The 109,426-nt window shown below is 58.4% G+C and carries 116 protein-coding genes, 1 tRNA gene and 1 other RNA gene (2 of these 118 only partly in view); 55 read left to right on the forward strand and 63 right to left on the reverse strand.

The annotated features are described in order from the left end of the window. The 3 genes in view from pgeF to lgt are tightly spaced (each overlapping or abutting the next) and all read right to left on the reverse strand, a layout consistent with a single transcriptional unit that may run on beyond the window. On the reverse strand, positions 1 to 438 hold the 5' portion of the coding sequence (gene pgeF / locus AC2FF7_RS07900; RefSeq protein ID WP_480867846.1) for a peptidoglycan editing factor PgeF. The gene continues 321 nt to the left of window position 1, outside the view; 438 of the gene's 759 nt are visible here — the first part of the coding sequence; its start codon is at positions 436 to 438; its stop codon lies beyond the left edge, outside the window. Continuing rightward, entirely contained in the window at positions 435 to 1,502 is a 1,068-nt protein-coding gene (locus AC2FF7_RS07905; RefSeq protein ID WP_496905468.1) for a class I SAM-dependent methyltransferase, read from the reverse strand. The genes pgeF and AC2FF7_RS07905 overlap by 4 nt, the downstream gene beginning before the upstream one ends. After that, positions 1,499 to 2,386, reverse strand: coding sequence for a prolipoprotein diacylglyceryl transferase (lgt, locus tag AC2FF7_RS07910; RefSeq protein ID WP_480867842.1), 888 nt, complete (start codon positions 2,384 to 2,386; stop codon positions 1,499 to 1,501). The genes AC2FF7_RS07905 and lgt overlap by 4 nt, the downstream gene beginning before the upstream one ends. Before the next feature lie 97 nt (positions 2,387 to 2,483). Between lgt and AC2FF7_RS07915 the strand changes: the two genes are divergently transcribed. The 5 genes from AC2FF7_RS07915 (at position 2,484) to AC2FF7_RS07935 (ending at position 5,676) form a co-directional block, all read left to right on the forward strand. After that, positions 2,484 to 2,732 (forward strand): accessory factor UbiK family protein, encoded by a 249-nt coding sequence (locus tag AC2FF7_RS07915; protein WP_170352360.1) that lies wholly within the window; start codon positions 2,484 to 2,486, stop codon positions 2,730 to 2,732. Positions 2,733 to 3,041: 309 nt separating this feature from the next. Then, entirely contained in the window at positions 3,042 to 3,542 is a 501-nt protein-coding gene (locus AC2FF7_RS07920) for a type III secretion system chaperone family protein (protein ID WP_170352361.1), read from the forward strand. A 37-nt stretch (positions 3,543 to 3,579) separates the two neighbouring features. After that, on the forward strand, positions 3,580 to 4,395 hold the full coding sequence (proC, locus tag AC2FF7_RS07925; protein ID WP_496905469.1) for a pyrroline-5-carboxylate reductase: 816 nt from the start codon (positions 3,580 to 3,582) through the stop codon (positions 4,393 to 4,395). After that, positions 4,388 to 4,726 carry a tRNA-binding protein gene (locus AC2FF7_RS07930; RefSeq protein ID WP_170352363.1) on the forward strand — a complete coding sequence of 113 codons (339 nt, stop codon included), beginning with the start codon at positions 4,388 to 4,390 and terminating at the stop codon, positions 4,724 to 4,726. Before proC ends, AC2FF7_RS07930 begins: the two co-directional genes overlap by 8 nt. After that, positions 4,726 to 5,676, forward strand: coding sequence for a 2-hydroxyacid dehydrogenase (locus AC2FF7_RS07935; protein WP_496905470.1), 951 nt, complete (start codon positions 4,726 to 4,728; stop codon positions 5,674 to 5,676). The genes AC2FF7_RS07930 and AC2FF7_RS07935 overlap by 1 nt, the downstream gene beginning before the upstream one ends. On the opposite strand, the gene AC2FF7_RS07940 is transcribed toward AC2FF7_RS07935, so the two are convergent. Continuing rightward, the gene (locus AC2FF7_RS07940; protein WP_480867838.1) at positions 5,673 to 6,251 is read right to left on the reverse strand and encodes a thymidine kinase; all 579 of its coding nucleotides are present in this window, start codon (positions 6,249 to 6,251) and stop codon (positions 5,673 to 5,675) included. The genes AC2FF7_RS07935 and AC2FF7_RS07940 overlap by 4 nt on opposite strands. A gap of 357 nt (positions 6,252 to 6,608) precedes the next feature. Here AC2FF7_RS07940 and AC2FF7_RS07945 point away from each other — a divergent pair, with 357 nt between their 5' ends. Continuing rightward, positions 6,609 to 7,070 (forward strand): hypothetical protein, encoded by a 462-nt coding sequence (locus AC2FF7_RS07945; RefSeq protein ID WP_068336404.1) that lies wholly within the window; start codon positions 6,609 to 6,611, stop codon positions 7,068 to 7,070. A 14-nt stretch (positions 7,071 to 7,084) separates the two neighbouring features. Here AC2FF7_RS07945 and AC2FF7_RS07950 read toward each other — a convergent pair whose 3' ends face one another. Further along, positions 7,085 to 7,471 (reverse strand): ankyrin repeat domain-containing protein, encoded by a 387-nt coding sequence (locus AC2FF7_RS07950; RefSeq protein ID WP_480867836.1) that lies wholly within the window; start codon positions 7,469 to 7,471, stop codon positions 7,085 to 7,087. A 128-nt stretch (positions 7,472 to 7,599) separates the two neighbouring features. Then, the gene (locus tag AC2FF7_RS07955) at positions 7,600 to 8,724 is read right to left on the reverse strand and encodes a beta-ketoacyl-ACP synthase III (RefSeq protein ID WP_480867835.1); all 1,125 of its coding nucleotides are present in this window, start codon (positions 8,722 to 8,724) and stop codon (positions 7,600 to 7,602) included. Between the two features lie 169 nt (positions 8,725 to 8,893). On the opposite strand from AC2FF7_RS07955, the gene AC2FF7_RS07960 reads away from it, so the two are divergent. Genes AC2FF7_RS07960 through AC2FF7_RS07970 form a run of 3 tightly spaced genes read left to right on the forward strand, consistent with a single transcriptional unit; the run spans position 8,894 to position 13,457 of the window. Further along, entirely contained in the window at positions 8,894 to 9,361 is a 468-nt protein-coding gene (locus AC2FF7_RS07960; protein ID WP_170753347.1) for a MarR family winged helix-turn-helix transcriptional regulator, read from the forward strand. Then, entirely contained in the window at positions 9,358 to 10,395 is a 1,038-nt protein-coding gene (locus tag AC2FF7_RS07965; RefSeq protein ID WP_496905471.1) for an efflux RND transporter periplasmic adaptor subunit, read from the forward strand. The genes AC2FF7_RS07960 and AC2FF7_RS07965 overlap by 4 nt, the downstream gene beginning before the upstream one ends. An 11-nt stretch (positions 10,396 to 10,406) precedes the next feature. Next, on the forward strand, positions 10,407 to 13,457 hold the full coding sequence (locus tag AC2FF7_RS07970) for an efflux RND transporter permease subunit (RefSeq protein ID WP_496905472.1): 3,051 nt from the start codon (positions 10,407 to 10,409) through the stop codon (positions 13,455 to 13,457). A gap of 53 nt (positions 13,458 to 13,510) precedes the next feature. On the opposite strand, the gene carB is transcribed toward AC2FF7_RS07970, so the two are convergent. After that, complete coding sequence (carB, locus tag AC2FF7_RS07975) at positions 13,511 to 16,855, reverse strand: carbamoyl-phosphate synthase large subunit (RefSeq protein WP_496905473.1); 3,345 nt, start codon at positions 16,853 to 16,855, stop codon at positions 13,511 to 13,513. A 176-nt stretch (positions 16,856 to 17,031) separates the two neighbouring features. On the opposite strand from carB, the gene AC2FF7_RS07980 reads away from it, so the two are divergent. From AC2FF7_RS07980 to aspS, 4 genes are all read left to right on the forward strand, one after another. After that, positions 17,032 to 18,159: an aminodeoxychorismate synthase component I gene (locus AC2FF7_RS07980; protein ID WP_480867978.1), complete on the forward strand. Its 1,128-nt coding sequence runs from the start codon at positions 17,032 to 17,034 to the stop codon at positions 18,157 to 18,159. Further along, positions 18,114 to 18,761: an aminotransferase class IV family protein gene (locus AC2FF7_RS07985; protein WP_480867830.1), complete on the forward strand. Its 648-nt coding sequence runs from the start codon at positions 18,114 to 18,116 to the stop codon at positions 18,759 to 18,761. The genes AC2FF7_RS07980 and AC2FF7_RS07985 overlap by 46 nt, the downstream gene beginning before the upstream one ends. Beyond that, on the forward strand, positions 18,758 to 19,429 hold the full coding sequence (locus tag AC2FF7_RS07990) for a CPBP family intramembrane glutamic endopeptidase (RefSeq protein WP_480867828.1): 672 nt from the start codon (positions 18,758 to 18,760) through the stop codon (positions 19,427 to 19,429). The genes AC2FF7_RS07985 and AC2FF7_RS07990 overlap by 4 nt, the downstream gene beginning before the upstream one ends. A 79-nt stretch (positions 19,430 to 19,508) precedes the next feature. Continuing rightward, positions 19,509 to 21,284 carry an aspartate--tRNA ligase gene (aspS, locus tag AC2FF7_RS07995; RefSeq protein WP_480867827.1) on the forward strand — a complete coding sequence of 592 codons (1,776 nt, stop codon included), beginning with the start codon at positions 19,509 to 19,511 and terminating at the stop codon, positions 21,282 to 21,284. Between the two features lie 47 nt (positions 21,285 to 21,331). On the opposite strand, the gene AC2FF7_RS08000 is transcribed toward aspS, so the two are convergent. Continuing rightward, positions 21,332 to 21,466 (reverse strand): hypothetical protein, encoded by a 135-nt coding sequence (locus AC2FF7_RS08000; RefSeq protein ID WP_480845665.1) that lies wholly within the window; start codon positions 21,464 to 21,466, stop codon positions 21,332 to 21,334. Between the two features lies 1 nt (position 21,467). Next, positions 21,468 to 22,184: a response regulator gene (locus AC2FF7_RS08005; protein ID WP_480867825.1), complete on the reverse strand. Its 717-nt coding sequence runs from the start codon at positions 22,182 to 22,184 to the stop codon at positions 21,468 to 21,470. A gap of 137 nt (positions 22,185 to 22,321) precedes the next feature. Between AC2FF7_RS08005 and mce the strand changes: the two genes are divergently transcribed. Continuing rightward, positions 22,322 to 22,726, forward strand: a complete 405-nt coding sequence (gene mce, locus AC2FF7_RS08010) for a methylmalonyl-CoA epimerase (RefSeq protein ID WP_170352375.1) — start codon at positions 22,322 to 22,324, stop codon at positions 22,724 to 22,726. A gap of 16 nt (positions 22,727 to 22,742) precedes the next feature. Further along, positions 22,743 to 23,018 carry a DUF1467 family protein gene (locus AC2FF7_RS08015; protein ID WP_170352376.1) on the forward strand — a complete coding sequence of 92 codons (276 nt, stop codon included), beginning with the start codon at positions 22,743 to 22,745 and terminating at the stop codon, positions 23,016 to 23,018. Between the two features lie 3 nt (positions 23,019 to 23,021). Here AC2FF7_RS08015 and AC2FF7_RS08020 read toward each other — a convergent pair whose 3' ends face one another. Continuing rightward, positions 23,022 to 23,717, reverse strand: coding sequence for an EI24 domain-containing protein (locus AC2FF7_RS08020; RefSeq protein WP_496905526.1), 696 nt, complete (start codon positions 23,715 to 23,717; stop codon positions 23,022 to 23,024). Next, positions 23,717 to 24,295: a nitroreductase family protein gene (locus AC2FF7_RS08025; protein ID WP_480867823.1), complete on the reverse strand. Its 579-nt coding sequence runs from the start codon at positions 24,293 to 24,295 to the stop codon at positions 23,717 to 23,719. Before AC2FF7_RS08025 ends, AC2FF7_RS08020 begins: the two co-directional genes overlap by 1 nt. Positions 24,296 to 24,431: 136 nt before the next feature. Here AC2FF7_RS08025 and AC2FF7_RS08030 point away from each other — a divergent pair, with 136 nt between their 5' ends. Beyond that, positions 24,432 to 24,707, forward strand: coding sequence for a DUF167 domain-containing protein (locus tag AC2FF7_RS08030; protein WP_480867822.1), 276 nt, complete (start codon positions 24,432 to 24,434; stop codon positions 24,705 to 24,707). On the opposite strand, the gene AC2FF7_RS08035 is transcribed toward AC2FF7_RS08030, so the two are convergent. Next, on the reverse strand, positions 24,695 to 24,943 hold the full coding sequence (locus AC2FF7_RS08035) for a DUF8831 family protein (RefSeq protein ID WP_480867977.1): 249 nt from the start codon (positions 24,941 to 24,943) through the stop codon (positions 24,695 to 24,697). The genes AC2FF7_RS08030 and AC2FF7_RS08035 overlap by 13 nt on opposite strands. A gap of 123 nt (positions 24,944 to 25,066) precedes the next feature. Between AC2FF7_RS08035 and AC2FF7_RS08040 the strand changes: the two genes are divergently transcribed. The 5 genes from AC2FF7_RS08040 (at position 25,067) to AC2FF7_RS08060 (ending at position 27,000) form a co-directional block, all read left to right on the forward strand. Continuing rightward, positions 25,067 to 25,774: a M48 family metallopeptidase gene (locus AC2FF7_RS08040; protein ID WP_480867820.1), complete on the forward strand. Its 708-nt coding sequence runs from the start codon at positions 25,067 to 25,069 to the stop codon at positions 25,772 to 25,774. After that, positions 25,771 to 26,139 carry a YigZ family protein gene (locus AC2FF7_RS08045; RefSeq protein ID WP_480867819.1) on the forward strand — a complete coding sequence of 123 codons (369 nt, stop codon included), beginning with the start codon at positions 25,771 to 25,773 and terminating at the stop codon, positions 26,137 to 26,139. Before AC2FF7_RS08040 ends, AC2FF7_RS08045 begins: the two co-directional genes overlap by 4 nt. A 68-nt stretch (positions 26,140 to 26,207) precedes the next feature. Next, the gene (locus AC2FF7_RS08050; protein ID WP_480867817.1) at positions 26,208 to 26,483 is read left to right on the forward strand and encodes a DUF6455 family protein; all 276 of its coding nucleotides are present in this window, start codon (positions 26,208 to 26,210) and stop codon (positions 26,481 to 26,483) included. 35 nt (positions 26,484 to 26,518) lie between these two features. Next, a complete protein-coding gene (locus tag AC2FF7_RS08055) occupies positions 26,519 to 26,743 on the forward strand; it encodes a DUF6455 family protein (RefSeq protein WP_353393907.1) in 225 nt (74 codons plus the stop codon). Beyond that, the gene (locus AC2FF7_RS08060; protein ID WP_170753320.1) at positions 26,743 to 27,000 is read left to right on the forward strand and encodes a DUF6455 family protein; all 258 of its coding nucleotides are present in this window, start codon (positions 26,743 to 26,745) and stop codon (positions 26,998 to 27,000) included. Before AC2FF7_RS08055 ends, AC2FF7_RS08060 begins: the two co-directional genes overlap by 1 nt. On the opposite strand, the gene AC2FF7_RS08065 is transcribed toward AC2FF7_RS08060, so the two are convergent. Then, on the reverse strand, positions 26,997 to 27,239 hold the full coding sequence (locus tag AC2FF7_RS08065) for a CDGSH iron-sulfur domain-containing protein (protein WP_170753318.1): 243 nt from the start codon (positions 27,237 to 27,239) through the stop codon (positions 26,997 to 26,999). The genes AC2FF7_RS08060 and AC2FF7_RS08065 overlap by 4 nt on opposite strands. A gap of 216 nt (positions 27,240 to 27,455) precedes the next feature. On the opposite strand from AC2FF7_RS08065, the gene AC2FF7_RS08070 reads away from it, so the two are divergent. Together AC2FF7_RS08070 and AC2FF7_RS08075 are read left to right on the forward strand one after the other, a co-directional pair. Then, positions 27,456 to 27,644 carry a hypothetical protein gene (locus AC2FF7_RS08070; RefSeq protein WP_170352385.1) on the forward strand — a complete coding sequence of 63 codons (189 nt, stop codon included), beginning with the start codon at positions 27,456 to 27,458 and terminating at the stop codon, positions 27,642 to 27,644. 125 nt (positions 27,645 to 27,769) lie between these two features. Then, positions 27,770 to 28,126 (forward strand): diacylglycerol kinase, encoded by a 357-nt coding sequence (locus AC2FF7_RS08075; RefSeq protein ID WP_480867814.1) that lies wholly within the window; start codon positions 27,770 to 27,772, stop codon positions 28,124 to 28,126. Positions 28,127 to 28,132: 6 nt separating this feature from the next. Here AC2FF7_RS08075 and AC2FF7_RS08080 read toward each other — a convergent pair whose 3' ends face one another. Both AC2FF7_RS08080 and rimO read right to left on the reverse strand, forming a co-directional pair. Beyond that, positions 28,133 to 28,495, reverse strand: coding sequence for a hypothetical protein (locus tag AC2FF7_RS08080; RefSeq protein WP_496905474.1), 363 nt, complete (start codon positions 28,493 to 28,495; stop codon positions 28,133 to 28,135). A 104-nt stretch (positions 28,496 to 28,599) separates the two neighbouring features. Further along, positions 28,600 to 29,988: a 30S ribosomal protein S12 methylthiotransferase RimO gene (rimO, locus tag AC2FF7_RS08085; RefSeq protein WP_480867810.1), complete on the reverse strand. Its 1,389-nt coding sequence runs from the start codon at positions 29,986 to 29,988 to the stop codon at positions 28,600 to 28,602. Positions 29,989 to 30,083: 95 nt separating this feature from the next. Here rimO and AC2FF7_RS08090 point away from each other — a divergent pair, with 95 nt between their 5' ends. After that, entirely contained in the window at positions 30,084 to 32,039 is a 1,956-nt protein-coding gene (locus AC2FF7_RS08090; protein WP_496905475.1) for an AsmA family protein, read from the forward strand. Positions 32,040 to 32,074: 35 nt separating this feature from the next. On the opposite strand, the gene AC2FF7_RS08095 is transcribed toward AC2FF7_RS08090, so the two are convergent. Genes AC2FF7_RS08095 through AC2FF7_RS08110 form a run of 4 tightly spaced genes read right to left on the reverse strand, consistent with a single transcriptional unit; the run spans position 32,075 to position 36,637 of the window. Then, a complete protein-coding gene (locus tag AC2FF7_RS08095; protein ID WP_496905476.1) occupies positions 32,075 to 33,571 on the reverse strand; it encodes a phosphomannomutase/phosphoglucomutase in 1,497 nt (498 codons plus the stop codon). A gap of 15 nt (positions 33,572 to 33,586) precedes the next feature. Then, positions 33,587 to 34,420, reverse strand: coding sequence for a 3-deoxy-8-phosphooctulonate synthase (kdsA, locus tag AC2FF7_RS08100; protein WP_480496799.1), 834 nt, complete (start codon positions 34,418 to 34,420; stop codon positions 33,587 to 33,589). Positions 34,421 to 34,425: 5 nt separating this feature from the next. After that, positions 34,426 to 36,000 (reverse strand): KpsE/RkpR family capsule polysaccharide export protein, encoded by a 1,575-nt coding sequence (locus AC2FF7_RS08105; RefSeq protein ID WP_480867804.1) that lies wholly within the window; start codon positions 35,998 to 36,000, stop codon positions 34,426 to 34,428. After that, positions 35,978 to 36,637, reverse strand: a complete 660-nt coding sequence (locus AC2FF7_RS08110; protein WP_170352393.1) for an ABC transporter ATP-binding protein — start codon at positions 36,635 to 36,637, stop codon at positions 35,978 to 35,980. Before AC2FF7_RS08110 ends, AC2FF7_RS08105 begins: the two co-directional genes overlap by 23 nt. A 217-nt stretch (positions 36,638 to 36,854) precedes the next feature. Between AC2FF7_RS08110 and AC2FF7_RS08115 the strand changes: the two genes are divergently transcribed. After that, a complete protein-coding gene (locus AC2FF7_RS08115) occupies positions 36,855 to 37,442 on the forward strand; it encodes a uracil-DNA glycosylase family protein (RefSeq protein WP_353393629.1) in 588 nt (195 codons plus the stop codon). Further along, on the forward strand, positions 37,435 to 38,223 hold the full coding sequence (locus AC2FF7_RS08120; protein ID WP_480867798.1) for an SseB family protein: 789 nt from the start codon (positions 37,435 to 37,437) through the stop codon (positions 38,221 to 38,223). Before AC2FF7_RS08115 ends, AC2FF7_RS08120 begins: the two co-directional genes overlap by 8 nt. Positions 38,224 to 38,258: 35 nt before the next feature. Here the strand turns inward: AC2FF7_RS08120 and yghU are convergent, their stop codons facing one another. Beyond that, the gene (yghU, locus tag AC2FF7_RS08125) at positions 38,259 to 39,137 is read right to left on the reverse strand and encodes a glutathione-dependent disulfide-bond oxidoreductase (protein ID WP_496905477.1); all 879 of its coding nucleotides are present in this window, start codon (positions 39,135 to 39,137) and stop codon (positions 38,259 to 38,261) included. A 248-nt stretch (positions 39,138 to 39,385) separates the two neighbouring features. Here yghU and AC2FF7_RS08130 point away from each other — a divergent pair, with 248 nt between their 5' ends. Continuing rightward, a complete protein-coding gene (locus AC2FF7_RS08130; RefSeq protein ID WP_170352397.1) occupies positions 39,386 to 39,904 on the forward strand; it encodes a YHS domain-containing (seleno)protein in 519 nt (172 codons plus the stop codon). Between the two features lie 32 nt (positions 39,905 to 39,936). Here the strand turns inward: AC2FF7_RS08130 and AC2FF7_RS08135 are convergent, their stop codons facing one another. Both AC2FF7_RS08135 and metF read right to left on the reverse strand, forming a co-directional pair. After that, complete coding sequence (locus AC2FF7_RS08135; RefSeq protein ID WP_496905478.1) at positions 39,937 to 40,617, reverse strand: J domain-containing protein; 681 nt, start codon at positions 40,615 to 40,617, stop codon at positions 39,937 to 39,939. A gap of 163 nt (positions 40,618 to 40,780) precedes the next feature. Next, positions 40,781 to 41,647 (reverse strand): methylenetetrahydrofolate reductase [NAD(P)H], encoded by an 867-nt coding sequence (metF, locus tag AC2FF7_RS08140; RefSeq protein WP_170753528.1) that lies wholly within the window; start codon positions 41,645 to 41,647, stop codon positions 40,781 to 40,783. Between the two features lie 93 nt (positions 41,648 to 41,740). On the opposite strand from metF, the gene AC2FF7_RS08145 reads away from it, so the two are divergent. Both AC2FF7_RS08145 and AC2FF7_RS08150 read left to right on the forward strand, forming a co-directional pair. After that, complete coding sequence (locus AC2FF7_RS08145) at positions 41,741 to 42,646, forward strand: LysR family transcriptional regulator (RefSeq protein WP_170352400.1); 906 nt, start codon at positions 41,741 to 41,743, stop codon at positions 42,644 to 42,646. 96 nt (positions 42,647 to 42,742) lie between these two features. Continuing rightward, positions 42,743 to 43,528: an inositol monophosphatase family protein gene (locus AC2FF7_RS08150; protein ID WP_480867793.1), complete on the forward strand. Its 786-nt coding sequence runs from the start codon at positions 42,743 to 42,745 to the stop codon at positions 43,526 to 43,528. 54 nt (positions 43,529 to 43,582) lie between these two features. Here the strand turns inward: AC2FF7_RS08150 and bhcD are convergent, their stop codons facing one another. The 4 genes from bhcD to bhcA are packed head-to-tail and all read right to left on the reverse strand — an operon-like array spanning position 43,583 to position 47,930. Continuing rightward, positions 43,583 to 44,566 (reverse strand): iminosuccinate reductase BhcD, encoded by a 984-nt coding sequence (gene bhcD / locus AC2FF7_RS08155; RefSeq protein ID WP_480867792.1) that lies wholly within the window; start codon positions 44,564 to 44,566, stop codon positions 43,583 to 43,585. Between the two features lie 15 nt (positions 44,567 to 44,581). After that, on the reverse strand, positions 44,582 to 45,745 hold the full coding sequence (bhcC, locus tag AC2FF7_RS08160; protein WP_480867790.1) for a 3-hydroxy-D-aspartate aldolase BhcC: 1,164 nt from the start codon (positions 45,743 to 45,745) through the stop codon (positions 44,582 to 44,584). An 11-nt stretch (positions 45,746 to 45,756) separates the two neighbouring features. Next, complete coding sequence (bhcB, locus tag AC2FF7_RS08165) at positions 45,757 to 46,728, reverse strand: beta-hydroxyaspartate dehydratase BhcB (RefSeq protein ID WP_480867789.1); 972 nt, start codon at positions 46,726 to 46,728, stop codon at positions 45,757 to 45,759. Between the two features lie 11 nt (positions 46,729 to 46,739). Beyond that, positions 46,740 to 47,930: an L-aspartate--glyoxylate aminotransferase BhcA gene (bhcA, locus tag AC2FF7_RS08170; protein WP_496905479.1), complete on the reverse strand. Its 1,191-nt coding sequence runs from the start codon at positions 47,928 to 47,930 to the stop codon at positions 46,740 to 46,742. A gap of 187 nt (positions 47,931 to 48,117) precedes the next feature. On the opposite strand from bhcA, the gene bhcR reads away from it, so the two are divergent. Next, a complete protein-coding gene (gene bhcR / locus AC2FF7_RS08175; protein WP_480867785.1) occupies positions 48,118 to 48,960 on the forward strand; it encodes an HTH-type transcriptional regulator BhcR in 843 nt (280 codons plus the stop codon). Here the strand turns inward: bhcR and AC2FF7_RS08180 are convergent. Next, a complete protein-coding gene (locus tag AC2FF7_RS08180; RefSeq protein ID WP_480867783.1) occupies positions 48,925 to 49,668 on the reverse strand; it encodes a rhomboid family intramembrane serine protease in 744 nt (247 codons plus the stop codon). The two genes, bhcR and AC2FF7_RS08180, sit on opposite strands and share 36 nt — an antisense overlap. A 42-nt stretch (positions 49,669 to 49,710) precedes the next feature. Beyond that, the gene (gene putA / locus AC2FF7_RS08185; RefSeq protein ID WP_496905480.1) at positions 49,711 to 53,112 is read right to left on the reverse strand and encodes a bifunctional proline dehydrogenase/L-glutamate gamma-semialdehyde dehydrogenase PutA; all 3,402 of its coding nucleotides are present in this window, start codon (positions 53,110 to 53,112) and stop codon (positions 49,711 to 49,713) included. A gap of 103 nt (positions 53,113 to 53,215) precedes the next feature. On the opposite strand from putA, the gene AC2FF7_RS08190 reads away from it, so the two are divergent. Further along, entirely contained in the window at positions 53,216 to 53,704 is a 489-nt protein-coding gene (locus tag AC2FF7_RS08190) for an Lrp/AsnC family transcriptional regulator (RefSeq protein ID WP_170753285.1), read from the forward strand. A gap of 30 nt (positions 53,705 to 53,734) precedes the next feature. Further along, positions 53,735 to 54,301: a tetratricopeptide repeat protein gene (locus tag AC2FF7_RS08195; protein ID WP_496905481.1), complete on the forward strand. Its 567-nt coding sequence runs from the start codon at positions 53,735 to 53,737 to the stop codon at positions 54,299 to 54,301. A 45-nt stretch (positions 54,302 to 54,346) separates the two neighbouring features. Here the strand turns inward: AC2FF7_RS08195 and AC2FF7_RS08200 are convergent, their stop codons facing one another. The 7 genes from AC2FF7_RS08200 to AC2FF7_RS08230 all read right to left on the reverse strand — a co-directional run bounded on the left by AC2FF7_RS08200 (position 54,347) and on the right by AC2FF7_RS08230 (position 62,458). Further along, a complete protein-coding gene (locus AC2FF7_RS08200) occupies positions 54,347 to 56,236 on the reverse strand; it encodes a PhoX family protein (RefSeq protein ID WP_496905482.1) in 1,890 nt (629 codons plus the stop codon). Positions 56,237 to 56,443: 207 nt separating this feature from the next. Beyond that, the gene (locus AC2FF7_RS08205) at positions 56,444 to 57,436 is read right to left on the reverse strand and encodes an ABC transporter ATP-binding protein (RefSeq protein WP_170783917.1); all 993 of its coding nucleotides are present in this window, start codon (positions 57,434 to 57,436) and stop codon (positions 56,444 to 56,446) included. Continuing rightward, on the reverse strand, positions 57,433 to 58,467 hold the full coding sequence (locus AC2FF7_RS08210; protein ID WP_496905483.1) for a Gfo/Idh/MocA family protein: 1,035 nt from the start codon (positions 58,465 to 58,467) through the stop codon (positions 57,433 to 57,435). The genes AC2FF7_RS08205 and AC2FF7_RS08210 overlap by 4 nt, the downstream gene beginning before the upstream one ends. Continuing rightward, the gene (locus AC2FF7_RS08215) at positions 58,464 to 59,303 is read right to left on the reverse strand and encodes a carbohydrate ABC transporter permease (protein WP_480867774.1); all 840 of its coding nucleotides are present in this window, start codon (positions 59,301 to 59,303) and stop codon (positions 58,464 to 58,466) included. The genes AC2FF7_RS08210 and AC2FF7_RS08215 overlap by 4 nt, the downstream gene beginning before the upstream one ends. Before the next feature lie 10 nt (positions 59,304 to 59,313). Beyond that, positions 59,314 to 60,228 (reverse strand): carbohydrate ABC transporter permease, encoded by a 915-nt coding sequence (locus AC2FF7_RS08220; protein WP_480867773.1) that lies wholly within the window; start codon positions 60,226 to 60,228, stop codon positions 59,314 to 59,316. Positions 60,229 to 60,293: 65 nt separating this feature from the next. Next, positions 60,294 to 61,547: an ABC transporter substrate-binding protein gene (locus AC2FF7_RS08225; protein ID WP_170352416.1), complete on the reverse strand. Its 1,254-nt coding sequence runs from the start codon at positions 61,545 to 61,547 to the stop codon at positions 60,294 to 60,296. Positions 61,548 to 61,564: 17 nt separating this feature from the next. Continuing rightward, a complete protein-coding gene (locus AC2FF7_RS08230) occupies positions 61,565 to 62,458 on the reverse strand; it encodes an N-acetylmuramic acid 6-phosphate etherase (RefSeq protein WP_170753272.1) in 894 nt (297 codons plus the stop codon). A gap of 168 nt (positions 62,459 to 62,626) precedes the next feature. Between AC2FF7_RS08230 and AC2FF7_RS08235 the strand changes: the two genes are divergently transcribed. The 8 genes from AC2FF7_RS08235 (at position 62,627) to AC2FF7_RS08270 (ending at position 71,533) form a co-directional block, all read left to right on the forward strand. Then, positions 62,627 to 63,502 (forward strand): glucosamine kinase nucleotide-binding domain-containing protein, encoded by an 876-nt coding sequence (locus AC2FF7_RS08235; RefSeq protein ID WP_496905484.1) that lies wholly within the window; start codon positions 62,627 to 62,629, stop codon positions 63,500 to 63,502. Further along, entirely contained in the window at positions 63,489 to 64,238 is a 750-nt protein-coding gene (locus AC2FF7_RS08240) for a GntR family transcriptional regulator (protein WP_170352419.1), read from the forward strand. The genes AC2FF7_RS08235 and AC2FF7_RS08240 overlap by 14 nt, the downstream gene beginning before the upstream one ends. Before the next feature lie 19 nt (positions 64,239 to 64,257). Next, a complete protein-coding gene (locus AC2FF7_RS08245) occupies positions 64,258 to 65,286 on the forward strand; it encodes an SIS domain-containing protein (protein ID WP_170352420.1) in 1,029 nt (342 codons plus the stop codon). Further along, positions 65,283 to 66,419, forward strand: coding sequence for an N-acetylglucosamine-6-phosphate deacetylase (nagA, locus tag AC2FF7_RS08250; protein ID WP_496905485.1), 1,137 nt, complete (start codon positions 65,283 to 65,285; stop codon positions 66,417 to 66,419). The genes AC2FF7_RS08245 and nagA overlap by 4 nt, the downstream gene beginning before the upstream one ends. Before the next feature lie 112 nt (positions 66,420 to 66,531). Beyond that, a tRNA-Gly gene (locus tag AC2FF7_RS08255) sits at positions 66,532 to 66,606 on the forward strand. Between the two features lie 127 nt (positions 66,607 to 66,733). Then, the gene (locus AC2FF7_RS08260; protein WP_496905486.1) at positions 66,734 to 68,554 is read left to right on the forward strand and encodes an ABC transporter transmembrane domain-containing protein; all 1,821 of its coding nucleotides are present in this window, start codon (positions 66,734 to 66,736) and stop codon (positions 68,552 to 68,554) included. 152 nt (positions 68,555 to 68,706) lie between these two features. Next, a complete protein-coding gene (locus AC2FF7_RS08265) occupies positions 68,707 to 70,596 on the forward strand; it encodes an acyl-CoA synthetase (protein WP_170753263.1) in 1,890 nt (629 codons plus the stop codon). Positions 70,597 to 70,609: 13 nt separating this feature from the next. Further along, positions 70,610 to 71,533 (forward strand): alpha/beta hydrolase, encoded by a 924-nt coding sequence (locus tag AC2FF7_RS08270; RefSeq protein ID WP_170753261.1) that lies wholly within the window; start codon positions 70,610 to 70,612, stop codon positions 71,531 to 71,533. On the opposite strand, the gene AC2FF7_RS08275 is transcribed toward AC2FF7_RS08270, so the two are convergent. The 16 genes from AC2FF7_RS08275 to AC2FF7_RS08350 all read right to left on the reverse strand — a co-directional run bounded on the left by AC2FF7_RS08275 (position 71,534) and on the right by AC2FF7_RS08350 (position 88,943). After that, positions 71,534 to 72,370, reverse strand: coding sequence for an alkaline phosphatase family protein (locus AC2FF7_RS08275; protein WP_480867764.1), 837 nt, complete (start codon positions 72,368 to 72,370; stop codon positions 71,534 to 71,536). A gap of 138 nt (positions 72,371 to 72,508) precedes the next feature. Further along, positions 72,509 to 74,146 carry an ABC transporter ATP-binding protein gene (locus tag AC2FF7_RS08280; RefSeq protein ID WP_496851274.1) on the reverse strand — a complete coding sequence of 546 codons (1,638 nt, stop codon included), beginning with the start codon at positions 74,144 to 74,146 and terminating at the stop codon, positions 72,509 to 72,511. Next, the gene (locus AC2FF7_RS08285; protein WP_170352427.1) at positions 74,143 to 74,958 is read right to left on the reverse strand and encodes an ABC transporter permease; all 816 of its coding nucleotides are present in this window, start codon (positions 74,956 to 74,958) and stop codon (positions 74,143 to 74,145) included. Before AC2FF7_RS08285 ends, AC2FF7_RS08280 begins: the two co-directional genes overlap by 4 nt. Then, on the reverse strand, positions 74,955 to 75,911 hold the full coding sequence (locus tag AC2FF7_RS08290) for an ABC transporter permease (RefSeq protein ID WP_170352428.1): 957 nt from the start codon (positions 75,909 to 75,911) through the stop codon (positions 74,955 to 74,957). Before AC2FF7_RS08290 ends, AC2FF7_RS08285 begins: the two co-directional genes overlap by 4 nt. Before the next feature lie 16 nt (positions 75,912 to 75,927). Then, positions 75,928 to 77,514, reverse strand: a complete 1,587-nt coding sequence (locus AC2FF7_RS08295; protein ID WP_496905487.1) for an ABC transporter substrate-binding protein — start codon at positions 77,512 to 77,514, stop codon at positions 75,928 to 75,930. 125 nt (positions 77,515 to 77,639) lie between these two features. Continuing rightward, entirely contained in the window at positions 77,640 to 79,631 is a 1,992-nt protein-coding gene (locus tag AC2FF7_RS08300; RefSeq protein ID WP_480867759.1) for a CocE/NonD family hydrolase, read from the reverse strand. Positions 79,632 to 79,682: 51 nt separating this feature from the next. Continuing rightward, positions 79,683 to 80,786 carry a DUF4147 domain-containing protein gene (locus tag AC2FF7_RS08305; protein ID WP_480867757.1) on the reverse strand — a complete coding sequence of 368 codons (1,104 nt, stop codon included), beginning with the start codon at positions 80,784 to 80,786 and terminating at the stop codon, positions 79,683 to 79,685. Next, positions 80,786 to 81,223: a D-aminoacyl-tRNA deacylase gene (dtd, locus tag AC2FF7_RS08310; protein ID WP_480867756.1), complete on the reverse strand. Its 438-nt coding sequence runs from the start codon at positions 81,221 to 81,223 to the stop codon at positions 80,786 to 80,788. Before dtd ends, AC2FF7_RS08305 begins: the two co-directional genes overlap by 1 nt. A gap of 15 nt (positions 81,224 to 81,238) precedes the next feature. Then, the gene (locus tag AC2FF7_RS08315; RefSeq protein ID WP_480867754.1) at positions 81,239 to 81,907 is read right to left on the reverse strand and encodes a nitroreductase; all 669 of its coding nucleotides are present in this window, start codon (positions 81,905 to 81,907) and stop codon (positions 81,239 to 81,241) included. An 89-nt stretch (positions 81,908 to 81,996) separates the two neighbouring features. After that, positions 81,997 to 83,085, reverse strand: a complete 1,089-nt coding sequence (locus AC2FF7_RS08320) for a TFIIB-type zinc finger domain-containing protein (protein ID WP_480867752.1) — start codon at positions 83,083 to 83,085, stop codon at positions 81,997 to 81,999. Next, positions 83,082 to 83,624: a hypothetical protein gene (locus tag AC2FF7_RS08325; RefSeq protein WP_480867750.1), complete on the reverse strand. Its 543-nt coding sequence runs from the start codon at positions 83,622 to 83,624 to the stop codon at positions 83,082 to 83,084. The genes AC2FF7_RS08320 and AC2FF7_RS08325 overlap by 4 nt, the downstream gene beginning before the upstream one ends. Before the next feature lie 3 nt (positions 83,625 to 83,627). Continuing rightward, the gene (locus AC2FF7_RS08330; RefSeq protein WP_496905488.1) at positions 83,628 to 84,776 is read right to left on the reverse strand and encodes an SPFH domain-containing protein; all 1,149 of its coding nucleotides are present in this window, start codon (positions 84,774 to 84,776) and stop codon (positions 83,628 to 83,630) included. Between the two features lie 22 nt (positions 84,777 to 84,798). Then, on the reverse strand, positions 84,799 to 85,755 hold the full coding sequence (locus tag AC2FF7_RS08335) for a DUF2927 domain-containing protein (protein ID WP_480867746.1): 957 nt from the start codon (positions 85,753 to 85,755) through the stop codon (positions 84,799 to 84,801). Between the two features lie 4 nt (positions 85,756 to 85,759). Further along, complete coding sequence (locus tag AC2FF7_RS08340; RefSeq protein WP_480867745.1) at positions 85,760 to 86,950, reverse strand: toxic anion resistance protein; 1,191 nt, start codon at positions 86,948 to 86,950, stop codon at positions 85,760 to 85,762. A gap of 30 nt (positions 86,951 to 86,980) precedes the next feature. After that, entirely contained in the window at positions 86,981 to 87,895 is a 915-nt protein-coding gene (locus AC2FF7_RS08345; RefSeq protein WP_480867744.1) for a 5-bromo-4-chloroindolyl phosphate hydrolysis family protein, read from the reverse strand. A 175-nt stretch (positions 87,896 to 88,070) separates the two neighbouring features. Continuing rightward, entirely contained in the window at positions 88,071 to 88,943 is an 873-nt protein-coding gene (locus tag AC2FF7_RS08350) for a pseudouridine synthase (RefSeq protein ID WP_480867742.1), read from the reverse strand. On the opposite strand from AC2FF7_RS08350, the gene AC2FF7_RS08355 reads away from it, so the two are divergent. Next, on the forward strand, positions 88,942 to 89,397 hold the full coding sequence (locus tag AC2FF7_RS08355; protein WP_480867740.1) for a nucleoside deaminase: 456 nt from the start codon (positions 88,942 to 88,944) through the stop codon (positions 89,395 to 89,397). The two genes, AC2FF7_RS08350 and AC2FF7_RS08355, sit on opposite strands and share 2 nt — an antisense overlap. A 13-nt stretch (positions 89,398 to 89,410) precedes the next feature. Here the strand turns inward: AC2FF7_RS08355 and AC2FF7_RS08360 are convergent, their stop codons facing one another. Both AC2FF7_RS08360 and AC2FF7_RS08365 read right to left on the reverse strand, forming a co-directional pair. Then, positions 89,411 to 90,388, reverse strand: coding sequence for an adenylate/guanylate cyclase domain-containing protein (locus AC2FF7_RS08360; RefSeq protein ID WP_480867738.1), 978 nt, complete (start codon positions 90,386 to 90,388; stop codon positions 89,411 to 89,413). A 7-nt stretch (positions 90,389 to 90,395) separates the two neighbouring features. Beyond that, on the reverse strand, positions 90,396 to 91,088 hold the full coding sequence (locus AC2FF7_RS08365) for a metal-dependent hydrolase (RefSeq protein WP_480867736.1): 693 nt from the start codon (positions 91,086 to 91,088) through the stop codon (positions 90,396 to 90,398). A gap of 58 nt (positions 91,089 to 91,146) precedes the next feature. Here AC2FF7_RS08365 and AC2FF7_RS08370 point away from each other — a divergent pair, with 58 nt between their 5' ends. Beyond that, positions 91,147 to 91,797, forward strand: a complete 651-nt coding sequence (locus AC2FF7_RS08370; protein WP_480867735.1) for a ceramidase domain-containing protein — start codon at positions 91,147 to 91,149, stop codon at positions 91,795 to 91,797. Here AC2FF7_RS08370 and AC2FF7_RS08375 read toward each other — a convergent pair. Further along, positions 91,794 to 92,357, reverse strand: coding sequence for a DUF4202 domain-containing protein (locus AC2FF7_RS08375; protein ID WP_170352445.1), 564 nt, complete (start codon positions 92,355 to 92,357; stop codon positions 91,794 to 91,796). The two genes, AC2FF7_RS08370 and AC2FF7_RS08375, sit on opposite strands and share 4 nt — an antisense overlap. A gap of 125 nt (positions 92,358 to 92,482) precedes the next feature. Next, a complete protein-coding gene (locus AC2FF7_RS08380) occupies positions 92,483 to 92,641 on the reverse strand; it encodes a hypothetical protein (RefSeq protein ID WP_480867733.1) in 159 nt (52 codons plus the stop codon). Between the two features lie 225 nt (positions 92,642 to 92,866). On the opposite strand from AC2FF7_RS08380, the gene gatC reads away from it, so the two are divergent. The 5 genes from gatC (at position 92,867) to rnpB (ending at position 96,569) form a co-directional block, all read left to right on the forward strand. Then, the gene (gene gatC / locus AC2FF7_RS08385; RefSeq protein ID WP_170325838.1) at positions 92,867 to 93,154 is read left to right on the forward strand and encodes an Asp-tRNA(Asn)/Glu-tRNA(Gln) amidotransferase subunit GatC; all 288 of its coding nucleotides are present in this window, start codon (positions 92,867 to 92,869) and stop codon (positions 93,152 to 93,154) included. A 3-nt stretch (positions 93,155 to 93,157) separates the two neighbouring features. Further along, complete coding sequence (gatA, locus tag AC2FF7_RS08390) at positions 93,158 to 94,645, forward strand: Asp-tRNA(Asn)/Glu-tRNA(Gln) amidotransferase subunit GatA (RefSeq protein WP_480867731.1); 1,488 nt, start codon at positions 93,158 to 93,160, stop codon at positions 94,643 to 94,645. Positions 94,646 to 94,680: 35 nt separating this feature from the next. Further along, the gene (locus AC2FF7_RS08395; RefSeq protein ID WP_170352448.1) at positions 94,681 to 95,391 is read left to right on the forward strand and encodes a hypothetical protein; all 711 of its coding nucleotides are present in this window, start codon (positions 94,681 to 94,683) and stop codon (positions 95,389 to 95,391) included. Further along, entirely contained in the window at positions 95,342 to 96,043 is a 702-nt protein-coding gene (locus AC2FF7_RS08400) for an N-acetylmuramoyl-L-alanine amidase (protein WP_480867729.1), read from the forward strand. Before AC2FF7_RS08395 ends, AC2FF7_RS08400 begins: the two co-directional genes overlap by 50 nt. 132 nt (positions 96,044 to 96,175) lie before the next feature. Then, positions 96,176 to 96,569: RNase P RNA component class A (gene rnpB, locus AC2FF7_RS08405), an RNA gene on the forward strand. 9 nt (positions 96,570 to 96,578) lie between these two features. Here the strand turns inward: rnpB and AC2FF7_RS08410 are convergent. From AC2FF7_RS08410 to AC2FF7_RS08420, 3 genes are all read right to left on the reverse strand, one after another. After that, positions 96,579 to 96,911 (reverse strand): GYD domain-containing protein, encoded by a 333-nt coding sequence (locus AC2FF7_RS08410; RefSeq protein ID WP_480867727.1) that lies wholly within the window; start codon positions 96,909 to 96,911, stop codon positions 96,579 to 96,581. Between the two features lie 65 nt (positions 96,912 to 96,976). Further along, the gene (locus AC2FF7_RS08415) at positions 96,977 to 97,819 is read right to left on the reverse strand and encodes a DUF2182 domain-containing protein (protein ID WP_496905489.1); all 843 of its coding nucleotides are present in this window, start codon (positions 97,817 to 97,819) and stop codon (positions 96,977 to 96,979) included. A gap of 12 nt (positions 97,820 to 97,831) precedes the next feature. Further along, positions 97,832 to 98,467 (reverse strand): DUF1326 domain-containing protein, encoded by a 636-nt coding sequence (locus AC2FF7_RS08420; RefSeq protein WP_496905490.1) that lies wholly within the window; start codon positions 98,465 to 98,467, stop codon positions 97,832 to 97,834. A 293-nt stretch (positions 98,468 to 98,760) separates the two neighbouring features. On the opposite strand from AC2FF7_RS08420, the gene rpmG reads away from it, so the two are divergent. Further along, positions 98,761 to 98,928, forward strand: a complete 168-nt coding sequence (rpmG, locus tag AC2FF7_RS08425; protein WP_010441901.1) for a 50S ribosomal protein L33 — start codon at positions 98,761 to 98,763, stop codon at positions 98,926 to 98,928. A gap of 215 nt (positions 98,929 to 99,143) precedes the next feature. Next, positions 99,144 to 99,650, forward strand: a complete 507-nt coding sequence (locus AC2FF7_RS08430) for a hypothetical protein (RefSeq protein ID WP_170352453.1) — start codon at positions 99,144 to 99,146, stop codon at positions 99,648 to 99,650. Positions 99,651 to 99,781: 131 nt separating this feature from the next. Here AC2FF7_RS08430 and AC2FF7_RS08435 read toward each other — a convergent pair whose 3' ends face one another. Further along, the gene (locus AC2FF7_RS08435) at positions 99,782 to 100,558 is read right to left on the reverse strand and encodes a Bax inhibitor-1/YccA family protein (protein ID WP_170352454.1); all 777 of its coding nucleotides are present in this window, start codon (positions 100,556 to 100,558) and stop codon (positions 99,782 to 99,784) included. Between the two features lie 180 nt (positions 100,559 to 100,738). Continuing rightward, complete coding sequence (locus AC2FF7_RS08440) at positions 100,739 to 100,948, reverse strand: DUF1127 domain-containing protein (protein ID WP_209195018.1); 210 nt, start codon at positions 100,946 to 100,948, stop codon at positions 100,739 to 100,741. A 127-nt stretch (positions 100,949 to 101,075) separates the two neighbouring features. Here AC2FF7_RS08440 and AC2FF7_RS08445 point away from each other — a divergent pair, with 127 nt between their 5' ends. Further along, positions 101,076 to 101,957 (forward strand): LysR family transcriptional regulator, encoded by an 882-nt coding sequence (locus AC2FF7_RS08445; protein WP_170352456.1) that lies wholly within the window; start codon positions 101,076 to 101,078, stop codon positions 101,955 to 101,957. 5 nt (positions 101,958 to 101,962) lie between these two features. Here the strand turns inward: AC2FF7_RS08445 and AC2FF7_RS08450 are convergent, their stop codons facing one another. Next, complete coding sequence (locus tag AC2FF7_RS08450) at positions 101,963 to 102,919, reverse strand: NADPH:quinone oxidoreductase family protein (protein WP_496905491.1); 957 nt, start codon at positions 102,917 to 102,919, stop codon at positions 101,963 to 101,965. 332 nt (positions 102,920 to 103,251) lie between these two features. Between AC2FF7_RS08450 and AC2FF7_RS08455 the strand changes: the two genes are divergently transcribed. The 3 genes from AC2FF7_RS08455 (at position 103,252) to AC2FF7_RS08465 (ending at position 105,909) form a co-directional block, all read left to right on the forward strand. Further along, a complete protein-coding gene (locus AC2FF7_RS08455; RefSeq protein WP_170352458.1) occupies positions 103,252 to 103,623 on the forward strand; it encodes a helix-turn-helix domain-containing protein in 372 nt (123 codons plus the stop codon). A gap of 44 nt (positions 103,624 to 103,667) precedes the next feature. After that, entirely contained in the window at positions 103,668 to 104,459 is a 792-nt protein-coding gene (hisN, locus tag AC2FF7_RS08460; protein ID WP_170753205.1) for a histidinol-phosphatase, read from the forward strand. A gap of 115 nt (positions 104,460 to 104,574) precedes the next feature. Beyond that, on the forward strand, positions 104,575 to 105,909 hold the full coding sequence (locus tag AC2FF7_RS08465) for an 8-oxoguanine deaminase (protein ID WP_496905492.1): 1,335 nt from the start codon (positions 104,575 to 104,577) through the stop codon (positions 105,907 to 105,909). A gap of 61 nt (positions 105,910 to 105,970) precedes the next feature. Here AC2FF7_RS08465 and guaD read toward each other — a convergent pair whose 3' ends face one another. Continuing rightward, positions 105,971 to 107,260 (reverse strand): guanine deaminase, encoded by a 1,290-nt coding sequence (guaD, locus tag AC2FF7_RS08470; RefSeq protein ID WP_480867719.1) that lies wholly within the window; start codon positions 107,258 to 107,260, stop codon positions 105,971 to 105,973. 138 nt (positions 107,261 to 107,398) lie between these two features. Between guaD and mgtE the strand changes: the two genes are divergently transcribed. Continuing rightward, entirely contained in the window at positions 107,399 to 108,793 is a 1,395-nt protein-coding gene (gene mgtE / locus AC2FF7_RS08475; protein ID WP_496905493.1) for a magnesium transporter, read from the forward strand. Then, positions 108,790 to 109,347, forward strand: a complete 558-nt coding sequence (locus tag AC2FF7_RS08480; RefSeq protein ID WP_170352463.1) for a 5-formyltetrahydrofolate cyclo-ligase — start codon at positions 108,790 to 108,792, stop codon at positions 109,345 to 109,347. The genes mgtE and AC2FF7_RS08480 overlap by 4 nt, the downstream gene beginning before the upstream one ends. A 1-nt stretch (position 109,348) precedes the next feature. Here AC2FF7_RS08480 and AC2FF7_RS08485 read toward each other — a convergent pair whose 3' ends face one another. Then, on the reverse strand, positions 109,349 to 109,426 hold the final stretch of the coding sequence (locus tag AC2FF7_RS08485) for a putative hemolysin (protein ID WP_170352464.1). It continues 150 nt past the right edge of the window; only the last 78 of its 228 coding nucleotides appear in the window; the start codon falls outside the window, past its right edge — the gene reads right to left on this strand; it ends in the stop codon at positions 109,349 to 109,351.

Genomic DNA, 109,426 nt, shown 5'->3' on the forward strand with positions numbered 1-109,426 from the left:
CAGTTCTTCCATGGCGTCCAGAGTCGATTCGAGAACGCCGTCCAAAGCCCCGCGCCACCCTGCGTGGGCCGCGCCGATAACATTTGCGTGGGTGTCGGCAAAAAGAACGGGCTGGCAATCCGCTGTAAGTATGGTCAGGGCCAAGCCCGGAGTAGCTGTGACCACTGCGTCCGCGCGTGGACGCTCGCCGTTCATCGGTGCGTCAACCTTAACCACGGTCGGAGAATGCACCTGGTGTACGCCAATAAGCGCCTCGGGCTCGACCTCCATCGCCTGAGCCACACGCGCCCGGTTGATCGAAACAACCTCGGTCTGGTCTGACGAGCCGTAGCCGCAATTCAAGCCGGAAAACACCCCTGATGACGCTCCGCCACGGCGGCTGAAAAAGCCGTGGCGTACGTCTGACAGCATGTCCGAGGTCAGTATTTCCAGTGTCATGGTTCCAGTCCCGGTGGAGGTGCCGCGTAAGAGGGGTAGAGCCCCAGTACTTTGAACAGGTTTCCCATTTCCTCGGGATGCGTCAACCTGCGATGTGCGGTCACCAGCGTATCAAGCTCGGACCCGCCGAGCGGTTTGGCCAAAGCTTGCGCACGGGCGGTAATGCCAAGCCGTTCCAGAAACACGCCCTGATAGGTCAGGCGGGAATAGGCGCAACCGGCGGCACGTGCTGCCAGTGCAAGAGGTTCGAAATCCACATGCGCGGTCAGATCCGCCTGACCGGGTGTATCCAGCGGATTCACACGCTCATGCCCGCGCAGGGCCTGAAACGTGTCGCCCAGCGAATACCAGTCGCCATAATCCACGATCAGACCGGCACCGCCGTGGCTGGCGATTCGACCCGCGATGACGGTCAGGATGGGGATAGCTGCCGCGCAAAGCTCAACCAGATCGCCATCTTTCGTGTCTTGCAATCGGTCCGTCAGAGCGACCTGATCCGCCTGAGCACCCAGTCCGAAGGTCAGCGATTCGCCCTTAGCCCCGATAAGGCGCTCGCGCCACGCCAGGCCGTCGCGCAGGAACTGGCGGATGGGCAGGGCGTCAAAGAACTCGTTGGCGACCAGAAACAAGGGCGCGTCGGGCAGGTCGGTGAGCGTTGTGATCCGGCGCGGTGCAAAATCCTTCAACGTTTCTGCCTGTATGTCGCGCAACGTCGGTGAGGCTTCGAATAACACGATTTCAGCCGCACCATGGAACCCGTGGACCCCGCGTGTGGCCCGGAGGATGTCCGCCATCAGTGTTCCGCGCCCCGGCCCAAGCTCGGCCAGAACGAAGTGATCTGGGTGCCCCTGATCCATCCAGCTTTGCGCCAGACTTAGGCCGATTAATTCACCGAACATCTGACTGATTTCAGGCGCGGTGACGAAATCGCCCTGCGTACCCAAAGGGTCGCGTGTGGTGTAATAGCCATACGTCGGGTGCAGCAGGCATTCGGTCATGTAGTCGGCCACGGTCATCGGGCCGTCTTGCGCGATGCGCTCCAGCAGATGGTCAATCAGGCTCATCGCGCGTTTCGCGCGCGCAGGGCGAACCATAGGCCAAGCGCGATCATTGGCAGCGACAAGAGCTGCCCCATGGTCAGGCCATATTCGCCAATAGGCCACGCCAGTCCCAGTGGGTTTCCGGCCGAGATAAACTGTGCGTCCGGTTGCCGAAAGAACTCAACGATGAACCGGGACGCACCATACCCGGCCAGAAACACACCCATAACCAGTCCGGGTTTGCGCAGCGCGCCCTTGCGGTAGACCAGCCACAGCAGCGCAGCCCCCAGCAGCAACCCCTCCAGCGCGGCCTCGTAAAGCTGCGAGGGATGACGTGCACACATGCCAACCAGCACACCGGGGCAGTCTTGCGCGGCAGGGCCGGGGAAGATTACCGCCCATGGCAACTCGCTGGGGCGGCCCCAAAGCTCGGCGTTGATGAAGTTGGCCAACCGTCCCAGCAGTAACCCCGGCGGAACAGTGTGGGCAATGAGATCAGCCAGCGGCAGTACCGATATCTTGTGACGGCGCGCATAGATGTAAGAGGCAACAATCACCCCCAGCAGACCGCCGTGAAAGGCCATGCCACCCTGCCAGACTTTCAAAATGTCCGCCGGGTTCGCAAGATAGTAGTCGCGCTGATAAAACAGCACGAACCCAAGTCGACCACCCAGAATCACCCCAAGGATGATCCAAGTGATCAGATCCTCAAGCTGCTGGGGTTTCATCGGGGGCGTGTTATCCGCCCAAAGCGCGGGGCGTTTCAGCGCCGCTGACCCCAGCCTCCACGCGATTAGGATGCCTGCGATATAAGCCAGCGCGTACCAACGTAGGGCGAACTCCATCCCCAATAGTGAGATCGAGAACAGTTCGGGCGACAGATCGGGGAAATTCAGAACAGCCTGCATGTGCGTCTCATTGCCCGTGCTTTGCAGGGCAAGTCAACCTTGAGCCTGACGCAAAGTTTACCCATATAGAGAACAACCGCGATTTCGGAGAAAAACCATGCAGACCCGCAACAAGATCCTCGACGATGTTTCCCAACTGATGACCAACGCCATGGGCGTGGCGCAGGGCGCGCGGGAAGAGGCCGAGAATGCGATGAAGTCGATGATCGACCGCTGGCTGGCGGACCGCGATTTCGTCACCCGCGAAGAATTCGATGCGGTCCGCGCCATGGCGCAAAAGGCGCGCGAAGAAAACGCAGCCTTGGAACAGCGTATCGCCGCGCTTGAGGCAAAGCTGGACAAGTAACGTCTCAGCACAGATTCGAAGATAGAGAGAACGCCGCGCAATCTGAGGCCAGATTGTGCGGTGTTGTGCATTTTGCTGCCCTGCAAACGCAAATCAAGACAAAGCTGTGCTCGGCGCCAATATTTTGATCTCCGTTGCTGTTCGTCCACAACTTATTGCTGTTATCCCCAATAAATAGGGTTGCCAGATGGGTGCGCGCGGCGCACCATATTTAGTACAGGCACATGGGGGAAGCCCGGCTTGTAGAGCAGGCAACTAGCGCTGGGGCGCTGCCAGCCCCGAATTGCTAGAGATAAGTGAGGTGGCATTATGGCCCTATCCGAGCAGTTTCTCGAAGAAGACCTTCATCCGATTGATATTGTTGAACACCTGGCCGAACATCACGACTGGGATTTTGATCGCATCGGCGATGATCAGATCGCCATGGCTGTCGAAGGACAGTGGCGCACCTATTCCATCACTCTGGCCTGGTCGAACTATGACGAAACCCTGCGCATGGTGTGCTCGTTCGAAATGGACCCGCCATCCGAGCGGGAAAGCGAGCTGTATGAGCTTCTGAACAAGATGAACGATCAGTGCTGGGCCGGGGCGTTTACCTATTGGGCTAACCAGAAACTGATGGTCTATCGCTATGGTCTGGTTCTGGCGGGTGGTCAGACGGCCAGCCCGGAACAGATCGACACGATGATCACTGCAGCTGTCCTGAGCGCTGAACGCTATTACCCGGCGATCCAGCTGGTCACTTGGGGCAATCGTGATCCCGAAGATGCGATGCAAGTCGCCATTGCAGAGGCTTACGGCCGCGCGTAAAGCTTTGCCCCAAGCCAGATAATGGGGAGGGGCAATCATGGACATGTCGCGCATCGCGGAACAGGGGCTTGTGCTTCTGGGATGCGGAAAGATGGGATCGGCCATGTTGGCTGGCTGGCTAGAGCATGGCTTACCAGCGTCGTCAGTCTGGGTCGTGGATCCGTACCCCTCGGACTGGTTGAAAGCACAAGGCGTCAATATCAACACACCGTTGCCCGAAGCCCCAGCCGTGGTGCTTGTGGCCGTCAAACCGCAGATGATGGGCGAAGCATTGCCCGCGATCAAAGCGCTGGGCGGGGGCGGAAGCCTGTTCGTCTCGGTCGCGGCGGGGACGTCGATTTCCACATTTGAATCTGTGTTGGGCGCGGGCACGCCGATCGTACGGGCGATGCCGAATACGCCTGCAGCAATCCGGCAGGGCATCACGGCGCTGATCGGCAACGCACAGGCCTCCGAGGCCGATGTGACCATGGCCGAAAACCTGCTGTCCGCGATTGGTGAGACTGTCCGGCTGACGGATGAGGCGCAGATGGACGCAGTGACTGGCCTAAGCGGATCGGGTCCGGCCTATGTGTTCCACCTGATCGAAACGCTGGCCGCTGCGGGGCAGGCGCAGGGCTTGCCGCATGAACTGGCAATGAAGCTGGCCAAATCTACTGTTGCAGGGGCAGGCGCGCTTGCGATGACCGCCGACGAAGACCCCGCGCAGCTGCGAGTCAATGTGACCTCGCCCAATGGCACCACGCAGGCAGCGCTCGAGGTGCTGATGCACGAAGAACAGGGTTTCCCAGACCTGCTGCACCGCGCCGTCAAAGCCGCGACCGACCGATCCAAGGAGCTGTCCCGTGAGTGAGATTTCCTTCGACGATTTTCTCAAGGTCGACATCCGCGTGGGTGAAGTGATCCGCGCCGAGCCGTACCCCGAGGCCCGTAAGCCGGCGATCAAGATGTGGATCGACTTCGGCGATGAGATCGGCGAGCGAAAGACGTCGGCCCAGATCACCGCGCATTACGATCCGGCTACGCTGGTGGGCAAGCAAGTTATGGCCGTGGTGAACTTCCCGCCGCGCCAGATAGGCAAGTTCATGTCCGAGGTGCTGGTTCTGGGTCTGCCCGACGAAAATGGCGAGATCGTTCTGATCGGACCGGATGGAGAGGTTCCGACCGGCGGGAGGATGCACTGATGAAATTATTGATTACACGCCCCATGACCGACGCCGTAATGGAGCGCGCACGGACGGAGTTCGATGCGGAGATTCGCGAAGAAACGTCGCCACTGACACCGGATGAGATGCGGCGGGCCTTGACGGAATTCGACGTGGTAATGCCAACGCTTGGCGATCTTTTTTCGGCGCAGGTATTCGCGGATGTGTCCGATCCGCGCTGCAAACTGCTGGCCAATTTTGGCGTCGGCTACAACCATATTGACGTGGACGCGGCCAGCGCGTCAGGTATTGCGGTCACCAATACGCCGGGTGCCGTTACGGATGCCACAGCCGATATCGCCATGACTTTGTTGCTGACAACCGCGCGCCGTGTCGGGGAAGGAGAACGCATCGTCAGGGCTGGGGGCTGGCATGGCTGGCATCCCGCGCAAATGCTGGGCCACCACGTCACCGGCAAGCGGGTGGGTATCGTTGGCATGGGTCGGATCGGACAGGCCATTGCCCGGCGCTGTCACTTTGGGTTTTCCATGCAGGTTGCCTATCAGTCGCGTAGTGCGAAGGAATTGGAATTCCCGGCAGAGTTCGTACCCGATCTATCCGCTTTGGCCGCGTCGGTCGATTTTCTGGTGCTGGCCGTCCCCGGTGGAGCGGAAACTCAACATCTGATCAATGCGCCGGTACTTGAGGCGATGAACCCCAATGCCTTACTGATCAATATCGCGCGCGGAGAAGTCGTGGACGAGGCTGCCCTGATCGCAGCCCTTCAGTCCGGACAGATCGCAGGGGCGGGGCTGGATGTATACGAATTCGAACCCAAGGTTCCGCAGGCGCTGATCGACATGGAGAACGTGACCCTTTGCCCGCATCTGGGTACCGCCACTGAAGAGGTGCGCACCGATATGGGTTACCTGGCGCTGGACAATGTTGCGGCCTTTATCGCAGGCCGGGCGCTGCTGACGCCGGTTTAACCGCCCATCGCCTCGCGCCAGTGTCGGCGGCAGAGCGAGACATAGGTTTCGTTCCCGCCGATCTGAACCTGTGCTCCTTCGGTGATCGTATTCCCGTGCGCGTCCTGACGGATGACCATTGTGGCCTTGCGCCCACATTCGCAAATCGTTCGAACTTCGCGCATCTCATCCGCCAAGGCCAAGAGGGCTGCAGAGCCGGGAAACAGCTGTCCCTGAAAATCTACCCGTAACCCATAGGCAAGAACCGGTACGTTCAGATCATCCACGGCACTGGCCAGCTGCCAGACCTGATCGCGGGTCAGAAACTGTGCCTCGTCCACAAACACGCAGGCCACCTTACCCTGCGCCAGACGGCTCTCGATCATGTCGAACACATTATCTTCTGCCCCGAACGTGTCCGCATCTGCAGATATGCCAATGCGCGAGGCGATCTTGCCCACGCCCGCGCGACCGTCAAGCTGTGCGGTCATAAGATAGGTGTCCATGCCGCGTTCACGATAGTTGTGTGAGGCCTGCAATAACACGGTCGATTTGCCCGCGTTCATGGTTGAATAGTTGAAGTACAGTTTTGCCATGTGCCCGGGTCTAAAACGCCTGATCCGCATGGGCAAGTAACCAAATTCTAAGAAATAAGCGACGTCGCCGTTGTCGTTGCAAGGGTCGAGCGAAAGCTCATTGGGGATGGATACCCCCACGTCAACAACAGCGACGCCGTCGGCCATCATGCGGCCATAACAGAGCAAGACCAGAAAACCGCCTTGCAAACACTCATTACCGGCTGGAAACGCCGCCACTCACTCACAAAATCCCTGCATATCTGAGGGATAGTCAATTTATGGCATTTCAATTATGACTCGAGTATGGGAAATTTCCTTACCCTTTCCCCCATAGTGGCAGATGTCGTGGGAAAGCCAGGCAGTAAAGGTTGAAACATGGCAGATATCGGGGCTTATCTGAAAAAACATACCGAGGCGTTGGTAAAAGACGTCGGCATTGAATCGGCCTGCGAGATTACAGGCAAGTCCAAGGCAACATTGGGTCGGTACTATTCGGACAACGCGGAACATGCGGACCGTTTTATGCCAGTCGATGCGGTTGCTCGGCTCGAGGCCGTCTCGAACTTTCCGCATGTGACCTCGGCCCTGGCGGATCTTAAAAATATCACGCTGTCCTATGATGGCCGTAATACGGATACCCCCAGGACCGGAGGTGTGAATTCGGATGTCATCGCGTTAAGCCAACGGTTTGCAATGCTGATGACCGAATATCAAGCTGCTATTGAAGACGGCATCATCACCGTCAACGAGGCCAAGCGCTTGTTGAAGGAGACCAGCTTGTTGCAACAGGTCCTGATCGAGATGAAGCTGCATCTGGAAGAAGAAAGCGTGAGTTGATCGCCGGTTTTTCGTTAATCGAAATCGAAAAGCCGTTTAAGGTCGCCACCAAACGCGTCAGCTAATTCCTTTGCAGACTGATCGAATTCCGGTTTCAGAAGGGGATCAGCACCCGCTTTCAAAAGCGCTTCAATAACGCTCAGGTTTTGTTTCTTAACCGCGACGTGAAGGGGCGTTTCCGACATGTCGCCGACTGCGTTTACGTCAGCGCCAGCGGCAATCAACGTCAGGGCCGCGTAGGTGTCGTCGCGCCAAAGAACGGCGTGCAACGCAGTATCACCGTTTGACGCGCGGCTGTTCAAAGAAACCGGAGCTTCGCCGAGAGATTCCGGGAAAAGAACGTCCGAACAAGATGCCAGGATATCTTCCAGAGACGCACGTGCTTTAGGTTTGGTTGCCATTTTGTGAACTCAGAATGATTGGTGTCGCTGACTCAGCAAATGCGTGCAAAGGCAAGTTGACTTCAATCCATCACGCCAAAGGGTTTTGGAGCAAGTGAATTCTTGAGTTGCGCGATGGATCGAGCTGACTATCCGTGCCGCCGCACGATTACCGAACCTACGGAATACCCCGCCCCGAAGGAACAGATCAGACCGACTTCTCCATCCGCGAAATCATCCGAGTATTTCGAGAATGCGATGATCGACCCTGCTGAGGACGTGTTGGCGTAGTCCTGCAAGATATTGGGTTGTTCGCCGGGTACGGGCTCGCGGCCCAGAACTTTTTTGCCTATGAAATCGTTCATCGTCTTGTTCGCCTGATGTAGCCACAGGCGTTTCAGGTCAGAGCTGTTTAGCCCTTCGGAGTCCATATGGTCGGCAATGTGCTTGCTGACCATCGGAAGCACTTCCTTGAAGACTTTACGGCCGTTCTGCATGAATTGCATGTCGCGGCGATCAACTACGCCATCGGGGCGCGAACGGCGCAGGTAGCCGTTGTTGTTGCGAATGTTGTTCGAAAACTCGGTTGCGCAACGGGTGGAGAGGATTTCGAAATAGGGACCATTTGCGTCTTCAACACGCTCGATCAGGGTGGCGGTCGCTACGTCTCCGAAAATGAAATGGCAATCGCGGTCGCGCCACTCCAGATGGCCCGAGCAAATCTCGGGATTGACCACCAGCGCGGATTTCACTGACCCTGACCTGATCATGTCAGCGGCCGCCTGAATACCGAAGGTGGCCGAGGAACAGGCGACATTCATGTCAAAGCCAAAGCCTTTGATCCCCAGCGCCTGCTGGATTTCGATCGCAATCGCCGGATAGGCCCGTTCGTGGTTCGAGGCGGCGCAGATCACCAGATCCACATCTTCTGGTGCGCGCCCGGCCTGGGCCAGCGCCTTTTTGCAAGCATCCACGGCCATCTCAGTCATGATGCCGGGTTCATCATCACTGCGCTGGCGCAGCAAGGGGTGCATCACGTCGGGGTCCAGCACGCCGGTCTTGTCCATCACATACCGGTTCTCGATGCCTGACGCTTTGAGAATGAACTCTTCCGATGAATGCTGCAGGGGTTCCACTTCACCCGAAGCAATCGCGTCGGCATTTTCGGCATTCACCTTATCGGCGTATGCATTAAAGGCGGCAACAAGTTCCGCGTTGGTGATGACGTTGTCTGGCGTGAACACACCGGTGCCGGTGATTGCTGGCGTATACATTGTTGCCCCTGCGTTTTTCGGATTTGCCCAAAATGCAGTCAACGCAAGGTTAGTTCAAGAGAGATTGACCCAAGGGAATATCAAAGTTGCGGCGTCAATGCGCTTCAAATCTTGAATAGTTCATTTTTTGAAGTATATGACGCCCTGTGAACGGCAACGGATTCGACACATGACATTCGACGACAGCGCACTGGTAAAGCGACTAAGCCCCGAAATGCAGGCCATGATGGGGGTCTATGCCCTCTATTGGAAGCTGGAAGAGAGCTTTGATTTGATGGAGGTCGAACTGACCCATCAAGAGTGTCACATGGTGATAAAACTGGACCAACCCAAGCGTATGGGCGTTTTGGCGGCGGATATGCTGACGGTGCCATCCACAATCACGTCTACTGCTGATGCTTTGGAAACGGCAGGATACCTGACGCGAGAGCGCGATCCGGACGACCGTCGAGCCTGGCTGTTGGTGTTGTCCGACAAGGGGTTGGCGATGCGCCAGACTTTGGTGGCCGAGGCCGGGGCGCTGTTTCAGCGCGCATCCGGTTTGACGCCTGATGAAACGGCCGAATTCGCCCGGCTTGCCCGGAAAATCCGTGAAAACATTCTGAAAACGGGAATACCCGAGGGGTTGAAGAAATGAAATTGATCTCTGTTTTGGGCCTCGCCCTGACCATGCTGGCCACCACGGCCATGGCAGAAAGTGCTGCCAAGCCGGTCAAGCTGATGGTTTTGCAAGAAACTGCGCCCGGGTTTTCGCGGCAGTTCTTTGGCCGGGTCGCAGCGCGACAGACGGTTGATCTGGCTTTTCAGGTGGCGGGGCAAATCGTTGATATGCCGGTAACCGAAGGTTTCGTGATTCCCAAAGACGAATTGATTGCGGAACTGGATCGTGAACCATTCCAGCGTCGCTACGACCGGGCTGTGCTGCAGAAAGATCAGGCGGACCGGACGCTGGCGCGCTTGTCCCGTCTGCGGGGAACTGCAGCAAGTCAAGTTGCTGTGGATGATGCCGAGACAGCGGCTCAGCTGGCGGATATTGCGGTGCGCGATGCGCTTTATGATCTAGAGCAGGCAACGCTAACAGCCCCCTTTGATGCTCTGGTTTCAAGCCGGGCAGTGGAATCCTTTACGACCGTCTCGGCGGGGACACCGATTGTGCGTATCCATGACATGTCCGAGCTACGCATCGAAGTCGACGTGCCCGAGATTTTGTTCCAGCGCTCGGGCCAGCAGGATGACATCACCATCACGGCGAAATTCCCTGTCAGTGACGAAGTATTCCCTCTGCAAATTCGGGAATTCGACGCCGAGTCGTCGAGCGTCGGTCAGACTTTCCGTATTCAATTCGGCCTGACACCGCCAGAAGGTCTGCAGATTCTTCCGGGGTCATCGGTAACGGTGAATGTGCAGGTGCAGGACCAACGTACAGGTATCGTTGTTCCGGCCACAGCGGTTGTTGCGGATGCGGAAGGTGTTTTGGGTGTCTTTGTCTTTTCGCCCGTCGGCGCGGATGAAGGCAGTGTCAAATGGGTCCCCGTGACCATTGAACCCACGGCATCGGGTGACGTAAGCGTCCTGTCCGGGCTGGAGGATGGCGATGAAATCGTGGTTGCCGGAGGCGGAGCGCTGATCGACGGGCAAGCCGTACGCCGCTTTGCCGGCTTTGCGAACTAAGGGGCGGACGCATGAATATCGCACGCGCATCCATAGACCGGCCAATCTATACGTGGTTGATCATCCTGATCGCCTTGTTCGGCGGCATCTGGGGTTTTCTGTCGCTTGGGCGACTGGAGGACCCGGCCTTTACCATCAAGAATGCTGTCATCGCCACGCAGTATCCCGGCGCAACGGCCGAGCAGGTGGCTCTGGAGGTATCGGAGCCACTGGAATCGGCCATTCAGCAGATGGGAGAGGTCAAAACCATCACCTCGCTCAACCAGCCGGGATTTTCGCTGATCGAGGTTGAGATCAAGTCAACCTATGACGGTACCGAGCTGCCCGAAGTCTGGACCAAGCTGCGCGCCAAGGTTCGCGACGCAGCCCGGGCGTTGCCGTCCGGAGTCGGCCAGCCGCTGGTCAACGATGGATTCGGCGACGTGTTCGGCCTTTTCTATGCAGTCACTGCGGATGGCTTTTCGGACGCTGAAAAACACGAACTATCCACGTTTCTGCGGCGCGAATTGCTGACGGTCGAAGGAGTGGCCGATGTCGAAGTCATGGGCCTGCCGCAAGAGGCGATTTTCGTCGAACCGGACTTGGCAATCTCGGTCAATCAGAACGTGCCGCTGCAGGCAATCAACGATGCGATTGCCAATGCGGATTCGGTGAACGCATCAGGCTCGTTGCGGTCTGCAGATGACCGAACAACGGTCCTGACCGCCGAAGGCTCCGACACTGTTTCGGCCATTGCGGGTCTGTCCGTTGGATCGCAGGGGCAGGTGATCAACCTGTTTGACATGTCAAATGTGTACCGCGGCCGCCAGACCGACCCGGATGTCATCATCCGCTTTAACGGGGAAGAAGCCTTTACGCTGGGCATTGCGGGGCTGTCGACCGAGAACATTGTCGAGGTTGGCAAGCGCGCAGACGAGAAATTCGCCGAACTTGACGGGCAAATCCCCTACGGTGTCGAAATCCTGCCGATCTATCAGCAGCACGTGGTCGTCGAGCAAGCCTCGAACGATTTTCTGTTGAACCTTGCGATGTCGGTGGCAATCGTCGTTCTTGTCCTGGCCTTGTTCATGGGTTGGCGGGCCGCGATTGTCGTCGGCTCGACGCTGTTGCTGACCGTTGTCGGGACGTTGCTGTTCATGGCGCTGTTTTCCATCGAGATGGAACGGATTTCCCTAGGGGCCCTGATTATTGCGATGGGTATGCTGGTCGACAACGCCATCGTGGTCGCCGAAGGAATGCAAATCGCAATGTTGCGGGGCAAAAACTCGCGTTATGCAGCGGACGAGGCCGCGTCCAAAACCCAAATTCCGCTTTTGGGGGCGACCATCATCGGCATCATGGCTTTCGCCGGGATAGGCTTAAGCCCGGACGCGACCGGAGAGTTCATGTTCTCGCTGTTTGCCGTCATCGGAATATCACTTTTGCTGAGCTGGATTCTGGCCCTGACGGTTACTCCGATGCTGGGACATTACTTTTTCAAGCAGGGTAAAGCTGGTGCAATTGATGCCTATGGCGGTATCATGTTCCGCGTCTACGGAGCGATCCTAAGATGGGCATTGCGGTTCCGCTGGTTGGTGATTGCCTTGTTGGTGTCTGTCACCGTGGCATGCTTTGCCGGGTTCGGGCTGGTGAAACAGCAGTTCTTTCCCGACTCGAACACGCCGCTGTTCTTCGTCCATTACAACCTGCCGCAAGGAACGCCGATCGCGCGGACCGCTGAGGATATGGCGGTTTTCGAAGAGTGGCTGGCCAACCGGGATGATGTAGTGTCCGTCGCCACCTTTGTCGGGCAGGGCGCGACCCGTTTCCTGCTAACTTATGAGGCAGAAAAACCCAATCCAAGTTACGGCCACCTGATCATCCGTACCAGGACGCTGGAGGACATCCCCCCGCTGCGTGCCGAACTTGCGGAATTTGGTCAGGCGCAATTTCCTGAAGGAAAGTTTCGTACAAGACGACTGATCTTTGGTCCGGGCGGAGGCGATCCGATCCAGGCCCGCTTCTCGGGCAGTGACCCGGTTGTGCTGCGCCAGCTTGCGGATGAGGCTGTGTTGCGGATGCGGGATGCGTCGCAAAACGCGCTACACGTTCATCATGACTGGCGTGAAAAGTCGTTGGCCGTCCAGCCGATCTATGCGACCGAACGTGCGCAGACGGCGGGTGTTACGCGCGAGGATATTGCGGCCACGCTACAGTTTTCGACCGATGGAATCACGGGCGGCGTTTTCCGCGAAAGGGATCGCCTGATCCCGATCATCCTGCGTCGACCGGCGGACGGAGATTATTCGATCGTGGACCAGGTCGTGTTCTCGGACCAATCCGAGCGCTTTGTTCCTATCGAACAGATGGTGGATGGGTTCGAATACAAGGCGTTGAACACGCTTGTGCACCGAAGGGACAGGGTTCTGACCATCACAGTTGGCGCGGATATTCCGGCGGGATTCACGGCGGCTCAGGTCCATTCCGAGGTCCGTGAGGCCATCGAAAGCATGGACCTTTCTGCAGGGTATCGGATGGAATGGGGTGGTGAGTTCGAAAATGCCGGCGAAGCGAATGAAAGCCTTGGGCGTCAACTGCCGCTGAGCTTGCTGATCATGGTGCTGATCTCGGTGCTGATCTTTAACGCGATCCGTCAGCCGATCATCATCTGGTTGCTTGTGCCTATGTCGGTCAATGGGGTGGTCTTGGGCTTGCTGGGCACCGGATTGCCCTTCACGTTTACGGCGCTGCTTGGGCTGCTGAGTCTCTCGGGGATGTTGATCAAGAACGGAATCGTTCTGGTCGAAGAGATCGATCTGGTACGCGAAACCGGCAAAGGGCTGCGCGAGTCGATCATTGAAGCCTCGGTCTCGCGTCTGCGTCCTGTGATGCTGGCAGCGATCACCACCATTCTTGGGATGGCGCCGCTGTTGACGGATGCATTCTTCAAATCGATGGCGGTGACGATCATGGGCGGACTGGCTTTTGCCACGATCCTGACCATGGTGGCGGCGCCGGTGTTCTACATGGTGTTCTTCCTGCCGGAATACCGGCGAAAGTCCGCGCCGCAACCTGTTGTTTAAATGAAAAACCCCCGGTCATCGACCGGGGGCTTTGCTTTATTCTGGTGCGGGAGTCAGCCCTGAAGAGATTTGACCTCGACATCGCCCTCGGCCTGCGCCTTGATCGCCAAAGCGGCTGCATGGCTGGCGGCCGCTGTCGTGAAATAGGGGATCTTGTCATAGAGCGCGATCGACCGGATGGCTTTGCTGTCTTCGACCGCCTGCGCACCTTCAGTGGTGTTCATCACCAATTGTACCTGACCGTCTTTCAACATGTCTGCCACGTCCGGACGACCTTCATAGACCTTGTTGACTACTTCGCAGGCCACACCCTGTTCCGCCAGCCATGATTGCGTGCCGCGCGTGGCAACCAGCGTAAAGCCCTGTGCCGTCAGCACCTGCGCCGCCTCAAGCATCGAGGGTGTTTTGTCGGCATCCTTGATCGAGATAAATGCGCGGCCCTCAGACGGCAGAACCATACCAGCGCCCATCTGCGCCTTGAGGAAGGCACGCGGGAAGTCGCGGTCCCAGCCCATGACCTCGCCGGTCGAGCGCATTTCCGGCCCCAGAATGGTGTCGACACCGGGGAAGCGGGCGAAGGGCAGCACCGCCTCTTTCACCGAGAACCACGGCATGTCCGGGTCGGCCAGCGTCATCTGGTCGGCAATCTTGGTGTCTTGACCTTCTTTGTAGGCAGGGCGCATCGGGAAGGTCGAGAGCTTCTCACCAGCCATGATACGCGCCGCGATGGACGCAATCGCGCTGTCGGTCGCCTTGGCGACGAACGGCACGGTCCGCGAAGCACGGGGGTTCACTTCGATCAGGTAGATCTCATCGTCCTTGATCGCGAACTGCACGTTCATCAGGCCCACGACGTTCAGCGCCTTGGCCAGTTTGAACGCCTGATCCTTGATCTGGTCGAGGATATCTTTGGACAGCGAGTAAGGCGGAAGTGAACAGGCCGAGTCGCCCGAATGCACACCGGCCTCTTCGATATGCTGCATAATGCCGGCCACATGCACATCAGCGCCGTCGCACAGCGCATCGACATCCAGTTCGACCGCGCCGGCCAGATAGCTGTCCAGCAGAACGGGGCTATCGCCCGAGACCACTACGGCCTCGTTAATATAACGTTTTAATTGCTCCATATCGCGCACGATCTCCATTGCGCGTCCGCCCAGCACGTAAGAAGGGCGGATCACCAGCGGGAAACCGATCTCGTCCGCGATCTCAAGCGCCTGTTCATCGGTCGAGGCAATGCCGTTCTTGGGCTGTTTCAAGCCCAATTCGTTGACCAGCGCTTGGAAGCGTTCGCGGTCTTCGGCAAGGTCGATGGCGTCGGGCGTGGTGCCAAGGATAGGAATGCCTTCGGCCTCAAGCGCGTTGGCCAGTTTCAGCGGGGTCTGACCGCCGAACTGAACGATCACACCGTGCAGCGTGCCGTTTTCCTGTTCCTTGGACAGGATTTCCATGACGTGTTCAAAGGTCAGCGGCTCAAAGTACAGGCGGTCCGAGGTGTCATAGTCCGTGCTGACGGTCTCGGGGTTGCAGTTGACCATGATGGTCTCATAGCCCTGTTCGGTCAGCGCGAAACATGCGTGACAGCAGCAATAGTCGAACTCGATTCCCTGACCGATCCGGTTGGGACCACCGCCGAGGATGACAACCTTTTTACGGTCGCTTGGGCGGGCTTCGCATTCGACCTCGCCCATCATCGGGGCCTCATAGGTCGAGTACATATAGGGTGTCTGCGCCTCGAACTCGGCGGCGCAGGTGTCGATGCGCTTGAATACAGCGTGCACACCAAGGTTGCGGCGGGCGCGGCGGATATTGGCCTCGTCCCGGCCAGTCAGGTTGCCCAGACGCGCGTCGGTGAAGCCCAGCATTTTCAGTTTGCGGATACCGTCTTCGGTGACGGGCAGTCCCTCTTTGCGGACCTGACGCTCGGCGTCGATTATCTCGCGGATGCGGGCAAGGAACCACGGGTCGAACTTGGTTACGCCGAAAATCTCATCGTCGGTCAGACCATGGCGCATGGCCTGCGCGATGGTGCGTAGGCGATCCGGTGTCTGTTGGCTGATGGCCTTGATCACGGCGGCCTTGTCGTCGGCTTCATCCCATAGGCCAACGTTCAGGCCGGGGATTTCAATTTCATCAAAGCCGGTCAGGCCAGATTCCATCGAGGCCAGCGCCTTTTGCATCGATTCGTGGATGGTGCGGCCGATGGACATGGCCTCACCCACCGATTTCATTGCGGTGGTCAGGTAGGGTTCCGAGCCGGGGAACTTCTCGAAGGCGAATTTCGGGATTTTGGTGACGACATAGTCGATGGTCGGCTCGAACGAGGCGGGCGTGACCTTGGTGATGTCATTGTCCAGCTCGTCCAGCGTGTAGCCCACGGCCAGTTTCGCGGCGATTTTCGCAATCGGGAAGCCGGTCGCCTTGGACGCCAGCGCAGACGAGCGAGACACGCGCGGGTTCATCTCGATCACGACCATCCGGCCATCGACCGGGTTGATCGCCCATTGCACGTTCGATCCGCCGGTCTCGACCCCGATCTCGCGCAGCACGGCAATCGAGTGGTTACGCATGATCTGGTATTCTTTGTCGGTCAGCGTCAGGGCCGGGGCAACCGTGATCGAGTCGCCCGTGTGCACACCCATCGGATCGACGTTTTCGATGGAGCAGACGATGATGGCGTTGTCGGCGGTGTCGCGCACCACCTCCATCTCATATTCTTTCCAGCCCAGCAGGCTTTCGTCGATCAGGATCTGACCCACGGGGGACGCATCCATGCCTGTGCGGCAAATATGGATATAGTCTTCTCGGTTATAGGCTACGCCGCCGCCGGTGCCGCCTAATGTAAAGGCGGGGCGGATGATGGCGGGCAGACCGACGGTCTCCAGCGTCTCAAGCGCCAGCGCTACGCCCGCGTCCAGATCTTTCTTGCCGTCCGCGTCCTTGGGGGCGGTCACAATCTCGGCCTTGGGGTTTTCGATGCCCAGCCGGTCCATCGCCTCGCGGAACAGTGCGCGGTCTTCGGCCATCTCGATGGCGTCACGCTTGGCACCGATCATCTCGACGCCGAACTTATCCAGCACGCCCATCTCTTCCAGCGCTAGCGAAGTGTTCAGCCCGGTCTGCCCGCCCATGGTGGGCAGCAGCGCGTCGGGGCGCTCTTTCTCGATGATCTTGGCAACAACTTCGGGGGTGATCGGCTCGATATAGGTGGCGTCGGCCAGACCGGGGTCGGTCATGATCGTGGCAGGGTTCGAGTTCACCAGAATGACCCGGTAGCCTTCTTCGCGCAGCGCTTTACATGCCTGAGCGCCGGAATAGTCGAACTCGCATGCCTGACCGATGACAATGGGGCCCGCCCCGATGATCATGATCGACTTGATGTCGGTTCTTCTCGGCATGGCCACGTTCCTTCAATTGTTCGCGAGTCAGGGCACCCCCAAGCGCCCAAATTGTCCTGCGTTATAGGGACAGCGCGAAAAGGTTCAAGGGGTATCGGAAACAGGGGGGAAATTGCCGCTTTCCCCTCTTTCCCTCGGCACCGTATTCTCTATACCGCGCAGCACGGCAAATGAGGATGCAGGTGCGTATTCGTTTCGATCAGGGCCCGGCCGGGCAAGGGACCACTTTTGACCGGCCCACGCAGGTGATCCGCGCCGACCGCGCGGAGGACGTGCCCCACGCGTTGGAGGCGCTGGATTCCGCGCGCGCGGATGGTGCGTGGTTGGCCGGTTATGCCAGCTATGAGCTTGGTTATGCGCTGGAGCCGAGGTTGTCCGCGCGGATGCCCGAGGGCCGCCGCCTGCCATTGCTGTGCTTTGGCGTCTTTGACGCGCCAGCCCAAAGCGACCTGCCTGCGCCTGCGGGTGGAGTGACCGGTTTCGCGCCTCGCTGGGACGAAGCGCGTTATACGCGCGCCTTCAACCGAGTGCACGAGGCCATCGGCGCGGGCGATATCTATCAGGCAAACCTGACCTTTCCGATTGACCTGATGCTCGAAGGCGCCAGCGCTGCGCTTTATGCCGCGCTGGCGGCGGGTCAGCCCGTGGGCCACGGCGCGCTCGTACAGCAGGACGGGTTGCCTGACTTGCTCAGCCGCTCGCCCGAGCTGTTTTTCCGTACCGATGCCGACCGTTTGATCGAAACGCGCCCGATGAAAGGCACCCAACCGCGCAGCGAAGACTTGGCCGAAGACGCCCGCCGCCGCGATTTCCTGTCGACCGATGCAAAGAACCGGGCGGAGAACCTGATGATCGTCGACCTGCTGCGCAACGATATCAGCCGTGTGGCGCTGCCCGGTTCGGTCAACGTGCCCGAACTGTTCAAGGTCGAAACTTATGCGACCGTGCATCAGATGATCTCGCTGGTGCAGGCGCAGCTGCATCTGGGGGCCGAGCTTTCGGACATTCTGATGGCGCTTTTCCCCTGCGGCTCGATCACCGGCGCGCCCAAAATCCGCGCGATGGAGATTCTGTCCGACCTCGAACCCTGGCCGCGCGACATCTATTGCGGTGCCATCGGCTGGGCCGCGCCGGATGTGCGGTCGGAATTTAACGTTGCCATCCGCACGCTGATGGTCGAGGGCGGCAAGGCCACACTGAATGTGGGCGGCGGCGTGGTCTGGGACAGCACCGCCCCATCCGAATATGAGGAGGCGCTATGGAAAGCCCGCTTCGCCCGCCAGATGATCCTGACTTCCGCCTGATCGAAACGCTGGCCTTCCGGCCGGGGCAGGGGTTTGTGCGCCGTGATCGCCATTTGGCCCGCATGGGTCGCTCCGCTGCGGCGCTAGGAGTGCCGTTTGATCGGGACCGAGCTATTGCCGCTTTGGAAGGTGTCGCGGGTCCATCCCCTCTGCGTTGTCGCCTGACGCTGGACGCAGCGGGCGCTGTAGAGGTGACGACCGGCGCACTGGCCGAGAACCCGCCGCTCTGGCGGGTGGCAATAGCGGACCAGCGTCTGCAGGCCTCGGATGTATGGTTGCAGCACAAGACAACGCAGCGCGCTTTGTACGATGACGCTCGCGCATCGCTGCCACCGGGGATAGATGAGTTGCTGTTCCTGAACGAGCGCGATGAACTGTGTGAGGGCACGATCACCAACCTGTTTGTACACATGGCGGATGGCCGGCGATTGACACCTGCGTTGTTCAGCGGCGTCCTGCCTGGCATTCTGCGCGAAGAATTGCTGGATAATAAACAGGTTACCGCGGCCCCGGTGACCTTGACCGATCTGCAAAACGCGGAAAAACTCTATGTCGGAAACTCTCTACGTGGTCTGATCCGGGCGGAGTTGGCAATACAGTGAGCAAACAAACCGATTGGGCCGAAAGTGCGGCACCGCTATTGCGGTTGCGGCTCGAGTTCTGTCTGTTTTTTGTTGCAGTACCGGTGTTGATCGCGGTGTTTCTCCCGCCGAACTGGATGTTTCCGTCGCTATTTACCTTTACGGCCATCGGCATCGTCCTGCTGCATTACACGCCGGGATTTGCGTGGGCAGAGCTTCGATACAACCCGTACAACTGGTCCTGGACCGAAGTCGCCATTTTCGCAATCTTGATGACCGGGTTCTGTGTGGCCGTGGTCATGATCGCCCGGCCCGAGGCGGCCTTTTTCCTGCTGCGCGAACGGCCGCAGATGCTGTTGGTGATCTGCATGTTCTATCCGATTGTCTCGGCCCTACCGCAAGAGCTACTCTTCCGGTCGCTGTTCTTCCGCCGCTATCATGCAATTCTGCCGGGCGAGCGCGCGGCCTATCTACTGAACGCCGCGCTGTTTTCGCTGGCTCACCTGATGTACTGGAGCTGGATCGTCGCCATCATGACCTTTGCGGGCGGGCTGCTGTTCACCTGGGCCTATCGCAGGCGCGGTTCGTTTTTCTACGCAGTGCTGCTGCACGCAATTGCCGGGAACATCATCTTTGCGGTCGGTCTGGGCATCTATTTCTACTCGGGCAACGTGCAAAGGCCGTTTTGAGCGGGATACCTGCCTTGACTTTCGCGGCCCGACGGGGTGTATCGGCGCGACGAATTCTGCGCCCGAAGGGATATGATCCATGCACGCCTATCGCAGCCACACCTGCGCCGCTCTGACCGCCGCTAATGTCGGTGAAACCGTCCGCCTGTCCGGCTGGGTGCATCGGGTTCGCGACCACGGTGGCGTGCTGTTCATCGACCTGCGCGATCACTTTGGCGTGACCCAAGTTCTGTGCGACGGCGACAGCGCCGCCTTTGCCGAGCTGGAAAAAGTACGCTCCGAATGGTGTATCCGCATCGACGGTACCGTCAAAGCGCGCGACCCGGAACTGGTGAATCCGAAACTGCCCACCGGTGAGGTTGAAGTCTACGTGCGCGAGCTAGAGGTGCTGGGCGCAGCCGACGAACTGCCGTTGATGGTGTTCGGTGATCAGGAATACCCTGAGGAAACCCGCCTGCGCTATCGCTATCTGGACCTGCGCCGCGAGGCGATGCAGCAGAACATGACCCTACGCTCGGACGTTGTTGCCTCGATGCGCCGCCGCATGTGGGATCAGGGCTTCCGCGAATATCAGACGCCGATCATCACGGCGTCCTCGCCCGAAGGCGCGCGTGACTTTCTGGTGCCCTCGCGCCTGCATCCGGGCAAGTTCTATGCGCTGCCGCAGGCCCCGCAGCAGTTCAAACAGCTGATCATGGTGTCGGGCTTCGACAAGTATTTCCAGATCGCGCCGTGCTTCCGCGATGAAGACCCGCGCGCTGACCGTTCGCCCACCGATTTCTACCAGCTGGACCTTGAGATGTCGTTTGTCGAACAGCAGGACGTGTTCGACACGATCCAGCCCGTTCTGACCGGTGTGTTCGAGGAATTCGGCGGTGGCCGCAAGGTCGATCAGGACTGGCCGCAGATTTCCTACAAGGACGCGGCGCTGTGGTACGGCTCCGACAAGCCCGACCTGCGGAACCCTATTAAAATGCAAGTGGTCTCCGACCACTTCCGCGGGTCTGGCTTCGCGATTTTCGCGAAGCTGTTGGAGCAGGACGGCACCGAAATCCGCGCCATCCCGGCGCCGACTGGTGGCAGCCGGAAATTCTGTGACCGCATGAACGCGTTTGCCCAGAAAGAGGGCCTGCCGGGGATGGGTTACATCTTCTGGCGCGATCAGGGCGAAGGGATGGAGGCTGCAGGTCCGCTGGCCAAGAACATCGGCCCCGAACGCACAGAAGCGATCCGTCAGCAGCTGGGTCTGGGTGTCGGCGATGCGGCGTTCTTCCTGGGCGGCAAGCCGAAAGCCTTTGAAAAGGTTGCGGGCAAGGCGCGTGATGTGATTGGTGAGGAACTTGGCCTGACCGAAAAAGACCGCTTTGCCTTTGCCTGGATCGTCGATTTCCCGATCTATGAGCAGGACGAAGAAACCGGCGCGATCGACTTTGAACATAACCCGTTCTCGATGCCGCAGGGCGGGATGGAGGCGCTGAACGGCAACCCTCTGGACGTGCGCGGCTATCAGTACGATCTGGCCTGCAACGGGTATGAGCTGGTCTCAGGTGCGATCAGGAACCACAAGCCCGAGATCATGTTGAAAGCTTTTGAGCTGGCAGGCTATGGTGCGGATGAGGTGAAATCTCGATTTGGTGCGTTGTTCAACGCCTTCCACTATGGCGCGCCGCCCCACGGTGGTTGTGCTGCAGGTATCGACCGGATCGTGATGTTGCTGGCGGATGAAGCCAACATCCGCGAAGTCATGATGTTCCCGATGAACCAGCGCGCCGAAGATTTGATGATGGACGCTCCGTCCGATCCAAGCTCGGATCAGTTGATGGAACTGGGACTGAGGATCATCCCGCAGGAATAACAAAAACCCGTCGCATCCTTTGCGGCGGGTTTTTTCTGTACGCCAAGCTATATCCGTCCGGTCTTTTCCAGCGGATCGCTGACCTCGTCGCGGGCTGCCCTAATATCGCGTGCTGCAAGTCTTGCCTGGCAATAAGCCCACAGGCAGACCAAACCTGCGGTTACAAAATAGGCGGTTGCCATCTCAGATGGCCTCGCGCTGTTCAAGTCGCGCCTGAACAATGCCGGCCACCTGAGCCGCAAGTGCCGTTACCGGAGTGCCACTCGCGCGTGACTCAGCAAGTTTGCTGGCAGCTTCAGCCAGAATCGTGTCTTCGGCATCGCGTGCAACGCCACGCAAGAACTGCGCCGCATAGTCCAAACTTCGGTGATCGTTCGGCCCGGCAAGAACATCAGCGATATGGGCCATATCGTCCTGATAGGCCATTGGGTCCGGGTGTATAACTTCGTCCCGGACAGCGTGCAGACTGTGAGGGCGGCGGTCCGCGGGCAGACGCTCTAAAATCGACTTCTGAAAATAGGAAAGTGATTTTAGGGGTTTGGCCAGAAATCCATCGGCCCCTGCGGTTTGCGCATCCTTCTGTGCGTAGTCATCCCCGGACATACCCAGAATGGCACCGATCCGTGGCACAGCCTCGGTCAGTTCGGCGATCAAATCAGCGCCTGACCCGTCAGGCAGGCCCATATCGACCAGAATTACCGAGGGGCGATAAATCTGCAGGTGTCTGCGGGCCGATTTCAAGCAATCTGCGCGTCGAATACGTGCGCCAGAGTGCAAACACATCAGGCGTATCGCATCGCAGGCATAGCGGCTGTCTTCGACAACCAAAATCGTTTGACCCAGCAGCGGCCGCGTCGCCGTTGGCTGCGCGGGCGAGGTGAAGGGGTTCGAATCGTCCATGGCAGAACTCCTATTCAGCAGATGCCTTCAGGCTAGGAACTTCTGGCTAACACGACGTTAACGGCAATTTGGCGCACTTGTTCTTTGCCCGGACACGCCCCATAACCGCTGCAACGCAGAGAACAGAGGAGAGTTCCATGATTGGTCGTCTGAACCACGTCGCCATCGCCGTGCCTGACCTAGAGGCCGCATCGGCGCAGTACCGCAACGCGCTGGGCGCCAAAGTCGGTGCACCGCAGGACGAGCCCGATCACGGGGTGACCGTTGTGTTCATCGAACTGCCAAACACCAAGATCGAACTGCTGTATCCGCTGGGCGATGACAGCCCGATCAACGGATTTCTGGAAAAGAACCCCGCTGGCGGCATCCACCATGTCTGCTATGAGGTCGAGGATATCATCGCGGCCCGTGATCATCTGAAGGAAACTGGCGCCCGCGTGCTGGGATCTGGTGAGCCCAAGATCGGGGCGCATGGCAAGCCGGTGCTGTTTCTGCACCCCAAGGACTTTAACGGCTGTCTGGTCGAGCTAGAACAGGTTTAACCGAAGCGAGGATGTCATGACCATTACTGCTGCACTCGTCCTGTTTGCCGTCATCTGGTTCATGACGTTGCTGATCGTGCTGCCGATTCGTATCAAGACGCAGGGGGATCTGAACGAGATCGTGCCGGGTACCCATGCGGGTGCGCCGGAAGTCCACCACATGAAAAAGAAGATGTGGATCACCACCGGGATTTCCGTGGTGCTGTGGGCGATTATCGCCGGGATCATCGTTTCCGGCGTGATCTCGGTCCGCGATTTCGACTGGCTGAACCAGTTGGAACCCAGGGGATAACTGTCAGGGCGTCGGCCCTGACAGCTTGTGATAGATGTGGGTGAATGTAGCCGCACCGATGATCGGAATCACAAGGTTCACTAGCGGTACTGACAGCGGGATGGCCATCAGTGTGCCGGCAAGCCAAATGGTTGACGTGTGTTTTGCGCGCAGCTTCCGCGCTTCTTCGCGCCCGATCCGGCGCATCGCGGCCAGAGTGAAATATTCCCGTCCCAGCAAGAAGCCATTCATGGCCCAAAAGATAAACGGAGCCAAAGGCGAGAAGATCACATAAAGGATCAACGCCAGAAGGTTGGCCACAATCAGCACGCCCATAAAGCTGAGCGCATCTCGGACACCGTCGCTAAACGGGATGCCGGGTACGGCGGGCAGCGTGGGATAATGCTTGTCTTCGACCGCCTGCGCGACCTCTTCGAGAAACATCGAAATTATGGCCGAGGCGACGGGCATCATCAAGAATACCGGCAGCACCAGAACGACAAAGATGCCCGAATAGTTCAGCACGTCGTTCAGCCATGAGACTGTACCGATCCAAGGCAACGAGATTTCACTGCTTGCCAACCAGTTAATCAACCAAATCGCCGCTGCGCAGCTCGCGATCAGAAGAATGATCGTTAACCCGACACCGCGCAAAAGGACCGAGCGGAACTTCGGGTCGCCGATCTGACCAAGCGCCGCGAAGAACGCGTTGAGGATCATCATTCGAACACCCATTCGATCAGCGCGGCCACGTCGGGTCGAGGGCGTTCAGGCGGTGTGACAGATTCTGTGGCGATGTGGATAAAGCCTGCGATCCGTTCATTGTCCTTTAGACCCAAAGCTTCGCGGCAGAACTCGGGGTCGTGCGATTGCCAGCCAGACAGCCAGTTTGCCCCCCAACCGGCCGCCAAAGCCGCGTTTAGCAAGCCAAGGCAAACCGTGCCTGCCGAATACGTTTGCTCGATTGAAGGCACCTTGTCAGACGGTTTTTGGACCTCAACCACAGCGACAGCCAACTGACCCATGTCGAATTGGCTGCGGGTCTTATTGATATCTTCCGGAGTTTTGCCCAAACGCTCGCCGCAGGTCTGTGTCAGGGCAGAAAGCCTGGGCATCGCGCCTTTCTCGATCACAATAAACCGCCACGGTTCCAGCTTGCCGTGATCGGGGCTGCGAGCGGCGGCTGTCAGCAAAGGCAACAGCTCTTCTCGGGTCGGGGCAGGGGCGACCAGCGTCTTTGCGGGCCGGGACCGGCGCGTTTGCAGAAACTCAAGGGCGGCCGGGTTCTTCAAGGACATATGTTAACTTCCTTCACATAGACAGATTGTATCTGGTTGACCATCTGGCAGGTTTCAAGAGCAAACGGCTGGACTGCGAGGATCATTTCCATCCCACGCCATAGGGTACAAGGGTGTTTGGGGACAGGAGGTCCGCATGGCAAAGCCAAAACTGCAAAACGTGCCGGATTTAACCGGCATTGCTCTTCCGGGGGCCGAGATCAACGTGAAGGTAACACCCAAAGCTGCCTTGGACCGGATCACGCTTGATGGCGGTTTAATTGGCGTCTACGTCACCGCCCCGCCCGCCGAAGGTAAGGCCAACGACGCAGTGCGCCGGGTTCTTGCGATTGCGTTAGGCGTTCCGGCGACTTCGCTGAAACTAAGGCGAGGGCAGACATCACGGGACAAGCTGTTTGTCTATGACCCTTGATCCGGTGTCTCGTGGATTTGGTAAACCCCCTCGGGCAGGTCAAGGGCAGCAGCCAGATCGCGAACCTGTTCGGGCGATAGTGTGATTTTCTGCACTGTGTCGGTCCGTGGATCCAGTTGTTCCAGCGTGACGCATTCGGCAAAATTGTTGATGATTACGTCCTCCTGCAAAGGCTTTCGGCCCTCGTCCACCAGAGTAATCACTGTCGAGTCGAATTCATGCTCAATCGAAAACATGTGATCAGATTGCCGGGCGTTTAACGCCATTGCAACCCGTTCAAACGCATTCAACCAGTGGCGGTCTTATTCTGGGCGCGCTATGGTCGAAAAAAGCGGCAGGACTGTTTAAAGGGATGATGAATGCGCCGTCTGATTGCTTTGATTTTACCTGTGGTGTTGGCAGCTTGCACAGCCGATACGCTGCGTGTTCAACCCGCTGAAGACTGGCAACAGGATTCTGCCGGTTTTGCGGTTCAGGCAACCGCTTTTCAGGAGATCAGCCGGAGGGTGGGCCGACAGGCTCGCAGTGAATGCCTGAAACGGGAAGGTGTCAGGAATTGCGACTTTACCATTGTTGTTGACCTGAACCCAAAAGCCCCCGCAAATGCCTTTCAAACGCTGGACGATAAGGATCAGCCGGTAATCATCTTTACAAGGGCCATGATTCAGTCGGCTGAGAATGCGGATGAATTGGCCTTTGTTATGGGGCATGAGGCCGCCCATCACATCCTGCGGCACATTCCCCGGCAATCGGTGAATGCCCGCGAAAGTGCTGCCATTTTTGGTGAACTGGCCCGGCTTGGCGGGGCGCAAGGTGCAGATGTGGAAGAGGCGCAGAAGCTAGGTGCTCAGGTCGGGGCGCAAGTCTATATCAAGGACTTCGAGCTCGAGGCCGACGCGCTTGGTACCGTTATCACTTACAAGGCAGGTTATAACCCACTTGTTGGGGCCAAGTACTTCGATCGCATTCTAGACCCCGAAGACAGTTTTCTAAGCACTCATCCGCCCAATGCAAAACGGGTTCAGGTTGTGGTGGATACAGCGCGCCAGCTTGGGTTGACGCAATGACCGGGTTGAAATGCTTGGGGGTGGTTCTGACTGACCGGGGATCAAAATACGCCGTGTCGGGTGCTCCGGTCGCATCGCGGGCCGATGTGGAAGTCGTTCTGAAGACGCTGAAATCGGATAAGAGTTATGCCAAGGCAACGCACAACACTTGGGCTGCGACACTGCCGACGGGTGCGTTAAAGGCGGACGACGGTGAAGCCGGGGCTGCCATGGTTATTCTGCGGATGATGGAACGTGCGGCTTTGGACGGGCACGTTATCATCGTAACGCGTTGGTATGGTGGTAAAAAACTGGGCGGAGACCGGTTCCGCCGCGTTCAGGATGCAACACGAGCATATCTGGACCAGATCGTTGCAGAGTGTTGACCTGAGTCAAGGGCGTGGCAGCAGCTTTCGGATACTCTGATCAAAACGTGTCAGGGAAAGGATGCCGAATGCCCAGCCGAGAAACGTTGAAGCAGCACGCAAGTCTCGTTGATCGAATGGCAACGCGGGTCGGTATCGACCTTGAAGATGCGGCGATCCGGGGGGATGTCTCGATCGATCAGATATCAGAGGCGGTGCTGCGTTGCGCGGAATGCGGAAATCCCGGACATTGCAAAACCCTAATGGAGCAAGACGCGACATCGCCGTCGGCACCAGAATATTGCCGCAATAAGGATCTGTTTTCTCAACTGGTCTCGTCGGCGGCTATGTCATGCAAAAATTAGGGAACGTTATGACTCATCTGCGGCTGGTGCTGCGTATGGGAAAGGCGACAGGCACAGATGTGACTTCGGCTCACCGACAAGGGCGTCTTAGTCAGCAGGATTGGGCAAGAATGGTGAGATCCTGTCAGGGATGCAATTGGGCCGAACGATGCCCAGACTGGCTGTCTGATGCTCAAAATGCGGTATGCGCGCCGCAGACCTGCCCAAACCGAGAGCGGTTTGCAGAACTAAAGGTGCAACAAATGCAGGAGACCCAATAATGCGGGACGTTCTAGGCGAAGTGGAGATGCATTTCTGGCTTACGCGGTCTATGGCCAGATGTATCGACCTATCGCTGTCGGAGGCAATGGCAGAGGGCAGGCTCAGTACAGATGACTACGCGACTATGGTGACGCGATGCAGGGCCTCGAAATGCAGCGGTCAATGCGCCAGATGGCTTGCGGACCAGCAAGCAGGGGCCGACAAGGCCCCCGGCTTTTGCGCCAATGCCGAGACTTTGAACGCCTTGAAGGCTTAGAGCTTTGAATGGGATCCGTCGCAAAGCGGCGGATTAGCGCTGTGTTTGCACCCGCAAAAAAACACCTTCTTGGTGCTTTCCGCGGTGTATTTTACCGGCTCAATACCGCTTCCCTTGTGAGACCCATCGCAAAACGGCTGGCGCTTAGACTGTCCGCACGCACACCAGAAGTAGTTTTTGCCCTCGGTCACCTCGACCGGGTATGGGGCTTTCTGAGCGATAATTGGCGCATCTGACATTTGGCTGCTCCTTTTCTTGGCGTGTGTTGTCCGATGGTTCTAGTTCAAATCCTCTGAAACTCCAGCAACGGTCGGATATTCCGCCACAACGGCGTAGAATTGCTGGCCTCACATTTTTGTGATCGGATTTGTTGCAAATTCGCCAGCGAAGTCGTATTTTGAGACTGGCCCCGAATTTCTGGGGAATATCAGGAAATTAATAAAGGAATGACGGACATGAAATTGAAATTCGCTACAGTTGGCGCGTTTGCATTGATCTTGGGCGCGTGTTCGCAACAGGAAGAACCGGCACCGGTTTATATCACTCCTGAATACGACAAGGTTGGAAACCCAAGCTGCCCTGCGGGTACTCAGCTGGCAACGACCGAAGCAGGTCAGACAGTTTGTGACCCGGTCGCACAATAACCATATCGCGGGCGACCTTCGCAGGGTCGCCCGTTTCCAGAAACGTGCCGCCCTTTGGGCGGTTTTTTCTTGCCTGCAGCCCCCGGATTGAGGTTTTGTCCGCTCTACTGTTATGCAGAGGGCGCATGAAAAACTTTCTGATCCGATTAAAACACCGCACAGTCTGGAGTTGGCAAGGACTGGCCGCCACGTGGCGCGACGAGTATTCGTTTCGTGTTTGGGGCTGGGCTAATCTCATTTCCGCTGGGCTTGCGGTAACTTTGCCTCTTACAGGCAGTCTGCGCGCGCTAATCATCGTGCTGGGCATATTGGTTATGGTCGCCGAACTGTTCAACACGGCGATCGAACGGGCTGTAGATCACACATCCACCGATCACAGCATATTGGCTGGTCAAGCCAAGGACGCCGCCAGCGCGGCGGTTGCGCTGACAGCCGTTGCCGCCGGGGTTGTATGGGTTATTGGCCTGATCACACTGATCTGACGTGGGCTATTTGATTCGATATCTTGCAAACCCACGATGGAATTTATGATGCCGAAACCCATGGCGTCGCGGCGTATAGTATTTATAGTATTTCTTTTTGTGCCGCTTGAACGACGATCGGTGGTGCTTTTTTACCGGTTTCGCGTGATGTAATTTTGCTTTTGCAGCAGGTTTATGCACTTTCGGCGCGATAAAATGCCGATGTACCCGCGCTTTTCCGCGATGCGAAATGCCGAAGGATTTCACCCCGGAAAGCGTAACTTTGGCCGAACTGCCATGTCGGTAGTCAGCGGCGGCAGGGGCCGCAATCAGTTGAGCGGCAAGCACTGCCACTGCTAATTTCGCCGCGAAGGGACGCAGTTTAGTCATGATAACCCTCCTTCTTGCGTGTTGAGGTCTCATGTCTATGTGGGGCGCCGAGTGGTTGATCTCCAATAAACTCGGCTCACGCTTCGACTATAATCAGTGACCGATCAGGCCAGTTTGCCCCAGAGATCGTATTCCCCCGCTTCATCCACTACGACCGAGACAATATCGCCGGGTTTGAGATCCGCGAACTCTTCGTCAATGAACAAATTGCCATCGATCTCGGGCGCGTCGGCCTTGGTGCGGCAGGTGGCGGCCTCGTCATCGACCTCATCCACGATCACGTCCAGCGTTTGTCCAACCTTTGCGGCCAGCTTTGCCTCGGATATCGCCTGCGCCTTTTCCATGAAGCGTTCCCAGCGGTCCTGTTTGACCTCGGCCGGGACATGATCAGGCAGATCGTTCGAGCGCGCCCCGTCCACGTTTTCGTACTGAAAGCAGCCAACACGATCCAGCTGCGCCTCGTCCATCCAATCCAGCAAAGTCTGGAACTCGGCCTCGGTCTCACCGGGATAGCCGACGATAAAGGTCGAGCGCAGGGTGATATCGGGGCAGGTCGCGCGCCACGCGGCGATTTCGTCTAGCGTTTTGGCCGCCGCCGCCGGGCGTGCCATACGTTTCAGAACGTCTGGATGGGCGTGTTGGAATGGAATATCCAGATAAGGCAGCACGTTGCAGCCTGCATCGGCCATCAGCGGGATCAACTCGCGCACATGCGGATAGGGATAGACGTAGTGCAGGCGTACCCAGGCATCGAATTGCCCCAGCTCGCGCGCCAGATCGGTGATGTGGCTGCGGACCTCGCGATCTTTCCACAGGTTCACGTCATATTTGCGGTCCAACCCATAGGCCGACGTGTCCTGAGAGATCACCAGCAGCTCGCGCACGCCATTGTCGACCAGTTTTTCGGCCTCGCGCAGCACCGCGTGGGCCGGGCGGCTGGCCAGCTTACCGCGCATGTCGGGGATAATGCAGAACTTGCACTTGTGGTTACAGCCCTCGGATATTTTCAGATAGCTGTAATGGCGCGGGGTCAATTGCACGCTGGCGGCGGGCAGCAGGTCTACGAACGGATCGGGATCTGGTGGAACCGCCTGATGCACGGCGTCCAGCACCTGTTCATACTGATGTGGCCCGGTGACGGCCATGATGCGCGGATGATGCTCGCGGATGTAATCCGGCTCGGCCCCCAGACAGCCCGTGACGATAACCTTGCCGTTTTCGACCAGAGCTTCTCCGATTGCGTCCAGTGATTCTGCTTTGGCGCTGTCAAGGAACCCGCAGGTGTTCACGATCACGGCATCCGCCCCTGAATAGTCCGGAGAAATACCGTACCCTTCCGCCCGCAGACGGGTCAGGATGCGTTCACTGTCCACCAAAGCCTTAGGGCAACCCAGCGACACCATACCAATGGTCGGCTGGTTCGCGCGGGGCGCTTCGGTGATCCGGGCGGCAGGCGCCAGGTCGGGGCGGAGGTTCGGCGGGTTTGTACTCATGGCGCGGCATATAGTGGGGAACGCTTCCCCTTGCAAATGCACTGAAGGCCAAGAATGATCATTTCCAAACAAGCCGAAGGGCGGAGAGCAGAAAAATGAAATGGCTGTTGCGCATTGTTTTCCTTTTTATAGCGGTGCTTGGGCTGGTAATCGGCGCTTTGCTACTGATGCCAGGTGACAAGTTGGCATCCATACTGGCTGAGCAGGTCAAAGCGGAAACCGGGCGCGATCTGAACCTGTCGGGCGATGTCCGTTTATCGTTCTGGCCTGTCTTGGGAATGGAAACCGGCCCCGTTGCCTTTGGCAACGCGCCTTGGGCAGGCTCCGATCCGATGCTGAGCGCCCAAAGCCTGGCCGTGGGCGTTGACGCGGCGGCGCTGATGGGGGGCGATTTGCGGATCAAACGGATCATTGCCGAAAACCCGACACTGCGGCTGGAATTGTCGGATGGGCGCGGGAACTGGGAGTTCACTTCGGCAACCCCGACTGAGGGCACCACCAGCGCAGCAGCGACCCCAGCGCAAGGGCAGCAAGGCGCGGTGACATTGGACCGTCTGCAGTTAACGAACGCGCGGCTTGTCTATGTCGAGAATGGTTCCACTCGGTATGATTTCGACAATGTCGATCTGGCCGCAAGTTGGCCGGACCCGAGTGCGCCTATGACCCTCGAAGCCCAAATGACGGTGCCGGGTGGCGCTGTGGACGTCGATCTGACGATTCCTGACCTTCCCGCCTATGCTTCGGGTGTTGCGACGCCTTTGACCGTGACGTTGACCGCACCCGGCGGAGACGTGCGATTTGATGGCCGCGTTAACCTCGCTGGTGAGATGGACGGCAATTTCCACGTCAGAACGCAAAACACCGAGCGGATGCTGGCAGCTTTTGGTCAAGCTGGTGTTGGCGTACCACTGGGGTTGGGGACGGCAGCAGACATATCGGGGCATATGACTTACACGCAGGATGGTCGCATTTCTGTTCGCGATATGGTTGCTCAACTGGACGAAAACCGAGTGACCGGCGAGGCGGATATTCTGATCTCGGATCCTCCACAAATCACGGCACGGCTGGACGCTGGTGACTTGGACCTGTCGAAATACAACGCGGCCCCGGCAGGTCCGTCAGGCGGAACAAGCACAGGCCCGGTTAATGACACAGGGTGGTCCACCGATCCTATCGACGCATCGGCTTTGGCACTGGCGAACGGGAAAATTCGGCTGAAGGCCAGCTCGATTGTGGTTCCGGGACTGACCCTGGGCCCCAGTGATCTGACGCTGAACCTTGATCGGTCGCGCGCAGTTCTGCAGATGAATCCGGCCAGCTTGTTTTCAGGTCAGTTGACCGGGCAGGTCGTAGCCAATAACCGAAGCGGATTGTCGGTCGGCGGTGACCTCAAGGCCGAGGGCATCGACATCGAACAGGCTTTGACTGCGCTTGCAGGTGTCGATCGCCTGTCGGGGACCGGGACAGGTTCGTTCAAGTTCCTCGGTGTCGGCCAAACCGAAGATCAGATCATGCGGTCGCTCAGCGGCGATGGGCGGCTGGATGTTGGCGCCGGGGTCATCAGCGGATTTGATCTGGACCGTCTGATGGGGCGCAGCTCGGAAACGGGTGGGACAACCGTCTTCAACAGCCTTTCAGCAAGTTTCACCTTGGATCAAGGCGTGCTTAGGAACGACGACTTGTTGATGTCACTCAAAAATTTCCGTGCGGATGGTGAGGGGCGTGTGGGCATTGGCGCGCGTGACATTGATTATCTTTTCACCCCTACAGCATTGCAGGCTAACGCAGGTCAGGGGCTTTCGGTACCCGTTCGAATTGTCGGCCCCTGGAGCAATCCATCGATCCAACCTGACCTAAGCAAAGTACTTGAAGCGGCAGCAGAGGGCAAAGTCAAAGAGTTGGAGGATGATGCCAAGCAAAAAGTTCTGGAAAAGGTTGGCGATGAGCTTGGAGTTACGGTGACCGACACGGAAAGCATCGAAGATGCGGTAAAAAACAAGCTGCAGGAAGAGGCTGCAAAAGGGTTATTGAAACTCTTGGGCGCAGATTGAGAGGGCAGGGGGCGTAAAGTGCCCCCCTTGCCGGTTCAGATGGTTTGGTCGTAGTCGCCGACGCCAGGTTCCGTTCGAATAACGGCGTCGATATCAGCGAAAATCGCACGCATCTCTTCTTCGCTTTCGCTGCTTTCGCATACGACAACCAGATTGGGCGTGTTGGACGATGCGCGAACCAATCCCCAGCTGCCATTGTCTAGAATGACACGGGCTCCGTTGACAGTGACCACCTCTTTTATGTTGCGCCCTGCGAAAGTCTCGCCAGCTTCGGATTTGGCGACCAGCTTGTCGACCAGACGCTTTAGGATGTCGTATTTTTCGGTATCCGCTGCGTAGGGTGACATGGTCGGGGTCGACCAAGTCTTGGGGAGGGCCTTGCGTAGATCAGACATGCTTTTGTCGGGGTTTCGATCCATAAGCTTGCAGATCTCAACCGCCACGCGCATCCCGCAATCATAACCACGCCCGATGGGTTCAGCCAAGAAGTAGTGGCCCGACTTTTCGAAACCAGCTAGCGCATTGATTTCCTTAACCCGCCGCTTCATATGGCTGTGGCCCGTCTTCCAGTAATCCGCTTTGACGCCGTGGGCCTGCAACTCGGGGTCACTGGCAAACAGGCCGGTGGATTTCACATCGGCCACAAAGGTGGAATTCGGGTACAGCTTGGCCAGATCGCGAGCCATGATCACTCCGACCTTGTCGGCAAATATCTCCTCGCCCTCGTCATCTACAACGCCGCAACGATCGCCATCACCGTCAAACCCGAGCGCCATGTCGGCACCGCTGGATTTCACGCTGTCGGCCATGTCGTGCAACATCTCCATGGCTTCGGGGTTGGGGTTGTAGTTGGGAAAGGTATAATCTAGCCGGTTATGACTGGGTACAACCTCGACCCCCATCCGTTCAAAGACCTCGGGTGCGAAGGCCGACGCAGTTCCATTGCCCGTCGCGCAGACGACTTTAAGCGGGCGGGACATTTTGAAATCGCCGACCAGATCGTCGATATACGCCTCTTTCACCCCGTCGACAAATTCATACGAACCGCCTTCGTGCGGCTGACATTCGCCATTCAGAACGATGTCGCGCAGCTCGGACATTTCATCGGGACCATGGGTCAACGGACGCTCAAACCCCATTTTAACCCCGGTCCAGCCGTTCGGGTTGTGGCTGGCCGTGACCATCGCAACCGCAGGCACATCCAGATGGAACTGCGCGAAGTAAGCCATCGGGCTAAGTGCCGGGCCAATATCCTTGACCTGTATCCCCGCCTGCATCAGCCCCAGGATCAGCGCGTTCTTAATCGCAAGAGAGTAGTCTCGATAGTCGTTGCCAACCGCGATCACCGGCGCGATTCCGCGGCGACGCATCTGTGTACCAAGACCCAGACCCAGCGCTGTCATGCCCGGCAAGTTGATCTCTTCGGGGTATTTCCAACGCGCGTCGTATTCACGAAAACCCGTTGGCTTGATCATTGCGTCGCGCAGAAATGTCCAGGTGTTCGGGGTCACCTCGGGGAGTGGTTTGGTCATCAAGAATCTCGGTTGTTAAATCTGAATCGGATTGGCTTTGGCAAGCGTATCAAATCGCATCAATGTATCAATCAGTTGAGGCATCTGATCCAGGTAAATCATATTCGGGCCATCACATGGCGCATTGTCCGGATCCTGATGCGTTTCCATAAAGACGCCAGCAACGCCAACAGCAACGGCCGAACGCGCCATAACAGGCGCAAATTCGCGCTGGCCACCGGATGCGCCGCCCAAACCGCCGGGTTGAGCCACAGTGTGCGTGGCGTCCATGATCACCGGATACCCGGTTCGCGCCATTTCCGGTAGCGATTGCATATCGACCACCAGACGGTTGTAGCCAAAGCTGACGCCACGCTCGGTCAACATGATGTTGTGGTTGTCGGTGCTTTCGATCTTGGCAGCAACATTTTGCATGTCCCAAGGGGCCAGGAACTGTCCTTTCTTGACGTTCACCACCGCGCCTGTTGCGCCTGCCGCCTTAAGCAAGGCAGTCTGGCGACACAGAAACGCAGGGATCTGAAGGATATCGCACACCTCGGCCACTGGGGCGCATTGTTCTTTCTCATGTACATCGGTGGTAACTGGCACCCCGATGCTGTCCTTGACCGATTGCAGAACGGACAACCCCTTTTCCAACCCCAAAGCAGGGGCGGCATTTATCGAGGTGCGGTTGGCCTTGTCGAACGAGCCCTTGAACACATATTGCGCGCCCGCGGCATCGCACGCCTCTTTCATTTTACCGGCGATCATTTGGGCATGATCGGCGCTTTCAAGCTGGCAGGGGCCGGCAATGATTGTCAGAGGCAGATCATTGCCGACCGTGAGATCGGAGATTTTTACATGTTTCATGTGTCTTACGAGGATACCTGTTCACGAAGGACCGACGCGGTAAGCGAGATCAACAGGTAGATACCAGCAAACAACAGGAATGCCAAAATCGTATTTTCGAATTTGCGCGGGTAAGTGGGGTCCTGACTGGGCACAGGATTAACCGAGACTGTCAGATATCTAACCTTACGGTTAGCCTCGGTCCGGGTGGTTTCCATTTGCTGCATAGCGTTTTGCAGCATCATATCCCGGGCAATCAAATCGGCCTGAGCCATTTGAAGGCGCACGCTAAGCTGGGCAAGCGAATTTTCGCCTGCCGAGACATCCAGCATCTGTGCATTAAGCTCATCCAGGACTTGTTCAAGACGACGGATATCTGCACGCGCGCCATCGACCTTGGCTTGGTTGGGCCGCAGGTTGTCCAGCAAAGCAGCCAATTGCAGTTCTTTGTCTTGAATCTCGGTTTCCAGCGCGTTGATGCGCCCGCGCAGACCAGCGATCACGTTTTCAGGGTCCAGCAAAGCACCTTGCAACTGCAACTCGATCAAGTCTTCCTGCGCTTTTCGGCGCTCGGCCTGGGCCAACTCGAATCCGGCGCGGGCCTCGCGCATCTGGTCTTCGCGTTTCAACTCGGTCAGTCCGTTGATCGTTTCTTCAGCATAGGACAACAAGCGCTCGGACAGACCGACGGCAAGCTCGGCCGATGGGGCGGCAACCTCCATCCGTATGATCCCGTCGCTTGGGTCATATCCGATCGTTATCATCCGTTTGAACAGCTTGTAGGTTTCTTCCAGACTGGCATCAGGCGACAGGCGCTGAATTGGATCAATCCACTCCTGTTTGAAGATTTCGGCGAAGCCCATGTCCCGATCCAACCGAAGAAGGGCATCTTTGGATTCCAAGAACTCCTGCGTCGCCACCGAGTCCTGCGCTGTGGCATATTGCGTACCGGCCAAAAACCCACGGAACGATGCGCCTCCGCCATCGGCCTGAAGAATCGAGAAAGCCGAATCGCTGGCATACATTGGGGTCGCGTAGCGATAGAAATAGGTGCCCACGATTAGCGTCGGAAGCAAAACAAATGCAGCGAGGCGCGCGAACAATGCCATCAGCTTGCGCCTGCGTCTGCGAGCAATGTCCCTTTGGATCTCCTTGATCTCAATCTCGCGACGCTCTGCCGGGTTCATTTCGGGGCCAGGCAGGGTTTGAGCGGCTTCAGAAAACGTTTGGGGCAGTTGGATGGTGATTTTGTCCTTGGTCTCACCCTCAGTGCGTTTCTTTTCAGCGGCCAGATCTAAAAGGTTAGCCCGTTCAAACGGGTCGATACCTTTTTTCCGCAAAAGACGTACGGCATCATAATCCGAGGTCGCGGCAAGCCCGTTTTTCTGAGCAAGACGTCGTGCCACCCTAAGCTGCCGTCCGGTCAGTCCTTCGCGTTTGATCTCGTCGATTTCTGTAGCAGTCTGCGACTCGTTTGCGGCGGCCGGAGCCTTCGTTGCCTTGCGAATACGCGAGATCGCCTCAGCGCGCGCTTCAGGGTCGCCAGAGCCTTTGCGCTTGCGGCGCAGGTTGTAGATGCTAGCCTTGGGTTTGGTAGTCATATAGCTGCTTAGCCTCTTCCAAGGTGTCAAACATGTAAAGCTGACCGTCCACGAGAACGGCAGCCTGACGGGCGAATTTTTCCAGCACTGCAGGGCTGTGGGATACAATGACCAACGTGGTCGTGCGCAACCTTTCCCTCAGAATGTCACCGGCTTTCCTGTTGAATTCGACATCCGTGGTGGCGGGCATGCCTTCGTCAATCAGATACATGTCGAAATCAAGTGCCAGCATCAAGGCAAAGGTGAAACGGGCCTTCATGCCCGATGAATACGTGGCCATTGGCTGGTCAAAATACTCGCCCAGATTGCACAGCCATTTACAATAGGCTTCGACGTAATCGGGATCCATGCCATAGATTTTCGCGATATATCGCGCGTTTTCCAGTGCCGAAAGCTTGTTCGCAACGCCACCAGTGAACCCCATCGGAAACGAAATCCGGCAGGACTTGCGGATCACGCCTTCATCCGGTTTCTCTAACCCGGCCATCATGTTGATCAGTGTTGTTTTGCCAGTGCCGTTCGGGGCAAGCACGCCCAGAGATTTCCCAAGCTCAACCCTGAACGACACCCGGTCCAGGATCACCTTGCGGCGCGTCCCGGTCCAGAAAGACTTACTGACGTTCTCAAACTCAAGCATACTGGGCCTGCTACATATGTCTTTTTATTGCACCGACCAAGCCGGTGATGCCGCGTTCACGCGTGCTGCATTATGTCGAAAAATGAGGGGGGGGATCAATGCGTTCGCTTGCATGCTGTTGCTATTGTGACTTTTCCATCTGTTGGCGTCCAAAGGCGCGTTGTCTATCCTTTGATCTAACCGTCACTCATTTTGATGCAGGAAACCTTGCGATCTGATGAATACACTCGAGAAAGACATCGCAGCCTGCAGGATCTGCGCCGATAGGTTTGCCGACACGCACACTGCGCACGAACCTCGACCGGTGGTCTGGTTCCGCAAAGGAACTTCGGTTCTGATTGCAGGGCAGGCACCCGGCGCACGCGTTCACGAATCCGGTCGCCCTTTTACCGACCCCTCCGGGGATCGCCTGCGGGATTGGTTGGGGCTTGATGAACCGACATTCTATGACCGCTCAAAGGTGTCGATTGTGCCAATGGCATTCTGCTTTCCCGGATATGATGTGCGCAAAGCCGATCTGCCTCCACCGCCGATCTGCGGGCAAACCTGGCACGACCGGGTGATGCAAGCGCTGGGCGAAATGCCGTTAACGGTTCTGGTCGGGGGCCATGCGCAAAAATATCACCTTGGCACAAAAAGCTCGGTGACGGAAACGGTGCGCAACTGGCGGGACCATGCGCCGCGCGTCTTTGCCTTGCCTCATCCGTCTTGGCGGAATACGGCATGGATGAAGAAAAACCCCTGGTTCGAGGCCGACCTTCTGCCGGTCTTGCGTGCGCGGGTGCAAGAGGTTCTGAATGACTGACACAACAGCTCTGGATGCCGCCCATTCCGCGATGGAGGCTGCCCCACTGGACGATGCTGCCCGACTGCGCTTTTTTGAACGGCTAGCGGATAGCGAGTTGTTTCTTTTGCTGACCGAAGAGGCGAAAGACGAAAACATCTCGCCCGAATTGTTCGATGTGGCTGACGGCCGGTTTGTTCTGGCCTTCGATCGGGAAGATCGGCTTGCCCGATTTGCGGAACGCCCGGTGCCTTATGTTGCTTTGTCGGGGCGGATTTTGTCCAACATGCTGGCCGGTCAGGGGATTGGTCTGGGTCTGAACCTTGAGGTCGCGCCATCGTCCATGCTGATCCCGTCCGAGGCCCTTGGATGGTTGGCTACGACTTTGCAGCACGCGCCAGAGGAAGTGCAGCAACACCTGTCCGAGTTCCTACCCCCCGTTGGGTTGCCCGACGATCTGTTAACGGCCCTGGACGCCAAACTGGCAACGGCCGTAGGTCTGGCGCAGGCGGCATATCTGGTCGGCACAAAGACGTCTGAGGGTGGCACAGGTCATCTGCTGGGCTTTGTCGGAGCGGTGAGCGGGGCTGAGGCTGCGCTGGCCAAAGCTGCGTCCGAAGCGTTGACCTTTTCGGGTATCGAAGCTGGGGCCATGGATGTCGGTTTTTTTTCAGCGCACGACTCGGCTGCCGCAGCGTTGGCGCGCGTTGGGCTAAGGTTCGATTTGCCCCAGCCCGAGACGTCCGAATATGCGCAGATAGCACCGGGCAGCGACCCGGATAAACCACCAATTCTGCAATAATAAGGCCCCGCAGATTAAGCTGCGAGGCCCATGCGTTACTCCGCTGCAGGTTCCAGCTTGTCCTGAGTGCGGGTTTCAAAGTCGCTGGCCTCGTGGCGTTCGTGAAGCTGCATGTGCTTTTCACCGAAGGGACGGTTGACCATGCGACCGCGCAGTACTGCGGGGCGTTCGTCGACTGCTTTGGCCCAACGCATAACGTTCTTATAGGATTCGACGTCCAGAAACTCGGCGGCGTCATACAGACGTCCCAGAACCAACTGACCGTACCAGGGCCAGATGGCCATGTCGGCAATGCTGTAATCGTTGCCTGCAATATAGGCATTTTCCGCCAGTTGCTTGTCCAGAACGTCTAACTGGCGCTTGGTTTCCATTGCAAACCGGTTGATCGGGTATTCCCATTTCTCGGGCGCATACGCATAGAAATGGCCGAACCCGCCGCCCAGATAAGGTGCGCTGCCCATCTGCCAGAATACCCAGTTCATCACCTCAGTCCGTTCGGGACCGGATTTCGGCAGAAAGGCGTCGAATTTCTCGGCCAAATGAAACAGGATCGAGGCGCTTTCGAACACGCGCACAGGTTCATCCCCCGACCGGTCCCAAAGCGCGGGTATCTTTGAGTTCGGGTTTGCCCCGACAAAGCCCGAACTGAATTGATCGCCCTCGCCGATATTGATCAGCCAGGCGTTATATTCGGCCTCTTCATGGCCAAGGGCCAACAGTTCTTCCAGCATCACCGTGACTTTGACACCGTTTGGCGTTGCCAGCGAATACAACTGGAACTGATGGCGTCCTACAGGCAGGTCTTTGTCGTGCGTCGCGCCGGAAATGGGGCGGTTGATATTGGCGAATTGTCCGCCATTCTGACTGTCCCAAGTCCAAACCTTTGGCGGGGTATAGGTCGATTGCTCGCTCATTTCTTGCCTTCCTCAGCAAATCTGGTGTGCATTGTCTGTCCGCAGCAACAGCTAATATTGCAAAGCGCCGAGTCCAACCCCGCATCTGTGGTTCATTTTGTAACATTCGGCGCCAATACTCTCACGTTTCTTCATCGGACGTCACAGCGCCGCGAGCAGGACTGCTCTGAGCCCTGAAATCGCTTATTGTCTGGTCAGACCCGGAATGCGGGTGACCTTGAAACCTAAGGACAAGAGGATTGACCTATATGAAACGTTTTGCCCTGACCCTTGCAGCAACGCTGGCATTCGCTGTTCCGGCATTCGCTGGTGATCAGTATGTTGATGGAACCGGTTATGCTGTTTCAGGCTATGATGTTGTGGCCTATCGCAGCCTGGATCAGTCACCGGTTGGTAAGGCGCAGCCGGCGGGCGTTCGTGGGCGTTCCGACATCACCGCTGAATACAATGGCGCAACCTGGGCATTCTCGACCGAAGAAAACCGCGACAAGTTTTTGGAGAACCCCGCGTACTACGCGCCGCAGTATGATGGCCATTGCGCCTATGGCGTGTCACGTGGCGGCAAGGTTCCGGCCAACCCGAACCTGTGGCGCATCGTTGATGACAAGCTGTACCTGAACATCACGGACGTGGTTGTTGGATTCTTCGAGGAAGATATCCCGGGTAACATCAATCTGGCGGAAGGTAACTGGCCGGGTATCGAGCCTGCGAAAGCTTCGACCGCAGTTATCCCGAAATTTACCTCGGACGCTCCGATTTCCAACTAAATGGAATCCGACAAACGAAAACCCGGCTGGTATCAGCCGGGTTTTTTGCATTTCAGGCCTAAGCTTGCCAGTTCAAAGGCATCCTGCAGGGCCTGATCCGCATCGAACCGTATGCGAACACTTTTGGCGCCAGGAAACTTTCGGGCCATGATCGCGTCAGGGACAACGACTTCGCCGGCACCTGCGTTCTTGGATTGGAAATTCAAAACTTCGGTTTCCGTTTTGCGAAACCCAGCCAGAACAGATGTGGGCAAAGCAACGCGGTTCGCACCTTTGCAGACCGGAGACTTCACGAAGTATATCAGATTACGACCAAAACACTCGATAGCGCTGGGGATGTGGTCCGAGTCAGCAACGATTTGGTCGGCACCGTCAGTTGGCGCAGTTTTGCCAGAATGGGCCAACGCCCGAGCAAGCAGATCACGACAGGCGCTGACTTCGGTGTCTTTCAACCGGATCACGCGTTTGCGCAGCTTGGGCCTTTTGGGCTTGCCATGCATCGAGCTCTTGGTGGTCAGCCCCTCTTGCCGCAGAAGATCATAAGCGTCTTTGGCGCGGACAAAATCCGAGCAATCATTGTCAGCGCGGTCAGGATGTGCGCTGAAGGCAATCTTGCGCCAAGCGTTGCGGATGTCGTCGGAACTGGCACTGTGGTCCAGCCCAAGCGCATACAAAGCATCTGTCCGCGCCTTGATCTTTTCAACTGCTTCCATACCCAAATCACTCACTAAACAACAACATGCCCTAGTGTTGTGACGGTCGCAATTTTGTCAAATTTGGTGAGTTTTTAGGGGGTATGTGGGAACAATTTCGAGATAACTATTTTGATTGTTCCCACTATTGCGTCTGATTGGCCAGGTATCGTCCGGCCTTTCGTTAGGCCACGTTCTGCAACGAGGGCTTTGGTGTGATCCCAAGAGCAAAGCAGACATCGCGCGTCAGTTCTGGCCGGTTCAGTGTATAGAAATGCAGTTTGTCCACACCGCCTTCTATAAGGTCCGAGCACAGCTCGGTGCACAATGCAGTAGCCAGCAAATCCTCGCGGTCATCCCGGAGGGCCTTGTCAAATGCCTGCTCGATCCAGCCGGGAATGCGTGTGCCACAACGTTTGGCAAAGTTGCGCGCGCCTTTCCAGTTCTCGATTGGCAGGATGCCCGGCACGATGGGCTTGTCGATCCCGGCCTTTTCGCAGGCGTCGCGGAAGCGGAAAAAAGTCTCGGCCTCAAAGAAGAACTGCGTCAGCGCTTCGTCTGCGCCAGCGTCCAGCTTGGCTTTCAACCAGTCGATATCAGTGCGAGCGCATTGCGCTTCGGGGTGGATGTCTGGATAGGCGCCCACGCGGATGTTGAACGCGCCGGTGTCTGAAAGCGCTTCGATCAGTTCGACCGAATTGGCGAACCCGTCTGGATGAGGGACGAACCGGTCCTGTCCTTTGGGGGGGTCGCCACGCAGTGCCACGATGTCTTTCACACCTGCCTTGGCGAAGGAATCTGCTATTTGCAGGGTCTCAGCGCGGGTCGCATCGACGCACGTCAAATGCGCGGCCACGGGAAGACCCGAAGACTTGTGCAAAGTCGCCACCGCATCGCGGGTCAATTCCCGCGTGGTGCCACCAGCACCATAGGTGACTGACACAAAGCGCGGGTCCAGCGGAGCCAGCGTCTGCACGGTGTCCCACAGGCGGAACGAGGCCTCGAGCGTTTGGGGCGGGAAGAATTCGAATGAAATCTCAGGTTGTGTCATCTCGGCCTCGTAAATACTGGTTGCAGGCCTTGTGCCATGACCTGCATTGTGAGACAAACTCATATTCCTCAAGAACAACATGAGTTCCATTGAATGCATATCGAATTCCGGCACCTGCGCACGATCAAGGCGATCCATGAATGCGGCGGCCTGGCCCGCGCGGCGGATCAGCTGAACATCACCCAATCGGCGTTGAGTCATCAGATCAAAGGGCTTGAGGATCAGGCCGGGGTTGAGCTGTTCCTGCGCCGCTCCAAGCCGATGAAGTTGTCGGCGGCGGGGTTGCGCCTGTTGCGGCTGGCCGAACAGATACTACCGCAGGTCGAAGCGACGCAGCACGAATTTTCTTCCCTGCGCGACGGGCGCACGGGCCGGATGCATATCGCGATCGAGTGCCATGCCTGTTTCGAATGGCTGTTTCCGGTGTTGGAAGCTTTCCGTAAATCCTGGGGCGATGTGGATGTCGATATCCGCCCCGGGCTGGCCTTTGACGCGTTGCCCGCGCTGCAGAAGGAAGAGGTCGATCTGGTCGTGTCCTCGGACCCCGAAGACCTGCCGGGGGTCGAGTTCATCAAACTGTTTGACTACGATGCGGTGTTTGTTGCGGCCTCGGCCCACCCATTGGCACAAAAGGATTTCATCGAAGCCGAGGATTTCCGCGGTCAGACTCTGATCACCTATCCGGTCGAACGCACGCGTTTGGACGTGTTCAGCCAGTTGCTGATCCCAGCGCGGGTGGAACCGGCGGCCATCCGGCAGGTGGAGCTGACAGCAGTTATCCTTTTGCTGGTCGCTTCGAACCGGGGGATTTCGGTCCTACCCGACTGGGTGGTGCGCGAGGTCAAGTATAACTCGGACTATGTGACCCGGCCACTGACCAAGGACGGGATCACCCGCAGTCTGTATGCGGCGGTGCGGTCCGAGGACCTTGAAAAACCCTATGTGCAGGAACTGATCGAACTGGCCGGGACCGAGGCGCGCAAGCTGCAATCGCAATAGGCGCGAAACGCGGGGCTGCTATGCGCATCAAGCCTCTTGGCAAGGGCGCATTGCATCAGTATACGCGCGGTTTGACCGAACAGGAGCCTTGGGACAATGGTAGGCAGTGCAAACCTCAACATCATGATCAAAGCCGCGCGCAAGGCGGGGCGGTCTCTAGTCAAGGATTTCCGCGAAGTCGAGAACCTGCAGGTCTCGATGAAGGGCGCGGGTGACTTTGTCTCCAAGGCCGATATCGCCGCCGAGGCGATCCTGAAAGAGGAATTGCTGGGCGCGCGCCCGACCTATGGCTGGCTGGGTGAAGAAGGCGGCGGGCAGGCGGGTGAAGACCCAACGCGCCGCTGGATTGTCGACCCGTTGGACGGCACCACCAACTTCCTGCACGGGCTGCCGCATTGGGCGATTTCCATCGCTCTGGAACACAAGGGCAAGATCGTTGCCGGCGTGATCTATGACCCCGCCAAGGATGAGATGTTCTTTGCCGAAAAGGGCGAGGGCGCGTGGATGAACGACACCCGCATCCGCGTTTCGGGCCGTCACCGTATGATCGAATCGATCTTTGCGACCGGTTTGCCTTTTGGTGGCCGTTCTGACCTGCCTGCGACCTTGCAGGATCTGGCCCGTATCATGCCCACCTGCGCTGGCGTGCGTCGTTGGGGATCGGCAGCGCTGGATTTGGCTTATGTCGCTGCAGGGCGTTACGAAGGCTATTGGGAACGTCGACTGAACGCGTGGGACGTGGCAGCCGGGATCATCATCGTGAAAGAGGCTGGCGGATTTGTGCAAGCCATCAATCCAGAAGGCAGTGTCTTGGAGGATGGTGAGGTTATCTGTTCGAATGAGCCGATCTTTGACCAGTTCTCGAAGGTGATCCGGGGCTGATTTTCTTAAGCCAGTGCCGAACAAGCGCGCCCCGTACAAGGCGCGCTTTTTTGTTTATAACGCAATGCGTTGGGCTAACCCGCAGTCTTCAGCCAGCCGTGCGGCGACGGATGCGACCGCCAGGTCCTGCAGGCCGACCCCTGTTCCATCGAACAAGGTGATCTGATCCGCCGAAACCCGGCCAGGATGAACGCCATTGATCACAGCGCCGATGGGCGTAATAGCCTTCTCTGTAAGAGCCCCGTTGCCAACGGCGTGCTGCGCTTCACCAATCGAGACGGATTGCGCCACCTCATCCGTAAAGACCGAGGCCGCAGAGACCAGTGCCGGGTCGACTTCTTGCTTTCCTTTGGTGTCGGTGCCCATACAGGCCAGATGGGTGCCGGGTTTGATCCACTCCTTCATCAGCAGGGGCTCGAAAGCTGAGGTGATGGTGATGATCACATCCGCCTGTGCGCCCAACTCCTGTGGGCTGACGCTTTCGAATTCCAACCCGATCTCGTCAGCGACGGAGGCCAATCGAGGCAGCATGTCCGGATGTGGATTCCACGCCACGACCTTTTCGAACACGCGTTGCTCGGCGGCTGCGCGCAGTTGAAAGGTGGATTGATGGCCAGCCCCGACCATGCCCAGAACCTTGGCGTCCTTACGGGCCAGATGAGCGATGGACACAGCAGATGACGCCGCAGTGCGCACTGCCGTCAGATAGTTGCCGCCAACCAGTGCCGACAGTCGCCCCGTATCCGGGTCGAACAGGAACACTGTGGATTGATGGTTGGTCAGGCCGCGATCTGTATTCCCTGGCCAATACCCACCGGACTTCACACCCAGCACTTGCCCTTCGCGGTCGAACCCGGACTTGAACCCATAAATCGCATCTGCGTGGCCCAAAGCCTCGCGGATCACGGGAAAGTTTCGCGCCCCGCCGCTGGCCATGGCGCCGAAGACGGCCTCGACAGCATCAAATGCTTGTTGACGGCCCACGAGTTGGGCACATAAATCCTCGGTCACAATCAGCGGTCCGTCTTGAGTAATCATGGCATCCCTCATCGCTTAATACGCCTTTCCGCGCGCCGACACTGGCCACAACGCTTCGACTTTGCCGCCGCGTACGCCGACATACCAGTCATGGACATTGCAAGTGGGGTCGCAGTGACCAGGCACCAGCCGTAGCTTGTCATTGACTTTCAAAACCCCGTCCGGGTCGCCAATCACGCCATGTTCGTCCGAACATTTGAGGTATTCCACGTCGTCGCGCCCATATACGAATGGCAGGCCGCTATCGACAGACTGGGCTTTGAGACCCGCATCGCAGACCGCAATATCAGGTTTGGAATGGCTCATGACACTGGTCAGGATGAACAGCGCGTTCTCCCATTCACCTTGGTCAATCCGGTTGCCGTCCTTGTCCAGAATGCGTCCGTAATCAGCATCCATGAACGCGTAAGACCCGCATTGCAATTCATTGTAAACGCCTGACTCGCTTTCAAAATAATACGACCCAGTTCCTCCGCCCGAGACCAGTTCGCAGTCTATCCCTTCTGCTTTCAAACCCTCGACCGCGTCTTTGACCATCGCGATGGCGACGTCCAGTTTTTCCTTGCGGGCTTCATAACTGTCCATGTGCTGCATCGCACCCTGATAGGCCTGTATTCCTGTGAACTTGAGATTTGCGGCGGCGTGAACCGCTTGGGCGATTTCAACGACTGCTGCGGTCGAGGTCACGCCGCAACGTCCTGCGCCGCAGTCGATTTCGACAAAAACCTCCAACTCGGTGCCGTGCCGCGTGGCTGCCGACGACAGCTCGGCGATGTTGTCCACGTCATCTACGCAGACGATTGTGCGCGCACCCAGTTTGGGCAGACGCGCCAAGCGATCGATCTTGGCTGGGTCGCGCACCTGATTGGATACGAGGATGTCTTTGATACCACCACGGGCAAAGACTTCGGCCTCGGACACTTTCTGACAGCACACGCCGACCGCGCCACCCAGTTCTTCTTGTAGCTTGGCTACGTCCACGGATTTGTGCATTTTGCCATGCACCCTATGCCGCATCCCGTGCGCTTTGGCGTAGTCACCCATCTTCTTGATATTTCGTTCAAGCGCATCAAGGTTCAGGATTAGGCTTGGCGTCTGGATATCGCGTTCGTCCATCCCAATGGCGGCAGGGATGTCGAAGCCGATCTCGAGATCGTCAAATTTCGCGGATTTGTTCATATTCTCTCTCCTCATCCTTGCAACCATGGCAACTTGTCTAGATCGACGTTCCCGCCTGTTATGATCACGCCTACACGTTTGCCGCGGAACACGTCTTGGTTCTTCAAGATGACCGCCAATGGCACCGCCGAAGATGGTTCCATCACCACCCGAAGGTGCTTCCACGTCAATTTCATAGCGGCGATGATCTCGTCGTCAGAGGCTGTGAAAATGTCCGTCACATGGTTCGAGACAAAGTGCCATGTGTTCTCTTTCAAGGGCACCAGCAAGCCGTCAGCGACGGTATTGGGTGCGTCGTCGGCAATTATGTACCCAGCCTTGAAGGACCGAAACGCATCATCCGCCTGCTCGGGTTCGGCCGCGTAAATCTCTGTGCCGGATGCAAGGTTCGAGACGGTCAGGCAGGTGCCCGAAACCATGCCGCCGCCGCCAATTGGGGCGATTACGGCGTCAACGCCGCCGGTTTGATCCAGCAATTCAGCCGAGCAAGTGGCTTGCCCTGCGATCACACGCGGATCGTTGTAGGGGTGGATGAACTCACCTCTTGTCCGGGCCTGAACCTCGGCAAAGGTAGCCTCGCGCGATGAAGTTGAAGGATCGCATTCCGTGATGGTACCGCCATACCTGCGTACCGCGTCTTTCTTGGCCTGAGGCGCTGTGCGGGGCATAACGACGTTGCACGGGATACCCCGGCGACCAGCAGCGTATGAGAGCGACAACGCGTGGTTGCCGCTGGAATGGGTGCACACCCCCTTGACGGCCTCTTCTTCGCTGAGGCTGAAGACCGCGTTGCAAGCACCGCGCACTTTGAAAGCACCTGCCTCCTGAAAGTTCTCGCATTTAAAGAACAACTGCGCGCCGGTCAGGTCATTCAGGTAGTCCGACGTCATCAGCGGTGTGCGTCTGATATGAGGTGCAATCCGCCGTTGCGCCGCGCGCATGTCCGCGATCGTCAAGTTGGCGGCTTGTGAATGGTCCAACATCTCCACCCTCCTTATGCGGCTGCCTTGGCTTGGTCCGGCGACCCTTTGCGATAGAAATCCTGTGCGGCGGCGACTCCGCTACCCAAGTTGATCGGATAGTGCAGATCGGCCATCGCCATCTCAATCGTCGACAGGCCGGACAGGACCATCGCATCCGTCAGGCTACCCAAATGACCAATGCGAAACGCCTTACCGTCAAGCTGGCCCAGGCCGATGCCGAATGACATCCCGTATGCGTTGAACGCATGATCTGTCAGCGCATTGCTGTTGGTACCATCCGGTACATAGATCGCGCTGACAGTGTCGGAATAAAGCTCAGGCGCCTCGGCAACCAGTTGCAGGCCCCAGGCATCAACGGCGCGCCGAACGCCTTCAGCAAGACGGGTGTGGCGGGCATAGACATTCTCAAGCCCTTCCTCGAACAACATTTTCAGGCTTTCCCGCATCCCGTAGATCAGTTGCAGCGGTGGGGTATAAGGAAAGCCACCAGACGCATTGGCTTGCATCATGTCGCGAAAATCGAAGAACGTGCGCGGTAGCGTCGCCGTTGCCGAAGCCGCCAGAGCCTTGGGGCTGACACAAAGGATCGCCATGCCGGTTGCCAGCATGAACCCTTTTTGCGACCCGGACACGGCGATATCGACACCCCATTCGTCGAACTCGAACGGCATGGACGCTAGGGAACTGACACAATCTACGAATAGCATCGCGGGATGATTGGCGGTGTCTATTGCGCGCCGAACTGCACTGATGTCCGACCGAACGCCGGTTGCGGTTTCGTTATGGGTCACCAGAACTGCACGGATTTGGTGTGCATTGTCCTTGGACAGGGCGGTTTCGAACTGCTCGGCAGGGGCACCGCTGCCCCAAGGGCAATCGATCACCTGAACGTCCAGTCCATGCCGTTGGCATAGGTCGATCCAACGGTGACTGAATACGCCGTACCGCGCCACCAGAACCTTGTCACCGGGGTTGAGCGTGTTGGTCACCGCAGCTTCCCACCCGCCAGTTCCGCTGGCGGGGTAGGTGACGACCTGACCAGAGGTGGTGCCAAAAACCTTCTTTGTGTCTTCAAGCACGGGGGCAAAGGTTTCGATGAAATCGGGCGCGCGGTGGTCCTGAGTCTGGACCTGCATTGCAAGACGCAGCCTGTCCGGGATGTTAGTCGGGCCAGGAATGAAAACAGGGTTTTGGTTGGACATGACGTGTTCCTCCGCATTTGAGGTCAGTGTCCGGGAATGCTCGGTTCCATGCAATTTTCTTGAAAAATATTTTCATTTTTGCAAGTTTAATACTAAGGCGCTGATTTGATTTGAGTTTCTTTTTTTCATTTCTTGGGGAAGAAAAACGGGCCAAAAAAATTTGACGTCGCAAACCGGAGAAAATGGGATGGAATCCTCAAAAAGACAGCGCGGTAGACCGAAGTCCTTGTTCAAGGAAAGCACGGCCGGGACGATGCAGTCGCTGGATCGCGCGCTAGGTGTTTTGACCGAAACTGCCCGGCAGGAGCGCGCAGCATTAAGCGATCTGGCACGTGAGACTGGTGTACCTACGGCCACCACCCACCGCATTCTGATGACTTTGCAGAAACACGGGTTCGTGGCCTTCGACGAAGAACGACAGGAGTGGATGATCGGGATCGAGGCTTATCGGACCGGGGCCTCGTTCCTGCGACGTAATAGTGTGATCGAGATTGGGCGGCCAGTCCTGCGCAGATTGATGCAGGACAGCGGAGAAACGGCCAATCTGGCGGTCCCGGACGGGGCGCAGGTGGTGTTTGTCGGTCAGGTTGAAACAGCAAACCCGATCCGGGCGTTTTTCCCACCGGGGGCGCGGACGCCGATGTATGCCTCGGGGACGGGAAAGGCGATTCTGGCCGCGATGGGAGAGGCCGCGCTGACCAGATTGATGACCGGGGCCAAACCGGAACGCTTCACGCCTCATACTTTAATAGACGACACCCGGTTGCAGGCAGACTTGGATCAAACCCGCGCGCGGGGATGGTCATTAGACCGGGAGGAGCGATATCAGGGAATGTCCTGCATCGGAGCAGCCATATTCAACGACCGGGGCGAGCCTTGTGCAGGTATCTCGGTGTCTGGTCCAACGGTCCGGTTCAACGCTGAACGCGCGCCGGAACTGGGGGCGCTGGTCCAGGCCGCCGCGCAAGAGGTAACGCGGCAAAGCGGTGGTCACTTACCGGCGCGGGATGCGGGGAATGCGGGATTGTGACAGCTTGTATTCGTGCTCGGGGTGGGGCGGGTGGCCGTGGGTGCGGTTCCAATAAGACATCGCGCCGCGCCTTAGCCACAAGGGGACGCAAAGGATCAGACCAACGAGGAACCCACCGGTATGTGCCCAATAGGCGACACCGCCCTTGTCAGGATCGCTTGCCAGGCTACCGAGGAACTGCATTCCCAACCACACTCCCAACATGACAAAGGCCGGGATAGTAAATACGCGGAAATAGACGACTAGGATCAACAGGATGTCGACGCGGGCTTTGGGGAACATCAGAAGATACCCGCCCAAGACGCCAGCAATGGCACCAGACGCGCCAATCGTGGGGATCACTGATTCAGGAGCCGTCACGACGTGGATCAACCCCGCTCCGATACCGGCCAGCACATAAAACAGCAGAAAGGGTAGATGCCCCATTTCGTCTTCCAGGTTGTCTCCGAAAATCCACAGAAACAGCATGTTGCCCGCCAGATGCATCCAGCCGCCATGCAAAAACATAGAGGTCACAAGCGTTTCCAGCGCAAATCCATCCGTGATACGGGCCGGGATTACCGCATAATCGAAGTAAAGTTGATTGAGTAACCGTGCGTTATCCATGATCCCCACATAGCTGAGGAAGATCACGATATTCGCTGCCATCAGCAGATAGACGACGTAAGGCGTGCGCCCCGAGGGGTTATGGTCACGGATCGGAAACATGGCGCGACGCTGGGCTTTTCGCGGCCCAGCGTCAAGGCCCGGTTACGCCGCACCCCCAAGCAGAGCGGCGTTGCCTCCTGCGGCGGTTGTGTCGACACAAACGTGACGTTCACTCAGCACACGCGCGCGGTCGGGCAGGCCGGGGATCAAAGGCAGGATCGGGCCATGGCGACGGGCCAGATGCTGTTCGATCTGCCGCGCGGTGGCCTCATCGCCCCACCACAACACGCCTGAGATGTTCGCGATGTTCTCCAGTCGGTGCAGGTCGATCATGCCAGACGCGCGGATCGCGGTGCCGCCAAGGGCCTCGACCGCTTGGGCCTGCGCCTGAACGGCGTCTGCGCTCGGCCCCATGCACAGTAGCGGCGCACGGGGGAATTCGCTGAGCCGGTTGGATTCGCCGGTGGGGCCGGGCAGCGACCGAGTGCGCAGCGGGGCCGGCTGGCCTGTGGGGTCGGGCAGGTCACTGGCGGTGTTGTCCCATGTGGCATCCACCTTTTGCCGGTCCGGCGCGCAGAACCTCGCCATATAGTTTGGCCCGCCCGCCTTGGGCCCCGTCCCCGACAGCCCCTCGCCGCCGAAGGGTTGCGAGCCGACAATGGCGCCGATCTGATTGCGATTGACGTAGATATTGCCCGCGTGAACGGCCTCGGTGATGTGCTGCACGCGGTCGTCGATGCGGGTGTGCAGGCCGAATGTCAGGCCATAGCCCGTGGCGTTGATGTCGGCGATGACCTGATCCAGATCTGAGGCCTTGAACCGCGCCACATGCAGCACGGGGCCGAATATTTCGCGCCCAAGTGCCGCAATGCCGGGGATTTCAATCAGGGTGGGGGCGATGAAAGTGCCCTCGGGCGGGGTTCTCAGTTCCTTCAATACCCGACCTTCACTGCGAGCCTGTGCGATGTGGTCGGCGATGCCTTGCCGCGCGTCGCGGTCAATCACCGGGCCGCAATCGGTTGCGATCAGCCACGGATCGCCCACCACCAGGGCCTCCATTGCGCCGGTCAGCATGGTCAGCAGATCGTCGGCGATATCCTCTTGCACATAGAGGCACCGCAGGGCCGAGCATCGCTGACCCGCCGATTGAAACGCGCTTTCGATGATGGATTGCACGGCCTGTTCGGGCAGGGCAGTGCTGTCGACGATCATCGCATTCAGTCCGCCGGTTTCCGCGATCAGAGGCGTGCCGGGTTGCAGATGATCCGCCATCGCCGCGCGGATTTTCAACGCCGTGCCGGTCGAGCCGGTGAAAGCCACCCCCGACACCCGCGCATCGGATGTCAGCGCCGCCCCCACGTGCGGGCCACCCGGCAGCAATTGCAGCGCATCGCGCGGCACACCCGCCTCGTGCAGCAGTTGCACGGCCCGATGTGCGATCAGAGGTGTCTGTGGTGCCGGTTTGGCCAGAACGGCATTGCCGGTGGCCAGAGCCGCCGAAATTTGCCCGGTGAAAATCGCCAGTGGGAAGTTCCACGGGCTGATACAGGTGAAAATGCCCGCGGGGTTGGCATTGGGGATATTGGCGGCGTAGTAGCGCAGGAAATCCACGGCCTCGCGCAGTTCTGCCACTGCGTCGGGCAGAGACTTCCCGGCCTCGCGCGCCAGCAGGGCGAACAGTTCGCCGAAATGCGCCTCGTAAAGATCAGCGGCTGCGTTCAGCACCTGCGCGCGCTGGGCGGATGGGGCTTGCCACGGTGCGGAAGAGGCCAGCGCCAGTTCCACATCTGCGGTACTGGCCGGGGCGACCGCTCCGGGGCGGTCTTGTGGCTGGGCGGGGTTGGTGACGGGCTGATCGCCTTCGGGGCGCGCATCGTCCGACAGCAGGGGCTGCGCGTACCAGTGATGTGCACGAAAGGCATCGCGCGCGGCGTCGATCCGATCCAGCGTTGGCGTGTGGTGCAGGTCGAACCCGCGCGAATTGGGGCGCTCGGGCCGGAACAGGTCGGGGCCGGTGGGCAGGGGGCGGGCGGCGTCGATGATCGTGACAAAGGGATCGGCGGCGACCACTTCGGGCGGCACGTCCTCATCCACGATCTGGTTCACGAAGGAGGAATTCGCACCATTTTCCAACAGGCGCCGCACCAGATAGGCCAGCAGGTCACGATGTGCACCCACCGGCGCATAGATGCGGCAGCGGGTGGCGTTCTGGTCCTTGACCAGCCCGTGCAGCGTCTCGCCCATGCCGTGCAAGCGCTGGAATTCGAAGGGCTGCCCATCAGCCATGTGCAGGATCGCGCTGACCGTATGGGCGTTATGGGTTGCGAACTGCGGATAGATCCGATCGGTCATGCCCAGCAATTTGCGCGCATTGGTGATGTAGGAAATATCGGTCGCCGCCTTGCGAGTGAAGACGGGAAAGCCATCGACGCCTTCGACCTGCGCGCGCTTGACCTCTGTATCCCAATAGGCGCCTTTCACCAGCCGCACCATCAGCTTGCGGTCGTGGCGTTGCGCCATGTCATAGAGCGTGTCCAGAACCACCCCGGCGCGGGGGCCATAGGCCTGCACCACGATCCCGAACCCGTCCCATCCGGCAAGGGCGGGTTCGGACATCACCTCTTCGATCACTTGCAGAGACAAAGACAGGCGGTCGGCCTCCTCGGCGTCCACGTTCAGGCCCATCCCGGCGGCTTTGGCCAGCAGGCACAAGGCGCGCAGGCGGGGAACAAGCTCATCCATCACGCGCTGTTCCTGCGCCAGCTCATAGCGCGGGTGCAGGGCGGACAGCTTGACCGAGATCCCCGGATTGGCGCGAATGTCATCATGCGTGCAGGCATCGGCAATGGCCGCAATCGCGCGCGAATAAGATAGGTGATAGCGGGCGGCGTCAGCCTCGGTCCGGGCGGCCTCGCCCAGCATGTCATAGGAATAGGTATAGCCTTTGGTTTCCATCCCTTTGGCGCGGTCCATGGCGGATTGGATCGTCTCGCCCAGAACGAACTGACGGCCCATTTCCTTCATCGCGCGGCCCACTGCGGTGCGGATCACCGGCTCACCCAGCCTTTTGATCGCCCCGCGCAGGGCACTGACCGGTGAGGCTTTGCCTTCGTCCAGAACCTTACCCGTCAGCATCAGGGCCCAAGTCGAGGCATTGACCAGCGAGGACGAGGATTGCCCCAGATGCTTGCCCCAGTCCGAGGGCGCGATTTTATCCTCGATCAGCGCGTCAATCGTATCGGCATCAGGCACCCGCAGCAGCGCCTCGGCCAGACACATCAGCGCGACGCCTTCATCGGTGGAGAGGCCGTATTCGGCCAGAAAGACCTCCATCATCCCCGGCGAGGTGCTGGCACGGATGTCGCGCACCAGTTGGGCTGCGGCCGTACAGATGGCGGCACGATCCGTGTCGCTCAGATCGGCCTGCGCGATCAGGCTGTCCAGAACGGCCGACGGGTCGGCATAGGTTTGGGCGTCAATATGGGTGCGCAGGCTGTGTGACATGAATCCTCCGGTGCTTTGGTTAAATATAGGATCGCTTTGGCGGGCTGATTGCCCTAAATTTCGCAGTATGCAGTCGATTGGACTAATTTGAGGGGCGGATGTGATGCAAATGGACTTTCCCGACTTGGATCGGTTCGACCGCGCCATTCTGGCGATTCTGTCCGAGGATGGGCGCATCTCGGTCGCGGACCTCGCGCGGCGGATCGGTTTGTCAAAATCGCCCACTCAAGCACGTGTGAAGAAACTTGAGGCAGACGGGATCATCACCGGGTACCGCGCCCTGCTGGACCCGATCCGCCTTGGACTGGACCATGTGGCCTTTGTAGAAGTGCGCCTGACCGACACCCGAGAAAAGGCACTGGCCGAGTTCAATGCCGCTGTACGGAAGGTGGGCGAGATCGAGCAAGCCCATATGATCGCGTCGAATTTCGACTATCTGCTGAAAATCCGCACCGGGTCGATGTCGGAATACCGCGCGGTTCTGGCCGAGAAAATCTCTTCCTTGCCGCATGTGGCCAGCACCTCGACCTTTGTGGCGATGGAGGCCGTGAAGGAAACCGGCGTCTCGGGCGGGATCGATGCAGTGGGTTGACGAACGTGTATGGCGCGTCACCATTGAGACATGAAACAGATCGTTACAGCTTTTGCATTTCTGGTCTCGAGCACAATTGCGGCCCAGTCCGAGGGGTGCCCCGCTGCGCCGGACCACTCGGACGGAGTTGCCGGGATCATCACGCAAATCCAGCAAGCCGAGAATGAGCGCACCGCGCAAATCCTTTCAAACCAGCTGTGGGAATTTTGGGCCGACGCACCGGACGACAGCGCACAGGCCGTGCTGGATCGTGGCATGACCCGCCGTAGCCAATGGGATTTGTTGGGCGCGATCGAGGATTTCGACAAACTGGTCGAATATTGTCCCTCTTACGCCGAAGGTTATAACCAGCGCGCCTTTGCGCATTTTCTGCGACAAGACTATCACGCGGCGCTGCCTGATCTGGACCGAGCGATCGAGCTGTCGCCCAACCATGTGGCTGCCATTAGCGGTAAGGCGCTGACCTTGTTGGGCTTAAAGCGGGTTGATGAAGCGCGTGAGACTTTGCAACAGGCGTTGAAGCTTAACCCGTGGTTGTCCGAACGCCATTTGCTGGACGCCGGGGGACCACTTGCCCCGAAGGGCGAAGACATCTGAAGATCAACGCCCCCGAAAAGAACTCCGGGGGCGTTGGTGCGTTAGTTAACCGACAAGACCGTTATCAGCGCGCTTGATTGCGATGACAGACGAGCGTGGCGTACCACCATCAGGCCAGTTGCTGCCGGGGTGCTGGATGCCAACAAACATGGTGCGCAGATCTGTGGACCACGCCAGACCGGTTACCTCACAGCCGTTCGGGCCGGTCATGAAGCGTGCAATTTCACCGGTCACGGGATCACCAACCAGCATCTGGTTGTTGCCGTTGCCTGCGAAATCTTCCTCGTTGTCGTCATTCCCGTCTGTCTGGATCCAGATCAGACCGGTCGAATCGATCACCATACCGTCGGGCGAGTTGAACAGGTTGCCCTCGTTCACATTAGGCGATCCGGCGCGGTCATCCGAGTGTACAGTCGGGTTGCCCGCCATGACGTACAGGTCCCAATCGAAAGCGTCGGCGGCGTGGTCGTCATTGGCCGGGCGCCAGCGCACGATCTGACCGTATTTGTTGGCTTCACGCGGGTTGGCCGCGTTGACCGAGGTATCATCACCACCGGCGTTTGGTTTGACGCCGCGGTTCTTGTTGTTGGTCAGGCAGCAATAGGCTTCGACCGCAACCGGGCTGGAGGCGACCCATTCGGGGCGATCCATGGTGGTGCCGCCCGCTTTGGAGGCCGCCATGCGGGTAAAGATGCGAATCTCGGCATCGTCCATTCCGGTTGTTTCCGGGGTCAGAGCCAGCCATTCACCCTTCATGTCGTCGTTGAACTTGGCGACATAAAGCGTACCGTCGTTTAGCAGGCTCTCGGTTTCACCACCGGGCTGATAGGTGCCGTTCGAGACGAATTTGTACAGGTATTCGCCACGTTCATCGTCGCCCATGTAGACAACCACGCGACCGTCGGCAGCCAGGGTGACTTCGGCGTTTTCGTGCTTGAAGCGACCCAGACCGGTGTGCTTGACAGGCGTGCTGTCAGGTTTGGTCGGGTCGATTTCAACGATCCAGCCCGCACGGTGCGGCTCGTTGGGGTTTTTCGATGTGTCGAAACGGGGATCAAAGAACTCGTAACCGTTCCAGCTTTCGGCCTTGATACCGTAGCGCGCCATACCGTCCGCGACCTTCTGGTCATAGGCGGCATTTTCATCCGATGAGCCGAAGTAGCCATTGAAGTTCTCTTCGCAGGTCAGATAGGTGCCCCAGGGCGTCTTGCCCGCACCACAGTTGTTCATGGTGCCCAGCGAGGTGGTGCCGGTCGGGTCAACCTCAGTTTTCAGCAGGTCATGACCGGCTGCGGGGCCAACGATTTTCATCGGAGTGTTGTGATGAATACGGCGGTTGAAGGGGCTGTCTTTGACAACCGACCAGCCGTCAGGGCCTTCGGTGATTTCCATGACTGTCACGCCTTGGATGTTCTGCAGCTTCAGAACATCGTCTGCGTTTGCCGGAACACCTTCCGCAGCGGCCGGCAGGTTGATCTTGCGGTTGGGGTATTCGTGGTTGATCGCGATCAGTTCGTGACCCTGGAACGAAAAGGTTTCCATCCCGTCAGTGTTCTCACCAAAGATACGGTCGGATTTTTCGACCGAACCACCATCGGCGATGTCATAGCCGTCGGCATCCGAGAACAGCGGATCGCCCCAGCGCATCATGACTTTCCACTCGTACCCTTCGGGGACGTGAACGGTGCCGTCGGTCTGGGCTGCGATCGGGGTGAAGGCAAAGCGCGACGCGTCAGCGGCCTGCGCCGAGGTCGAGCTGAGCAGACCTGTGCCCATTGCGGCAGCGCCCGATCCAAAGGCCACCACACCGGCCAGAAAACCACGGCGGGAAATGGCGCTTTCGACCACGCGGTCAAAGTCGTTTTCCTCGGGGCGGGGGAAGTGCAGCTCGTCCCAGTCGTCTGCGGATAGTGTGGTGTTGTCGACGTCTTTCATGGATGGCTCCTGGCTAAAATGAAAGTTGATGAACGGGATTTAAGAGGTCTTTGTGACAGGTTCTTAACAGCGCCATTAAAGCCGCTGTATTTCGACCTGAAAATAGATTCATTTTTGATGCGCTAAATCGCGCCGAAGCCCTGCCTGCGCGACGCAGACAGGGTTTTACAATCATCAAAATTGATTGATCACATCGCCGTGATGGGGTTAACGCAGCCGCTGCCCATCGGCATTGAACCGATACGCTTTTTCGGGCGCGAACCCAAGGCGCAGGTCTTGGCCTTCGGATATTGCGTGTTGCCCGAACAAGCGCGCCGTCACCGAATGGTTCTGAACAGTCGCAATGACGTTGGTATCACCGCCCAGCTTTTCGACATGGCTGACCTGTGCTGACAGGGGGCCGTCGTCAGACAGGAACAGATCCTCTGGCCGAATACCAAGGGTGTCTGACCCCTGATCCAGCAGGCTTTCGGGCAGGAAGTTCATCGAAGGAGATCCAAGGAATCCCGCAACAAACTGGTTGGCGGGGTTGTTATACAGCTCCATCGGTGAGCCAATCTGTTCCACCCGGCCATCGCGCAGAACTACGATCTTGTCGGCCAGTGTCATCGCCTCGGTCTGGTCGTGGGTGACATAGATCATCGAGGCATCCAGTGCCCGGTGCAGGTTTGCGATCTCAATCCGCGTGTTCATCCGCAGCGCCGCGTCGAGGTTCGAAAGCGGTTCGTCAAACAGGAACAGTTTCGGCTCGCGCACGATGGCCCGCCCGATGGCGACGCGTTGGCGCTGACCGCCGGACAGCTCAGATGGATAGCGGTCCAGATATTCCTCAAGGTTCAGCATCCGGCTGGCGCTGGCGACGCGCTCTTCGATCACCGCTTTGGGCTGCTTCTCTTGTTTCAGCGCCAGTGTCATGTTCCCGCGCACGTTCAGATGGGGATAGAGCGCATAACTTTGAAAAACCATCGCGATCCCGCGCTTTGACGGCGGCACCAGATTGACGGTCTGGCCGTCGATATTGATCTCACCCGAGGACGCATCCTCCAACCCAGCGATGACGCGCAGCAGGGTGGATTTGCCACAGCCCGAGGGACCGACGAAGACGACAAACTCACCTTCTTCCACCTCAAGCGAGATGTCTTTCAGGACATGCACCTCGCCAAAGGATTTGTTCACGTTGGTCAGGGTCAAAGCGGTCATGATGCGGATTCCTGTAGGGAAACGGGCTGGCCGGTGCGGATGCTTTCATCAGCGGCCAAACAAATGGCGAGGGATTGGACAGCGTCATTCATGTGGCGCGTCAGGTCGATATCGTCTGCGATGGCGCGCAGCATATACGCCTGCTCGGCGTCACAAAGCTCCTGATGGCCGGGCTCATCGGGCATCTCAACCGTACGGTCACCGCCCGGCGTGTGGATCAGTAGACCACCAACCTTGGTGTGGCCATCGATATCCGCCGACGCGCCTTTGTTGCCGTCGGTGATCGAGACCGAGCCGTTGGGCGAGACGATATCTTTCACGAAAAACGCGGTTTCGGACATCATCGGGCCCCACCCGGCCTCGTACCAGCCGACCGAGCCGTCCTCAAAAATCACCTGAAACTGGCCGTAATTGTACATGTCCTCGGCGATCTCATCGGACAGGCGCAGGCCCATGCCATGCACGCGGACGGGCTGCGCATCGGTGATCTGGCACATGACGTCCACGTAATGTACGCCGCAATCCACGATGGGAGAGGTCGTCTGCATTAATGCCTTATGCGTCTCCCACTCCGCGCCCGAGGATTGCTGGTTCAGGTTCAGGCGGAACACATACGGCCCGCCCAGATCGCGCGCCTCGGCAATGAGGCGCATCCACGAGGGGTGATGGCGCAGGATATATCCGACCACCAGTTTGCGGTTCAGGCGGGTGGCGGTTTCGACCACGCGCCGCGCATCGGTCACATTGGTGGCCAGTGGTTTTTCAACGAAGACATGCGCGCCAGCTTCCATCGCGGCGCAGGCGTAATCGGCGTGGCTGTCGGAATAGGTGGCGACGACCACTAGATCGGGATTGGTCTCGGCCAGTGCGGTGTGGAAATCCGAATAGGCGGGGTATTGGCCCAGATCGGGGTGATCCACGTGGCCCGAGCGGTTCACCAGCCCCACGATCTGCGCGTCCGCGTGGTTGTGATGAGCCAGCGCGTGGCTGAGACCCATATTGCCAAGGCCAGCGATCAGAACTTTGGTCATTTGACAGCTCCCGAAGTGATGCCGCGGATCAGTTGGCGCGAGAAGATGACGTACAGAACCAGCACTGGCAGGATCGCCATCGACAGGGCCGACAGAACCGCGTTCCAGTCGGTGACGAACTGTCCGATAAAGACCTGACTGCCCAGCGTGAGCGTCTTGGTTTCTTCAGCCGGGGCGAGGATCAGCGGGAACCACAGGTCATTCCAGATCGGGATCATGTTGAACACGGCCACGGTCGCCATCGCGGGCCTGACCAGAGGCAGAACCAGCCGGAAAAAGATCGTGTATTCCGACAGCCCGTCGATGCGGCCCGCGTTTTTCAGGTCATCGCTGACCTGCCGCATAAACTCGGACAGGATGAACACCGCCAGCGGCAGTCCCTGCGCCGTGTAAACCAGTATCAGCGCCCATAGCGTGTTCACCAGCCCGGTCGCCACCATCATCTCAAGGATCGCCACGGTGCCGATGCGGATCGGGATCATAATCCCCAGCGCCAGATACAGCCCCATCAGCAGGTTGCCCTTGAACTGATATTCCGACAGCGCATAGGCCGCCATGGCCCCAAACAGCAGGATAAAGAACAGCGACGCAACGGTGACGATCATCGAGTTCTGGAAGTAGAGGAAGAAATCCCCCTGTTTCATCACCGTCTCATAGCCAATCATCGAGAAACTGTCGGCATTTGGCAGCGCCAGCGGCTCGCGGAAGATCGCGCGGCGGGTTTTGAAGCTGTTGATGATGATCACAAAAACCGGGAACAGGGCGATCAGCGTGTAAAGGATCAGCGCCCCGTGCATCGCAGCGGTATTCAGCGGGTTATGGCGTGCTTTGTTCATCGCTGGACCCTCACAATTGATACCGGCGCATCCGGGTCTGGATGCCGAAGAGGTAAATGCAGACGCCCACAAGGATGATCGCGAACATGGCCCCGGCGATGGCTGACCCCATATGCGGGTCACCCAGTTGCAGCTGGAAGCCAAAGAAGGTGCGGTACATGAAGGTGCCCAGGATATCGGTCGAGAAATCCGGCCCGGCCAGCGCGCCTTGGGCGGCATAGATCAGGTCGAAGGCGTTGAAGTTGCCCACAAAGGTCAGGATCGAGATGATGCCGATCGAGGGCAGGATCAGCGGCAGCTTGATTTTCCAGAAGGCCGAGGCCCCGGTTATGCCGTCGATCTCTCCGGCCTCAAGGATTTCCTCGGGTATGGTCAACAGAGCGGCATAGATCAGCATCATCGGGATGCCCACAAACTGCCAGACCGAGATCAGCGCCAGCGTGGTGAGCGCGTATTCCTCTTTCCCCAGCCACGGTGCAAACAGGGATTTCAGGCCCACGGCATCCAGCATCGAGGGCGCGATGCCCCAGATGGGCGACAGGATCAGTTTCCATGCAAAGCCAACGATCACAAAGCTCAGGATTGTCGGGATGAAAATCGCCGACCGATAGAGCGCCGAGAACCTCAGGTGCGGGTGGCTGAGCAGCGCGGCCAGCGCGATCCCGATGGGGTTTTGAACAAGCATATGGATCAGGAAGAACCAGAAGTTGTTGCCCAAAGCGTTCCAGAACTGCTCGGACCAGATGGGATCGAAAAACAGCGTTTGAAAGTTCTGCAAGCCCACGAACACGCGGCTCTGATCCACCTCGGAATAGAGCGCTAGCCGCAGTGTGTTGAACAGCGGAAAGATCATCACCGCCGTATAAACCAGCACGGCTGGGGCCAGAAACACGACGATATGCAAGCGGAAGCGGGGGCGATTCATGGGTCAGCTTTCACAGGGGTGTCGGGTGTACCCGGGCGGGCGTTTCCGCCCGGGTAAGGATCAGCTTACTGATGCGGAGCGTACCAGGAGGCAAGACCTTCCTGCAGTTCGGCGCCCAGTTCTTCGGGCGATTTGGCACCCTTGATAGCCGCAACGGATGCGCCCCAGGTCTCATTCTCAAGGTTCGGTGTGCCGCGCGACAGGATTTGATAGGTCGAGCGGATGGTCGATTCACACTCATCACGCCAGCCGACGATTTCCTTGGCCAGCGGATCCTGCAGCTCAACCGGCGTGCTGGACAGCGGGAAGAAGCCGGGCAGCGCGTTGCCGAAGATTTCCGCGAACTCTGGGCTTGCGACCCAGGCCAGGAAAGTTTCGGCCGCCTCGGGATTCTCGGTGGCGGCGTTCATGCCGATGCCGATATCGGTGTGATCCGAGATATAGCAGGTGTCGCCCGCATTGCGGACCGGCGGCTTGAATGCGCCCATTTCGAAATCAGCCTGCGCGTTGAAGCCCGAGATTTCCCACGACCCGGCAGGGTAAACAGCCGCACGGCCCAGCGTGAAGATGTTCTGGCTGTCGGGATAGGTCTGCGCCTCATACCCGTCGCCCAGATATTCGCCCCAACGGGCCAGTGTGGCGTAGGGGGCGGTCCATGCCTCATCGGTCAGCTTCTGCTCGCCTTTGATCAGCGCCTGACGGCCTTCCTCACCTTTCCAATAGTTCGGGCCGATGTTGTTATAGCCCATGGTGGCGGCTTCCCACTGGTCGTTGGTGCCCATCGCCATCGGGATATAGGTGCCGTCTTCCTTGATCTTGTCGAGGGCGGCAAAGAACTCATCCTCGGTGGTCGGCACGTCGATGCCCAGCTCGTTGAACGCGTCTTTGTTGTAGATGAACCCGTGAATCACCGACGCCATCGGAACACAGAAACTGACCGCGCCATCATCGGTCTGCCACGCCGATTTGGCGACATCAGAGAAATTGCCCATCGCCTCGACGCCCGACAGATCAGTCAGGTGCCCGGCTTCGTATAGCGCCAAAGAGGCGTCAAAAGGACGGCAGGTGATCAGGTCGCCAGCCGAGCCCGCGTCCAGTTTTGAATTCAAAACAGCGTTGTATTCAGCGGGGGCCGAGGGCGTGAATTGTACCTTGATGCCGGGGTTTGCGGCCTCAAATGCAGGAATGATCTGATCCTGCCATAGGGTCAGGTCATCGTTGCGCCAGCTTTCGATGGTCAGCGTGACATCTTCGGCCATGGCAGCCGTACCCATAAGGGTTGAGCCCAGCAGAGCCAGCTTCAGACTTGTGCGTTTCATTTCATTCTCCCAGTTGGTTAGCAGTTGTTATTCATGTTTAGTGCGGTGCTCAGGATGCCGTCGGCTTCTTCAAGCCGCGCCACCGCGTCGCCCTTTGACACGCCAAGGGCAGCGATCAGGATGGCGGGTTTTACGTCGCCGTTCGTCTGCGCCAGCGCAGCCTGGGCTGCATCGGTGTCGACCTTGGCAATCCGTGCCACGATCCCGGCCGCGCGCGCACGTAGCTTGTGATTGTCAGCGCGCAAATTCACCATCATGCCGCCATGCACATGCCCCAGATCAAGCGCCATGAGCGAAGACAGCATATTGAGCGCGATCTTCTGCGCCGTCCCAGCCCCCATGCGGGTCGAGCCCGAGATCAGCTCGGGTGGCGTGGCGAGCAGAATTGGTATGTCAGCGGTTTGAAGAAGAGGGCTGTCCGCATTATTGGCGATGCCGATCAAGGTTGCCTTTTTGGCGCGCGCGATGTCACCCGCTGTCAGAGTATAGGGCGTGGATCCGCTAGCCGACACCGCGATGACGGTATCGGTAGGCTTTAAGTCGGACAGAGCTTCGGCAAGTCCTACGTCCGAGTCCTCTGTATCGCCGGGCATTTCAACACCGGTCGGTAAGCCGCCTGCCATGTGAATGCGTAAGTGACTTGGAAGGATCGAGAATGTACCGCCCAGTTCCTGCGCATCTGCTGCGGCCATCAAGCCAGATGACCCGGCGGCGACGTAATGCAGCACGCCCCCGGTGCGGAGTGTTGCCGCCATTGCCGCAGCTCCCCGCGCGATCGCGGGTGCCGCACGCTCAACAGCCTTCGCAGCAGCGATTTGACCAGCGGCCAAGGCGCGGGCCGAGTTGGCCAGATCGCTCCGGTCAAGTTGGGCGGCATCAATGTGCAGTTGTTCAGTCGACGGCAGCGTCAAGAGAATCCCCCTTACAGTCCTTTTACAATACCTATGTAATACCACTTGTCTATAACTTTATTATTGCAAGCGATGTTTGGGGATTTTTGCGCTAAACTCCAGTAATTTGCGATTTTTGCCCGAATTTTGGTCTTTCCTGTGAAGGAAAGGTATTATAATGGTATTGTCATGACTGAGTCTCAAAACACCGCGTTTCTGGCCGTTGACGGTGGTGGAACCCGATGCAGGGTCGCTGCTGAGGTCCGTGGCGTCGTACATTCGGTCGAGACCGGAGCGGCCAATGTATCAACGGATTTCGAGGGCGGGGTTCGTCAGATCGCTGCCGGTTTGTCTGAATTGGCAGCGGGGCTGGATACCTCTGTAGCAGAATTGGTGCGCTGGCCCGCCTTTATCGGGTTGGCCGGAGTAACGGGTGACAGCGTCGCCGATCGACTGCGAGTGGCGTTGGATATGCCCAACGCGCGGATCGAGGATGATCGACCTGCAGCGGTAAGGGGCGCATTGGGTTCCTCAGATGGCCTGATCGCGCATTGCGGGACCGGGTCATTTCTGGCTGTTCAGATCAACGGTGACATCCGCCTTGCCGGAGGGTGGGGGCCTATCTTGGGCGACGAAGCATCCGCGCAATGGGTCGGTCGACGTGCGCTGTCCGAAGTGCTGAATGCGGTGGATCAGATCCAAGCGAAGTCGAGCTTGACGCAAGAGTTTTCTAAGCAGTTCGGCGGTGTTGCTGGAATTGTCGAATTTGCAGGGCAGGCCGCGCCGGGGGCGTTCGGCGCATTGGCACCTCAGGTCACAGCCGCTGCCGCCGATGGTGATCACGTCGCGCGTCAGGTTATGCAGGCAGGTGCCGATTATATCGGTGGAATGGCGAAACGCCTTGGGTGGAAGGCGGGGTTAACCCTCTGTTTAACAGGCGGAATTGGCCCGCATTATGCCAGTTATCTGCCCGCAGACATGCAAGCTGCGCTAAGACCAGCACAGGGCGAACCGCTGATCGGGGCCTTGGCCTTGGCAAAGGAGGGCGCTCATGAGCATTGCTGATTTCTTGCGCGCAGAAGCGTGGCTGAGCCCTGAGAACGGCCCGCGATATGTTCAGCTGCGCCGCCGCCTTCAGGAAGGGATAGATACGGGCGTGCTTGCACCGAATTCATCTCTTCCGTCCGAGCGGGAATTGGTGGACATCACTGATCTGTCCCGCGTCACGGTGCGAAAGGCTATTCAAGAGCTGGTGCAGGAAGGTGTGATTGAACAACGTCAGGGTTCAGGCTCGTTCATCCGCGAGCGCGTGCCCCGGGTCGAACAATCGCTGACACATTTGACGTCTTTCACCGAAGACATGTCGAGCCGTGGAATGCAGACCACGTCAAAGTGGTTGGAGCGGGGCGTATTTGCGGCGACGTCTCAAGAGATAGCTGCGCTGAACTTGCCGGAAGGCGCGCAGATTGCCCGCATCTATCGTCTGCGCGAGGCAGACGGCCGCCCTCTGGCGCTTGAGAAGGCAGCACTGCCGTTGGACATTCTGCCGAACCCGATTGAGGTGACCACCTCGCTCTACGAGGTTCTGGACGGGTTAGGGCGTCGTCCCGTTCGGGCGGTCCAGAAAATCTCGGCACTTAATCTTGCTGCGCGTGAGGCTGAGTTGCTGGATGTGCCGGAAGGGGCGGCAGGGTTGAACATCGAGCGTCTTTCATTTCTCAAAAACGGGCGGGTCGCGGAATTGACCCGCTCTCTCTATCGCGGTGACGCTTATGACTTCGTCGCCGAGCTGCGTTTATAACCGGAAGGATCAAAGGCCGATGTCCGACAATACATCCAAGATGCGCCAGGAGATTTTGGAAATCCCTGCCGCGGTTGACCGGCTGCTAGGCAGTGGCGCGGCCAGTATTCAAAACGCGGCCGCGCTGGTCCGGGAAACCGACCCGCGGTTCCTGATCACGGTGGCGCGCGGGTCATCCGACCACGCGTGTAGTTACCTGAAATATGCCAGCGAGCTATTGCTTGGGCTGCCTGTGGCCTCGGTTGGGCCGTCGGTTAGTTCGATCTATGGGGCCGACTTGATGGCGCGGGGCGCTGTATGCCTGTCGGTGTCTCAATCTGGCCAAAGTCCCGATATTGTCGGACTGACACGCTCGCTGCGGTCATCAGGAGCTGTTGCGCTGGCGATCACCAACAACTCGGAATCGCGATTGGCAGACGTTGCGGATGCGATGCTGCCGCTGCACGCCGGCCCCGAGTTGAGCGTCGCCGCCACCAAGACATTTGTGACTTCGCTGGTGGCAGGGTTGTGGTTGCTGGCCGAAGTCAAGGGCGATGCTGAACTGTTGGGGGCGATACGGGCGCTTCCCGCCCAGTTGGAACGCGCAGCACAGTGCGACTGGTCTGCAGCGGCGGCCACGATTACAGGGCGTTCGCTGTTTACTTTGGGCAGGGGGCCATCTTTTGCCATATCGGGCGAAGCGGCGTTGAAGATCAAGGAAACCTGTCAGATCCATGCAGAAAGCTATTCAGCTGCCGAGGTGCTGCATGGACCGGTCTCAATCGTCGAGGACGGGTTCCCAACCATTGTCTTTGCGGCTGGGGATGCCGCGGAGGACACCACGGCGCAGGCCGCTGACGCGCTGGCCGATAAGGGGGCCATAGTCTTCGCCACTACGGATCGCGTCACGCGGGCGCAGCAGTTGCCAGTAGAGCGTACGGATCATTGGATCACCGATCCGATCACGACGATCACCGCGTTTTACTCTATGGTCGAATCCGTCGCCAGTATGCGCGGTATTGACCCGGACGCGCCGCGTCACCTCAAGAAAGTGACCGAGACGGTATGACAATAGATAGAGTGATCTTTCGAAACGGTGCAATCTTTGACGGCAAGCGGTTGCTGAGTGATCATGCGCTTGTATTCAGCGGCGGTCAGAGTGTGGAAATCGTAGCTGACGCAGAGGTAGCGGCTGTTGGGGATCACATTGATCTGAACGGAGATATCGTCAGTCCGGGTTATGTGGACTTGCAGGTGAATGGCGGCGACGGTGTCATGCTGAACGATGACCCTTCGGTCGAAACGATCCGCCGGATCGCGCAGGCCCATCACCGGTTGGGAGTCGCGGCTTTGCTGCCGACTTTGATCACGGATACCAGCGAAAAGACTCGGGCGGCGATCGCAGCGGCCATTCAGTCAGTGAAAGAGGGCGTTCCGGGTGTCGCGGGATTGCATTTGGAAGGCCCCCATCTGTCGGTTGCCCGCAAGGGGGCGCATGACGGTGACCTGATTTGCCCCATGTCTGATACCGACCTTTCCATGTTGCTTGAGGCGGCGCAGCATTTGCCTTGCCTCAAAGTGACTGTGGCACCTGAAACGGTCTCGGAACAGCAAGTTGGGGCGCTGAGTGATGCGGGCATTCTTGTCTCGCTCGGACACACGGATGCAGATTTCGCGACCTGTCAACGTTACGCGGCAGCCGGGGCACGCTGTGTCACCCATTTGTTCAATGCCATGAGCCAATTGGGCAACCGCGAGCCCGGTTTGGTTGGCTCTGCTCTTGCTAACGGCGGTCTTTCTGCGGGGCTCATCGCAGACGGAATTCACGTTCATCCTGAAACGATGCGAGCCGCTTGGGCTGCCAAATCCGGCCCGGGCCAGATCTATCTGGTTAGCGATGCAATGGCCGTTGCAGGCACTGATTTGTCCGAGTTCAGATTGGAAGGTCGTCGAATTACGAGAACCGATGGGCGACTGACTCTGGAGGATGGCACTTTGGCTGGGGCCGACCTGGATATGACGACAGCCATCCGCGTGCTGGTGACGCAGGTGGGTGTTCCCTTGCCAGATGCTCTGACAGCTGCCACGACCTATCCCGCCCAGTTGATCGGGCAAACGCATGGACCGTCGATGAAGCGCGATCAGATGATCCGCATCAGTGCAAACCTTGAAAAATGCACGTGGTTATTTCCCACTGAATGAACTGCTTGGGAAGGACTTGTCGGTTGCGCAATTTTTCGGCGCTGAATTTCAAAACAGCGACCGAAGGACGCTTGACGCCATCTGACGCATCGCTTAAACCGACCTCCGCTGAGCGGGCGTCGTATACTGGCTATTACCTCAGCCTTCCAAGCTGATGAAGCGGGTTCGATTCCCGCCGCCCGCTCCAAGTCAGCCCCAAAATTCTGCGTCAAAAGGCCCGTTTGGTGTTCGATTTTGCCATGGCAGCTTGACCCCACGCGCTGTCATCGCCAAGAAGCGCTGAAATAAACGCGAACACCACGTAAGGGCCAGTCATGGCAAGAAACGCCTCAGCCAGTCCATCGGCAAAATCCGCGCCCGGCGCCAGCGAAGAGCGCGCGCGTTCCAGAAAAATTGGTGTTCTGGGCTCGTTGTGGCCGTTTATGAAGCCCTATAAGCTGTTGATGATCGGCGCGACATTGGCATTGATCCTGACGGCCAGCATGACATTGACTCTGCCGTTGGCCGTGCGCCGCGTGGTGGACAACTTCCGCATCGAAGATGGCGAGTTGCTGGATTGGTACTTTCTGGCTGCGCTGGGCATCGCCGGTGTCTTGGCCATCGGAACAGGTATTCGCTATGCACTGGTGACACGGTTGGGTGAGCGCGTCGTGGCCGACATTCGTAAGGCCGTGTTCGACCGCGTCATCGGGATGAGCCCCGAATTCTATGAACGCATCATGACCGGAGAAGTCCTGAGCCGGATTACCACTGACACGACGTTGATCCAGTCTGTGCTGGGCTCTTCGGTATCAATCGCGCTACGCAACATGCTGATGTTCATTGGCGGTTTGGTGCTGATGCTGCTGACTTCGGCCAAACTGACCGCGATGGTTTTGTTGCTGATTCCGCTGGTTGTGGTGCCGATTTTGGTGTTGGGGCGCCGGTTGCGCGTGATCAGCCGCGAAAACCAGGACTGGATCGCAGCCTCGTCCGGAAACGCAGGCGAAGCGCTGGGTGCGGTTCAGACTGTTCAGGCCTTTACTCACGAACAGGCAAGCCGCGCCCAGTTCGGAGAGATGACGGAAACTTCGTATGAGGTTTCTTTGCGCCGTATCCAAACCCGTGCCGTTTTGACTGTGATCGTGATTTTTCTGGTCTTCTCCGGCATCGTGGGCGTTTTGTGGATGGGCGCGAATGACGTCCGCAACGGTGTGATGACCGAAGGTGTTTTGATCCAATTCGTGATCTATTCGATCATCATGGCCGGCTCGGTCGCGGCCTTGTCAGAGATCTGGAGCGAACTTCAACGTGCAGCCGGCGCGACCGAGCGTCTGGTCGAATTGCTGGACGCGCAGGACACTGTGAACGACCCCACGCAAGCCAAGGCCCTTCCCGCGCCCGTGCGGGGCGAGATACGGTTCGACGGCGTGACGTTCCGCTATCCTGCGCGGCCGGATGTGGTCGCGCTGGATCAGATGACGCTTACAGTCAGCCCGGGCGAAACGGTCGCCTTTGTCGGGCCTTCGGGGGCAGGCAAAACGACTGTCATTCAGATGATTCAACGTTTTTACGACCCGGATGCCGGCGGGGTAAGCCTGGATGGCGTCGACCTGCGTGACTTGGACCGATCTGAATTTCGACGTCACATGGCGCTGGTCCCCCAAGACCCCACGATCTTTGCCGCTTCGGCCCGTGAGAACATCCGCTTTGGCCGATTGGACGCAACGGATGCCGAAGTCGAGGCCGCCGCCCGCGCCGCCGCCGCGCATGATTTCATTTCGGCATTGCCGGAAGGCTATGACAGTTTCGTAGGCGAACGGGGCGTCATGCTGTCGGGTGGCCAGAAACAGCGCATCGCCATCGCGCGCGCCATCCTGCGCGATGCACCAGTTCTGCTGCTGGACGAGGCGACCTCGGCGCTGGATGCGGAAAGCGAGCGGGCGGTGCAGGGTGCTGTGGATCAGATGCGTGCGGGACGCACCACGTTGATCGTCGCACACCGGCTGGCTACCGTGAAAAAGGCGGACCGGATCGTAGTGATGGATGCAGGTCAGATTGTGGCGCAAGGTACTCATGATGATCTTGTGGCGCAGGATGGTCTGTATGCACGTCTGGCGCGGTTGCAGTTCACCGATGGTGTAGCTGCCGAGTAGTATGACGTCGGGGAAACGGATTTTCGCCGTAGCGTAATTTAGTTTTTTACCCCCTCCCTCTCTAACCCGTTGCTTGAACCCGCGTGGTTTTACTTCCATCCTGTGATGGAAAAAGCCGCGCGCAGAGTGCGAAATAAAACGGGAGGAGACGCATGTCGTTTGTTGGCATCGACGATAAGAAGAAACTTGAACAGGAAATGCCGTGGGAGGATCGGGACGTTCCGGTCACATTCCATCAGTTATTGTCGCGAACCGCGACCAAGTTTCCGAACAACAATGCGATCAGCTTTCAGTTGTTTTCTGGTCCCACAGACAAGGCCGAGACGCTGACATGGTCGGACCTGCTGGGCAAGGTCAATCAGGCCGCCAATCTCTTCCGGTCGTTGGGTGTCGGGGAAAAGGACGTAGTCGCCTATATCCTACCCAACTGTAATGAGACGCTGATCACCATGATGGGTGGCGCGGTTGCAGGTATCGTCAACCCGATCAACCCTTTGCTTGAACCCGAACAGATTGCAGCCATCCTGCGTGAAACCGGTGCCAAGGTTGTTGTCACGCTGAAATCCTTCCCCAAGACGGATGTGGCCCAAAAGGTCGAAGAGGCCGTGCGGCATGCGCCCAAGGTCAACACAATCCTCGAAATTGATCTGAACCGCTATTTGACCCCGCCCAAGTCATGGATCGTGCCTCTTTTGCGTCCCAAGATGGGCGACAAGGAACATCTGGCGCATGCGGACTACAAAAGCTTCAGTAAAGAGCTTGCCAAACAGCCGACCACTCTGACTTTCGAAGACAGTAAGGAAGACCGCGTCGCCTGCTATTTCCACACCGGTGGTACAACGGGTATGCCCAAAGTGGCACAGCACAAGTACTCGGGCATGATCTATAACGGCTGGCTTGGCGACACGCTGCTGTTCTCGGACGAAGACGTTGTTATGTGCCCGCTTCCGATGTTCCACGTCTTTGCCGTACATGTGATCATGATGGCGGCTGTGTCGTCGGGTGCGCATGTGGTATTCCCGACGCCGCAAGGCTATCGCGGCGATGGCGTGTTCGATAATTTCTGGAAGCTGATCGAGCGTTGGAAGGTGACATTTATCATCACTGTCCCAACGGCGATTGCTGCCAAGATGCAGCGCCCGGTAGATGCCGATATCTCAAGCGTGAAAACTGCGTTCTCGGGCTCGGCCCCGCTGCCGGTCGAGCTGTTCCGCCGCTTTGAAGAGGCCACGGGCGTCACGATCATCGAAGGTTATGGCCTGACCGAGGCAACCTGTCTGGTGTCATGTAACCCGACGGATGGTGAGAAAAAGATCGGTTCGATCGGGATTCCGTTCCCCTATACGGACGTAAAAATCCTCAACGACAGCCCGGACGGCCCGGTCGAGTCTGCTGCCAATGAGATCGGCGAGATCTGTATTTCGAACCCGGGTGTCTACGCTGGCAATACCTATACCGAAGCAGACAAGAACGTAGATCTTTATCATTTCGACGAATACCTGCGCACAGGCGATCTGGGCCGCTTTGACGAGGACGGATACCTGTGGATTACGGGCCGCGCCAAAGACCTGATCATTCGCGGAGGTCACAATATCGACCCGGCTGAGATCGAAGAGGCCCTGCTGGGCCATGAGGCAGTCGCATTCGCTGGTGCCATTGGCCAGCCCGATGCCTATGCGGGAGAGGTGCCTTGCGCCTTTGTCGAACTGGTCGATGGAGCGAAGGTCACCGAACAGGAACTGATGGAATACTGCGACGTCCACGTTCACGAACGCGCCGCACAACCCAAGCACATGACCATTTTGGACGAGCTTCCCAAGACCGCCGTCGGAAAAGTGTTCAAACCCGAACTGCGCAAACAGGCGATCACCCGTATCTACAACGGTGCGCTGGAAAAAGCCGGTGTCGAGGCCCGTGTTGTCTCGGTGCTTGATGATAAAAAACGCGGTTTGGTCGCACAGCTTGACGCGAACGGTTCCTCGGACGACGATGTCAGTAAAGTGCTGGGCTCATTTACCCGGCCATGGGAATGGGCTGCCTGATTGCGGAGGACACATGGATTATGAACGCCTGATCGACGAAGAAACCTGGGCGTTCATAAGACGTACCGCTGAAAGCTATCCAGATGATGCGGTTGATCTTTCCATCGCGGATCAGCGCAACGTGTATGACGCCATGTGCCGCGACTTTCGCCAACCGCGCCCGGTGGGCGTTGAAACAGAAGACAGGCACGCCGAGGGTGTGCCTGTTCGCATTTACACTGCCGGTGATCCGACACGGACGGTCGTCTATCTGCACGGCGGTGGGTTTGTTGTCGGAGGACTGGACAGCCACGATGACGTCTGCGCTGAAATTTGCGCGCAGACCGGGTACCGAATTGTTGCCGTAGATTATCGGCTCTGCCCCGAACATGTGCATCCGGCGCAGTTTCAGGATGCGTGGACCGCAGTGCAATGGGCCGCGAGTGAATTCGGTGACCCGCTTGTTCTGGCCGGAGACAGCGCCGGAGGCAATCTGGTCGCCGCTGTATCTCATCACGCGCGGGGTCGGCTGGATGGGATTCTGGGGCAAGTTCTGATCTATCCGGGATTGGGCGGGGACCGCTCTAAAGGGTCTTATATCGAACATGCCCATGCGCCGCTTTTGACGTTGGAAGACATAGTCTTTTACGAAAAGGTGCGTTGCGGTGGCACGCCTCCGCAAAGTGACCCGACCTACGCGCCTTTGCAGGATACGGATTTCGCCGGGCTGCCGCCCACAGTGATTGTGACGGCGGATTGCGATCCGCTGCGGGATGACGGGCCAGACTATTGCGCACGGATCAAAAAGGCCGGAGGGAAGGCACATTGCATCAACGAAGCGGGGCTGGTGCATGGCTATCTGCGGGCACGAAGCTCGGTCAAACGTGCCGCAGATAGTTTTGAGCGGATTTCGATCGCGATTGAAGCGCTGGGCCAGCAAATCTGGCCCTATGACTGATCACTTCAGAAAGGGTTGCGCCTTCATGGTCTCGGCCACCGGTGCGCCCATCCTCGTCAGGATCGTTGGTGCCAGCTGAAGCTGGTCTATGACCGTATCCGCCTCGGGGCCTTCCGCGTCGCCGAAGTAATACAGCGCCGTTTCCTGTTGCAGTGGACTGCGCCCTCCGTGGTGGCCGCGGTCGTCCTGACCGTGGTCCGCGGTGACGATCACCTCGTACCCCAACTGGCGCCAGCGGGGAATAAATGGGGCCAGCATTTCGTCCATGACAAAACAAGCGTGGTCCATCTCTTCGCTTTCGTGGAAAAAACGGTGCCCCATGCTGTCCAGAGTGCAAGTGTGCAGGATTCCGTAATCAAGCCCGAACCGAAGGCACATGTTGGTGAGCTGGGCAAACAGATCCACATCGCAGGGCGTCATCTGATTGGCTTTGCCGTAGCCCGTCATGGTGTGGAACCGGCCGTGGTTGATCGTCTTGCTGTTGGGTTCGTCATATTCCACGTCGCGCACGTAGTCGAAGGGATGGCGGTTGAAGAACTGTGACCAATAACTATGAGTGACTGCCCCTGTGACGCCCCCGGCCTCGCGTACCTGGCTGAACACGTCCTTGTGGCTGAGGCGGAAGACATTGCCATTGCCGGTGCAGCCATGTTCCTGCGGTGAGACACCTGTGTGGATCGAGGCGTAGCAACTGGCCGAAATCGACGGCAACACCGCGCGGTGTTTCCACGCGCGCGCCTCGCCGCTGTCGACCCAACCCTCGAGGTTGCCGAACAGGCGGCGGAAATTACGCCAAGGGACACCGTCAAGGATGATGAGAAGAAGTTTGCGGTCCATGGTTCGGCCTTTTCGTGGGGTCTTTCGGCGACCCTACGATATTCGCAGGGCAGGGGCAGCTTGTTCCCGCCCCAAATAGCAAAATCCCGACACCTGTTTGTGACAAGCGTCGGGATTTTATGATTGTTTTGCGTGGGATCAGTTCCCGGCGCTCTCCATCTTGCGGTGCGCGACAACCTCTTCCAGCCAACCCAAATGCATCTCGGGCACCGAGCTTAGCAGAAGGTCGGTATAGTCGTCGAACGGCGGGCTCAGAACCTGCGATTTCGGGCCGTAGCGGACCACACGGCCCTGATACATCACCGCAATACTGTCGCTGATCGCGCGGACCGTCGCCAGATCGTGAGTGATGAACAAATAGGCCACATCCTCAATCTTCTGCAGGTCCAGAAGCAGCTTCAGGATGCCGTCTGCCACCAGCGGGTCCAGCGCCGAAGTGACCTCATCGCAGATGATCATCTTGGGCTTGGCGGCCAAAGAGCGCGCAATACAGACACGCTGTTTCTGTCCGCCGGACAGCTCTGCCGGGTAGCGGTCAATGAACTTTTCGCCCAGCTCGATCTCGTCCAGCAGTTCCACAATCCGCTTGCGTTTTTCAGCGCCGCGCATGTTGAAGTAGAACTCCAGCGGGCGTCCGATGATGGTGCCCACGGTTTGACGAGGGTTCATCGCAACATCGGCCATCTGGTAGATCATCTGCAATTCACGCAGGTCCTCGCGGGTGCGGCCCTTGAGGTCGGGCGACAGCTTGCGCCCGGCAAACGTGATCTCACCATCGCGCGGCGGCAGCAGGCCGGTGATCACCCGCGCCAGCGTGGACTTGCCCGAACCCGATTCACCCACAACCGCCAGCGTCTGCCCTGGATGAAGCTCGACATTGACGTTGTGCAGCACATCGAAATTCAGCCCCTTGTAACGCGCGGTGATGCCGTCGACGCTGAGCACCGGTTCAGGTGTGGGCTGCTTTTCCTCGTGTTCGATCGAACGCACCGAGACAAGGGCCTTGGTGTACTCTTCCTGTGGGTTGTTGATGATCTGGTCGGTGGTGCCGTATTCGACCGTATTGCCCATGCGCAGAACCATGATGTCATCACTGACCTGCGCAACGACCGCCAGATCATGCGTGATATACAGCGCGGCAACGCCGGTATCTGCAATAGCCTCTTTGATGGCCATCAGAACGTCGATCTGCGTGGTCACGTCCAGTGCCGTAGTGGGTTCGTCGAACACCACCAGATCAGGCTCGGGGCATAGCGCCAGCGCCGTCATGCAGCGCTGTAGCTGACCGCCCGAGACCTGGTGCGGATAGCGCTCGCCGATATTGTCGGGGTCGGGCAGACCCAGCTTGGCGAACAGTTCGCGCGCGCGGGCCTCGGCCTCTTTGCGGCTGAATTTTTTCTGTTCAACCGCAGCCTCGACCACCTGATCCATGATCTTTTTGGCGGGGTTAAAGGACGCCGCAGCGGACTGAGACACATACGTCACCTCACCCCCGCGCAGCTTGCGGATATCGCCATAGGACGTCTTCAGGATATCACGCCCGTTGACCCAGACCTCGCCTCCGGTGATCTGAACTCCGCCCCGACCATAGGCCATCGAGGCCAGGCCGATGGTGGACTTGCCAGCCCCGGATTCACCGATCAGCCCCAGCACCTTGCCGCGTTCAAGGTCAAAGCTGACCCCGTGCACGATTTCGATGTCATGGGGCTTTTCGCCCGGCGGATAGACGGTCGCGCCGATCTTGAGGTCGCGGACCTTGAGAAGGGTATCACTCATCCCCGGCCTCCTTTCAGCGATGTGGTTCGGTTCAGGACCCAGTCAGCCACGAGGTTGACCGAGATTGCCAGCGTCGCGATAGCCACAGCGGGATAAAGCGCCGCGCCGATGCCGTAGACGATGCCGTCCTTGTTTTCTTTCACGATCCCGCCCCAATCGGCCAGTGGCGGCTGAACGCCCAGCCCCAGGAACGACAGTGTCGAGACGAAGAGAACCGCAAAGATGAAACGCAAGCCCAGTTCCGCCACCAGCGGCGACAGAGCGTTAGGTAGGATTTCGCGGAAGATGATCCACGATTGCCCCTCACCGCGCAGCTTGGCGGCCTCGACATAGTCCATTACGGCGATATCTACCGCGACTGCGCGAGCCAAGCGATAGACGCGGGTGGAATCCAACAGACCCATGACGATGATCAGAACCGGAATGGTCACTGGCACCATTGCCAGCACCACCAGCGCGCTGATGAGCGTCGGGATCGACATGATCAGGTCAACTGTTCGGGACATGACCTGATCGGCCCATCCCCCCAGAACAGCGGCCAAAAATCCAAGGATCGAACCGGTCACAAAGCTGAGGATCGTCGCAGCCGTCGCGATAAAGATCGTTGTGCGTCCGCCATAGATCATACGGCTGAGAAGGTCGCGCCCGATATTGTCGGTCCCAAGCCAGAACTGCGAACTTGACGGTTCCCAGACATCGCCCACGACCTCGGCCATACCGTATGGGGCCAGCACAGGAGCCAGCAGAGCAATCAGAAAGTAGAGGGCTGTAAAGGCCAGCCCGATCATTGCAGAGATAGGGATGTTCTTCATTTCGGATGCCTCAGCCTTGGGTTGGCCAGAATGGCAACGATATCTGCAACCATGTTTAGTCCGATATAGATCGCGGCAAAGATCACGCCGCAGGCCAGAACCACGGGAACATCTCGCTTGGTTACGTGGTCCACAAGGTACTGCCCCATGCCGGGATAGACGAACACCACCTCAACCACGACAACGCCGACGACCAGATAAGCCAGGTTCAGCATCACCACATTGACGATAGGTGCGACTGCATTGGGCAGCGCGTGGCGGTAGATGATTTTAAAGTTGGTCAGACCCTTCAGTTCAGCCGTTTCGACATAGGCCGACTGCATCACGTTCAGAATAGCGGCGCGCGTCATACGCATCATATGCGCCAAGACAACCATGGTCAGCACCATGACGGGCAGTGCGATCGAGTTCAGCTTTTGCCCAAGTGACATGCTGTCATTGATCATTGCCAGCGGCGAGAACATGCCCAGTTTTACGGCAACGAAATAGACCAGCACATAGCCGATCAGGAATTCCGGGATCGAGATTGTGGTCAGCGTGACAGCCGAAATCAGCTTGTCCGGCCACCGGTTGCGGTAGCGTACTGCCAGCAGGCCCAGAAAAATGGCCAGTGGAACCGAAACCAGCGCGGCCCAGAACGCCAGGAACAGAGTGTTGTTCAGACGGCCGCCAACAGATTCGGCGATGTCCAGCTTGTTTGTCAGGGACTGGCCCAGATCGCCTTGCACAATGCCACCCAGCCATTCGAAATAGCGGGTCAGGGCAGGGCGGTTCAGACCCATTTCTTCGCGTAGGTTAGCCAGAGCTTCAGGGGTTGCGGACTGCCCCAGGACGGCTTGCGCGGCGTCTCCGGGAAGGGCTTCGGTCAGGCCAAAAATCAGGGCCGAAGCGCCGAGCAGCAATAGGAGTCCCAGCGCCAGGCGCTGGGAAACCAGTTTCAGAATAGGATGCATTCGTCCGTGATCCGTATCAGGCGAACCACATCTTACGAGACATCTGGCCGTTCATCAGCTCTTGGGTCGGGTCGGTCTCCCAACCTTCCAGCTGGTTGCTGACGCCTTCGACAAAGTCGTTGAACATCGGGCAGATCAGGCCGCCTTCGTCGCGGACCATCTGGCCCATCTGGCTGTAGATGTTCTTGCGCTTGTCATTGTCCAGCTCGGCACGGGCCTGGAACAACATTTCGTCAAAGCTGGCAACCTTGAACCGCGTGTCGTTCCAGTCAGCGGTCGACAGATACGCGGTCGCGTACATCTGATCCTGAACCGGACGGCCACCCCAATACGAGGCGCAGAAGGGCTGAACGTTCCAGACTTCGGACCAGTAGCCATCGTTGGGCTCACGCTTGATTTCCAGCGGGATACCGGCCTGAGCGGCGGTTTGCTGGAACAGAGCGGCGGCATCCACGGCGCCCGGGAATGCACCATCTGCGACCCGCAGGATGATGGGTGATCCGTCATGGCCGGACTTCTTATAGTGCTCGGCGGCTTTTTCGATGCTGAATTCACGCTGTGGGATCGAGCCGTCGAACAGAGGATATGCCGCGTTGATCGGCATGTCGTTCCCGATCGAGCCATAACCACGAAGAACCTTGTCGACCAGTTCCTGACGGTTGATCGCATATTTCAGTGCCAGACGCAGTTCGTTGCTGTCGAACGGTGCGGTGTCGCAATGCATGATGAACACATAGTGTCCACGACCAGCTGTTGAATGCACTGTCAGGTTGGGTGCGCGGCCCAGCAGGTCTGCCACTTTGGGCTCGACCCGGTTGATCGCGTGAACCTGGCCCGACTGCAATGCGGCTGTACGGGCGGTTGCGTCGTTGATTACAACCACTTCGACGCTGTCGAAGTTGCCAAAATCACTGTTCCAGTGGTTGGCAAATTTCTTGAACACATGGCGTACGCCGGGCTCGTCGACCTCCAGTTGATAGGGGCCGGTGCCGATACCGGCACCGGGGTTGTCCATGCCGCCGTCTGGCTGGATGATCAGGTGGTAGTCGGCCAGCAAATAGGGAAGGTCGGCATTCGCTTCGGTCAGTGTGACCTGGAAATACTCGCCATCGGCCTTCATGGACTCGATGCCCTTCATGATGCCCAGAGCACCGGACTTGGAGTCTTCGTTCGAATGGCGCTCCATGGTTTTCAGCACGTCTTCGCTGGTCATGGTCTTGCCGTTGTGGAATTCCACGCCTTGGCGCAATTTGAAAGTCCAAACCTTAGCGTCCGCGCTGCCTTCAACGCTTTCGGCGACGCGGGGTTCGATCGAGCCATCGGGCGCGACCTCGACCAGCGTGTCACCGAACTGCTTGCCGTTCGCGAACGGAACCGAGCTGGCATAGGTTGCCGGGTCAAGCGAGTTGGTGGATTCGCCGCCCTGAAGGCCCAGCTTAAGATCGCCGCCCTTTTTTGGTCCCGCTGCGCGAGCTGCATCTGCAAACATGGTGCTGGCCATCGCTGCCGAAACACCCAATGCCGCCGCTTTTCCCATAAATTCGCGGCGGGTCAGTTTCCCGACTGTGACCTGTTTGGCCATGTGAGTGAGTTGTTCGTTCATCCAAAGATCTCCCAGTTGATTGGATTCCAGCCCTTGCGCGGGCTTTTTATTGACGCATGAGTCAAAGTTGGCTGATTTTTGCCCACCGGGCAAGTTTTATTGTCATACATTTGCATCGCACTGAGTCACATCTGCTCGCGCGGGATCGAATCCTCCGTTTCCTTTGAAAAAACCTCTGTCCCGTCCTCATAGGCGGTCAGTTTGGCTTTCAGGTAAAAGGTGTTGATATCCGACCACATTTCACAAGTGGTCACGGTGCGCAGGTGAATGTCATCCCGGCGCATTTCCTGTGTCCAAACACATTGACCGCGCGCTGAAAGTGGATCTTCGGGGTGAATAGACCATTTTTCAGTGGCCGTGCCCCCGTGTGTCAGACCGTGGTGTTTATCTGTGATCAACCCAAAATCATCTTCGATGATCAAGTGCGTTTCGCCCGTGTTCATGTCTGTTTCTACACGGCGTTTGTTGCTGTCTGCACGCAGAGTGTCGACATCGCGAGGGGTTTCAGAATCGGCGGGTTCGAACACCCATTCGTCCCCGGATGACGGGCGGAGAGGGATATCGATCTCACCTTTGGTCATATGAAGCTCGGTCGCCTCGGGCGAGGGCCAGATCAGCGGCCAGTAAGCGCTTGAGATTGCGACACGCAAATGGTGCCCTTTGGGAACGCGGTACGCGATATGGTCGAGGTCTAATTCTATCTCGAAGGGTACGTTGGGTGTCAGGGCAGACGGGGTCGCGTGGCTGTCTCGGTGTGACAGATTAAGGACCCCATAGGTGATACGCGTCGACGCACCGTCGGGGTGCACGTGGTTCAGACGCACGGCAATCTGTGCTTGTGGTTTGTCAGCGCTGACGCGAAGCCGTAGTCGAGGTGCGCCAACGATATCCAAATCATCGGACAGTACTGCGCCGTCGAAACAAGCAGACAACGCGTCGTCCCCCCGCTGATCACCGGGCATGTCCGGGCCGAGCCAGATGGCGCAATACTCGCCGCCTTCCATCCCGCAGGTGTGCGGCGACCGGATGCGAGCGTCCAACGCGCCTGACGTGCCCAACCCGTCCTCGGTCAGCGCCAACGTCTGAACAGGCAAGTGCGAGGTCGCGCCCTTTTCTTCAGCGATCCAGCGGCCGGGACGTTCGGTGTACCACCGTTGCGGGCGAACGCCGTCCATAAGATAGGCACGGTAATCCGGGTCCTGGTCCACTCCGGTATTTCGGCCTTTTAACCAGTGGTCCCACCAGCGCAGCGCCTCTTGCAGGAACCCAATCCGGGGCTCGGGGATCGCGAAATGCGGGTACTTGTGCACCCATGGTCCCACGATCCCTTTGGCTGGGGCGTCAAGTTGTTCGACCAGCAGAGGAACAGTGTTTTTATAGGCGTCACCCCATCCTCCGACGGCAAGGGTTGCGGCCCGGATAGCACCGAAATCCTCGCAGACCGAGCCGTGCTGCCAATAGGCATCCCGAGTCTGATGCCGCAGCCAGACCGACGGCAGGAATGGTTCATTTTCAAGTCGATCCAGCCATAGTTCGCGCCAGTTCGGGCGCAGTGCCGGATCAGGAGCGCGTGACGAATACGACCACATTGTTGCCCCCCAGCCGAGGTTTTCGTTCAGCAGGCAACCACCCTTGTAGTGGATGTCGTCGGCATAGCGGTCTGCGGTTGAGCAGAGGGTGATGATCGCCTTTAGGGCCTCGGGCTGCATTGCAGCGACCTGCAACGAATTGAAACCGCCCCAGCTGATCCCCATCATCCCAACTTGACCCGTGCACCAGGGTTGGTCGGCCAGCCACCGGATCGTCGAGACGGCGTCGTCCAGCTCTTGCTGGGTGTATTCGTCCTCCATCAGCCCTTCGCTGTCGCCATTTCCGCGCATATCGACCCGGATGCAGGCGTAACCGCGCTTAGCGAACCAAGGATGTGTCAGGGCATCGCGCGTCGCGGTGCCGTCGCGTTTGCGGTAGGGCAGGAACTCCAGAATGGCAGGGACAGGATCGTCCTGCGCATCCACCGGTCGCCAAACGCGGGCAGACAGGCGGCACCCATCTGGCATGTGAATACCGATATCTGGCAGGTCTTCGATCTCGCGCAGCGCATTGGAGGGATGAGTCATCGGATCAGTCTCGTGGTCTTGTGCGTTTCGGGTGAGATAAAAATCGTCAATTCAAGAGCGAATTGCGACAAGCAGATCCATCACGTTTGTTCCGGTGGGGCCAGTCACCAACAAAGCATCTGCACGCTCAAGGTAACTGCCGCTGTCGGCATTCTGAAGCGCTTGCTCTGCGCCGTCTGCCCAAGTGGTTCCATCGACAATACCGCCTGCCGCCTGCGTCGGACCGTCGGTGCCGTCAGTGCCGCCTACGACCACCGTCAGCCCTTCGACGCCAGCGATTTCCTTGGCCAATGCCAGCGCCAGCGCCTGATTGCGCCCGCCGCGTCCCGGATCGTCCGGCAGAACAACCGTCGGTTCGCCTCCAAAGATCATAACTCCCTTTGGCATGTCGCGCAGGCGAGGGCCGAGGGTCGCTGCCACGGCAAGAAAATCGTCGTGCAAAGCTTCTTCATCGGCAAATACCGCTGCGCCTTCGATCTCGGCCTGTCGGACAGCGGCCGCGCGGGCGTGGGCGTTTGAGGCCACAATCTGTGCCGATGCTTCGAAATCACGGGTATCGGGTAGCGCTCCAATCCCCGAGCCGATGACACTCAGATCATCCCCAGGCACATCCGAGATCGCCAGAACCGTTGCTTTGCGCCCTTTGAAATGGGACAGCAATCCGGCCCCCTTGATCCGGGATATCTTGCGACGTTCGACATTCATCGCAGTGATATCAAGCCCTTGGGACAAAAGCCGTTTGTTCAATCGCTCAAGATCATCCAGCGTCTGGCCCGGTACCAGATCTTCCGCCAGCGATGATGCGCCGCCTGACACGAGCAGTAGCAGGTGCGACGAAGCTCCCATTCCTTCCACGGTTTGTCGCAGCGCACGCCCACCGTCCAGACTGCGCGCGTCAGGAACAGGATGAGACGCCTCGATCACCGTTACATGATCAGGCAGGCCCCGTCCGTGATCGTCCTTGGTGACGACAAGGGTTGGCACCGGGCCGAAATGCTCAAGCGCGGCGAGGGCCATTGCCGCTGCAGGTTTTCCCACTGCCAGAATTTGGTCGGGCGCTGGGATATCACCAAGGGCTGTCTGCGTTGCGGCGTGGCCGCCAACGGCATCCACGCCTGCTTGCCAGATGCGTATTGCCTTTTGCGTTTGATTCATCAGTTCTCCACCCAGATTGTGACCGGCCCGTCATTTACCAGTTCCACGGCCATATCCGCACCGAATTGCCCGGTTTCGACAGGTATGCCTTGCGCGTCCAGAAAGCGCGCGAATTCTTCGTACAGGTGCTCGCCAATCTCAGGCGGGGCAGCTTCTGAGAAACCGGGCCGGTTTCCCCGTGTCGTATCTGCCGCCAGCGTGAACTGGCTGATCACAAGCGCCGAGCCCCCGATATCCAGAACCGACCGATTCATCTTGCCGGCGTCGTCCTTGAAAATTCGCAGTTTTGCGATTTTGGTCGCCAACTGCTCTGCTTTAACCAAGTCATCGCCCTGCATGGCACAAACCAGAATCATCAGGCCGGGACCGGTCCGCCCAACGACAACACCATCTACGCTGACCTTGGCTTTGGAAACTCTTTGTAAAACGGCCCGCAAGTGCTGCTCCTTTAGTTAATCGGCCCAGGTGATAAATTCACTTGGTGCAGCGCGTGTTGTACGAAATCCATTTGCCGGATGCTCTGAATCCGCATAGCCGAAGGAAATTGCGCAAAGGATCAGCCGGTCGTCAGGGATGTTGAAAAACCGGTGCAGGAATGGGCCGTAGCTGGCCACGGCTGCCTGCGGGATGGTCGCCACGCCCAAAGCCTGCGCTGCCAGCGTAAAGGCGGTGACAAAACCGCCGCAATCCATTGCACCATATGAGCCCAGCTCGGCCGGGCTGGACACAATCGCGCAATGAGGCGCACCGAAAAGGGTAAAGTTTTGCATCATCTGTTTTGCGGAGGCGGATCGGTCTCCGCGTTCAACGCCCACCGCTTCGTATAAGGCCCAGCCACATTCGCGGCGACGGTCCTTGTAAACGCCAGAATATGACGTCGGAAAGGGCAGATCAGGCGCAGGCGCGCCAGTGGTCGCCTCTTCTTGTAGCGCTTTTCGGAAGGTGTCGGTTTGGGCACCGCTGGTAACGACAACGTCCCATGGCTGTGCGTTGCACCAACTTGGCACACGTGCCGCGCTTGTCAGTATTTGCTCGATCTGGTCTTTTGGAATCGGATCAGGGCGAAAAGCGCGACAGGAATGGCGCTCGTCCAGCAATTTGTTCAATTTGGATAGCGTCACACTGGCCTCTCCCCTCGGCGTTGACGACGCGCAGGATGGCGTCTGACCAAAGGATGTTCAAGCAGTTATCCGGCTGGTACTGTGTCTGTCTATTGCTGACCGGTCGCGATCAGATAGCCAACCCCCGCGGCAACCAGCAAACCAAGCGCAACGGCGATGGTGATCTTGATTGCAGACCATGGGCGTTCGCCCTGTACCCGTCCCGTGCGGCCATTCACCACGAACCGATAGGTCTGGCCGCGATACTTGTAGGCCGCCATCCAGACGGGCAACAGGATGTGTTTGAAGGTGACATTCCGCACATCGGTATCAATCGCGTGTATGCGCTGACGGTCGCCGCCAATATCAAAGCGCACGTCCCGCTCGATCACGCGGGCCATATGGCCGCGCGCCTCGGTATAACCTTCCTTCAGCTCGACCGAGTACGCCTCGGCCCGGAACCCGGCCAGATATTCGGGCTGATAGGGTTCCAGCGCAGGCAGATCCCAAGGCTCCAGCGCGTCGGTATAGGTTTTGGGTAGGGACCGAGAGGCCAGCACCAGCACATCGTCAAAGAATCGCGCCACCCGCCCGGATTTGGGCGACCATCGCACTTTGGGAACCTGCTGTTGCACCCGCTGGCCATCGCGCATGACAGTGCGGGTTTCGTAATAGACCGTGCCGCGCTCACCTCGGTAGCTGGACTGGGTGTCGGCATCAAAGGTCCAGTAGGGCACATAGATACCCTGCATTTTCCGGCCCTTGCGGGCATAGTCCTTGAGCCCGTTAGGCGCAAACCACAGCCGGCCCAGCCAATCGCCCATCGCCTTATGCGCAACCCGCTCATCCAGCGCAAAAGGCAGCACGCCGCGCGGCTTGATGTGCCGGTTGACTCCGGTATCCGTCACCACGGGCGTGGCGCAGAATGGGCATTCGGCGGCATGGGTGGCTGGGTCGAATTCGACCTGGGCCGCACAATTGGGACAAGAAAGAACGCGCGTTTCCTCGATCTCGGTATCGGGCAGCCGGTCGGCGATGGCGGTGTCGAAATCCAGCTCTTTCAGGCTGGCCCCGCCCCACGGACCTGCGCCGATGGGTTCCGAATGGCCGCAATGGTCGCAGGTCAAAGTGCCATCGCCCGGGTTGAAACGGTAATCCGCGCCGCATTGGTCACAGGGGAAACGGTGTTCTTCGGTCATAGCTTGGCCTCTGTGGTCGTGGCGCTGCTCCCGGGGCCAATTATCAAACGAACAACCATGGCCGAGAGGATGCAGATTGCGACGAAATTCAGAGAGTTCTTTGCAAATACCCACCAACCATAGTCGGTGTAGACACCGTTGATCGAGATGGTGTCAGTCCCGCCGCCATAGCTGGATGTGCTTTTAGGATCCTGCGACATTAGCCAGCTTCTGAAGAACCTGAAGGTCAGTCGAATGGCGATGAGGTTTACCGCAATCCCTGCGCCCCAAATGGCCGCACGTACATAATTGATCCGGCGGCGCATCATGAAGCGCAGAAAGGGTTTGACCAATAGCCAGCAAATAAAAAACGATATTGGCAGGCCAAACAACGCGTACCAAAACACAAGGAACACAGAGTCCACGTCCAGAGCTTCACGGCTCAGGCTGGCAAACAGCGGTACGCCGATAACGCCCACCCAGCCCAACAGCGCAGAGAGTTTCACCGCACATCCCAGATCGCGCCGAGAATACGGAGACTCCGCCTTGACGTCGGCCACCGATTACGCCCCCGGCGGCGGTGGCGGCAGGATGGTGAACAGCTGTGCCAGTTCCTGCACCTCGCCCGCCTTTTTCCAGCCGTCCTGACCGGCGGTCCAGACATGGGTGTCACGGGTTAGCTCTCCGTCAGTGGCCATTCGGCCCATCTTGGCCTTGGAAAACGGCCCGCTGGTCTGCCCGTCGACGGCGATATGCCAAACATGCTCAACCGGAGGCGGGGGCGGCGGTGCCGCATGTGCAACTGTTTGCGGGGCAGCGGGGGCGGAGCTGCCCCACGGGCCGCTCGGTTGACCCGCTGCCATATTCGCCATCTGCTGCGCCATCGCCATTCCCATGCCCATACCAAGACCGGCCCCCATGCCACCGCCCTGACCGGGGTTGTTGGCGGCTGCGGTCATCGCCTCGGCTGCAGAATACTCGGTGAACTTGCCCAAATCACCGGCCAGACCCATGGATGTGCGCTTATCCAGCGCCGCCTCGACCGCCGGCGGCAATGAGATGTTTTCGATGTAAAACTCAGGCATCTCCAACCCGTACCCATCCAGCACGGGCGAGACCTCAGCCGCGATCAGTTTGCCCAGATCGGCGGTGTTGGCCGCCATGTCCAGAACCGGAATGCCCGATCCCGCAATCACGCGGCTGAATTCCTGCACGATGATGTTGCGGATCTGAAAGCTGATCTCATCCATGGTGAATTCGCAATCGGTGCCGACGATCTCGACCAGAAACTTCGCGGCATCCTTCACCCGCACCGTATAGGTGCCAAAGGCCCGAATGCGGGTTGGCCCAAATTCGGGATCGCGCAGCATGATCGGGTTCTTGGTGCCCCATTTCAGATCGTTGAACCGGGTCGTGTTGACGAAATAGACCTCGGATTTGAACGGAGACTGAAAACCGTGATCCCAATGCTGCAGGGTCGTCAGGATCGGCATGTTGTTGGTTTCAAGCATATAAAGGCCCGGCGTGAATACATCCGCCAGTTGCCCTTCATGCACAAAAACGGCGGCCTGACCTTCGCGCACGGTCAGCTTGGCACCGTATTTGATCGCATGGCCTTCACGCTCGAACCGCCAGACCATTGTGTCACGGGTGTCGTCGACCCAATGAATGACGTCGATGAATTCTCCGGTCAGAAAATCGAAAATACCCATTGGGGCCTCCTTATCCTTGGGCCTATAGCGGCTGGCCCATCAATTCACGTGCCAGTATCCGCACCACGGGGCGGGCATCCTGTGCCGTCACGCCCGGTTGCAGGCGCGGATCGTAAAGCATTGAAAGCAGTTTCTCGTCATGGCTGGTCAGCAGAGCAAACTCGTCATCGTCGTTAAAGATCGAAGGCCGTGCGGCCGGACTGTCGTTGGACAGGCCAAGACCCTGCGCCATTTCTTCATGGATGCAACTGCGGCGCAGCAAGTCCGGCAATTCCGTTCGGATGAGTACCACGGCCCGCACGAACTGGTTCGGCGCCCGGTTAGTGGGGGACGCAATTACAAAGCAATCAATATTGGCCCGAGGGTTTGCGACCAGTTCAAGGACCGGTTGGCTGATCCCCGGCGCGAGCTCCTTGAGGCGTGACACCACGTATGCGCTGTCGTCTTTGCCTGCAAAAAAGACATGAAAATTCGGTTTTCTTGTGACGACAGAAATCGGGTGGCTGGTAAGTCTCGCTAACCTTTCGGTGTAGGCGTTGACCTGAGCGGTATCCTGTTCGCGCAACTTTGGTTCCACGGTGGGCGCAAACTCAATTTGGACACGAACCGGGGTGGTCCAGCGGCTGAGTTGCCCCTCGGTGCTGTACGTCGTCGCGGTGACGGCGTGGTCGGGATATTCGTTGTAAAACGCAATCACGTCGAAATTGCGCTCAAGGTCGCTGGCGTCGTAGGGCGTATCTGGCCCCCCGCCATCTGTGCGCAGCAGGCCGCGCGTGACCAGATCGCGTTCGACCCGCTGGTAAAACCGTGCAAGATCCTGACTGGCGGCCGAGGGCGCGACATAGGCGTTGGGCGCGGGCGTTGCCGGCGCAGGGCGGGGTTCAGGCACTGCAGACGCGGTCAGGGTTTCGTCGCAACTGGCTAAGGCCCAAAGCGCAACGCACCCCAATGCATATCTGAGTGTCCTTAGTCCTGCCACCGTATCAGCCCGGAACAGCGGTGCCGGAATTGTCGCCGATGCCGTCCTTGCGGGCCTTGGCGGAGGCCAGCGTGTCGCGCAGCTCGGCCTCCATCTTCTGCAGCTCTTCTTCGGCGGCGGCACGTTTGGCTTTGCCCTCATCGGCAATAGCAAGGCTTTCATTTATCGTTCCGATCAGATCAGCATTGGCCTGTTTTACAGCTTCGATGTCGAACACGCCGCGCTCCATCTCTTCGCGGATCATCTTGTTCGACTGCCGCAGATTGGCCGCGTTCGAGGTCAGCAACTCATTTGTCAGGTCGTTGGCCTCACGCACGGCCGAGGCAGCCTCGGCACTGCGCTGGATAGTAACCGCCTGCGCCAGTTGGGTTTCCCACAGCGGTACGGTGTTCACCAATGTCGAATTGATCTTGGTCACCAGCGACTTGTCGTTTTCCTGTACCAAGCGGATTGAGGGCAGTGACTGCATCGTCACCTGTCGGGTCAGTTTCAGGTCATGCACGCGGCGTTCCAAATCATCTCGTGCGGCGCGCAGGTCGCGCAATTCCTGCGCTTTCATAACCTGATCATCTTCGGGGGCGGCCTGAACGGCGGCCTCTTTTTCGGGGATATCGTGGCTGTCCAGTTCGGTCAGCTTTTCCTCACCCGCTGCGATATACAGCGCCAGCTCGTCGTAAAAACCCAGCGTCTTTTCATAGAGCATATCCAGCGATTTGATGTCTTTCAGCAGCGTATGCTCATGCGCCAACAAATCGTCAGTAATGCGGTCTATCTGGCCCTGTACTTGTTCGTATTGCGCGGTGAACTTGGCAAATGGCGCCGCGCGGCCCATTAGTTTTTCCCACCAGCTTCGTTCGCGCCTTACGTCCAGCTCGCTGACCGAGAAACCGCGAATGGTGGTCACGATGTTGCGCAGGCTGTCTCCGGCTGGTCCAACATCCTTGTTGCGTACGTCGGCCAACATGGCTTGGCTTATTTCCTGCAGTTCGGCTTGCGCTGAAGACCCGAACGCGACGATCGAGTTGGTGTTGCCCATATCGATCTCGTCCATCCGCTTGCGAATTTCGGCACTGACAGGCTCGTCGGCATCCTCCAGCGAGATGACCTCGGCGGTGGGGTCGGGAAGGGCAACTGCAGTAACTTCCTGCACCATCGTCTCGGCTTCGACCGCCTTATTCTTGATTTCGTCGGACATGGGGAAATCCTCTCTTGCAATAGTGGCCGGTCAGTCCAACCGGACGCCTTCGCGCTGCAACCGTTCGCGCAACACGTCAATTTCAACCGTCAGATCACTGCGGTCATCCAATAGCATCTTGCGGGTTCGAGCCGCGAAATTCTGCTCCAAATCGTCTAGCAATTCCGAGTAACCGGCAAGGGCTTGTGCGTCCCGCGTGCGGGCATAGACATCCGAGAATTTGACGGTCGCATCACGTGCACCTTGCAGATAGACGGTCAGGTATTTGCGCGCCCCCGCGAGATCGCGCGGGTCCTCTTCGACCGTACGAAATAATTCGCGCGCAGTGTCCTGAAATCGTTCAACGCGAGCCTCGATCTGTCGGTCGCCTGCGCGTTTGATTGCATCCGTCATCTCGGCCAGATGGGTCTCGGCATCTTCGATCACGCGGGCCACGCGGTCCTGTTGAAAGGTATCGATGCCCTCCATTCCCTTGTCTTTCATCGGATCCAGTCCGAAAGACACGGAATGCAGCGCCGCGGCTGCTAGGCCAAACAGAACAGGCGCGATGATGCCGGCGTCTGACGCCGCTGCTGCGTCCAGAAATTCCACTCTGTAAGACGCCAACGCCGTACCAAGCCCCGTGAGAACACTGGCAAAGATCTTGCGCGGAATAGCGGGCCGTCGCGCCGTTCGACGGGCGTTATAAGCCGCTTCGGCGCGCAGACCCTCGCGCAGAAGAAACGCCGCGCCGGTCAGCAGCGCCGCTGCAATCAGGCCAATGGTCATGCCAAGTGCGCCATCGTTCAGCGACAGAAACACCAATGGTATGGGAGGGATGAACAGAATGTTGGTGCGGGCACCAGCAGGTTCTACCCGGACGCCGTCGAACTGACCACGCGACGGCTGTTCGGTCGGTTCGGCTTCACCGTGTGGGCTATATTTTCCGCCATAGCGTTTGGCCATGCGTCTACAAGCCCCCCAGAAGGCCGGTGCAAACGCCAAACAACAGCACCACCAGGGCCGCGTAGGCCAGTTTCTGCACTCCGGTTCCGGACATGATGCCCCCCAAAGACGATCCTCACATAAAATTTAGGGCATGAGGGGCGTGTACGCTAGGGGGAAGGTTGCCTAACCCGCGTCACTTGCGAGATTTCTTGCCGATCGGTGCCCGTTTTCTTTGCGGTCGAGCCTTGGGTTTGGCTTGCGCTTCCGGGGCCGCGTCCAAACCCAATTGGTCGCGCATCACGCGGCGACGAATTTCTTCGACCTCGCCGGGCTTCAGGCTGCCCAGTTGAAACGGCCCGTAAGACACACGCAACAGGCGGTTCACGGCGTAACCGATATCCTCCATCGCGCGGCGAATTTCGCGGTTCTTGCCTTCGCGCAAGCCGATGGTCAGCCATGCGTTCGCGCCCTGTTGACGGTCCAGCGAGACGTCCATGGGTAAAAACCGCTCGCCTTCAATAACCAGCCCTTTGCGCAAGGGGGCAAAATCCTCGTCCTTGGGGCGGCCATTCACCCGCACGCGGTATTTGCGCAGCCATCCGGTCGAGGGCAGCTCCAGTTTGCGCTTGATGCCGCCGTCATTGGTCAACAGCAGCAACCCTTCGGAATTTAGGTCCAGCCGCCCGACGCTCATGACTCGGGGCATGTCCTCGGGCAGGTTGTCGAAGATCGTCGCGCGGCCCTTTTCGTCCCGCGTCGTTGTCACCAGACCGGGGGGCTTGTGATACAACCACAAGCGCGACGGTTCCGGTTCGGACACCGGCTTGCCGTCAACAGTGATCCTGTCTTTGCCGGTGACGTTCAGGGCGGGGCTGGTGATGGGCTTGCCATTCACGGTCACACGACCAGCTTCGATCATGCGTTCGGCTTCACGGCGCGAGGCGACGCCCGCGCGGGCAAGCACTTTGGCGATCCGGTCGCCGGGAGGAGGGGTTTGTGTCATCCGCAGCCCATAGCGCATCCCGCCGCCTTGCGAAAGACAGGTTTCTGATGCAGTCAGGGGCATGGCATTCAGGTCTTACATGAATATCGCGATAGATCAGGCGCGCGCGGCTGCCGAACGCGGCGAGGTTCCCGTGGGCGCCGTCATTGTGCAGGGTGGCCGGGTGGTCGCAGCAGCGGGAAACCGAACACGAGAACTGAATGACCCGACTGCACATGCCGAGATACTCGCTTTGCGCGCAGCCTGCGCCGAGGCTGGGTCCGAGCGTCTGCTCGAGCATGACTTGTACGTCACGTTGGAGCCCTGCGCGATGTGTGCTGCGGCCTTGTCTGCTGCACGTATTCGTCGGGTGTATTATGGTGCAGCCGATCCCAAATCGGGCGGCGTGGCGCATGGCGCGCGGGTGTTTTCGCATCCACAAGCGCATCACAAGCCCGAAGTATTCGATGGTATTGCTGCGGCCGAGTGTGAAGATCTGTTGCGCCGGTTTTTTGCTGAAAAAAGAGAGCAAAAGTAACTTGGTCTTTGCTTCAATTCGCAGACCAATCCAGTTGATAGACAACTTGCTGCCCGCCGAATCCTTTCAACGAGACTGACGCAGGTGGTCTGAATACCAAGTTATCCTCTGCCCCGACCAAAAGGCGCGTTACGTCGGTGACGTGAATTTCGTTTGGCCCGCTGATATCGGTGACACGGGCTGCCTTGTTGACGACCGATCCGAAAAAATCCTCGTTCCGCTGTATGACATCTCCGGTGTGAATGCCGATCCGCAGCCCAAATGGGGCGTCGGAAGCTGCTGCCGCGTTTCGGCTCTGGATTTCGATCGCCGCCCTTAACGCGTTTTGAGGAGAGGCGAAAATCGACATGGTTCCGTCTCCAAGCGATTTGATCATCCGGCCGCGATTCGCCTCGATCATCTGCGAGGTCAGGGCAAAATGGTCCGCAATAACCTCTGCCCATCTGCGATCACCCAATCGCCGGGTGATCACCGACGAATTCGCGATGTCAGTAAACATGACCGAAGCGGTGCCTTCGGTCTGATCATGTTGAAATTCGTGACGCGCTGCGTCTATCAGGACGTTCAGCGCAGTGTGCTCGATCCCGATTTTTTTCATGTTCGAGGTGGGGTTGGACACATGCGCCTGCACGACTTTCCAGACGCCGTCCTCAAGATGCAAAACAAATGTAAACCGGTGAAATGCAGACTTTCCATTCGAGGCAAAGGTCAATGTCGCGGTGCAATGCGCCCAGCCCGCGTTGCCGCATTCAAACGCTTCCAGCGAGTGTTCATCCCACTCAAAGTCGGGGATTTCTTTCGTGTGATCGGCAAACCCTCGGCGAAAAACCTGCCCCGACCACTCCTCGTTTTCCGCTGATCCCTGATACCGCAGATGCTCAGAAGACGAGAGCATGTTGACCAAGGTCGCGCGGTCCTTGAGGCGTACGGCATCGTTCCACCGTCTGACAACGGCGATCAATTCGGGGGAAGGAACGATGCTTTGGCTCATTCGTGCGCTATAGTTTGATCGGCTGCATCACCACGGGCTCGATCACGTCTACACCGGGCAGCCTGTCGATCAGCGTTTGCGCGGATTGTTCCAGGATCGGGAATGTTTTGTAGTGGCATGGAATCACGGTTTTGAAATTGAAATACCGCTTGGCAGCGTATGCAGCCCCCTTCATATCCATGGTGAAATGCCCGCCTGCCGACAGGATGCCGATATCGGGTTTATAGTAGTCGCCCATCCAGTCCATGTCGGCCATTATGTCCGTATCCCCAGACACATATAGCATGTGCCCATCACCCGCGATCATGAACCCGACTTCGCTGCCACCGGTGCGCAAACCATCGGGCGTAGAGAAGGTCGAGCTGTGCGACGCGGGAACCATCGACACCATCACGCCGTTCAGGTTTACCGTGCCACCTTTGTTGAAGCCCACGGTTTCGATCCCTTCGGATTCGCTCCAATACCCCATCAAATCGTATTGGCCGACGACTGGAACCTTAAGGTGCTTGGCCAGTGACACAACATCCGCGACATGGTCGAAATGTGTGTGCGTCAACAGGATGTGGGTTGCCCCCTCAAGGGCTGCGTCGTGCTGGTCTTCGGGCAAAACCGGGTTTCCGGTCAGCCACGGGTCGATCAGCAACACTTGCCCTTCGGTCTCGATGCGAAAGCTGCCGTGACCCAGCCAGATGATATTCATGAAAAAACCTCCCAATCAGTCTGTTGGCTTCAACCTAGCATCGGCTATGTAAAAATTCATGGACTGGTTTCAGGAAATTGACGGGTATTGCGAACGGTTGTCGCCCGCTTATTGGGCCGAGCCGATAAATGCGGTCACGAACGCGGCCTTTCTGGTTGCCGCGTTGATTATGTGGATGCGCGTTCGGGGGCAGGGGATGCCGCTGGCCGTAGCCCTGGTGGCGATTCTGGCTGCGATCGGCGTGGGCAGCTATCTGTTCCACACACATGCACAGGTCTGGGCGGCGCTGGCGGATGTCGCGCCTATCCTGCTGTATATTCTGGTCTACATTTTCGCGATCAACCGTGATGTCTGGCAGATGCGGCCGCTTTTTGCCGCCATCGTTACGGCGTTGTTTACCCCGTATGCAGCCGCGACCATACCTGTGTTCCAACTCGTGCCGGGTCTCGGCGGGTCGGCGGCCTATGCGCCGGTCCCGTTGCTGATCCTGATCTACGCTTTCTTGTTGCGCACGCGCGTTCCGGAAACGGCCAAAGGGCTGGCCATCGGCGCGATAATCCTTATCGCCTCAATTACATTCCGAGCGCTGGATGAACCGATCTGCGGCCATCTGCCGTCGGGTACACATTTCATGTGGCACATCCTGAATGCGACCATGCTGGGCTGGATGATCGAGGTCTATCGCAGGCACATGATACGTCTGCGTTAGTTTTCGAAAGCGGCGGCAAGCTCTTTGGGTAGGTCAAATTCCGTCAATACCCGCGTGCGACCCTCGTCAGACATCTTACGGGCGGTCTTTTCGACGATGCTTTGGATTTTCTCGGCAGAGTGCTTTGCGGCGAAGGGTGCAAAATACCACTTTAGAAACACGAAACAGATCACATCTTCCAGCGCCTGAACCTCGTCGTCGCGCTTGATGCCCTGTTTGCGCAGCATTCGCTCAGCCGCTTCGATGTCGCCGGCGCCATATTCACTAAGCTCCATCAACCCGGCGACGACTTCGGCGTGATGAACCGCTTGCGCTTTGCGCCATGCCAGATAGCCCGCACGACCTTCGGGGTATTCACTGCGGGCAAGCTTCCAACGTTCCACATGCTGACCGCGCGCCGCGATTTGCAGTGGGTCCGAGGCGTTTGGGAACAGCCGGTCCAACTCGGCGGTCATGCGCTGACCGTAGAGCAGGGCGGCAGGTTGGCCATCTTCCAGATTGGGGTCTTGTGCGTTGGCCGCGTCAATCGCGTCCAGAACTGCTTGTTTGCGCGGGTTCATCTTGTGCTCCGTCGAATGGCTGACTTTGTGTCCATCCTAGCGTGTCATCAGATTAAGCGCAGCAGGCGATTGTATAAAATCCGGGTCGGGGAGAGGAGGACCCGACCCGGACGAAGGGGGTCACATCACTTACCGAGCTTCGTTTTATCTTGAGAGACAGGTTCCGAGACCGTTTCGGGGAAGGTCAGGTCGCGGGTCAGGCTGCCCATGGTCGGCCCGAATGCCTGTGCCTGCGCTGCCAGAAGGGTCGAGGTCAATACAAGGGCGGTCATGAACGTTTTCATCGTCTTACTCCGATTGTGCGTTTCCGTGAGTATGAAGTGAACAGTTCAGTTTAGTTTTTCAAGGGGCAAAGTGAACTAATCGGTTTATTTTTTGCATGACGGCTATGCTCTATTTGTAGTCGGCTTGGGTCGCCGGGGCGAAAGGCGGGTAAATCCGCCCCCTGCCGCTCTTGCGACCGGGGCGGCAGACAGGTAAACGCCACCTAACGCATATGAGGTTTTCCGATGTCGATTGACCAAAGCACCGCCGCCAAGGTGGCCAAACTGGCCCGGATCAAGGTCGAGGATGACGCGCTGCCCGCGCTGGCATCCGAATTCAACACCATCCTTGGGTTCATCGAGCAACTGAACGAAGTAGATGTTGAAGGTGTCGAGCCCATGGTTTCGGTCGAGCCGATGCGCCTGAAACGGCGCGAGGATGTGGTCACCGACGGAAACCAGCAGGACAAGGTTCTGGCCAACGCCCCTGACGCGCGCGAGGGCTTTTTCGCAGTCCCCAAAGTGGTGGAGTAAGACATGAGCGATCTGAACAAACTGGGCCTGGCCGAGGCCCGCGACGCGCTGCGCAAGGGTGATGTGACCTCGGTCGAGCTGACCGAAGCCTGCTTGAAAGCGATTGATGACGCCGACGCGCTGAACGCTTTTGTCCACAAAACGCCCGAGATCGCGCTGGAACGCGCCAAGGCTGCGGACTCACGGATCAAGGAAGGCGACGCGCCTTCCATGTGTGGTCTGCCGATCGGCATCAAGGATCTGTTCTGCACCAAGGGCGTGCCCTCTCAGGCGGCCTCGAAGATTCTGGAAGGCTTCAAGCCGGAATACGAATCCACTGTGTCTCAGCAACTGGCCGATGCCGGGGCTGTTATGCTGGGCAAGTTGAACATGGACGAATTCGCCATGGGCTCGTCCAACGAAACCTCGGTTTACGGAAACGCGGTCAGCCCATGGCGGCGCGGCAATGACGACGCGCAACTGACACCTGGCGGCTCGTCGGGAGGTTCGGCGTCTGCTGTGGCGGCTGACCTGTGTCTGGCCGCAACCGGCACCGACACTGGCGGTTCGATCCGTCAGCCCGCCGCGTTTACCGGCATTACCGGCATCAAGCCGACCTACGGCCGTTGCTCTCGCTGGGGCATTGTGGCCTTTGCGTCCTCGCTGGATCAGGCCGGTCCGATGACCAAAAACGTGCGCGATGCGGCGATCATGCTGGAAACCATGTGTGGCCATGACCCCAAGGATTCCACCAGCGCCGAATTGGCTGTGCCGAACTTTGAGGCGATGCTGACCGGCGACATCAAGGGCAAGAAAATCGGGATCCCTAAGGAATACCGTATGGACGGTATGCCGGCCGAGATCGAAAAGCTCTGGGCAGATGGCGCCGAGATGCTCAAAGCTGCTGGGGCCGAGATCGTCGATATCTCGCTGCCGCACACCAAGTACGCGCTGCCTGCCTATTACGTGATTGCCCCGGCCGAGGCGTCCTCGAATCTGGCGCGCTATGACGGCGTCCGCTATGGCCGCCGCGCCACGCTGGCGCAGGGCGATGGCATCACCGAAATGTACGAGAAAACTCGCGCTGAAGGCTTCGGTCACGAAGTTCAGCGCCGCGTGATGGTCGGCACCTATGTGCTGTCGGCGGGCTTCTACGACGCCTACTACAACCGCGCCCGCCGCGTACGTACCCTGATCAAGAAAGACTTCGAAGACGTCTTTGCCGCAGGTGTCGACGCAATCCTGACGCCCGCTACCCCGTCGGCGTCGTTCGGGCTGGGTGAGATGACCGAAGCCGATCCGGTGCAGATGTATCTGAACGACGTCTTCACCGTCACCGTGAACCTTGCGGGCCTGCCCGGTGTCTCTGTCCCGGCAGGTCTGGACGCACAGGGTCTGCCGTTGGGTCTGCAGTTGATCGGACGTCCTTGGGAAGAGGGTGATCTGCTCAACACGGCCTACGCGCTGGAAAACGCCGCCGGGTTTGTGGCCAAGCCGGGCAAATGGTGGTAGGTCTGGGCGCAGGCAAGACAACACGGAGCAGCCGGATGCGATTTACGTTTCTGATCCCCGCAATCGGGTTTGTGGCCGCCTGCAACACGGTGGCCCCGATCCAGGGGACCGACTTCAATACACCGTCTTATCAGGCCCAGCGTGAGGCCCAATTGGCTGGCCAAGGCTACACGGGCAACCCTCTGGTCGGCCCAGTGGACGTGTCAGAGCAGGCGCTTGGCGCGCCGGGTACAGCACTGCCCCCATCGGGAGACAACGCAGACCTGGCCTCTGCTACTGCGGCGGCTTTGGCTAGTACTTCTGCCTCTGGTGCACCTTTGACCGCTCCGGTTGCGACAGAGCTTCCGAGCAACAACGCCATCTCGGATGAGCAGGATTTTGGGGCTGTATCTGACCGCCGTTCCATCGAGTCAGATGCGGCACGGATCGAACAGAATCGTCAAACCTACGAGGTGGTTGCCCCAACAGCGATCCCTCAGCGGGGCACCGATGGACAGCCCAACATTGTGCAATACGCGTTAAGCACTTCAAATCCGGTTGGTACGCAGCTCTATAGTCGGGCAGGGTTCAACCTGCAGGCCAAGGCGCAAAGGAATTGCGCAAAATTCCCGTCGGCGGATCAAGCACAGATCGAGTTCCTGTCCAATGGTGGCCCGCAGCGCGACCGTAAGGGGTTGGACCCGGACGGAGACGGGTATGCCTGCGGCTGGAACCCCAGCGCGTTTCGCAGTGCCGTCAACAACTGACCTGAATCCGATCTGGCACCCTTCCCCCAATTTCGGCTCACGCAGAGACGGGTTGGGGCCGTCGCTGGTCGTTCTGCACTATACCGCAATGAACAGCGCCCAGGCGGCGTTGGATCGCCTCTGCGACCCGCAATACGAGGTGTCCGCCCACTACCTGATCGGTTGTGGCGGCACGCTCTGGCAGATGGTGCGCGAAGAAGACCGTGCTTGGCACGCCGGGGCAGGTGAGTGGCGCGGCCAAACTGACATCAACTCGCGCTCGATCGGGATCGAGCTGGACAATCGCGGCGACCACCCCTTTTCCGAGCCGCAACTGGCGACACTCGAAACCCTTCTGCTCGCGATCTTGTCGCGCTGGAAAATCCCGCCATCCGGCATGATCGGTCATTCCGACATGGCTCCGGGTCGCAAGATCGACCCCGGCCCGCGCTTTCCCTGGTCTCGGCTGGAACACCAAGCCCTTGCCGCCCAATCGGGCGCAGGCGATTGTCCACAAAACCTCACACAAGAGGCGTTCCGCGCTGCTGCCCGCGCCGCAGGCTATACTGCCCAAACCGACGACGATACGCTGCTGGCAACTGTGCGCCTGCGTCACCGTCCAAGTGCAACAGGCCCTTTGCACCCTGCCGATTTCGCCGCGCTTATCCCCTAGAACCTGATCCGTCCTTCATCTGGCCAAAAATACCTCGGGGTTGAATTGGCCGCAGGCCAAGAAGGGGCTGGCCCCTTCTACCAACCAATCCACCCTTGACGCCGCCTGGCCCAAAGCCTACCCAGCCCACGCGCGGAGGGCCGGATGGCCGCTGGGGTCGCAAGGCCCGAGAGGAAAGTCCGGACTCCACAAGACAACGGTGCCGGGTAATGCCCGGGCGGGGTAACCCGACGGAAAGCGCCACAGAAATCAGACCGCCACACGCGTGTGGTAAGGGTGAAACGGTGGGGTAAGAGCCCACCGCGCCGCTGGCAACAGCGGTGGCACGGCAAGCCCCACCGGGAGCAATGCCAAATAGGGTCCCCGCGCGGGCCGGTCGGCGCCCGCCGATACCGCCGCTAAGCCTGTCTTGGCCCAGAGGGACCGGGTTGGCAGCTTGAGCCGCGCAGCAATGCACGGCCTAGAGGAATGGTCATCGAAGGGGGTAACCCCGGAACAAGATCCGGCTTACAGGCCCTCCGCGCATATTCCCTGCTCACTTGCCTGGGGGTGAATAGGCTTCGGCAAGTTTGGCAGCTTTTTTCTGAATCGCGACAAAATCTTTGGCCTTCCATGCGCGAACTGTCTCGACCTTGGAAACTGCGCCCGAGGCTGCGACGGCCATGCCGACGGCGACCGCATCAGTTCCGTCCGGTGCCTCGCTGATAACAACCACGTCGTTTTCGCCAGTTGTCACATAAAAAGCCAATAACTTGCCTCCGACTTTCTTTAAAAGAGCTTTCACCGGTCCCGTCCGATCCGCCGGCTTCTTAAGCATCCCACGGACACCGCCCTGCGAATAAGTGGCGTAAGTAATGAAAATTGGCATGTCTACCTCCTGAAAAAATGAAGGGGACCCTTAAGTTGGCCGGCCCCGAAAGCCGAGTATTTTGATCACGTCACCGGAATCGAAAGCCCTGCGATCAACCAAGCACCGAATACGATCAAGGCAATGCTGGTCAGGGGAACCAGCCATCTTGCATGTGGGATAAGTTTTTCCAGCGCGACATACACGGCGATCCCGACAATCCAATAAAGGTTCATAATGCCGCCAACAAACAGCAGCAGCATCAGCGCCCAGCAGCACCCAAGGCAATATGCCCCATGCAGTACGCCGGTACGAAAGGCGCCAACTGCACCCGGTCTGCTGTGGTCGGCCAAAAAATGCGCAGGGTTGCGGCAATGACGCAGGCATGCAGTTTTCAGGCTGGACAGTTGATAGAGCCCGGCCGCTAACAAAATAATCCCGGCAAAGGTTCGGGATCGGATCGTCATCATCGGCCCGTCGGATAACCCGGCTTGTTCCAACCCCCATTGCGCTCCTGTTGCCAATGCGCTGAAGGCCGCCCAAGTCACCAGATAACCGCTCAGAAAAACCATGCTCAGGACAGCGGACCGGGCCTTTTCTGGTCCCATGCGTTTGATCGCGGTATAAAGCAAAACGGTAGGAGCAGCGCTGGGTGTCATCATGGCGACCATCATCACCCACCACATTAGAAAAATAAGGATGGCGTAGGGCAGGGACCACGCCGTTTGACCTGCCATTGTCATTGGCTCTCCGATCGGTCCGGCCATGCGGGTCATGTCCACTGCGGACATGTTCATACCAATGCCAACTGTTGTGTACCACGCAGCGCCAAGGACGACTGCGAGGACACTCAGCAACACGATTAGTCGGTCATGGCGTAAAACACGATCAATGGCTCCGGCCGAGGCCGGCTCGTTCTCAGAGGTCATGATCGCACCTGTTCACGCGCCAAGAACGCCGTGGCCTGATATGTTAAGATGCGCCAAATGCGCGTGGGTGGCGTCAAAGCTCAGGCTGATCTCGCCACCCGTTGTCTGTGCTTTCCCCGAGGCGGCCTCGGCCTGACGATATTCAAACCCATTCGGTAATTGTATGGATGCCCGATGGGGCAGACCCGATACGATATGTGGAATCGGATTGACCTCAAGATCGAAGACACCATGAACCTTTGCGTGGCCTGTGCGGTCTTCGCGGGACCAGCTCAACTCGATCGGTACATAGAGTGTTTCGTGTTTGGTTGGTGCCATGGCGCTGTAGACGAACCAGAATGTCGCCATTTCATCCGTGTCCTGACCAGTCATGATAGCTTGCATCGCCGCCCGCTGATCGGCCGAGGCCGAGACGTCGATCACCAATTGCATTTGGCCGTTGCCTTCGTGAATCGGGCCCGGCCAATAGTAGACGCCTGCCGCGCGGATTCCCGCAAGATCGGTGTCTCCGTAGTGGCCGCTTTGGATATCATAAACAACAATCGCTTCGCAGTTGCCATGCGTCGGCAAAACGCTGAATTGGCACGGGCAACCGAAGTTGCAGTTGCAATTGGCCAATTCCTCGGCCTGAAGTTCCCATTCCGTCATAATAGCCCCCCAAGTGTACGGCATGATAAAACCGCGCTACCCCAAGGTTTTGCCTGTGATCCGATGCCTCGTGCATCCCGCCGGAATGCAGCCTTTTGGCTTGCTCCGACCGCAGAACTGTATCACGGAACCGTGATCCCACCAAATCGACACGGTTCGGCCGTCGCGCGTCAGATGGAATTGTGCGGAAAAGACACCGATTCAGGTTGACTCGGCTGTGCGACCGGGTAAAAGCGCACGCTCATAGGAATTCAACCGAAAGGCCCCTGCCTTTTCGGACGCAGGAGATAACCATGGCGAAGCCGACGACAATCAAGATCCGTCTGAACTCGACCGCGGGCACGGGCCACTTCTACGTGACCAAGAAAAACGCGCGTACCATGACCGAGAAAATGACCATTCGTAAATACGATCCGGTCGCTCGGAAACATGTCGAGTATAAGGAAGGCAAGATTAAGTAATCTGCCGTCCCTCTTGGACAGCTTAGAAGGCCTCGTGTTTACGGGGCCTTTTTTCGTTTGAAACTGGTTGGATGGTGGATCTCGGACGACCTTGTGCTGCATCTGTGCCGTTGCAACGGCGCATCAGCCGTAAAGCTATTCGCTACGGCTGCGGGTTGCTTTTTGGAACGCCTTTCTCATACGCTTCAGCTAATCGTTCCAAAATGTTGGCCGTCATGAAAAAAATCTTGTTATCCACAGCTACCGTTCTGGCCCTTGCGGCCTGTGAAGACCCTTACAATCGCTCAGGTGTCGGCTTTACCGGCATTGATGGTGAGCCCCGGACAATTGCGGATGTTCCGGGTGCGGTCGCCTTCCTGCCTGAGGCAACGAACGTACCCGCAGAACTCGCCGTCTTGCCGGCGGTGCCCGTGACGACAAGCGAAACCGATCCGCAGAAAATCGCACGGATCGCGATTGACAATGGCGGCCGCAGTGACGCCAATTCAGTCGTGCTGACCGGTTCAGACACAAACCTGTTCCTTAGCACAGTCAGCGTAAACGGAACGCTGTATGGTGTCTTACGCACCGCGAATAATTCGACTCGTATCGACAACGAAATCGGCGCAGCCTTCGGTCGTAACGCCGAACAGTTCACTGGTTGTTTGCCTGCGGGTAATGTGTTCCGCAAAGGGTCGTCGCAGCGCAGCTCGGGCTTTGCTGTTCCTCTGAACTGCAGCTGATCTTTTCTTTAAGCCGTCTAAGACGAAAGGCCCTCACTGGATGGTGGGGGCCTTTTTTGGTGTACTAAATAGCCCGCGAAAAAAAGGGCGAGCCATTGGCTCGCCCTGAATTGCGTGGTCTGAAGACCGCGTTACTCGCGGTTGCCGAACAACTGCAGCAGGAACATAAACATGTTGATAAAGTCGAGATACAGGCTCAGTGCGCCCATGATCGCTGCTTTACCCAACCATTCCTGATCACCCGAATGGGCCATTTGCAGGTAAGTGGTTTTGATGTTCTGCGTGTCGTATGCGGTCAGTCCAGCGAAGATCAGCACACCGATGACCGAGATTGCAAAGGCCATGGCCGAGGATGCAATGAAGATGTTCACGATCGATGCTACGATCAGACCAATCACGCCCATGATCAGGAACGTGCCCATCGCCGACAGATCTTTCTTGGTCGTGTAGCCATACAGCGACAGCCCCGCAAAGGCGATGGCAGTGATAAGGAAGACCTGAATGATCGACTCGCCGGTAAAGACCAAGAAGATCCAGCTGATCGAAACGCCCATAACGGCTGCGAACAGGTAGAATACCGTCTGCGCAGCTGCTGCCGACATACGGTTGATCCCGGCGCTAAAGCCGAAAACAAAGGCCAGCGGCGCGAACATGATCACCCATCTCAGCGGCGATGAAAACAGGGCGGCACCTAGCGATGTCAGGTATTTGTCAGCGCTCAGTTGCGCCGCTGCCGCCGATGGGTCGGTTGTTGTTGCCAGGCCGGCAATTGCCCAAGCCGCCGCAAATGTTATCAGCATGCCGACGGACATGGTGCCGTAGACTTTATTCATGTGGGCGCGCAGGCCCTCGTCAATCTGGGCAGCGCGCGCGCCGGCCGCCGTCCGGATCGTGTCAAATTGTGCCATAAAAGGGTCTCCCTTCGTTAATTCTTTGCGCGCCCGCAAGAGGGCGGCGTTCCCCGCAAATATCGGCAACTGCGGGCAAGCTTTCAAGGGTTTAGCGCAGGATTCCGGTTAAAACTGACAACAAAAATGGCGACCTGCTGATGCGGATCGCCATTCCAGGAAAAAAGATCAATTTAAAAATCATCTTTGCCAGAATTCCGGCGCATCCCAGATTTTGCGCGAGGCCTCTGCCTCGGCCTGTTCGCGGGTGATTCCGATGTCTTCCAACGCGCGGGCATCCAGCCGAGCCAGGGTGCAGCGCTGGCGATACAAAGACACGGCGTCCAGCAACGTTTTCAAGCCAAACCGGCGGCGCGGTGGACAGGGGTGGTGGAGTGCAACTTGGGTCATAATTTATGTCCTTTCCTCTATTTGCGATGAATATCGCCTGTCTCATCAACTTCCTTGATTTATATGGCGTGGTGTGACACATTTTAAAAATGAATGTTTTTGATCTGATCCATAAGGAATCGTGAAGATGCGAAATCTCGATATTACGACGCTGCGATCCTTCGTGGCTGTAGCCGACCAAGGCGGAGTAACTCGCGCCGCCGGGTTCCTGCATCTGACGCAATCTGCCGTCTCAATGCAGCTGAAGCGTTTGGAAGAGCTTTTGGGTCTGGATCTGCTGGACCGCAGCGGTCGGACCATTGCGCTGACACCCTCGGGCGAACAGCTGTTGGCGTACGCACGGCGAATGGTCGCGTTGAATGATGAGGTGATCTCGAAGCTGACGGACCAAGCCTATGAGGGAGAAGTCGTGCTTGGTGTACCGCATGACATCGTATACCCGGCCATTCCGCGTGTTTTGAAGCAGTTCAATGCAGATTTCCCTCGGGTGCGCATCCAACTGGTGTCGTCTTTCTCATTGCAGCTCAAGGATATGTTCAAGAAAGGCGAATGTGATTTGATCTTGACAACCGAGGGCGGGGCGGCCGATGGTGCTGAGTCGATCGCAGAATTGCCTTTGCGCTGGGTCGGTGCGCCGAATGGGTCTGCTTGGCGTAAGCGTCCATTGCCCTTGGCCGAGGGGCGCCGGTGCCTTTTCCGACCCAAGGTGATCAGCGCCCTTGATGCACAGGACATTCCCTGGGAACTGACCGTCGACGCCGAAGATGATCGTACAATCGAGGCAACGGTCAGTGCCGACTTGGCTGTAAGCGCGATGCTGGAAGGGACCGAGGCCGCACATCTCGAGCTTATCGACTCCGGCGGTGCTTTGCCCGATCTGCCTGTGCAGATGATCAACTTGTACGGTGGAGAGGCGGGCCGAGGTGATGTGGTCGAGGCCCTGGCTGCTTTGGTCCGTCAAAATTTCCGCATGTTGGTCGGCACGCCCTTGAAGGCGGTCGCGGGGTAGGGGGTTCAGATAGTGATCACGACTTTTCCGGTCGCGGTCCGATCCCGTAGCATCTGCAAACCTCTGGCTGCTTCGGTCAGCGGAAACGTATGACTGATATAAGGTTTTATGCGCCCTTCGGTATGCCACTGGAACAGGTTTTGAAAGCTCTTTTGCACGATTTCCGGGCGGAAGTTCAGATACCCACCGATATAAAAACCTATGACGGTCAGGTTTTTGACCAGCAGATGATTCGCTGGGATTTGCGGGACTTCGCCGCCGGCGAAGCCGATTGGCACTAATCTTCCTTCGGGGTTTGTGGCGCGAAATGCGGCTTTGAACACATCGCCGCCGATTGCATCATAGACGACATCAGCGCCGCCCAGTTCCTTGACCCGCATGCGAAGGTCTTCAGAGCTATCAATCAAGTGATCAGCTCCCGCCTTGCGGGCCACCTCCAACTTTTCAGAGCCACGTGCTTGCGCGATGACGGTAGCCCCCATAAGTTTGCCGATTTCAACCGCAGTTAAGCCAACGCCTCCGGCGGCGCCGGTGACTAAAAGTGTTTCGCCCGGTTGCAGCTGCGCTCTGTGATCCAAAGCCATATGCCCTGTTCCGTAGGCAATCTGGATCGCGGCGGCGTCTTCAAAGCTCATGTTGTCTGGCATCGGGATCGCCCGCGCAGCCTCGAATACACCATACTCGGCTAGCCCACCTTGGCCTGAATAGATGGCGATGCGATCGCCCGGATTAAGGTGCGTGACGTCGGGCCCGCAGCTGTCGACAATCCCAGCGATTTCCATGCCCTGGGTGAATGGGGCCGGAGGCGTGTCCTGATACGTACCCTTTTGCATCAACAGATCGGCAAAATTCAGGCCACAGGCTTTGATGGCAACGCGAATCTTTCCTGGACCGGGCTCGGGTATGTCCAGATTGCACAGCCGGGGTTCGGCCCCGGTGGTTTCGATTCTAAAAGCCTGCATCAACTCGCTCCGTGTTTGCGGCATAGATTCGGTTTGTCCTGCCGTTGTCAATTCATTACCGGGCGAGACAACCTAAGGCAGCGCAGGAATTACATAATATTGCAATGCGTGTATGCGTTTATGTCTATTGCGATTGCACAACCGTAAACCATTGTTGGGTAATCTCGATTCAACCCGCTTGAAAAAATCACCAAAAGGCGCAATATTGCGCTATGGTGCTGATTTGGGGGCATGTTCCAAATTAGGGAGTGGTTAAGCGCGACTCGCTAGTGATGCGGTGGTGGTGTACGCCGTGCGTCCCTGGGAGTTGTGTGTAGTAGAGGAGAATACCGATGACCCATCACGTCGATGTCCATGTGGGCAAGCGCGTACGGCATCGCCGTTGGCTGATTGGGATGACTCAACAGCAGCTGGCGCAGCAGGTTGGTATCAAGTTTCAGCAAATCCAGAAGTATGAAACAGGGGCTAACCGAATCAGCGCATCCCGCCTGTGGGACATTGCCGAGGCGCTAGATGTTCCGGTCAGCTTTTTCTTTGAAGGTCTGGAAGAGGCCGAAAAAGAAACCGCTGGCAAGAAATCGGTTCCTGCGGATCTGATGGGGGACAAGGAAGCACTGGATCTGGTCCGCTCGTATTATGCGATTCCTGAAAACCAGCGCCGCCGTCTTTTCGAACTGGCTCGGGTTCTCAGCGACGTTGCTTGAATTAGCGGGTTGACTCTGATGCCGGTGATCCTCACGGGTGTCGCATGCAACAGATCTCGCTCAGTGACATAGAAGTAGCACAGGAAATGGCCGACGCCGCGCGCGAGGTCATTCTTCCTTTTTTCCGGAAACCGGATCTGGAAACCTCGAACAAGCTGACTGACGGGTTTGACCCGGTCACTGTCGCGGATCGGGCGGCGGAACAAGCCATGCGGGCGGTTCTGGCGCGTCACCGTCCAGACGATGGCATTTTTGGCGAAGAATATGGGCAGGTCGAGGGTCTCAGCGGTCGAACCTGGGTGTTGGATCCGATCGACGGAACCCGAGGCTTCATCAGTGGTACTCCGACTTGGGGGGTTCTGATTGCCCTCAGCACTCAGGACGGACCCGTCATGGGGGTGATTGATCAGCCCTATATTGGCGAGCGTTTCATAGGGTCGGCGGATACTGCCGAGGTCTCAGGTCCGACTGGTACGCAACCTTTGAAGACGCGCGCGACAGAAACGCTGGATCAAGCCGTTTTGTTTACCACGTTCCCCGAGGTGGGAACTTCGGAAGAACGCGCAGGATTTGAATCCGTAGCGCAGCACGTACGCCTGACACGTTACGGCATGGATTGTTATGCCTACGCGTTGTTGGCAGCGGGGCAGGTCGATCTGGTGATTGAATGCGGCTTGAATGCCTATGATATTCAGGCACCCATCGCAGTGATCGAGGCTGCAGGCGGTATCGTAACTGACTGGCAAGGTGGCCCGGCACATCAGGGTGGACGCGTGCTTGCTGCGGCGAATGCTGACCTGCATGCCAAGGCGCTGGCCATTCTGCACGACGTTTGAAACAGGTTGATGCGGGGGCGATGGTCAGGTAGCGTTCATCCCGCTGGTTCTTGAGCCCGTTTTCCGCCAGCCATCGCACTCCATGCATGAAACGGGCATGTGCAAGGAGGGCGAAGTGACAGAATTCCTTATCAAAAACGCAGATTCAATCCTGACCATGGATGACGCGCGCCGTGAACTGGCGGGTGCGGATATCTTGGTCCGGGGCGGTCAGATTGCTGCGATTGGCCAAGGGCTGACAACGCTGGGGGACGTGCACGATGCAGCCGGATGCGTCGTCACGCCGGGTCTGGTTAACACGCACCACCACCTCTATCAGACCCTTACGCGTGCTGTCCCCAATGGGCAGAATGCATTGCTGTTTGGGTGGTTGCAGACGCTCTACCCGATCTGGTCACGATTTGGGCCGGAAGAGATGTTTGTCTCGGCACAGATCGGGCTGGCCGAGCTTGCTTTGTCGGGCTGCACCCTGAGTTCTGATCACCTGTATCTTTACCCCAACGGCGCAAGATTGGACGATACCATAGCCGCGGCGGCCCAGATTGGCCTGCGTTTTCACCCGACCCGAGGCGCGATGAGCATTGGCGAAAGCGACGGGGGCTTGCCACCGGACGCTTTGGTTGAAAAGGAACAGGTAATCCTAGACGACATGATCCGCGTGGTGGACGCCTTCCATGATCCGTCCGAAGGCGCAATGTGCCGCGTCGGGCTGGCCCCCTGTTCGCCGTTCTCGGTCAGCCGCGACTTGATGCGGGATACAGCTGTTCTGGCGCGGGACAAGGGTGTGATGCTGCACACCCATCTGGCCGAGAATGACGAGGATATCGCCTATTCTCAGGCGCAATTCGGCTGCCGTCCGGGGCAATATGCCGAGGATCTGGGCTGGACGGGTTCGGACGTCTGGCACGCCCATTGCGTTAAGCTGGACGGGGCCGAGATTGACCTGTTCGCCCGCACGCAAACCGGCGTCGCCCATTGCCCCTGTTCGAATTGCCGTCTGGGGTCTGGGATCGCCCCGGTCCGGGCGATGCGGGATCGCGGCGTTCCGGTGGGTCTGGGCGCGGACGGCTCGGCCAGCAATGACAATGGCAGCCTGATCCTTGAAGCCCGGCAAACCATGCTGCTGCAACGGGTCGCAAACGGAGCCGATGCGATGTCTTCCCGCGAGGCACTGGAAATCGCCACGCGCGGCGGTGCGGATGTGCTGAACCGCCCTGATTGTGGCCGGCTAGAGCCCGGAAAACGCGCCGACATTGCCATCTGGGACACGCGTGGCATCGAAAGCGCAGGCAGCTGGGACAAGGCTGCGCTGTTGTTGTCCGGTCCGATGAAGGTCAAACACCTGTTCGTCGAAGGCCGCCAAATCGTGCGCGACGGGCAGATCACAACGCTGGACCTGCCTAAAATCATCGAAACCCAAAACCGCCTCGCCCGCGCGTTGGCGGACTAGGTACGGATCCGCTTTTCATCTGGCCAAAATATCCCCGCCGGAGGCATGGGCCGCAGGCCCATCAAATTGAAACAGCCCGTCCCCCGACCCAGACCTCTGCTATGGCGCGGTCGTCACCCATCATGATGGTTGGAAAGATCGCCTCCCAAATATCGTCCGCACAAGCTTCGCGCTGGGCGATAGCAGGGGTTGAGGCCAAATCGAGCACAACCAGATCCGCTTCCATACCCGGCTCAACGTTTCCGATCCGGTCGTCCAGCCGCAGCGACCGCGCTGACCCGACAGTGCCCAACCACAACAGTTGCGCCGCGTGCAGAGGCGCGCCGCGCAGCTGGCCGATTTCATAGGCCGAGGCCATCGTGTGCAGCATCGAAAAGCTCGACCCACCGCCCGTATCCGTGGCCAGCCCGACCCGATGCCCGTCGCGCATCAACCCGGTCATGTCGAACAGGCCCGAGCCAATGAACGTATTCGAGGTCGGGCAATGGATCAGCGCCGCGTCCACCTCGCGCAGACGATCCCGTTCGCGCGCCTCCAAATGGATGACATGGCCGTAGACGCCATGCGATCCCAGCAGGCCGAATTTCTCGTAGGTATCCAGATAATCCCGCGCCTCGGGGAACAGCTCGCGGACCCATGTGATCTCATCGGTCTGCTCGCTCAGATGGGTCTGCATCAGGCAATGAGGATGCTCGGCCCAAAGCGCGCCCATGGCCTCAAGCTGTTCAGGGGTCGAGGTGGGTGAAAAGCGCGGCGTGATGGCATAGGACAACCGGTCTATTCCGTGCCATTTCTCCAACAGCGCCTGCGACTGGTCATAGGCGGTCTGCGCCGTGTCCCGCAGCCCCTCGGGCGCGTTGCGATCCATACAGGTTTTCCCCGCGACCACCCGCTGATTGCGGGCCTGGGCTGCGGTGAAAAACGCGTCCACACTTTCGGGATGAATGGTGCAAAAGCTGCACATGGTGGTGGTGCCGTGTGCCGCCGTCAGGTCCAAATAGCGGTTGGCAATCTCGGCGGCATAGGTCGGGTCGCCGAACTTCATCTCTTCGGGGAAGGTATAGGTGTTCAGCCAGTCGATCAGGCGTTTGCCCCAGCTGGCGATCATCGCTGTCTGCGGGTAATGCACATGCGCATCCACGAATCCGGCCATGATCACGTGCTTTCCGTGATCGACCACCGCTGCCTCAGGGTAATCTGCGCGCAGGCGAGTGGCCTCCCCAACACCGGCAATGCGGTCGCCGTCGATCAGAACCGCCTCACTGATTTTCACCGCATCAGTGGGGTTGCCGTCAAAGGGCGAGCCCTCAAAGCTCAGCACACGGCCTTTCAGCAGCGTTTTTTGCGCCATTTTTTGTCATCTCCGCCTGTATGGGGTGTGGAAACACCATAGGGCGGCGAAACTTGTCGGTAAATCGCCGCATTGTCATTGTTTTCCGGTAGCTGCTTCTTCTAATTAGAGGCCAATGACCAGAACACGGGGGCAGACATGACCACAGGCTTTGATGAACCCGTAACCGAGACAACCAGCGATGAGGACGTCTATGCGCTGGACCGGCGGACCGTGGCGGCCATTCTCTACGCAGTTGACGTAGATGACCGCGACAAGCTGGTCGAGCTGATGGAGCCGCTGCACGCCGCCGACATCGCCGACCTGCTGGAACAGATCAACCCTTACGACCGTGCCCGCCTGATCCGGCTTTATGACAAGGAATTCGACGGTGACATCCTGTCTGAACTGGATGAGGCGATCCGCGAAGAGGTGATCGGCGTCCTGCGCCCAGACGTTCTGGCCGATGCTGTGCGCGACATGGAAAGCGATGATGTGGTCGACCTTCTGGAAGACCTGGAAGAGCCTCAGCAGGAAGCTATCCTTGATGTACTGGAGGATTCCGAACGTGTCGCTGCCGAGCAGGCGCTGTCCTACCCCGAGAACTCGGCCGGTCGCCTCATGCAGCGCGAGGTGGTCATGGCCCCCGAGCATTGGTCGGTAGGGCAGGCCATCGACTTCATGCGCGCCAACGATGATCTGCCCGAGCAGTTCTATCACGTGGTGCTGGTCGACCCGCGCCTTAAGCCTGTGGCGCAGGTGACTTTGGGCAAGCTGATGGCGACACGTCGCGATGTTCCCCTGCATGACATCGCCGAAGAAGAGTTTCACACGATCCCTGTAGATCAGGACGAGGAAGACGTGGCTTATGCGTTCAACCAATACCACCTGATCTCGGCCCCGGTGGTGGATGAAGATGGGCGGTTGGTCGGCGTGATCACCATCGACGACGCCATGGTCGTGCTGGATGAAGAACACGAGGAAGATATCCTGCGTCTGGCAGGGGTCAGTGACGAAAGCTCGATCTCGGACAGTGTGGCGGCGACCAGCAAGCGGCGTCTGCCGTGGCTGGCCGTGAACCTGTGTACGGCTATTTGTGCCTCGTTGGTGATTTCGCAGTTCGAGGCGGCGATTGATCAACTGGTGGCACTGGCCATTCTGATGCCGATTGTGGCCTCGATGGGCGGCAATGCGGGCACGCAGTCGCTGACAGTGGCGGTACGGGCGCTGGCCACGCGCGACTTGACGGCGGCAAACGTGATGCGGGTGATCCGGCGGGAATTGCTGGTGGGGATACTGAACGGGCTGTGTTTTGCCGTCGTGCTGGGCACAGTGGGGATGATGTGGTTCGATTCTCCGATGCTGGGTGTCGTGATCGGGTCGGCCTTGGTCGTGAACATGGTCATCGCGGGCTTTGCAGGTACGGTAGTACCGGTCGTGCTGGACCGTCTGGGCGTTGACCCTGCGCTGGCGTCGGGGACTTTTGTGACCACCACCACGGATGTCATGGGGTTCTTCATCTTTCTGGGGCTTGCCAGCGTGGTGCTACTGTGATCGATCTGACCGAAATCAAAGCCGCCGCGCGTAAGGCGGCTTTTGCGCGCCGCAAGGCCGCGTTTGACGCGCGGCTGCCCGGTGCGGCCGGACGTTTATCCGAAGTGCTGGCTGGGTACCGGGGCGTACCGATCTCGGGCTATATGCCCATCCGCACCGAGATTGATCCACTGCCCGCTATGGCCGAGGCTTCGGCCTATGGCCCGGTCGGGGTGCCGGTCATTCAAGCCGCCGCGCAGCCGCTAAAGTTTTCCCGCTGGACGCCCGAGGGCGCACTGAAAGACGGCCCGTTCGGCGCCAAAGTGCCCGAGGTCGACGACTATTTCGACCCCGAGATACTGATCGTGCCGCTGGTAGCGTTTGATGCACAGGGCGGGCGTCTGGGCTATGGGGGCGGGTTTTATGACCGCACGCTGGAAGGGCTGCGGGCCCAACGCCCGACGCTGGCCATCGGGTTCGCCTTTGATGCTCAAGAAGCGGAAGGGCTGCCGCTGGAACCGACAGATCAACCGCTGGATATGGTGATCACCGAAAGCCGGGTTCTGACGTTTTAAGTTAGCCCATGTTTTCTGCGCGGAAGAACTCCCACGCGTCTTGTTTTGACCCGTCGGGCAGGGTGCAGGTTCCGGTCTG

The organism is Ruegeria sp. YTSC325 (genome assembly GCF_059609525.1).

Bases quoted from the DNA above. Each gene is read 5' to 3' on its own strand.
- AC2FF7_RS07905 (WP_496905468.1), bottom strand. From the start codon at position 1,502: ATGAGCCTGATTGACCATCTGCTGGAGCGCATCGCGCAAGACGGCCCG.
- lgt (WP_480867842.1), bottom strand. From the start codon at position 2,386: ATGCAGGCTGTTCTGAATTTCCCCGATCTGTCGCCCGAACTGTTCTCG.
- AC2FF7_RS07915 (WP_170352360.1), top strand. From the start codon at position 2,484: ATGCAGACCCGCAACAAGATCCTCGACGATGTTTCCCAACTGATGACC.
- AC2FF7_RS07920 (WP_170352361.1), top strand. From the start codon at position 3,042: ATGGCCCTATCCGAGCAGTTTCTCGAAGAAGACCTTCATCCGATTGAT.
- proC (WP_496905469.1), top strand. From the start codon at position 3,580: ATGGACATGTCGCGCATCGCGGAACAGGGGCTTGTGCTTCTGGGATGC.
- AC2FF7_RS07935 (WP_496905470.1), top strand. From the start codon at position 4,726: ATGAAATTATTGATTACACGCCCCATGACCGACGCCGTAATGGAGCGC.
- AC2FF7_RS07940 (WP_480867838.1), bottom strand. From the start codon at position 6,251: ATGGCAAAACTGTACTTCAACTATTCAACCATGAACGCGGGCAAATCG.
- AC2FF7_RS07945 (WP_068336404.1), top strand. From the start codon at position 6,609: ATGGCAGATATCGGGGCTTATCTGAAAAAACATACCGAGGCGTTGGTA.
- AC2FF7_RS07950 (WP_480867836.1), bottom strand. From the start codon at position 7,471: ATGGCAACCAAACCTAAAGCACGTGCGTCTCTGGAAGATATCCTGGCA.
- AC2FF7_RS07955 (WP_480867835.1), bottom strand. From the start codon at position 8,724: ATGTATACGCCAGCAATCACCGGCACCGGTGTGTTCACGCCAGACAAC.
- AC2FF7_RS07960 (WP_170753347.1), top strand. From the start codon at position 8,894: ATGACATTCGACGACAGCGCACTGGTAAAGCGACTAAGCCCCGAAATG.
- AC2FF7_RS07965 (WP_496905471.1), top strand. From the start codon at position 9,358: ATGAAATTGATCTCTGTTTTGGGCCTCGCCCTGACCATGCTGGCCACC.
- AC2FF7_RS07970 (WP_496905472.1), top strand. From the start codon at position 10,407: ATGAATATCGCACGCGCATCCATAGACCGGCCAATCTATACGTGGTTG.
- carB (WP_496905473.1), bottom strand. From the start codon at position 16,855: ATGCCGAGAAGAACCGACATCAAGTCGATCATGATCATCGGGGCGGGC.
- AC2FF7_RS07980 (WP_480867978.1), top strand. From the start codon at position 17,032: ATGCAGGTGCGTATTCGTTTCGATCAGGGCCCGGCCGGGCAAGGGACC.
- AC2FF7_RS07985 (WP_480867830.1), top strand. From the start codon at position 18,114: ATGGAAAGCCCGCTTCGCCCGCCAGATGATCCTGACTTCCGCCTGATC.
- aspS (WP_480867827.1), top strand. From the start codon at position 19,509: ATGCACGCCTATCGCAGCCACACCTGCGCCGCTCTGACCGCCGCTAAT.
- AC2FF7_RS08000 (WP_480845665.1), bottom strand. From the start codon at position 21,466: ATGGCAACCGCCTATTTTGTAACCGCAGGTTTGGTCTGCCTGTGGGCT.
- AC2FF7_RS08005 (WP_480867825.1), bottom strand. From the start codon at position 22,184: ATGGACGATTCGAACCCCTTCACCTCGCCCGCGCAGCCAACGGCGACG.
- mce (WP_170352375.1), top strand. From the start codon at position 22,322: ATGATTGGTCGTCTGAACCACGTCGCCATCGCCGTGCCTGACCTAGAG.
- AC2FF7_RS08015 (WP_170352376.1), top strand. From the start codon at position 22,743: ATGACCATTACTGCTGCACTCGTCCTGTTTGCCGTCATCTGGTTCATG.
- AC2FF7_RS08020 (WP_496905526.1), bottom strand. From the start codon at position 23,717: ATGATCCTCAACGCGTTCTTCGCGGCGCTTGGTCAGATCGGCGACCCG.
- AC2FF7_RS08025 (WP_480867823.1), bottom strand. From the start codon at position 24,295: ATGTCCTTGAAGAACCCGGCCGCCCTTGAGTTTCTGCAAACGCGCCGG.
- AC2FF7_RS08030 (WP_480867822.1), top strand. From the start codon at position 24,432: ATGGCAAAGCCAAAACTGCAAAACGTGCCGGATTTAACCGGCATTGCT.
- AC2FF7_RS08035 (WP_480867977.1), bottom strand. From the start codon at position 24,943: ATGTTTTCGATTGAGCATGAATTCGACTCGACAGTGATTACTCTGGTG.
- AC2FF7_RS08040 (WP_480867820.1), top strand. From the start codon at position 25,067: ATGCGCCGTCTGATTGCTTTGATTTTACCTGTGGTGTTGGCAGCTTGC.
- AC2FF7_RS08045 (WP_480867819.1), top strand. From the start codon at position 25,771: ATGACCGGGTTGAAATGCTTGGGGGTGGTTCTGACTGACCGGGGATCA.
- AC2FF7_RS08050 (WP_480867817.1), top strand. From the start codon at position 26,208: ATGCCCAGCCGAGAAACGTTGAAGCAGCACGCAAGTCTCGTTGATCGA.
- AC2FF7_RS08055 (WP_353393907.1), top strand. From the start codon at position 26,519: ATGGGAAAGGCGACAGGCACAGATGTGACTTCGGCTCACCGACAAGGG.
- AC2FF7_RS08060 (WP_170753320.1), top strand. From the start codon at position 26,743: ATGCGGGACGTTCTAGGCGAAGTGGAGATGCATTTCTGGCTTACGCGG.
- AC2FF7_RS08065 (WP_170753318.1), bottom strand. From the start codon at position 27,239: ATGTCAGATGCGCCAATTATCGCTCAGAAAGCCCCATACCCGGTCGAG.
- AC2FF7_RS08070 (WP_170352385.1), top strand. From the start codon at position 27,456: ATGAAATTGAAATTCGCTACAGTTGGCGCGTTTGCATTGATCTTGGGC.
- AC2FF7_RS08075 (WP_480867814.1), top strand. From the start codon at position 27,770: ATGAAAAACTTTCTGATCCGATTAAAACACCGCACAGTCTGGAGTTGG.
- AC2FF7_RS08080 (WP_496905474.1), bottom strand. From the start codon at position 28,495: ATGACTAAACTGCGTCCCTTCGCGGCGAAATTAGCAGTGGCAGTGCTT.
- rimO (WP_480867810.1), bottom strand. From the start codon at position 29,988: ATGAGTACAAACCCGCCGAACCTCCGCCCCGACCTGGCGCCTGCCGCC.
- AC2FF7_RS08090 (WP_496905475.1), top strand. From the start codon at position 30,084: ATGAAATGGCTGTTGCGCATTGTTTTCCTTTTTATAGCGGTGCTTGGG.
- AC2FF7_RS08095 (WP_496905476.1), bottom strand. From the start codon at position 33,571: ATGACCAAACCACTCCCCGAGGTGACCCCGAACACCTGGACATTTCTG.
- kdsA (WP_480496799.1), bottom strand. From the start codon at position 34,420: ATGAAACATGTAAAAATCTCCGATCTCACGGTCGGCAATGATCTGCCT.
- AC2FF7_RS08105 (WP_480867804.1), bottom strand. From the start codon at position 36,000: ATGACTACCAAACCCAAGGCTAGCATCTACAACCTGCGCCGCAAGCGC.
- AC2FF7_RS08110 (WP_170352393.1), bottom strand. From the start codon at position 36,637: ATGCTTGAGTTTGAGAACGTCAGTAAGTCTTTCTGGACCGGGACGCGC.
- AC2FF7_RS08115 (WP_353393629.1), top strand. From the start codon at position 36,855: ATGAATACACTCGAGAAAGACATCGCAGCCTGCAGGATCTGCGCCGAT.
- AC2FF7_RS08120 (WP_480867798.1), top strand. From the start codon at position 37,435: ATGACTGACACAACAGCTCTGGATGCCGCCCATTCCGCGATGGAGGCT.
- yghU (WP_496905477.1), bottom strand. From the start codon at position 39,137: ATGAGCGAGCAATCGACCTATACCCCGCCAAAGGTTTGGACTTGGGAC.
- AC2FF7_RS08130 (WP_170352397.1), top strand. From the start codon at position 39,386: ATGAAACGTTTTGCCCTGACCCTTGCAGCAACGCTGGCATTCGCTGTT.
- AC2FF7_RS08135 (WP_496905478.1), bottom strand. From the start codon at position 40,617: ATGGAAGCAGTTGAAAAGATCAAGGCGCGGACAGATGCTTTGTATGCG.
- metF (WP_170753528.1), bottom strand. From the start codon at position 41,647: ATGACACAACCTGAGATTTCATTCGAATTCTTCCCGCCCCAAACGCTC.
- AC2FF7_RS08145 (WP_170352400.1), top strand. From the start codon at position 41,741: ATGCATATCGAATTCCGGCACCTGCGCACGATCAAGGCGATCCATGAA.
- AC2FF7_RS08150 (WP_480867793.1), top strand. From the start codon at position 42,743: ATGGTAGGCAGTGCAAACCTCAACATCATGATCAAAGCCGCGCGCAAG.
- bhcD (WP_480867792.1), bottom strand. From the start codon at position 44,566: ATGATTACTCAAGACGGACCGCTGATTGTGACCGAGGATTTATGTGCC.
- bhcC (WP_480867790.1), bottom strand. From the start codon at position 45,745: ATGAACAAATCCGCGAAATTTGACGATCTCGAGATCGGCTTCGACATC.
- bhcB (WP_480867789.1), bottom strand. From the start codon at position 46,728: ATGTTGGACCATTCACAAGCCGCCAACTTGACGATCGCGGACATGCGC.
- bhcA (WP_496905479.1), bottom strand. From the start codon at position 47,930: ATGTCCAACCAAAACCCTGTTTTCATTCCTGGCCCGACTAACATCCCG.
- bhcR (WP_480867785.1), top strand. From the start codon at position 48,118: ATGGAATCCTCAAAAAGACAGCGCGGTAGACCGAAGTCCTTGTTCAAG.
- AC2FF7_RS08180 (WP_480867783.1), bottom strand. From the start codon at position 49,668: ATGTTTCCGATCCGTGACCATAACCCCTCGGGGCGCACGCCTTACGTC.
- putA (WP_496905480.1), bottom strand. From the start codon at position 53,112: ATGTCACACAGCCTGCGCACCCATATTGACGCCCAAACCTATGCCGAC.
- AC2FF7_RS08190 (WP_170753285.1), top strand. From the start codon at position 53,216: ATGCAAATGGACTTTCCCGACTTGGATCGGTTCGACCGCGCCATTCTG.
- AC2FF7_RS08195 (WP_496905481.1), top strand. From the start codon at position 53,735: ATGAAACAGATCGTTACAGCTTTTGCATTTCTGGTCTCGAGCACAATT.
- AC2FF7_RS08200 (WP_496905482.1), bottom strand. From the start codon at position 56,236: ATGAAAGACGTCGACAACACCACACTATCCGCAGACGACTGGGACGAG.
- AC2FF7_RS08205 (WP_170783917.1), bottom strand. From the start codon at position 57,436: ATGACCGCTTTGACCCTGACCAACGTGAACAAATCCTTTGGCGAGGTG.
- AC2FF7_RS08210 (WP_496905483.1), bottom strand. From the start codon at position 58,467: ATGACCAAAGTTCTGATCGCTGGCCTTGGCAATATGGGTCTCAGCCAC.
- AC2FF7_RS08215 (WP_480867774.1), bottom strand. From the start codon at position 59,303: ATGAACAAAGCACGCCATAACCCGCTGAATACCGCTGCGATGCACGGG.
- AC2FF7_RS08220 (WP_480867773.1), bottom strand. From the start codon at position 60,228: ATGAATCGCCCCCGCTTCCGCTTGCATATCGTCGTGTTTCTGGCCCCA.
- AC2FF7_RS08225 (WP_170352416.1), bottom strand. From the start codon at position 61,547: ATGAAACGCACAAGTCTGAAGCTGGCTCTGCTGGGCTCAACCCTTATG.
- AC2FF7_RS08235 (WP_496905484.1), top strand. From the start codon at position 62,627: ATGACTGAGTCTCAAAACACCGCGTTTCTGGCCGTTGACGGTGGTGGA.
- AC2FF7_RS08240 (WP_170352419.1), top strand. From the start codon at position 63,489: ATGAGCATTGCTGATTTCTTGCGCGCAGAAGCGTGGCTGAGCCCTGAG.
- AC2FF7_RS08245 (WP_170352420.1), top strand. From the start codon at position 64,258: ATGTCCGACAATACATCCAAGATGCGCCAGGAGATTTTGGAAATCCCT.
- nagA (WP_496905485.1), top strand. From the start codon at position 65,283: ATGACAATAGATAGAGTGATCTTTCGAAACGGTGCAATCTTTGACGGC.
- AC2FF7_RS08260 (WP_496905486.1), top strand. From the start codon at position 66,734: ATGGCAAGAAACGCCTCAGCCAGTCCATCGGCAAAATCCGCGCCCGGC.
- AC2FF7_RS08265 (WP_170753263.1), top strand. From the start codon at position 68,707: ATGTCGTTTGTTGGCATCGACGATAAGAAGAAACTTGAACAGGAAATG.
- AC2FF7_RS08270 (WP_170753261.1), top strand. From the start codon at position 70,610: ATGGATTATGAACGCCTGATCGACGAAGAAACCTGGGCGTTCATAAGA.
- AC2FF7_RS08275 (WP_480867764.1), bottom strand. From the start codon at position 72,370: ATGGACCGCAAACTTCTTCTCATCATCCTTGACGGTGTCCCTTGGCGT.
- AC2FF7_RS08280 (WP_496851274.1), bottom strand. From the start codon at position 74,146: ATGAGTGATACCCTTCTCAAGGTCCGCGACCTCAAGATCGGCGCGACC.
- AC2FF7_RS08285 (WP_170352427.1), bottom strand. From the start codon at position 74,958: ATGAAGAACATCCCTATCTCTGCAATGATCGGGCTGGCCTTTACAGCC.
- AC2FF7_RS08290 (WP_170352428.1), bottom strand. From the start codon at position 75,911: ATGCATCCTATTCTGAAACTGGTTTCCCAGCGCCTGGCGCTGGGACTC.
- AC2FF7_RS08295 (WP_496905487.1), bottom strand. From the start codon at position 77,514: ATGAACGAACAACTCACTCACATGGCCAAACAGGTCACAGTCGGGAAA.
- AC2FF7_RS08300 (WP_480867759.1), bottom strand. From the start codon at position 79,631: ATGACTCATCCCTCCAATGCGCTGCGCGAGATCGAAGACCTGCCAGAT.
- AC2FF7_RS08305 (WP_480867757.1), bottom strand. From the start codon at position 80,786: ATGAATCAAACGCAAAAGGCAATACGCATCTGGCAAGCAGGCGTGGAT.
- AC2FF7_RS08320 (WP_480867752.1), bottom strand. From the start codon at position 83,085: ATGACCGAAGAACACCGTTTCCCCTGTGACCAATGCGGCGCGGATTAC.
- AC2FF7_RS08330 (WP_496905488.1), bottom strand. From the start codon at position 84,776: ATGGGTATTTTCGATTTTCTGACCGGAGAATTCATCGACGTCATTCAT.
- AC2FF7_RS08340 (WP_480867745.1), bottom strand. From the start codon at position 86,950: ATGTCCGACGAAATCAAGAATAAGGCGGTCGAAGCCGAGACGATGGTG.
- AC2FF7_RS08345 (WP_480867744.1), bottom strand. From the start codon at position 87,895: ATGGCCAAACGCTATGGCGGAAAATATAGCCCACACGGTGAAGCCGAA.
- AC2FF7_RS08355 (WP_480867740.1), top strand. From the start codon at position 88,942: ATGGCATTCAGGTCTTACATGAATATCGCGATAGATCAGGCGCGCGCG.
- AC2FF7_RS08350 (WP_480867742.1), bottom strand. From the start codon at position 88,943: ATGCCCCTGACTGCATCAGAAACCTGTCTTTCGCAAGGCGGCGGGATG.
- AC2FF7_RS08360 (WP_480867738.1), bottom strand. From the start codon at position 90,388: ATGAGCCAAAGCATCGTTCCTTCCCCCGAATTGATCGCCGTTGTCAGA.
- AC2FF7_RS08365 (WP_480867736.1), bottom strand. From the start codon at position 91,088: ATGAATATCATCTGGCTGGGTCACGGCAGCTTTCGCATCGAGACCGAA.
- AC2FF7_RS08370 (WP_480867735.1), top strand. From the start codon at position 91,147: ATGGACTGGTTTCAGGAAATTGACGGGTATTGCGAACGGTTGTCGCCC.
- AC2FF7_RS08375 (WP_170352445.1), bottom strand. From the start codon at position 92,357: ATGAACCCGCGCAAACAAGCAGTTCTGGACGCGATTGACGCGGCCAAC.
- AC2FF7_RS08380 (WP_480867733.1), bottom strand. From the start codon at position 92,641: ATGAAAACGTTCATGACCGCCCTTGTATTGACCTCGACCCTTCTGGCA.
- gatC (WP_170325838.1), top strand. From the start codon at position 92,867: ATGTCGATTGACCAAAGCACCGCCGCCAAGGTGGCCAAACTGGCCCGG.
- gatA (WP_480867731.1), top strand. From the start codon at position 93,158: ATGAGCGATCTGAACAAACTGGGCCTGGCCGAGGCCCGCGACGCGCTG.
- AC2FF7_RS08395 (WP_170352448.1), top strand. From the start codon at position 94,681: ATGCGATTTACGTTTCTGATCCCCGCAATCGGGTTTGTGGCCGCCTGC.
- AC2FF7_RS08400 (WP_480867729.1), top strand. From the start codon at position 95,342: ATGCCTGCGGCTGGAACCCCAGCGCGTTTCGCAGTGCCGTCAACAACT.
- AC2FF7_RS08410 (WP_480867727.1), bottom strand. From the start codon at position 96,911: ATGCCAATTTTCATTACTTACGCCACTTATTCGCAGGGCGGTGTCCGT.
- AC2FF7_RS08415 (WP_496905489.1), bottom strand. From the start codon at position 97,819: ATGACCTCTGAGAACGAGCCGGCCTCGGCCGGAGCCATTGATCGTGTT.
- AC2FF7_RS08420 (WP_496905490.1), bottom strand. From the start codon at position 98,467: ATGACGGAATGGGAACTTCAGGCCGAGGAATTGGCCAATTGCAACTGC.
- rpmG (WP_010441901.1), top strand. From the start codon at position 98,761: ATGGCGAAGCCGACGACAATCAAGATCCGTCTGAACTCGACCGCGGGC.
- AC2FF7_RS08430 (WP_170352453.1), top strand. From the start codon at position 99,144: ATGAAAAAAATCTTGTTATCCACAGCTACCGTTCTGGCCCTTGCGGCC.
- AC2FF7_RS08435 (WP_170352454.1), bottom strand. From the start codon at position 100,558: ATGGCACAATTTGACACGATCCGGACGGCGGCCGGCGCGCGCGCTGCC.
- AC2FF7_RS08440 (WP_209195018.1), bottom strand. From the start codon at position 100,948: ATGACCCAAGTTGCACTCCACCACCCCTGTCCACCGCGCCGCCGGTTT.
- AC2FF7_RS08445 (WP_170352456.1), top strand. From the start codon at position 101,076: ATGCGAAATCTCGATATTACGACGCTGCGATCCTTCGTGGCTGTAGCC.
- AC2FF7_RS08450 (WP_496905491.1), bottom strand. From the start codon at position 102,919: ATGCAGGCTTTTAGAATCGAAACCACCGGGGCCGAACCCCGGCTGTGC.
- AC2FF7_RS08455 (WP_170352458.1), top strand. From the start codon at position 103,252: ATGACCCATCACGTCGATGTCCATGTGGGCAAGCGCGTACGGCATCGC.
- hisN (WP_170753205.1), top strand. From the start codon at position 103,668: ATGCAACAGATCTCGCTCAGTGACATAGAAGTAGCACAGGAAATGGCC.
- guaD (WP_480867719.1), bottom strand. From the start codon at position 107,260: ATGGCGCAAAAAACGCTGCTGAAAGGCCGTGTGCTGAGCTTTGAGGGC.
- mgtE (WP_496905493.1), top strand. From the start codon at position 107,399: ATGACCACAGGCTTTGATGAACCCGTAACCGAGACAACCAGCGATGAG.